The organism is Kitasatospora sp. NPDC127111 (assembly GCF_042677465.1).
Taxonomy (GTDB): domain Bacteria; phylum Actinomycetota; class Actinomycetes; order Streptomycetales; family Streptomycetaceae; genus Kitasatospora.
Genome location: NZ_JBHXTG010000002.1, coordinates 197,811 through 295,045 on the forward strand (window position 1 = coordinate 197,811; position 97,235 = coordinate 295,045).

Here is a 97,235-nt window from a genome sequence, read left to right on the forward strand (position 1 = left end):
ACCACCTCCTCTCTCTCCCGATCAAAATCCGCCGCCGGGCCCCCCCCCCCCCCCGGGGCGCCCCCCCGGGGGGGTGTTCGGCGGCCCCCCCCACCCCCCCCCGCCGGTCCGTCGGCCGCCCCCTCGGATCGGCAGGTCCCAGCCCGGTCTCCTGGCTCTGGCACACCGTGATCGCCTGCTCCACCTGGTCCCGGAGCCGCAGGGGCCCCGCTGGGTCACCGTCCAGCCGCCGGCCGGATCAGGGCGGGTCCGCGCGTACGAGCCCGTGGCCACGTCCAGGAGGAGCTGTTCCCCGCCCGCCCCCATCCGCTCGGCGGAGGGGCGGGGAGCTGGGCCACCCAACTCCCCGTCCAGGAACCGACACCCGCGCCCGCTCCTCCTCGTCCAGCAGCGCCGGACTCGGCCCGGGCGGACGGTCGTGCGGGCGGGCATGAAGCTGGTGAGGCCGGGCAGGAAGCGGCCGGTGGGCGGCCCGGCCCGGCCCGGTTCGGTGACCGTGAGCAGCGCGAGTCCGGACGCCTAGCTCCAGCCGGAGAGCGTGAACCAGAATCCCGCCGCCCGGCTTCACCTGGTACAGCCACGGCACGGGGATGCGCCGGATCGAGCGGGTCGCGATCAACCGGTCGTCCCGTGCGGCCGCTCGGGTCCCCTCGCAGACCGTCGCCGGTGACCAGCCGGGGAGCGTACCCGGCCGCCCTGAGTGCGGCCCCGGCCGCCGCGGCCACCACGGGGTCGTACTCGACACTCGTCAGCTCCGCGTCACCGAGCCGATGCGCGCGAGGGCCTCGACCATCCCGTCCCGGTGCCGATCTCCAGCACGGGCTGCCCGGCTTCCACCCCGAGCTGTCGCCACCTCCGCAGGACGAGCGACGGCAGCGTGGGAGGGGGACGACGGCGAGCCGCCGACCGCCGCTGCGCTGGGTGGCGAGCGTCTGTTCGGAGGAGATCCCCCAGTCGGCCGGGCGCGCCGCACTGCACAGCACCGTGCCGTAGGCGGTCGGCGCGCTCCCGGGCACCGCGGTGACGTGAGGAGCCGACGAACAGCCCTCGCGGCACGGCTCCCGCCGCGTCGCGCCACGCGCTGTCGGTCAGGTGTGCCGTCCGCGACGAGCGTTTCGACCAGGGCGGTACGGCGTTCGGCGGGCGTGCTCATGCGGCGAGGCCTTGCTGCAACCGGTCGGCCATGGCCCGGCCGATCGCCTCGGTGGTCCCGGGCGGCTGCCAGGCCCACCGGCCGTGGGGACCGCCTTCGAGGAAGTGCCGCTGACCGGTCGGCGACACCGCGAAGTCGAACGCGCCGTACACCAGTTGGAAGCCTCTCGGGTAGCCGCCGACGGACCGCGCGGCCGGCCCGGGAACGGCGAGCGGGGCGCACGCCATGAGCTCCTGCCGGTGGCGCCGGTCGAGATCGGGACTGTCGACCTCGGTCGCGATCAAGCTCGTGCACGCCCACGAGGCGAAGGTCCCGCCGGCCCCCACGCTGAGCTCCGACGGCCCTCGTGGGCCGAGGCCCGCCGGACCCAGACCGACCGTACCCGCGGGAGATCGAGGGTTCGGCTGCCAACGCGCGGGTGATCAACGGCTGCCGTACCACGCGGACCCGGCCGATGGTCGTACCGGAGGAGACGAAGCCCCGGACGCGCGTGCCAGCGGCGTCGTGGTCGGCCGGCTTCGGCTCGCCCCGCAGGAACCGGGCGAGGTGCTCGGCCCCGCGCAGGGGCGGCGCGGAGGGGTGCGGCCGGGGTGGGCCGGTCGGGTTTCGGGAAGCCCCCGTCATCGCGGATCCCTAGCATGGGACGCACCGGAGCCGTCAGTCCCGCCAGAGGGGAACCTGCCATGAACGCCACCCGGAAGCCCGACGAATCCGCTGCCGAGTCCGCCGCCGAGTCCGCCGCCGCTGACGGGAAGTACGACGGCTTCACGGAGGAGGAGCGCAGCGCGATGAAGGAGCGCGCGAACGAGCTGAAGGCGACCGCGCGCCGTGGCTCGCGTGCGCCCAAGGTGGATCCGGAGGTCGAGGTGCTCGCGAAGATCGCCGAGATGCCGGAGGCCGACCGCGTCCTCGCCACGCGGATCCACGAGATGGTGAAGGCCGCTGCGCCGGAGCTGGCGCCGAAGCTCTGGTACGGGATGCCCGCCTACGCCCGCGACGGCAAGGTCGTCTGCTTCTTCCAGAGCGCCGAGAAGTTCAGGACGCGGTACGCCACGCTCGGCTTCAGCGACCGGGCGAACCTCGACGAGGGCGCCATGTGGCCGACCTCCTTCGCCGTGCGGGAGCTGACCGCCGCCGACGAGGCCGTGATCGACGCGCTCCTCAGGAAGGCCGTGAGCTGAGGCCGGCCTCCACGGGGGCGACGTACGCGCGCAGGCGGGCGGTGCGGCCGTCCGCCGTCGTCCAGTCCGCGGTCGAGGTGCCGGCGTGGCGCCACCGGGCGCGCTCGTAGAGCCGGACGGCTGCCTCGGCGCCCTCCTCGACCTCCAGGACGGGTGTCAGCCCCTCGGCTCCGGCGATCAGGACGGCCTGGTCCAGCAGTCGCACGGCCACCCCGCGCCGCCGGGCCGCGGTGCCGACGAAGAGCCGGGCGACGGCCAGCAGTTGTCGCTCGGGCAGCCCGAGGGTGGCGGCCAGCTCCGCTCCGGGGCGGGTGAGGGCCAGATGGCCCAGGACCTCGTCACCGTCCACGGCCACCCAGGCTTCGACCAGGCCGGCCGGCGTCAGCCAGCCCGCGGGGTCGGCGGGCCAGTCCACCGGGTAGCGGTCCGCCGCCTGGACGGTGGCCAGGGCCGCGACGCAGCCCGGCAGGTCGTCATCGATCCGACGGCGGATCGTTGGTTCGTCCATCCGAGGATCCTGGCACATCGCCGTCCGGGCGAGGAGCGCCGAGCTTGCCGGTCCAGCCGCCCGCTGACCGGCCGCCCGCTGACCGGCCACCCGCTGACCGGCCACCCGCTGACCGGCTGACCGGGCTGACGGGGGCAAAGGCAGGGGGCCCGTCGATGGACGGGCCCCCTTGGGTACTGCTTCTGTGCTCATGGTGACGGCCGTGAGGCCGCCGGCGGACCCGAAGGGGTCCCGAGCGATCAGGTCATCAGAGGATGATCAGATAGCGGTGACGTTCTCCGCCTGCGGGCCCTTCGGGCCCTGGGTGACGTCGAAGGTGACCGCCTGGTTCTCCTCCAGCGAGCGGAAACCGTTCGCGTTGATGGCGGAGTAGTGGACGAAGACGTCGGGGCCGCCGCCCTCCTGGGCGATGAAGCCGAAGCCCTTCTCAGCGTTGAACCACTTGACGGTTCCCTGAGCCATGCCGTTCTCCTTGCGAGGGACGTGTTGGGGACCACACCGTGTGGCGCCCGGTCCGCTGCGCTGATCGCCCTGCCTCCGGACGGGTCCGGAGTTTTTCGATATTGCTGAAAAACTACAAAAAGCCTGCGGTTACATGCTCCGCAGGCTTCAAGTACTGCAAGGGGAATCAAACTGCAACTGAGGGCAACGCTAGCATGCGGTCGCTGTGACGACCAGGGGTGACTTGCGGGCCGGACAGGGCGTGTCGTAAGGCCGGTGCGGGGCTTCCGGAACCGCAGGCATACGCTGCGTGGAGGCGCACGAACAGCAAGGGAGCGGCTCAGTGGCGGTACCGGATGCGGAAACGCGGGAGCCCCGGGAGAACACCCCGGTCAGGCCGCGGGTCGGGCATATTCAGTTCCTGAACTGCGTCCCCCTCTACTGGGGCCTGGCCAGGACCGGCAATCTGCTCGATCTTGATCTCACCAAGGACACGCCGGAGAAGCTGAGCGACCAGCTGGTCGGCGGTTCTCTCGACATCGGTCCGATCACCTGCGTGGAGTACCTGCGGCACGCGGACGAACTGCTTGTCCTGCCCGACATCGCGGTCGGCAGCGACGGACCGGTGATGTCCTGCGTGATCGTCAGCAAGCTGCCGCTGGCCGAACTGGACGGCCGCAAGGTCGCCCTCGGCTCCACCAGCCGGACGTCGGTGCGACTGGCGCGGCTGCTGCTGGAGGAGCGCGAAGGCGTCCGGCCCGAGTACTACAGCTGCCCGCCCGACCTGGACGCGATGCTCGCCGAGGCCGACGCCGCCGTGCTGATCGGCGACCCCGCCCTGCGCGCCTACCTGGGGCAGGCCGCGGCGAAGGGCCTGGTGGTGCACGACCTCGGCGCGATGTGGAAGGAGTGGACCGGACTGCCCTTCGTCTTCGCCGTCTGGGCCGTCCGCCGCGACTTCGCCGAGCGCCGCCCCGAGCTGACGGCGGCGGTGCACCGGGCCTTCCTGGAGTCCCGCGACCTCTCGCTGGTGGAGGCCCGGGAGGTGGCCGAGCACGCGGCGCGCTGGGAGGCCTTCGACGCCGGGGTGCTGGAACGGTACTTCAGCGAGGCGCTGGACTTCTCGCTCGGCGAGCGGCAGCTGGCCGGCGTCGCCGAGTTCGCCCGCCGGGTCGCCCACGACAGCGGCTTCGCGCCGGACGTCGAGCTGCGGCTGCTGGAGTCCGTGACGGCGTCGGTCGTGGCCTGACTCGCCGTGACGGCGTCGGTCGTGGCTTGACTCGCCGTGACGGCGTCGGTCGTGGCTTGACTCGCCGTGACCGCGTCGGTCCTGGCCTGACTCGCCGCCGGTCCCGGGAATCGCCACAGGTTGTGGCGGTTCCCGGGCCCGCCGCCCGGTAGCGTCTGCACGCGACAGCGCCGGTGGCACCGCCGGCGCGAGCGGGTGAGGGGAGCGTGCGGGGGATGCAGGCACTGGGGTCGGACGACCCGCGCCAGGTGGGCCGGTACCGTCTGCTGCGCCGGCTCGGCGCGGGCGGGATGGGCCGGGTCTACCTCGGCCGGACGGCCGGCGGACGCACGGTGGCCGTCAAGCTGGTGCGCGGCGAGCTGGCGGAGGACGCCGAGTTCCGGGCCCGGTTCCGCCAGGAGGTGGCGGCGGCCCGGCGGGTCGGCGGCACCTGGACGGCACCCGTGCTGGACGCGGACACCGAGGGCGAGCACCCCTGGGTCGCCACCGGCTACGTGGCCGGCCCCGCGCTGGGTGCCGCCGTCAAGGAGTTCGGGCCGCTGTCCGAGCAGGCGGTGCGCAGCCTGGGGGTCGGGCTCGCCGAGGCGCTCGCCCACGTGCACGGCCTCGGGCTGGTGCACCGCGACGTCAAACCGTCCAACGTGCTGCTGACCCTGGACGGGCCGCGGCTGATCGACTTCGGCATCGCCCGCGCGCTGGACGCCACCAGCGGGTTCACCCGATCCGGGTACGTGGTCGGCTCGCCCGGCTTCATGTCGCCCGAACAGGCGAACGGACTGCCCGCCGGGCCGCCCAGCGACGTCTTCTCGCTCGGCGCGGTGCTCGCCTTCGCGGCCACCGGCACCCAGCCGTTCGGGGAGGGCGTGAGCGTCGCCGTCCTGCTCTACCGGGTGCTGCACGAGGAGCCGGACCTCTCCCGGCTGTCCGGGCCGCTGCACGCGATCGTGCGCGACTGCCTCGCCAAGGACCCGACCGCCCGCCCGACGCCCGCGCAGCTGCGGGAGCGGCTGGACGGCGACGGCGCCGCCACCGTCCGGCTGGGGCGGGGCGGCTGGCTGCCGCCCGCGCTGGCGGCGGAGGTGGGGCGCAGCGCCGTGCGGCTGCTGGACCTGGAGGGCGACGGGGGAGGGGAGGGCGGAGCCGGGTCGGCCGGAGCCGGGTCGGCCGGAGCCGGGTCGGCCGGAGCCGGGTCGGCCCTGGCGGCTGGTCCGGCGGGTGCGTCCCCGGTGGACATGCCGTCGGGATGGACTCCCACGGTGGGTTCCGAGGCGCCGGCCGACCGGGGGTTCCCGGCTCAGTCGGCGGGGCCGGTGGGGTCGGCGGGGCCGGTGGGGCCGGTGGGGTCGGCGGGGTCGGAGGGGTCGGAGGGGCTGGCGGGGCCGGTGGCGTCCGCGGCGTCGGCGTCGGGGGCGCACGCGGTGCCGTCGATGGCGACCGCGCCGTCCGTTCGGCGGACGGCGGAGCAGCGGCGGAGGAACCGGGCGGTGGCGGTCGCGGGGGTCGTGGCGGCGGCCGCGTTGGCGCTCGTCGCCGTCAAGTTCGGGTTCCTCGGATGGACGGACTCGTCCGATCGGGCGGTCACGGGTGCCTCGACGTTCCCGGCCGCGACCGGTGTCACCCAGCCACCGCCCCCGACCTCGCCGCCCGCGACCGCGGCCTCGGTCGCCTCCACGCCCGCCACCACCCCGGCCACCAGCGCCGCGCCCGGCCCGAGCGTCGTGCCGGCGCGCTTCCTCGGCACCTGGAGCGGGGACATGACGACCGAGAACGGGCTGCCGGCCGGTACCACCACGCTCACCATCGGCCCGGCCGCGATCGGGCAGGAGAACACCACCAGTCGCAACGCCACGACCGGTCTGATCTCGGTCAGCTGCGAGGGGTCCTGGACGCTCAACTCGGCGTCGGAGGAGAAGCTGGTCTTCACCTCGCGGCTGGTCCACTCCTCCTTCCCCGGCGCCTGCACCGGTGGCTCGTACTCGGAGACGCTCACCCTGCAGAAGGACGGCACGATCCGCTTCACCTCCGCCGACCCGAAGGCCGGCAACCCCACCGGGACGCTGCGGAAGACGGGCTGAGGGGCCCCGGGAGCGGCGACGACGCGGCGAGGGAGCGGCGGGGGAGCAGCAGGGGAGCGTACGAGGGGGCGGTGGGGAGGACGGGCTGACGCCGGGTCGGAAGCAGCCGGGTCCGTTCGCGGTGAGACTGCGATGATCTGACGATCATTCCGTGGCGGTGAGCCCGTGCCGCGGGTGATCCCGGACCGATACCGTCTGCTCCGGGAGCGTGAGGCGGGGACCGGGCGCGCCGGGCGTGGAGGGGAGCGTGGGGCATGGAGCCGCTGGCAGCGGACGATCCGCGGCAGATGGGCCGGTACTGGTTGCTGCGGCAGCTCGGCGCGGGCGGGATGGGCCGGGTCTACCTCGGCCGGACCACGGGCGGGCGGACCGTCGCCGTCAAGGTGGTCCGCCGCGACCTGGCCGGGGACGCCGAGTTCCGGGCCCGGTTCCGCCAGGAGGTGGCGGCGGCCCGGCGGGTCGGCGGCACCTGGACGGCACCCGTGCTGGACGCGGACACCGAGGGCGGGCACCCCTGGGTGGCCACCGGCTACGTCGCCGGGCCCGCGCTCACCACCGCCGTACGGGAGTTCGGGCCGCTGCCCGAGCCGGTCGTGCGGACCCTCGGCGTCGGCCTCGCCGAGGCGCTCGACCACGTGCACGGCCTCGGGCTGGTGCACCGCGACGTCAAGCCGTCCAACGTGCTGCTGACCCTGGACGGGCCGCGGCTGATCGACTTCGGCATCGCCCGCGCGCTGGACGCCACCACCGTGCTCACCCAGTCCGGGCAGGTGTTCGGTTCGCCCGGCTTCATGTCGCCGGAACAGGCGAACGGACTGCCCGCCGGTCCGGCCAGCGACGTGTTCTCGCTCGGCGCCGTGCTCGCGTACGCGGCGACGGGCATCCAGCCGTTCGGCTCCGGGGTGAGCGCGCCCGTCCTGCTCTACCGGGTGCTGCACGAGGAGCCGGACCTCTCCCGGCTGTCCGGGCCGCTGCACGCGATCGTGCGCGACTGCCTCGCCAAGGACCCGACCGCCCGCCCGACGCCCGCGCAGCTGCGGGAGCGGCTGGACGGCGACGGCGCGGCCGCCGCCCGGCTGGGGCACGGGGACTGGCTGCCGGCGACGCTCGCGGCGGCGGTCGGGCGCAGTGCCGTGCAGCTGCTGGACCTGGAGGGGGAGCGGGAGGAGGAGGCGGAGGCCGCGGGGGACGGGGGCGCCGCGACGGCTCCGAGGCCGGCCCCAGCGGTGACGGCCGCTACGACTGCCGCCGCGGCTGCGGCGGGGACGGCTCCGGCGACCGTGCCGCCGCCGCCGACTGTGGCTCCGCCGTCGACCGTGGCTCCGCCGCCGACCGTGGCTCCGAGCGTGCCAGCGACCGCTGCTCCCGCTGCTCCCGCAGCTCCTCCCGGAACTCCGGCGGCCGCGCCGCGGCCCGGGGCCGCGACTCCGCCCCCGGCCGCCCCGACCCCCACGCCGCCCCAGGGCGGTCCGGTGATCACCGGCCCCGTGACGTCGGCCCCGGCACCGGCACCCGGGAGCCAGGACCCAGCCGGTGGCGAGACGGTCGCGCAGGCGGCGAGGGCGGCGCGAGCGGCCGAGGCGGCGAAGGCCGGACCGGGTGGCGACGTGCCCGGGTCTCCCGGTGTGCCCGGCTTCGGCCCACCCGTCCCGCCGGGCTTCGGCCCGCCGGCTCCTGGACCCGTGGGACCTGGAGGACCCGTGGGACCTGGAGGACCCGTGGGACCTGGAGGGTCTGGACGACCGATCGGACCGTACGCGTCGGCCCCGATGGTCTCCGCCCCGGCCCCGGCCCCTGCCCCGGCGCCGACGGTGGCCGGGGTACCGGGCTACGGGCCGCCCCCGCAGCGGCCGCGCGGCCGACGGGGATACGGCGCCCTCGCGGCCGTGCTGGTCGTCGTGCTGCTGCTGGGCGGCGGATACCTGCTGGTCGAGCAGTGGCGGGAGAACGACCGGCAGGCCGAGGGTGCCGCCAACGCGTCGAAGCCCGCGCCGACCGTCCCGGCCGGGGGCCCGACGGCGCCCGGCGCCGCTTCGAAGAGCCCCGAGGCTTCGAGGAGCCCCGAGCCGAGCGGCGAGAGCACGGATCCGGCCGACGAGAGCCCCGCTCCCGGCGCGTCCCCCACGGACCCGGGGCCGGGCATCATCCCCGCGAAGTACCTCGGGACGTGGGTCGGCGAGCGCAAGGCCGCCAACGGGGACGTCACCACCGTCACCCTCACCATCGTCCAGTCCGCGCCGAGCGAGCGGAAGAGCAGGATCCGGACCGAGACGCCGGGGACGGGCACCTGGTGCGAGGCCGCCTGGACGCTCACCGACGCCGACGACCGCGAGGCCACCTACGCCGCGAAGGTGACCGGCTCCTCGCCCGGCGACAAGTGCGTCCCCGGCGATGTGACCTACCCCTCGATCATGGCGCTGGACGACGGCACCCTCCGCTACAGCATGGACCTGACCAGGCGGGAGCAGTTCATGATGCTGCGGAAGAAGGGCTGAGGCGCTCGCGGGCGGCCCGACGCGAGCAGGCAGCGGGCTGACGCGGCGGCCGGAATGCCCTGGCGTAGGCTGGTTCGGCCGTACCCGGAAGCCTCCGGAAACACTGGAACACGCAGCAGTACCCGAGAGAGAGAAGGCCGCCAGGTGTCCGAGCTCGCAGCGACCACCCTCGATGCGCCCAGCACCGACCTGCAGGCCGTGCTCGACCGGGCCGCCGCCGGCGGCAGGATCACCCCGGAGGAGGCGCTGGAGCTGTACCGCTCGGCGCCGCTGCACGCGCTCGGCTCCGCCGCCGACACGGTGCGCCGCCGCCGCTACGCCGGTACCGAACACATCGCGACGTACATCATCGAGCGCAACATCAACTACACGAACGTCTGCGTGACGGCGTGCAAGTTCTGCGCCTTCTACGTGCCGCCGAAGAGTGACAAGGGCTGGTCCCGCGACCTCGACGAGATCCTGCGCCGCTGCGCGGAGACGGTCGAACTGGGCGGCACCCAGGTCATGTTCCAGGGCGGGCACCACCCGGACTACGGCGTGGAGTACTACGAGCGCGCCTTCTCGGCGATCAAGGCGGAGTTCCCGCAGCTGGTGATCCACTCGCTGGGCGCCTCCGAGGTCGAGCACATGTCCCGGATCTCGGGCGTCTCGATCGAGGAGGCCATCACCCGGATCCACAAGGCGGGCCTGGACTCCTTCGCCGGCGCCGGTGCCGAACTGCTGCCGGAGCGGCCGCGCAAGGCGATCGCCCCGCTCAAGGAGTCCGGCGAGCGCTGGCTGGAGATCATGGAGGCCGCCCACGGCCTGGGCGTGGAGTCCACCTCCACCATGCTGATGGGCACCGGCGAGACCAACGCCGAGCGGATCGAGCACCTGCGGATGATCCGTGACGTGCAGGACCGCACCGGCGGCTTCCGCGCCTTCATCCCGTACACCTACCAGCCGCAGAACAACCACCTGAAGGGCTCGACCCAGGCGACCGTCTTCGAGTACCTGCGGATGATCGCGATCGCCCGCCTGTTCCTCGACAACGTCGCCCACATCCAGGGCTCCTGGCTGACCACCGGCAAGGAGGCCGGCCAGCTGTCGCTGCACTACGGCGCGGACGACCTGGGCTCGGTCATGCTGGAGGAGAACGTCGTCTCGATGGCCGGTGCCAAGCACCGCTCCAACCTCACCGAGCTGATCCACCTGATCCGGGCCGCCGACCGCGTCCCGGCCCAGCGCTCGACCACCTACCAGCACCTGCGGGTGCTGGACGACCCGGCCAACGACCCGGTCGACCCGCGGGTCGCCTCGCACATCGCCTCCACGGCGATCGAGGGCGGCACCGCGCACCCCGAGCTGAAGATCCTCGACAACGCCTGAGGCCCGCCGCGGTGCTGACCCTCCACCGGGCGTCCCTGGTGCTGCCCGACCCCGCCGACCCCACCGCCCCGTCGCTCGCCGACGGGGCGGTGCTGGTGCAGGACGGGCGGATCGCCGGCCTCGGCCCGTACGCCGGGCTGGCCGCCGCCCACCCGCAGGCCCGGCTGCGGGACTGGGGTGACGCCCTGCTCACGCCCGGCCTGCGCAATCCGTACGGGCACTGGCTGCTGGAACGCGCGTACCACCCGGACCCGCGCGAGGAGATCGGGGACGCACCCGTTCCGGGGGGCCTGACCGGGTCGGCCGACGAGACGCGCTGCGGGGCGAGCGCCCGGCGCGGGCTGCAGCGGATGCTCGGCTTCGGGGTGACCGCGGTGGCCGGGCCGTTCGAGCGCGCCGCCGTGCGGACGGCGGTGACCCGCTCGGGCCTGACCGCGCTGCCCGGCACGCCCGGGACGGAGGGTCCGCTGGATCCGCTCGCCGTGCTGCCGCTCGCGGCGGCGGTGCACGGCCGGCTGTCGGTCGGCGGGCCGGCCGACTTCGCGGTGTTCGGGCTGCTCGGCACTCCCGGAGGCTCCGGCGACCCCGCGCCGCGCCCCGGTGACGTCGCGCCGCGCCCCGGTGACGTCGCGCCGCGCCCCGGTGACGCCGCGCCGCGCCCCGGTGACGCCGCGCCGCGCCCCGGTGACGCCGCGCCGCGCCCCGGTGGTTCGCTGGCCACCGTACTGGGCGGGCGGCTGGTCCACCGGCGGCGCTGACCGCGCGTACCGGTCGGTAGCCGGACTCCTGTGCGGCCCGCGGGACTTACTCCGTGTACGGCTGAACTCCGCACCCGGCCACGCCGCCTGATTCACCCTTCGTCGTGACCTGAGGGCCCGCCAGCGGATACGATCCCGGTCAGTTCACTCCGTACCCTCACCACAACCGCCCGTCCCCCGCGGGTGGCGGGGCCCCGTCCCAGGCCCCGAACGCAAGCCAGGACAGGAACCATGCGATCCGCGACCGTCCCCCCGCCGCGCTCCCCGCGGTTGGGCCGTGGCTGGTACCTCACCGCCGTGCTCAGCGCCGTGCTGGCCGTCGGCATGTGCCTGCTCGGTTGGCGTCAGGCCGAGCAGGCCGACCGGATCGGCGCGCACCCGGTGAGAGTGGACGGCGTCGTCACCCAGCTGCCCACCGGCGGCGGTTCGTACTCCACCGTCAGCTACCGCGCCGCCGGCCAGCCGCACACGGCGGCCGCGCTGCCGCTGGCCGACGGCACCAAGGTCGGCGACGCGGTGTGCCTGGAACACGCCGCCGACGACCCCGGCGCGGTCCGGATCTGCGGCGACACCTACCCGCAGCCGGTCGGCGTCGGGCTGGCCCGGATCAGCGTGCCGGTGGCCGGGCTGCTCTTCCTGGTCTGCGTGCTGCGGATCCGCAGGCACCGCCGGGCGGTCGCCATCCGCACCGGCCAGGGACGGTTCGCCACCACCGTCGCGCTCGCCGCGGGCGCGCTGCCGGACGGGATGCCCGCGATAACCCAGGGCAAGCGCTCGCGCCGCAAGCGCCGGGCGGGCGGGCGGCGCGGCCTGCACTGAGCCGGGTCCGGGCCGGTGCGCGCGGGGAGTCGGCCGGTGCTGCGGTGGCGGGTCGGCCCGGGGCGCGGCGGGGCCCGGGTGGGGGTCCGGTGTGCCCCCTTGCCCGGACGGGCGGTGGCAGGGTGAACAATGGGGGCGTGACCCGAGCCTCTCTGGACAAGCAGCCGCACGAAGTCGCCGCGATGTTCGACGACGTCGCGGCCAAGTACGACCGCACCAACGACGTGATCTCCCTCGGCCAGGCCCGTGCCTGGCGCCGGGCGGTGGCCGACGCGGTGGCCGCCGGACCGGGTGACCTGGTGCTCGACCTCGGGGCCGGTACCGGCACCTCCTCCCTGCCGTTCGTGGAGGCCGGGGCCAAGGTCGTCCCGTGCGACTTCTCGGTCGGCATGCTCACCGAGGGGAAGAAGCGCCACCCCGAGCTGCCGCTCACCGCCGGGGACGCCACCAGCCTGCCGTTCGCCGACGGCACCTTCGACTCGGTGACGATCTCCTTCGCGCTGCGCAACGTGCACGACACCGACGCCGCGCTGCGGGAGATGCACCGGGTCACCAAGCCCGGCGGCAAGCTGGTGATCTGTGAGTTCTCCACCCCGACCTGGACGCCGTTCCGCACGGTCTACACCGAGTATCTGATGCGCGCGCTGCCGCCGGTCGCCACCGCGGTCAGCAGCAACCCGGACGCGTACGTCTACCTCGCCGAGTCCATCCGCGCCTGGCCGGACCAGCCCGCGCTGGCCGCGAAGCTCCAGGAGGCCGGCTGGTCCAAGGTCGCCTGGCGCAACCTGACCGGCGGGATCGTGGCGCTGCACCGGGCCTACAAGGTCTCCTGACGCGGGGCCGGGGGCGCGCGGGACGGGTCCCGCGCGCCTGCTCGCGCCTGTTCCCGCGCGCCCGGCCGCGGCCGCGGGGCGGGTGCCGCCGTCGGATCCGGTCCCGGGGCGACAACTAGACTGCCGGGGACAGCCGCCGTCCCCCAGCCGCAGCTCCAGGAGAGTGCCCACCGTGTCCGAAACCGCAGCCGACCTGACGAAGCCGGACAGCCCCGTGGAGAGCACCGCGGACGTCATCGTGGTCGGCGCGGGCCCGGCCGGGTCCACCACCGCGTACTACCTCGCCCAGGCCGGCCTGGACGTGCTGCTCCTGGAGAAGACCTCGTTCCCGCGCGAGAAGGTCTGCGGCGACGGCCTGACCCCGCGTGCCACCAAGCAGCTGGTCGACATGGGCATCGACGTGTCGACCGGGAACGGCTGGCTGCACAACAAGGGCCTGCGGATCATCGGCGGCGGCGTCCGGCTGGAGCTCGACTGGCCGGAGCTGTCCGCGTTCCCCGACTACGGCCTGGTGCGCAAGCGCGCCGACTTCGACGAGCTCCTGGCCCGTCAGGCCGAGAAGGCGGGCGCCCGGCTGTACGAGCGGTGCAACGTCAGCGGCCCGGTGCTGGACGACCGGACCGGCCGGATCGTCGGCGTCACCGCCCGCCTCGGTGACGAGAAGCGCGCCGTGACCTTCCGCGCCCCGCTGGTCGTCGCCGCCGACGGCAACTCCACCCGGCTCTCCCTCGCCATGGGCCTGCACCGCCGCGAGGACCGCCCGATGGGCGTCGCCTACCGGACGTACTTCACCTCCCCGCGCCACAGCGACGACTACCTCGAGTCCTGGCTGGAGCTGTGGGACACCCGGGGCGGCCAGCGGAAGCTGCTCCCCGGCTACGGCTGGATCTTCGGCATGGGCGACGGCACCTCCAACGTCGGCCTCGGCATCCTCAACTCCTCGCCCGCCTTCGGCGAGCTGGACTGGCGCGAGGTGCTCAAGGCCTGGTGCGCCGGCATGCCGGAGGAGTGGGGCTACACCCCCGAGAACATGACCGACCCGATCCGCGGCGCCGCCCTGCCGATGGCCTTCAACCGGCAGCCGCACTACACCCGCGGCCTGCTGCTGGTCGGCGACGCCGGCGGCATGGTCAACCCGTTCAACGGCGAGGGCATCGCCTACGCGATGGAATCCGGCCAGATCGCCGCCGGCGTCATCGTCCAGGCCCACGCCCGGGTCACCGAGGCCGGCCGCGAGCGCGCGCTCCAGGCCTACCCGCGCATCCTCAAGGACGTCTACGGCGGGTACTACACCCTCGGCCGCGCCTTCGTGAAGCTCATCGGCAACCCCAAGGTCATGCAGCTCGCCACCCAGCGGGGCCTGACCCACCCGATCCTGATGAAGTTCGTCCTCAAGATGCTCGCCAACCTCACCGACCCGCAGGGCGGCGACGCCATGGACCGCATCATCAACGGCCTGGCCAAGGTCGCCCCGAACGCCTGACGCCCGCTGGCCCCCGGCACACACCGCCGGGGGCCGCTCAGCCGGTGGCGCGCACGTAGACGTCCCCGGCGCCATCGAGACCGGCGGGCGACTGCACGACCCAGATCTGCCGGTGACCGCTGCTCCCCGGATCCCCGGGCAGCAGGGCCGCCTCGGCAGGCTCGTCGCCGGGCAAGGCCGCCTTGAGGTCCTCCGGGAGCGGTGCCGGGCCGCCGGGCCGTGGAAGGTCGTAGGTGCGCAGGAAGTCGTCCACGTTGACGTCCACGCCTCCTCCCAGCCGGTAGTGCAGGTAGCCGGTGGTCGTGCCGTCCGGGGCCCGGGCGAGGACGGCGTCCTCCGCGACGTAGTACCTCCCCTTGCCCGGATGCTGCTCGTGGTTCAGCCCCGCCAGCCGTTCGGCCCGGCTCAGGTCGGTCTCGCGCGGGGCGTGCTCCCGTGTCAGCGCGACCACACCCCACCCGACCACCACCACCGTGAACACCACGCAGAGCCCGAGGAACCCGGCGACTAGACGCCGCAGCAACACCGCCCGCGGCCGCGGCGGGGGCGACGGGGCCCGCGGTGATGGCGGTGGTGGCGGCGGTGATGACAGTGGTGGCGGTGGCGGTGGCGGTGGCGGTGGCGGTGGCGGTGGCGGTGGCGGGGTCATCGGGTCAGAGCTTCCTGGTCCGCATGTCGCTGTTGCCGCCCATGTCGAACTCCTGGGCCAGGCCGGTCCGGTGCAGGCGCTGCATGTCGTCGTCGGTCACGTTGCCGATGCCCGGTACGTCGGTCGACTTGCCGTGGTCCCAGTTGTACCGGTCCCGCACGTGGGTCTGGTAGGTCACCGTCACCTCCGGCGGGGCGCCCGGGCTGGTCGGCTTCACCTCGATCTTCGCCTGTGTGTTGTAGTGGAACGAGCCCACCGCGTAGTACCAGTCCTTGCTGCTCTCCGGCGTTGCGGACATGGGCTGCCAGCCGGTCTGCTGCACCAGGGTGACCGGCTTACCGGTCCGCCGGTACTCCGCGAGCGCCTCGGCCTGCCAGCCGGGCAGGTTGCCGTCGAGGGTGGTGTTGACGCTGTCCTGGAAGTCGGGGATGTCACGCAGCATGTCCTCGACGTCGAGCCCGAGCGGCTCCCCCGTGCCGGAGAGGTAGTGTGCCATGGTGGCGCTCGCGTTGACGTCGCCGGACTCGAAGGGCAGGCCCATCATGCCCGCGCCCAGAGTGTTGGCGAGCTTGCGGTCCCGGTCGGTCGGTTCCTCGGAGTTGTAGGGTCCGGCGCCCCGGTCATAGGGGTCCGGAGGGAGCAGGACGCCGCCCTCGCCGCTGAAGACCTTGCGCATGTCCCGGGCAGCGGCGAGGTCCTCGCCGACGACGCGGGTCGTCCACTCGTCGAGCCGGTTGTAGTCGACGGACTTCCTGATGCGGTCGAGCTCGTTCCCGGCCGTGTCGCTGACGTCGGCGGCGTAGGTCAGGGCCGACTTCACCAGATTGCGGACGTCACCGGCGACAGTGGCCAGGCGCCGAGCCTCGGCCTGACCGTCAGGGTCGTTGGTGTGGCCGGCCCAGGAGGGGAACTCGATGTCGCCGTCGTCCTTGACCGAGAGGCCGTGCTGCCGCGCTAGGTCGTCGGCCTCCGCCATCCAGCGCCGGGCCAGCGTCAGGCCGTCCGCGGCGTTGCCCAGGGTCAGCTTCGCGGCTTCCATCTCCTGTTCAGCGATGGACAGTTCGTCGATGAGGTCGGCGAGAGAGCGACGTCCGAGCTCGGCGGCTTCGCCGCTCCAGCCCTCCTGGAGCGTTGACAGGACGTCGACCGCTTCGAAGCGCGCCGCTGCGGCGGCCGACGACAGTTTGTCCCATTCTTCGGCGGCCCGGTGAAAGCTGTCCGGGGAGCACGCACGCAGCTGCGGCACCGTGACCGGCTTGTCGAAGCGGCGCTCGTGACCCGGTGTGACCACCTTGTCGCGGCCGTTGGGGCCGTCGTTGTCGGTGGGAGGCATCAGCCGTTCCCCTCCAGCAGCGTGGCGGCGCGGCGCAGCCCATCGGCGACGGCGGCCTCCTGCTTGTTGTAGTTGTCCGCCGTGACCCGCAAGCCCTGTGCGAGCTGTCGCATCGCCTCGATCGTCCGCTTGGTCTCCGCCTCCCAACGGGTGGCGCAGCCGCCGAGCGATCCGCCGACCCTCCATTCGGCGTGGCGGCGTGCGGTGGCGTCGGACTCGCCGAACCCACTGTTGGCCGTGGTGAGTTTGCGCGCCGCCTCGTCCAGCCGGCCGGCCTGTATCGGTAGTCGTTCGGGTTCCGAAATGTATCCGCTCAAAGCGATGAGCCCCCTCCGCTCAGAACCGGTCGTCCCTCTAGGGGAGACGCGGTCCGGAGCGGTCGGGTTCCGGAACTCGGGTCCGGGTGATCGGCTGCCGGGCGTGGGGGTTCAGTCGATGGGGGTGGGGAGTTGGGCGGCCGGGGGCGGCCGGGAGCGGCCGGGAGCGGGGGGCGGTGTGGTTCAGCCGTCCCGGCGGCTGGCCGCCGAGCGCTGCTCGACGTAGGCGAGCCGGTCGGCGAACACCCGGGCGGCGTCCGGGGTCAGGGTGCGCAGGGCGACCAGTGCCGAGAACACCACGTCGCACAGCTCGTGCTGGACGTCCTCCCAGGTGTGGGTGACGCCCTTGCGGGGGTTCTGCCCGGTGGCCCCTATCACCGCCTCGCCGACCTCGCCGACCTCCTCCGACAGCTTGATGATCCGGAGCAGCCGCTCCTCCTGGGGCGAGAGCCGGCTGTCCTCGTCCAGCCGGGCGACCAGGTGGTCGACGCTCTCCCAGATCCTGCTGTCCATGCGCTGCGCTCCCGTACGGCCTCGAAGTGGTGCTGCCACCGTACGGGAGCGCGGCGGGGTGGATCGGGCGTTCAGCGGGTGCTGATCCGGACGTCGCGGATGTTGACCCGGAGGTTCGGGAAGCCGTCGCCGGGGTTGTTCTGGTCGTCCTCGCCGCCGGCGGCGATCTTCTGCAGCACGTCGAGGCCCTCGGTGACCCGCCCGAACGGGGTGTAGGCGGGGGAGAGCTTGGTGTCCTTCCAGACGAAGAAGAACTGGCTGCCGTTGGTGTTCGGGCCCGCGTTGGCCATCGCCACGGTGCCGGCGGGGTAGGTGGCGCCGGTCAGGTTCTCGTCCGGGAAGGAGTAGCCGGGACCGCCGCTGCCGGTACCGGTCGGGTCGCCGCACTGCAGGACGAAGATCCGCTGGGTGGTGAGGCGGTGGCAGTGGCTGCGGTCGAAGTAGTCGTGCTCGGCGAGGAAGCGGAACGAGAACGTGGTGCAGGGCGCCTCCGCGGTCAGCGCCTGGAAGGTGATCACGCCCTGACTGGTCTTCAGCGTCGCCTTGTAGGGCTTGGCGACCTTTCTGGCGTCGAAGACCGGGATGCCCTTGAAGTTGTCGGCGGGCACCGCCGGGGTGTACGTGCAGGTGGCGGGTGTGGCCGGCGCGGGCGCGGTCGGCGGGGTGGCCGCGGCGGCGGTGCCGGTGGTGGCGACGAGCGGGAGGACGGTGGCGACGGCGAGCAACGCCCAGTGCTTGCGCTTCACGTGACGGGCCTTCCGGGGGGTGGTGGACGGCAATGTTGTCATGGCGACATCATCCATGCCGCGGGGTGGATGCGGTAGACGGCGGGGGCGTGCGGTGCAGGCGTGCGTGCGGGTGCCGGCGGGGGTGGCGCGCGTGCGGGGGCCTCGGCGCGCGTGTGCGGGATCAGTCGGCCTCCGGGGCGAACAGGCCGGCGCGGGCGGCCAGGGCCGCGACATCGGCGGCCCGCTCGGCGGTGCGGGCGTCCAGCGGCTCGCCGGTCACGAACAGGCGGTAGTAGAGCGGTGCGGTGGCGGCCCGGATCACCTCGGCGCCGTCCGTGCCGGCGGGCAGCTCGCCGCGCTCGACGGCCCGCTCGGCCACCTCGGCGGCCTGCCGGTGGCGGGCGGCGAAGAAGGCGCGGAGGGCGGTCGCTCCGACGTCGGAGCGCTGGGCGGCGGTGATGAGCGCGGTCGGGGTCGGCCCGAGCTCGGGATCGGTGAAGACGGCGAAGACCTCGTGGGTGATCCGGCGCAGATCGCCGACGAGCTCGCCGGTGTCGGGCAGTGGCCACGGCTGGTCGGCGGAGGCGGTGAGCGCCTCCGCGACCAGGCCGTCCACCCCGCCCCAACGGCGGTACAGGGTGGCCTTGTGCACGCCGGACCTGGCCGCGACCGCGTCGACGGTCAGCCCGTCGTACCCCCTTTCGGTGACCTCGGCGAGCGTGGCGGCGACGACGTCCGCGCGTACCCGGGCGCTGCGCCCGCCGGGCCGGGGGGTGGGGGTCCGGGGCTCCTCGTTCAAAGTCGACTCCAGTCGCGTTAAGGCTTGCGAGGGCGGTGGCGCCATGCGATCCTCATCTTAATGCGACTGGGGTCGCATTTCGAGTGGCCGGCCGGTCCTTCCGGCCGGCACCGTTCGCTGTTGAGTTGTCAAGGAGCTCCATGCCTGCCGCCGTCCCCGACCACACCGTCCTCCACCCGCTCGCCGGGCACGACCGCGTCGTCCTGCTCCGCCCGCTGGTCACCGACCCACGGATCCAGGTCGGCGAGTACACCTACTTCGACGACCCGGACGGCGCCACCCGCTTCGAGGAGCGCAACGTCCTCTACGCCTACGGGCCCGAGCGGCTGGTGATCGGCAAGTACTGCGCGATCGCCACCGGGACCCGCTTCCTGATGGCCGGCGCCGCCCACCCCACCGTCGGGGTCTCCACCTTCCCGTTCACCATGTTCGGCGGCAGCTGGACCGAGCGGACCCTCGACATCGTCACCGGCCTCCCCAGCAGGGGCGACACCGTGGTCGGCAACGACGTCTGGTTCGGACACGGCGCCACCGTGCTGCCCGGCGTGCGGATCGGCGACGGCGCGATCATCGCCACCGGTGCCGTGGTCACCGCCGACGTCGAGCCGTACACCATCGTCGGCGGGAACCCGGCCCGGCCCATCCGCCGGCGCTTCGACGACGCGGACGTCGACCGCCTGCTGCGCGCCGCCTGGTGGGACTGGCCGGTCGAGCTCGTCACCGAGCACGTCCGCGCCGTCATGTCCGGTACGCCGGCCGACATCGAGGCCATCGCGGAGGCCAACGGCCTGCTCGCCCGCTGACGGCGTCCGGGCGGCAGGCCGGCGTCCGGCATCCGGAAACCGTTGATCGCCGGCCGCCGGGTGCGCGAAGATGGCGGGCCCTTGGTGGGGGCCTGCCCTGGCCCGAGATCCGTCCGACGTCGTACGGGAATCTCCTCGTCGGTTCCGTTCGCTCCGGAGGGGTCCTGTTCATGCGCGGTTCGTCGTCCTTCCTGCGTGATGTGCCCGTTCTGCTGGTCGCGGTGGTGTGGGGGTCGAGCTTTCTCGCCGTCCAGCGGGTGGCCGGGCCGGGGACGGTGGTGGCGATGCTGGTGCTGCGCTTCGGGCTGGTCCTGCCGCTGCTGGGGGTGGTCGCCCGGCGGGGGCTGCGGGGGATGGGCCGGTCGGAATGGCTGGGCGGCGTGCTCCTCGGGCTGGTGCTCGGTGGCGTCTTCCTGCTGGAGACCTACGGCGCGGTGCACACCTCGGCCACCAACGCGGGTTTGATCATCAGCCTCACCATGGTCTTCACTCCTCTCGCGGAGAGCGCGCTCGCTCGGACACCCTTGCCGCGGGCCTTCCTCGCCGCGGCCGGACTGGCGGTGCTCGGGGTCGCCCTGCTCACCGGGGGCGATGGGCTGAAGGCGCCGTCGCCGGGTGACCTGCTGGTCCTCGGCGCGGCCGTGGTGCGGACCGTGAACGTGCTGGCCATGTCCCGTCTGCGGTCGATCCGGGACACCGACTCGCTGGCCCTCACCTGGGTCCAACTCGCGACCGCGACCGCCGTGTTCGCCGTCGTCGCGCCGTTCTCCGGACCGCTGCCGTGGACGGTCGCCGCCTCGTACGGGCCCGCCCAGTGGGCGTGGCTGCTGCATCTGGCGCTGCTCTGCACGCTGTTCGCCTTCTTCGTGCAGATGTGGGCCGTCCGCACCACCTCGCCGTCCCGGGTGAGCCTGCTGCTCGGCACCGAACCGCTCTGGGCCGCGGTCTTCGGCATCACCCTGGCCGGCAACCACCTCGGCCCGCTCGCGCTGCTGGGGGGCGCCGTCGTCCTGGCGGCCACCGAGTGGGGCCGCCGGACCGCCGTCGCCCCGGCCCGGGACGCGGCGCGGACGGCGGAGGACGAGGCGGTGGAACCCGCTCCGGTGTGACCGGCCGCCCTCGTCATCGGTACCCCAGGGTGCGGCGGGCGTAGGCGAAGGTGACGAGTGCGAGGAGCGGCCCCCAGGCGATCAGCGGCAGGTAGCAGAGGGTCATGACCAGACCCGCCACGCCGTGCGGGGAGTCGGGATCGCTCATGTTGCTGTGCCAGCCGCCGAACAGGGCCGCCGTGCCGAGCCAGGTCAGCACCGCGGAGCCGAGGACGGCCGGGACGATCGCGGCGAGCGAGCGGGCGGACGGCGCGGCCGCCGATCAGCGGGATCCAGCGCGGGACGACCTCGCCCCAGGGGCGGACCAGGCCGACGGTGAGGAAGGCCAGCGACTCCGCCAGGGCGCTCAGCACCACCACGTAGGCGGTGCCCCAGCCGGGGTTGTGCCGGGCGGCCGTCTCGGCGAACTCGCCGCTGAAGCCGACCGGGATGCCCAGGCCAAACGCGATCCGCCAGAGCCCGGACGGCACGGTGGTCCAGACGGTGGCCTTGGCGGCCACCTCGGCCCAGCGGGGGACGGGAGCCGCGGTGCCGGCCGGCCGGGCGCCCCGGGCGGGACGGGCTGCCGCAGCGGCCCCGGGGGACGGTCCGGCGCCGGTGGTCGTGACGGTCATGGTGGTGGACTCCCCTCCCGGCCGGCCCCGGTGGCCGATCCGACGGGTCAAGCCTGGCGGCCGGGAGGGATGGGTGGCAGTGCCGATCGGGCTGTTCCTGCTGCTCAGCAGGCGTGTGGAGATGTGCCGATCGGCACAGGCGGACGGGCGGCCAGGTCCGTACGCTGACGCCGGGAAGGAGGCGATGATGAGTCAGATCCTGTCGTTGGCGGTACCGGTGGCCGTGTTGCTCGGTTGGGCGCTGCGGACTCGGCACGGGGTGGTGGCGGTGGCCGGTGCGGCCGGGGCCATCTCCGTGGCGGCCACGGTCGGCGTCTGGGCCGCCGGCCGGTGGGTCGAGGCCGACCGCTGGCCCGGCGTGGTCGGCCTCGTCGAACTCGCCCTTCTGCTCCTGCTCCTGTTGCTGGCGCTGCGGGCCGAGGACGGGCGGCGGTCCGCGGCGGCGGCCTGGACGATCGGCGGGGCGGTCGCGCTCTGGCCGTCCCGGTTCGAGGCCGTCGCCGGGCCGGGGGACACCCTGGCACTGTTCGGATTCGGGTCGGTGTTCGCGCTGCCGGCCGTGCTGGCCGGGTTGTACCTGCGCAGGCTGGACGAGACCCGACGTCGCTCGGTGGCCGCTGCCCGGCGCGCCCAGCGGCTCGAACTCGCCCACGACCTGCACGACTTCGTGGCGCACGACGTCAGCGGCATGGTCGCCCAGGCTCAGGCCGGCATGGTGCTGGCCGCCTCCGATCCGGTCCGCGCCGCGGCCCTGTTCGAGCGGATAGAGAAGGCCGGGTTGCAGGCCCTGGCCTCGCTCGACCGGACCGTCCACCTGCTGCGCGGCGAGGACACGGACGGCCCGGAGCGCGGACCGCAGCCCGGCCTGGCCGAACTCGGCTCCCTCACCGACCGGTTCGCCGAGTCCGGTGGCACCACCGTGCGGCTGGACGCCCCTGCGGACCAGCCCGGCATACCCCGGGAGGTGGCGGCCACGGCCTACCGGATCGTGGTCGAGGCGCTGACCAACGTACGCCGGCACGCACCCGACGCACGGGTGGTGGACGTCCGGGTGCGACGCGAAGGGCGGCGGCTGGAGGTCGTGGTGCAGAACGACGGCGGTGGCCCGCAGCCGTCCGGGCCGCGGCTGGGCGAGGCCCGCCGGGGCGGCAGCGGACTGGCCGGGCTGGCAGCCCGGGTGGAGGCGCTGGGCGGGTCGCTGGCCTCCGGGCGGGCGGGTGCGGACGGCTGGCGGGTGACGGCAACGATGCCACTGGAGGATCGATGAGCATCCGGGTACTTCTCGCGGACGACGACGAGGCGATCCGCAGCGCGTACCGGATCATCCTGGACGCGCAGCCGGACATCGAGGTGGTGGGTGAGGCCGAGGACGGTCAGGTGGCGGTGAAAGAGGCCGATCGGCTGCGGCCGGACGTGATCCTCGCGGACATCCGGATGCCCCGGCTGGACGGGCTGGAGCTGACCCGGCGGTTGGGCCGGGAGTTCCGGGTGGTCGTGGTGACCACCTTCGACCTGGACGAGTACGTCCATGCGGCGATCCACGCGGGAGCGGCCGGATTCCTGCTGAAGCGCTCGGGCCCGGCGTTGCTCGCGGAGGCGGTCCGGGCCGCGGTCGCCGGGGACGCACTGATCAGCCCGCAGGTCACCGTCCGGCTGCTGCGGCAGCTGTCGAAGCAGGGGCATGACCATGGACACGTCCGGGAGCGGGAGCGGGAGAAACAGGGGCGGACGAACTGGAGGAGTGCGCAGGACCAGCAGCGTCCGGTGCTGGTCGAGGAACTCACCCCGCGCGAGGCGGAGATCGCCCAGCTCGTCGCAGGCGGCGCGACCAACGCGGAGATCGGCTCGGAGCTGTTCATCACCGCCGGAACGGTGAAGAACCACCTGGCCACCATCCAACGGAAGCTCGGTGCCCGGAACCGTGTCGGCATCGCCGCCTGGGTCTGGGAAAGCGGTTCCTGAGCACCCGGCCGCCCCGCCGCCCTGCCCCACCCATGCGGTGCTCGCGCGCTTGTGAACGAAGGGTCAAGCGGGCGTTCGGAGCCCCGCCACCCCTCCGAGTGAGGCGCTATAACACGTCAACATGACGCCCGGAAATTTGCTCTGAGCGGAGCATAGTTGATATAGGAGCGCGGCTCTGACCAGCCGCTTCGCAGATAAATGCGACTGGTTGTGACCATTTGACTCCTTTGCGTTGACAACTCTGGGCATGTTCGCATTCGCCACCATTCCAGAGGTGGCGTAGATCACAAAGATCCCGGCGAACTGCGTGTCGCAGATCACAAGCCGACGGGCATAGGATGCGCTCGTTCCAGGCTTTGTGAACTGCCTCACATGAGGTGGATCTCGGGAACTGGAACGCGGGTCCACCACAGCGTGACCCGTCGGTTCCGATCTGCAGTCAAGGACGACTGGACGGAGGGAGCGGGGGCTATGAATGCCTACGCGCCGATCCTCGTACTCGGTGCCATCGCGGCGGCGTTCGCGGTCGGCTCCGTCGTGATGGCCTCACTGACCGGCCCGAAGCGTTACAACCGGGCCAAGTTGGAGGCGTACGAGTGCGGCATCGAGCCGACCCCGCAGCCCGTGGGCGGCGGTCGGTTCCCGATCAAGTACTACCTGACGGCGATGCTCTTCATCGTCTTCGACATCGAGATCGTCTTCCTCTACCCGTGGGCGGTGAGCTTCGACGCCCTGGGGATCTTCGGCCTGGTCGAGATGCTCCTCTTCATCGCCACCGTCTTCGTCGCCTACGCCTACGTCTGGCGCCGCGGCGGCCTGGAGTGGGACTGAGCACGGGGTGGCCGCCGGCCTTGTGAACGGGCGGACAAGCCCGAACGGCCGGACGAACCAGAGGACTTGAGGGCACCGAGGGCATTGAGAGGAATCTGATGGGAATCGAGGAGAAGCTGCCGAGCGGCTTTCTGCTCACGAGTGTGGAGACGGCCGCGGGCTGGGTGCGCAAGGCGTCGCTCTTCCCGGCCACCTTCGGGCTGGCCTGCTGTGCGATCGAGATGATGACCACCGGCGCCGGCCGCTACGACCTGGCCCGGTTCGGCATGGAGGTCTTCCGGGGCTCCCCCCGGCAGGCCGATCTGATGATCGTGGCGGGCCGGGTGAGCCAGAAGATGGCCCCGGTGCTGCGCCAGGTGTACGACCAGATGGCCAACCCGAAGTGGGTCATCTCGATGGGCGTCTGCGCCTCCTCGGGCGGGATGTTCAACAACTACGCGATCGTGCAGGGCGTCGACCACATCGTCCCGGTGGACATCTACCTGCCCGGCTGTCCGCCCCGCCCGGAGATGCTGATGGACGCCATCCTGAAGCTGCACGACAAGATCCAGCACGAGCCCCTGGGCGCGAACCGCCGCCGGGCCGAGGAGCTGGGCGAGGCGCTCGCCCTCAAGGCCACCCCGGTCAGCGAGATGCGGGGGCAGCTGCGATGAACGACCAGGTACCCGAGACCCGCCGCGAGCAGCCGCACCGCGAGATCCCGGTCGAGGTGGTCGGCCGGCGCCAGGGCATGTTCGGCGCCAAGGGCAGCGGCGACACCTCCGGCTTCGGCGGCCTCACCGCCCCGATCGCCCTGCCGCCCGCCAGCCGGCGCCCGTACGGGGGCTGGTTCGACGAGGTCGCGGACGAGCTGGAGGGCGCGCTCGAGGAGCAGGGCCTCGACCCGGCCGAGGTGATCGAGAAGACCGTCGTCGACCGCTCCGAGCTCACCTTCCACATCGCCCGCGAGCACCTGCTCCCGACCGTCCGCACCCTGCGCGACGACCCGGCGCTCCGCTTCGAGCTCTGCCTCGGCGTGAGCGGCGTCCACTACCCGGGGGACCGGGGCCGCGAGCTGCACGCCGTGTACCACCTGCGCTCGATCACCCACGGCCGGCTGATCCGGCTGGAGGTCACCGCGCCGGACGCCGACCCGCGGATCCCGTCCGTGGTCAGCGTCTACCCGACCAACGACTGGCACGAGCGCGAGGCCTACGACTTCTTCGGCCTGGTCTTCGACGGCCACCCCGCGCTGACCCGGATCATGATGCCCGACGACTGGCTGGGCCACCCGCAGCGCAAGGACTACCCGCTCGGCGGCATCCCCGTCGAGTACAAGGGCGCCCAGATCCCGGCTCCCGACCAGCGGAGGTCGTACAGCTGATGAGTACTCAGCACCGAGAAGAGACCCGGCAGGCGGCGGCCCGCGAGACCACCGAGGGCCGGGTGTTCACCGTCACCGGCGGCGACTGGGGCGAGGTGGTCGAGGCGGTCGGCCGGGCCGACGACGAACGCATCATCGTCAACATGGGCCCCCAGCACCCGTCCACCCACGGCGTGCTGCGGCTGATCCTGGAGATCGACGGCGAGACGGTGAAGGAGGCCCGCTGCGGCATCGGGTACCTGCACACCGGCATCGAGAAGAACATGGAGTTCCGCAGCTGGGTCCAGGGCACCACCTTCGTGACCCGGATGGACTACCTGACCCCGCTGTTCAACGAGACCGCCTACTGCCTGGCGGTCGAGAAGCTGCTCGGCATCACCGCCGACGTCCCGGACCGGGCCAGCGTGATCCGGGTCCTGATGATGGAGCTCAACCGGATCTCCTCGCACCTGGTCTGCCTGGCCACCGGCGGCATGGAGATCGGCTCCACCACCCTGATGATCTACGGGTTCCGCGACCGCGAACTGATCCTGGACGTCTTCGAGCTGGTCACCGGCCTGCGGATGAACCACGCCTACGTCCGGCCCGGCGGCCTCGCCCAGGACCTCCCGCCCGGCGCCGTCGACCAGATCCGCGAGGCGGTGAAGACGCTCCGCTCGCGGATGCACGAGTACGACAAGCTGGCCACCGGCAACCCGGTGTTCAAGGCCCGCCTGGTCGACGTCGGCTTCCTCGACCTGCCCGGCTGCCTCGCCCTCGGCGCCACCGGCCCGATCCTGCGCGCCACCGGCCTGCCGCACGACCTGCGCAAGACCGACCCGTACTGCGGCTACGAGGACTACGACTTCGAGGTCGCGATCGCCGAGAGCGCCGACTCCTACGGCCGCTTCCTGATCCGGCTGGAGGAGATGCGCCAGTCGCTGCGGATCGTCGAGCAGTGCCTGGACCGGCTCCGCCCCGGCCCGGTCATGGTGGCCGACAAGAAGATCGCCTGGCCCGCCCAACTGGCCGTCGGCCCGGACGGGATGGGCAACTCGCTCGACCACATCCGCAAGATCATGGGCACCTCGATGGAGGCCCTGATCCACCACTTCAAGCTGGTCACCGAGGGCTTCCGGGTCCCGGTCGGCCAGGCGTACGCGGCCGTCGAGTCGCCCAAGGGCGAACTGGGCGTGCACGTGGTCAGCGACGGCGGGACGCGCCCGTACCGGGTCCATTTCCGGGACCCGTCGTTCACCAATCTGCAGACGATGGCGGCGATGTGCGAGGGCGGCCAGGTCGCCGACGTGATCGTCGCGGTGGCCGGGATCGACCCGGTGATGGGAGGCGTGGACCGGTGAGCAATGTGGAACTCGGCCTGCCGGCGATGCCGGCCAAGCCGTACCCCGAGGAGGTGCGGGCCCGCCTCGCCGCCGACGCCGCCGAGCTGATCGGCCGCTACCCGGTGGCCCGGTCCGCGCTGCTCCCGCTGCTGCACCTGGTGCAGGCCGAGGAGGGCTTCGTCAGCCCGACCGGCATCCGGTTCTGCGCCGAGCAGTTGGACCTCACCACCGCCGAGGTGACGGCCGTCGCCACCTTCTACACGATGTACCGGCGCCGGCCGGCCGGGAAGTACCACGTCGGGGTCTGCACCAACACCCTGTGCGCGGTGCTCGGCGGCGACCAGATCTTCGAAGAGCTCCAGCAGCACCTCGGGATCCGCAACAACGAGACCACCGAGGACGGCGAGATCTCGATCGAGCACATCGAGTGCAACGCCGCCTGCGACTACGCCCCCGTGGTGATGGTGAACTGGGAGTTCTTCGACAACCAGACCCCGGAGAGCGCCCGGCAGCTGGTCGACCGGCTGCGCGCGGGCCAGGAGGTCCACCCCACCCGCGGCGCCCGGCTCTGCAGCTTCAAGGAGTCCGCCCGGATCCTGGCCGGCTTCCCGGACGAGCGCCCCGGCGCCGTCGACGAGTCCGGCGCGGGCGGCGCGCCCTCGCTGGCCGGCCTGCGGCTGGCCCGCGGCGAGGCCCTGCCCGGCACCGGCGGCACCCGCGTCGTCTCGCCCCGCCACGAAGGACCCGCCCGCGAAGGCGCGGGCCCCGAAGGCACCGGCCCCGAGGGGACCGGCCACGAAGGGACCGAAGCGTGATGACCTCCGCCGAGCCGGCCGAGAAGCTGCTCACCCCCGTGCTCTCCGCGTCCTGGGACGACAGCCGCCCCTGGACCCTCGCCACCTACCGCCGCCACTCCGGCTACGAGGGCCTGAAGGCCGCCCTCGCCATGCCCCCGGACGACGTGATCGCCCTGGTCAAGGACGCCGGTCTGCGCGGCCGCGGCGGCGCCGGCTTCCCCACCGGCATGAAGTGGCAGTTCATCCCGCAGAACGACGGCAAGCCGCACTACCTGGTGGTGAACGCGGACGAGTCCGAGCCGGGCACCTGCAAGGACATCCCGCTCATGTTCGCCAACCCGCACGCGCTGATCGAAGGCATGATCATCGCCTCCTACGCGATCCGCTGCGACCACGCGTTCATCTACCTGCGCGGCGAGGTCGTCCCGGTGCTCCGCCGCCTCCAGGCCGCCGTCGCCGAGGCGTACGCGGCCGGGCTGCTCGGCAAGAACGTCCTCGGCTCCGGCATCGACCTCGACATCACCGTGCACGCCGGCGCCGGCGCGTACATCTGCGGCGAGGAGACGGCGCTGCTGGACTCGCTGGAGGGGCGCCGCGGCCAGCCCCGGCTGCGCCCGCCGTTCCCGGCCATCGCCGGCCTCTACGCCTGCCCGACCGTGGTCAACAACGTCGAGTCGATCGCCTCGGTGCCGCCGATCCTGGCCCGCGGCAAGGAGTGGTTCAAGGGCCTGGGCACCGAGAAGTCCCCCGGCTTCACGCTGTACTCGCTCTCCGGCCACGTCACCAACCCCGGCCAGTACGAGGCCCCGCTCGGCATCACGCTGCGCCAGCTGCTGGACATGAGCGGCGGCGTCCGGCCCGGGCACCGGCTCAAGTTCTGGACGCCGGGAGGCTCCTCCACCCCGATGTTCACCGACGAGCACCTCGACGTCCCGCTCGACTACGAGGGCGTCGGCGCGGCCGGCTCGATGCTCGGCACCAAGGCGCTGCAGGTCTTCGACGAGACCACCTGCGTCGTCCGCGCCGTGACCCGCTGGACGGAGTTCTACGCCCACGAGTCCTGCGGCAAGTGCACCCCCTGCCGCGAGGGCACGTACTGGCTGGTCCAGCTGCTCAAGCGGATCGAGGCCGGCGCGGGCGTCGACGGCGACCTGGAGAAGCTGCTCGACATCGCCGACAACATCAACGGCAAGTCCTTCTGCGCCCTGGGCGACGGCGCGGCCAGCCCGATCGTCTCCTCGCTCCAGCACTTCCGGGCCGAGTACGAGCAGCACCTCGCCGAGCGCCGCTGCCCGTTCGACCCGGCCGCGTCCACCGTCTGGGCCGACGGCCCCCGCCCCGGCCACCAGTCCGCCACCGAAAGGGAGGTGCACGCGTGACGATCACAGAACCATCCACCTCCACGGGCGACACGGGCGACAAGCCCGCGGTCGAGCTGGTCACGCTCACCATCGACGGCGTCGAAGTGCAGGTCCCCAAGGGGACGTTGGTGATCCGGGCCGCCGAGCAGATCGGCACCCAGATCCCGCGCTTCTGCGACCACCCGCTGCTCGACCCGGCCGGCGCCTGCCGGCAGTGCATCGTCGAGATCGAGGGCCAGCGCAAGCCGGTCGCCTCCTGCACCATCCCGGTGGCGGAGGGCATGGTGGTCCGCACCCAGCTCAGCTCGCCGGTGGCCGAGAAGGCCCAGCGCGGCGTGATGGAACTGCTGCTGATCAACCACCCGCTGGACTGCCCGGTCTGCGACAAGGGCGGCGAGTGCCCGCTGCAGAACCAGGCGATGTCCACCGGCGACGCCGACTCCCGCTTCGAGGGGATGAAGCGCACCTACGAGAAGCCGGTCCCGATCAGCACCCAGGTGCTGCTGGACCGCGAGCGCTGCGTGCTGTGCGCCCGCTGCACCCGCTTCTCGCAGCAGATCGCCGGCGACCCGTTCATCGACCTCGTCGAGCGCGGCGCCCTCCAGCAGGTCGGCACCGGCCAGGGCGACGACTTCGAGTCGTACTTCTCCGGCAACACCATCCAGATCTGCCCGGTCGGCGCGCTCACCTCGGCGGCTTATCGTTTCCGCTCCCGCCCGTTCGACCTGGTCTCCTCGCCGAGCGTCTGCGAGCACTGCTCCTCCGGCTGCGCCCAGCGCACCGACCACCGGCGCGGCAAGGTGCTGCGCCGGCTGGCGGGGGAGGACCCGGCGGTCAACGAGGAGTGGAACTGCGACAAGGGCCGGTTCGCCTTCCGCTACGCCCAGCAGCGCGACCGGCTCACCACCCCGCTCGTCCGGCAGGACGGCGAACTCGTACCCGCCTCCTGGCCGGAGGCACTGGCCAAGGCCGCCGAGGGCCTGCGCGGCGCCCGCACCGGCGTGCTCACCGGCGGCCGGGTCACCGTCGAGGACGCCTACGGCTACGCCAAGTTCGCCCGGGTGGTGCTCGGCACCAACGACGTGGACTTCCGCGCCCGCCCGCACAGCGGCGAGGAGGCGGACTTCCTGGCCGCCGCCGTCGCCGGCCGCGGCACGGACCTCGACGGCGGCGGAGTGACGTACGAGGGCCTGGAGGCCGCACCGGCCGTCCTGCTCGCGGGCTTCGAACCCGAGGAGGAGTCGCCGATCGTCTTCCTGCGGCTGCGCAAGGCCACCCGGGCCCGCGGCCTCAAGGTGTACTCGATCGCCGCCTTCGCCTCCCGGGGCCTGACCAAGCTGCGCGGCGCGCTGCTGCCCGCCGCCCCCGGCACCGAGCCCGAGTGGCTGGCCGCCCTCGCCGCCGACGAGCCGCTGAACGACGACGCCGGCCGCGCCGCCGAACTGCTGCGCACCCCCGGCGCGGTCATCCTGGCCGGCGAGCGGCTGGCCGCCGTCCCCGGCGCGCTCACCGCCGCGCTGCGGCTGGCGCACGCCACCGGCGCCCGGCTCGCCTGGATCCCGCGCCGGGCCGGCGAGCGCGGCGCGGTCGAGGCCGGCGCACTGCCCGGGCTGCTGCCCGGCGGCCGCCCGGTCTCCGCCCCGGCCGCCCGCGCCGAGGCCGCCGCCGCCTGGGGCGTGGCCGAACTCCCGGCCCGGATCGGCCGGGACACCGACCAGATCCTCGCGGCCGCCGCCGCCGGCGACCTGGACGCGCTGCTGGTCGGCGGCGTCGATCCGGACGACCTGCCGGATCCGGCGCTCGCCGAGGAGGCGCTGTCCGCCGTGCCGTTCGTGGTCTCGCTGGAGCTGCGCCCGTCCGCCGTCACCGCCCGGGCCGACGTGGTGCTGCCGGTCGCCGCGGTGGCCGAGAAGGCCGGCACCTTCCTGGACTGGGAGGGCCGGGTGCGGATGTTCGAGGCCGCGCTCAAGCCCGACCAGCAGATGGGCCGTCACCTCCACCCGGACGTCCGGGTGCTGAACATGCTGGCCGACGCGCTGGGCCACCGGCTCGGCCTGGCCGACGTCCGGGCCGCCCGGCTGGAGCTGGACCGGTTCGCGCCGTGGGCCGGCGACCGGGCCGCCGACCCGGCCGCCCACCACGGGCTGCTGCCCCGGCCGGCCACCGGCCAGGCGGTACTGGCGGGCTGGCGCCAGCTGCTCGACAACGGCACGCTCCAGCAGGGCGACCCGCACCTGGCCGGCACCCGGCACCGGGCCGTCGCCCGGATCTCCCCGGTCACCGCCGAGGAGATCGGCGCGGACGGGCCCGCCGCCACCGCCGCCCTGCGGCTGACCGGCCCGGCCGGTTCGCTGACGCTGCCGCTGGAGATCACCAAGGACATCCCGGACCGGACGGTCTGGATCCCGCTCAACTCCACCCCGGGCGGCGCCCACCGCGCACTCGGCACCACCGTCGGCCACCTGGTCACCATCGCGGCGGACACCCTCACCGGGGCCCCCGCCGAGCAGGCCCGGCCGGCCGTCACCGAACCGACCCCGGAGGAGGAGCAGTGAACCTCGCCGCGTACGAGACCCTCGGCTTCTTCGGCCGCGACCCCTGGTGGCTGGTGCTGCTCAAGGCGGTCTTCTGCTTCGCGTTCCTGGTCGGCACGGTGCTGATCGCGATCGTCTGGGAGCGCAAGGTGGTGGCCTGGATGCAGCTGCGCATCGGGCCCAACCGGCACGGTCCGTGGGGCATGCTGCAGTCGCTCGCGGACGGCGTGAAGCTGGCGCTCAAGGAAGACCTGGTGGTCAAGGGCGCCGACAAGGCGGTCTACATCCTGGCCCCGATCGTCTGCGCCATCCCCGCGTTCATGGCCTTCGCGGTGATCCCGTTCGGCCCGGCGGGCGACGAGGTGTCGATCTTCGGCACCCGCACCCCGCTCCAGCTGACCGACTTCCCGGTGGCGCTGCTGTACATCCTGGCCACCGCCTCGGTCGGCATCTACGGCATCGTGCTGGCCGGCTGGTCCTCCGGCTCGACGTACCCGCTGCTCGGCGGTCTGCGGTCGTCCGCGCAGATGATCAGCTACGAGATCGCGATGGGCCTGTCCTTCGCGGCGGTGTTCATCTACTCGGGCTCGATGTCGACCTCGGAGATCGTCTCCTCGCAGCAGCCGACCTGGTTCGCGGTGCTGCTGCCGGTGTCCTTCATCGTCTACATCATCTCGATGGTCGGCGAGACCAACCGGGCGCCGTTCGACCTCCCGGAGGCCGAGGGCGAGCTGGTCGGCGGCTTCAACACCGAGTACTCCTCGCTGAAGTTCGCGATGTTCATGCTCGCCGAGTACGTCAACATGGTCACCGTCTCGGCGGTCGCGTCCACCCTGTTCCTGGGCGGCTGGCGGGCACCCTGGCCGGTCTCCGCCTTCTGGGAGGGGGCCAACCACGGCTGGTGGCCGATGCTCTGGATCACCCTCAAGATCCAGCTGCTGCTGTTCTTCTTCATCTGGCTGCGCGGCACCCTGCCCCGGCTCCGCTACGACCAGTTCATGAAGCTCGGCTGGAAGGTGCTGATCCCGGTCTCGCTGGTCTGGCTGGTGATGGTGGCCAGCGTCCGGGCGCTGCGGAACGAGGGCTACGACTTTGGCGAGGTGGTGCTGTACGTCGGCGCCCCGGCCGGCGCGATCCTGCTGCTCGCCCTGGTGCGGGACGTCCTGAAGCGCAAGCCCGAAGCGGCGGCCGAAGCCGAGCCGCCCACCGGAGAGTTCGACCCGATGGCGGGCGGGTACCCGGTGCCCCCGCTGCCCGGCCAGCAGCTCCCGCCGGTGCCGCGCCGGCGCAGCCGCGCCCCGAAGCAACTCCAGGACGCCCTCAACGGGGCCGACCACTCCGAAGGGAGCTGAACCGAGATGTCGTCCGACCAGAACGGCAGCGGAGTCCGGCCGGACCGGCCCGACAAGCCTTCCGTCCTCGGGCCGGCCGCCGGCTTCGGCGTGACCTTCAAGGCCATGTTCAAGAAGCGGCTGACCGAGCAGTACCCGGAGCAGAAGAAGCCCACCGCTCCGCGTTTCCACGGCCGCCACCAGCTGAACCGGCACCCGGACGGACTGGAGAAGTGCGTCGGCTGCGAGCTGTGCGCCTGGGCCTGCCCGGCCGACGCGATCTACGTCGAGGGCGCCGACAACCGTGACGAGGAGCGCTACTCGCCCGGCGAGCGGTACGGCGCGGTGTACCAGATCAACTACGCCCGCTGCATCCTCTGCGGCCTCTGCATCGAGGCCTGTCCGACCCGCGCGCTCACCATGACCAACGAGTACGAGCTCGCCGACTCCTCCCGCAAGGACCTCATCTTCACCAAGGAGCAGCTGCTGGTCGGCCTCTCCGAGGGCATGGTCGACACCCCGCACGCGATCTTCCCGGGCGCCGACGAGGGCGCGTACTACCGGGGCGAGATCACCGCGGCGGCGCCGGGCACGGTCCGGCAGGAGCGCAGCGAGCGGGAGAAGGAGGCGCAGTCGTGACCGCCGCCCCCACCACGCTGAACCTCGCCGCCGTCACCGGCGCGACCTCCACCGGCGAGGCCGTCCAGTTCTGGGTGCTCGCGGTGATCGCCGTCGGCGGTGCGCTCGGCATGCTGCTGATGAGGAAGGCCGTGCACAGCGCGCTCTGCCTGGCGGCCACCATGCTCGCCCTGGCGGTCTGTTACATGGCCCAGGGCGCGGTGTTCCTGGGCGTGGTGCAGATCGTCGTCTACACCGGCGCGATCATGATGCTCTTCCTCTTCGTGGTGATGCTGGTCGGCGTCACCAGCGCCGACTCGCTGAAGGAGCAGCTGAAGGGCCAGCGGTTCGCCGCGGTGCTCTGCGGGCTGGGCTTCGGCGTGCTGCTGATCGCCGGCATCGCCAACGCCAAGCTGGACACCTTCACCGGTCTCGCCGAGGCGAACGCCGAGGGCAACGTCCAGGGCCTGGCCCGGCTGATCTTCACCAAGTACGTCTGGGCCTTCGAGGTCACCGGTGCGCTGCTGATCACCGCCGCGATCGGCGCGATGGTGCTGACCCACCGGGAGCACGTGAAGGCCCCGAAGACCCAGCGCGAGCTGGCCGCCCAGCGGGTCAAGGACAACATCCAGGTCCCGCCGCTGCCCGCGCCCGGCGTCTACGCCCGGCACAACGCGGTGGACGTCCCGGGCCTGCTGCCGGACGGCACGGTCGCCGAGGACTCGGTGATGGGAACGCTGCGCGAGCGCGGCCAGATCCGTGACGTCAGCCAGGAGATGCTGCGGCGGATGGCCGAGCTGGAGGAGACCACCGCGGACTGGCTGGGCCGTCCGTCGTCCGGGCGTCCGCCGGTGGCCGGTCCGCGCCAGGAGCTGCCGGGCGCGGAGCCGGGGCGCAAGCGGCTGGAGCCGGTGGCGCCGAACAACCACGCCGCGCCGAACGACCACGACGAGGAGGGCGCGGAGTGAATCCGGTCAACTACCTCTATCTCTCGGCCCTGTTGTTCACCATCGGCGCCGCCGGCGTACTGATCCGGCGCAACGCGATCGTCCTGTTCATGTGCGTCGAGCTGATGCTCAACGCCGCGAACCTGGCGCTGGTCACCTTCTCCCGGCTGCACGGCAACCTGGACGGCCAGATCATCGCGTTCTTCACCATGGTGGTCGCGGCGGCCGAGGTCGTGGTCGGCCTCGCCATCATCGTCTCCATCTTCCGGACCAGGCACTCCGCTTCGGTCGACGACAGCAACCTGATGAAGCTGTAGGCGGAGGGCCTTCGGTGAACTCTCTCATTTCGCTGCTCGTGGCGGCTCCGCTGGCCGGTGCTGCCCTGCTGCTGCTCGGCGGCCGGCTCTTCGACCGCCTCGGCCACTGGCTGGCCACCGCACTGGCCGCGCTCTCCTTCGGCTTCGGGCTCGCCCTGTTCTCGGACATGCTGGGCCGCCCCGCCGAGGACCGCGCCGTCACCGAGCACCTGTACACCTGGATCCCGGTGAACGGCTTCCAGGCCGACGTCGCGTTCCAGCTCGACCAGCTCTCGATCACCTTCGTCCTGCTGATCACCGGTGTGGGCACGCTGATCCACCTCTACTCGGTGGGCTACATGGCGCACGACGAGCGCCGGCGCCGGTTCTTCGCGTACCTGAACCTCTTCCTGGCGGCCATGCTGCTGCTGGTCCTCGCCGACAACTACCTGCTGCTGTACTTCGGCTGGGAGGGCGTCGGCCTCGCCTCGTACCTGCTGATCGGCTTCTGGCAGCACAAGCCGAGCGCCGCGACGGCCGCCAAGAAGGCGTTCATCGTCAACCGGGTCGGCGACATGGGCCTCTCCATCGCGATCATGCTGATGTTCGCGGAGTTCGGCTCCTTCGCCTTCGGGCCGATCCTCGGCACGGAGGGCGGCGCGGCCGGCGCGGCGAGCCAGGCGAGCGAGGGCAAGCTCACCGCGATCGGCCTGATGCTGCTGCTCGCCGCCTGCGGCAAGTCCGCCCAGGTGCCGCTGCAGTCCTGGCTCGGCGACGCCATGGAGGGCCCGACCCCGGTCTCCGCCCTGATCCACGCGGCCACCATGGTGACCGCCGGCGTCTACCTGATCGTCCGCTCCGGGCCCGTCTTCAACCTGGCGCCGGACGCGCAGACCGCCGTGGTGGCGGTCGGCGCGGTCACGCTGCTCTTCGGTGCGATCGTCGGTTGCGCCAAGGACGACATCAAGAAGGCGCTGGCCGGCTCGACCATGTCGCAGATCGGCTACATGATCATGGCGGCGGGCCTCGGCCCGATCGGCTACGCCTTCGCCATCATGCACCTGGTGACCCACGGCTTCTTCAAGGCCGGACTGTTCCTCGGCGCCGGATCGGTCATGCACGGCATGAACGACGAGGTGAACATGCGTCACTACGGCGGCCTGCGCAAGTACATGCCGGTCACCTTCGTCACCTTCGGCCTCGGCTACCTGGCCATCATCGGCTTCCCGGGCCTGTCCGGGTTCTTCTCCAAGGACAAGATCATCGAGGCGGCCTTCGCCAAGGGCGGCACCGAGGGCTGGATCCTCGGCCTCTGCGCCCTCGTCGGCGCGGCCGTCACCGCGTTCTACATGACGCGGGTGATGATCCTGACCTTCTTCGGCGAGAAGCGCTGGCAGCCCGACGCCGACGGCCACGACCCGCACCCGCACGAGTCGCCGAAGACCATGACCCTCCCGATGATCCTGCTGGCCCTCGGCTCGGTCTTCGCCGGCGGCCTGTTCGTCCTGAACAACTCGTTCGTCGACTGGCTGGAACCCGTCACCGGGCACGACGAGGGCCACTCGCCGCTCTCCCCGCTGACGGTCACCGTGCTCGCCACGGTCTGCATGCTGGTCGGCGTCGCGATCTCGTACGCGATGTACGGGCGCTCCACCGTCCCCGTGGTGCCGCCGGTCGGCTCCCCGCTCACCCGGGCCGCCCGCCGGGACCTGCTCCAGGACGACTTCAACCACGCCGTCCTGGTCCGGCCCGGCTCGGCGCTCACCGCCGCCCTGGTCTTCTTCGACAGCCGCGGCCTGGACGGCTTCGTCAACGGCCTGGCCGCCACCATCGGCGGAGTCTCCGGCCGGCTGCGGCGGATCCAGAACGGCTACGTCCGCTCGTACGCGCTCTCCATGTTCGGCGGCACGCTGGTGCTGGTCGCCACGACTCTCCTGATGAGGTCCGTCTGATGAATAGGCCCCAAATCCGTTGGGAGGTCAGGCGATGAGCGTGCTGCTGACCGCCACCTGCGCCGTCCCGGCGGCCGGCGCGGTGCTCACCGCCGCGCTGCCCGCCGGGTCCACCGAGGCCCGGCGGCGGACCACCAAGGCCGTCGCGCTCGGCGTCTCCGCCGTCACCCTCGTCCTGGCCGCCGCCGTGGCCGGGCAGTTCGAGCCGGAGGGGCCGCGCTACCAGCTGACCGAGTCGTACAGCTGGATCCGCTCCTTCGGCATCACCTTCTCGCTCGGCGTGGACGGCATCGGCGCCGTGCTGGCACTGCTCACCGCCGTGCTGGTCCCGATCGTGATGCTGGCCTCCTGGCACGACGCCGACCCGGGACCGGCCGGCCCCGACGGCACCTTCGAGAACCGGCGGCGGACCCAGGGCTTCTTCGCCCTGATCCTGGCGGTGGAGGCGATGGTGATCGTCTCCTTCTACGCCACCGACGTCTTCGTCTTCTACGTCTTCTTCGAAGCCATGCTGATCCCGATGTACTTCCTGATCGGCGGCTTCGGCGACCGGGCGGGCGGCCCCGAGTCGGCGCGCCAGCGCTCCTACGCCGCGGTGAAGTTCCTGCTCTACAACCTGCTCGGCGGCCTGGTCATGCTGGCCGCCGTGATCGGCCTCTACGTGATCGCGCAGGACCAGGGCCTCGGCACCTTCGACCTCCCGACGCTCGCCTCGGCGGTCTCCGACGGCCGGCTGGTGCTCAGCGGCACCGCCGAGAAGGCGCTGTTCCTCGGCTTCTTCTTCGCCTTCGCCGTGAAGGCCCCGCTCTGGCCGCTGCACACCTGGCTGCCGAACGCGATGGGCGAGTCCACCGCCGGAACGGCCGTGCTGATCACCGCGGTGGTCGACAAGGTCGGCACCTTCGCGATGCTCCGCTTCTGCCTGGGCCTCTTCCCGGACGCCTCGAAGACCTTCGCCCCGGCGATCCTGGTCCTCTCGGTGATCGGGATCATCTACGGCGCGCTGCTCGCCGTCGGCCAGAAGGACATCAAGCGGCTGGTCGCGTACGCCTCCATCTCGCACTTCGGCTTCATCATCATGGGCATCTTCGCGCTGACCAGCCAGGGCCAGAGCGGAGCCACCCTCTACATGGTCAACCACGGCATCTCCACCGCCGCGTGGATGCTGGTGGCCGGCTTCCTGATCTCCCGCCGCGGCTCCCGGCTGATCGCCGACTACGGCGGCGTGCAGAAGGTCGCCCCGGTGCTCGCCGGCACCTTCCTGATCGGCGGCCTGGCCACCCTCTCACTGCCCGGCCTGGCACCGTTCGTCAGCGAGTTCCTGGTCCTGGTGGGCACCTTCACCCGGTACCCGGCGATCGGCATCGTCGCCACCTTCGGCATCGTGCTCGCCGCGCTCTACGCCCTGCTGCTCTACCAGCGCACCATGACCGGACCGGTCAAGGAGGGCGTGCGCGCCATGCCCGACCTCAAGGTGCGCGAACTCCTGGTCGTCGCCCCGCTGCTGGCCCTGACCGTGCTGCTCGGCGTCTACCCGAAGCCGCTCACCGACATCGTCAACCCGTCGGTGGACGCGACCCTCTCGCAGGTCCACGAGACCGACCCGGCACCGGCCCACCCGGTCGCCGCCCCGTCCGGAGACGCCACCCCAGGAGGTGAGCACAAGTGAGCACCACCGGTTGGCTCGCCGCCGCCGGCGGCAACACCCAGAGCATCCCGGCGCCACATGTCGAGTACGGCCAGCTCTCCCCGATGCTGGTGGTGTTCGGCGCCGCCGTGGCCGGGATCCTGCTGGAGGCCTTCCTGCCCCGCCGGCACCGGCACCGGGCACAGGTCTGGCTGGCCCTGACCGGCCTGGCCGGCGCGTTCACCGCCGTGGTGGTGCTCGCCGCCCAGGGCTACGGCTCGACCAAGGTCGACCTGCTGGCGATGGGCTCGGTCGCGCTCGACGGCCCGGCGCTCTTCCTGCAGGGCGTGATCCTGCTGGCCTCGGTCGTCGCGGTGCTCACCTACGCCGAGCGGAAGCTGGAGCCCAAGGCCGGGGGCGAGCCGGCCGACACCTTCACCGCGCAGGCCGCCGCCACCCCGGGCGGCGAGCAGGAACGCGCCGCCGTCCGGGCCGGGTTCAGCACCAGCGAGGTCTTCCCGCTCACCATGTTCGCGGTCGGCGGCATGCTGCTCTTCCCCGCCGCCAACGACCTGCTGACCATGTTCGTGGCGCTGGAGGTCCTCTCCCTCCCGCTCTACCTGCTCTGCGCACTGGCCCGGCGCCGCCGACTGCTCTCCCAGGAGGCGGCGGTCAAGTACTTCCTGCTCGGCGCCTTCGCCTCGGCGTTCTTCCTGTTCGGCACCGCGCTGCTGTACGGGTACGCGGGCAGCGTCCGGCTCGGCGACATCGCCGACGTCATCTCCGGCAAGGCACTGGCCACCCCGGCGCTGCTCTCCACCACCCAGAACGACGCGCTGCTGCTGATCGGCCTGGCCATGCTCGCGGTCGGCCTGCTCTTCAAGGTCGGCGCGGTGCCGTTCCACGCCTGGACGCCGGACGTCTACCAGGGCGCGCCCACCCCGGTCACCGGCTTCATGGCGGCCGCGACCAAGGTGGCCGCGTTCGGCGCGTTCCTGCGGTTGTTCTACGTCGCCTTCCCCGGCCTGCGGCTGGACTGGCGGCCGGTGCTGTGGGGCGTGGCGATCCTGACCATGGTGGTCGGCGCGATCCTGGCCGTCACCCAGCAGGACGTGAAGCGGCTGCTCGCCTACTCCTCCATCGCGCACGCCGGGTTCATCCTGACCGGCGTGATCGCCACCAACAAGCAGGGCCTGAGCTCGGTGCTGTTCTACCTGCTGGCGTACTCCTTCGTGACGCTCGGCGCCTTCGCCGTGGTCACCCTGGTGCGCGACTCCAAGGGCGAGGCCACCCACCTCTCCAGCTGGGCCGGACTGGGCCGGCGCTCGCCGCTCGTCGCGGCGGTCTTCGCGCTCTTCCTGCTGGCCTTCGCGGGCATCCCGCTCACCTCCGGCTTCACCGGGAAGTTCGCCGTCTTCCAGGCCGCCGCGGCCGGCGGCGCGACCCCCCTGGTGATCGTCGGTGTGCTCAGCTCGGCGGTGGCCGCGTTCTTCTACATCCGGGTGATCGTGCTGATGTTCTTCTCCGACCCGAAGCCGGGGGGCCCGACCGTGGCCATCCCGAGCGCCTTCACGGCCACCGCGATCGGCGTCGGCGTCCTGGTCACCCTCGGCCTGGGCCTGCTGCCGCAGTACTTCCTGGACCTGGCGACGAAGGCCTCGCTCTTCGTCCGCTGAGGCCCCCCGCGGTCCCGCCGGGCCCCGCCAGGGTCCCCCCGCGGTCCCGCCGGGCCCCGCCGAGGTCCCGCCGGGGCCGTCCGCCGGGGCTCCCCGCCGGGGCCCGCCGGGAGGGTCTGCCCGTCCGGGTCGCGCCTCATCCGCGCGGCCCGGACGAGTCGTCCCGGCACCATGGCTGACCAGCCGGAACGGCCGGATCGCGACGGGATCCGCACGCCCGTGCAGTGATCCACTCGCGACCGGATACCCTGCCTGTATGGCCAGCGGCGGCACTCAGGGACCAGGCCGCTAGATCGACCAGGGACAGAGGAGTGGTCTTCGTGACCGTCGTGGGACCCTTTGGGCTCAGCGTGCAGGACCGCGACCTGACCCGTGACGTCCAGGCCGGGATGGACGCGGTGGAGGCCGCGCTCGTCGAGGCGGTGAAGAGCGACGTCCCGTTCATCACCGTCACCGCCAGCCACCTGATGGAGGCCGGCGGCAAGCGCTTCCGCCCGCTGCTGGTCCTGCTCGCCGCCCAGTTCGGCGACGCCAACGCCCCCGGAGTGGTCCCCGCCGCCGTCGTGGTCGAGCTGACCCACCTCGCCACCCTGTACCACGACGACGTCATGGACGAGGCCCCGGTCCGCCGCGGCGCCCCCAGCGCCAACTCGCGCTGGGACAACTCGGTCGCCATCCTCACCGGCGACTTCCTCTTCTCCCGCGCCTCCCAGGTGCTCGCCGACCTCGGCCCGGAGGCCGTCCGGCTCCAGGCCGACGCGTTCGAGCGGCTGGTCACCGGCCAGATCCTGGAGACCGCCGGCCCCGGCCCGGACGACGACCCGCTGCGCCACTACCTCGACGTGCTCGCCGGCAAGACCGGATCGCTGATCGCGGTCTCCTGCCGGATAGGAGCACTGCTGGCCGGTGCCGAGCCCTGGGTGATCGACATCCTCAGCGCCTACGGCGAGCGGATCGGGATCGCCTTCCAGCTGGCCGACGACGTGCTCGACATCGCCAGCGACGGCCACGAGTCCGGCAAGACCCCCGGCACCGACCTGCGCGAGGGCGTGCCGACGCTGCCCACCCTGCTGCTCCAGCAGATGCCGGTGGACGAGTCCGACCCGGCCGATCTGCGGCTGCGCGAGCTGGTCGCCGGCAGCCTCGCCGACGACGAGCTGCACGCCGAGGCGCTGCGGCTGCTGCGCCGCCACCCGGCGCTGGAGCACGCCCGCCGCGAGACGCTGCGGCACGCCGAGGAGGCCCGGGCGCTGCTCGACCCGCTGCCGGAGGGGCCGGCCAAGGCGGCGCTGCAGGGCCTGTGCGACGCGGTGGCCATCCGCACCATGTGAGGACCGGCCGAGCCCCGGCCGAGGACCGGCTTCGCCCCGGCCGAGCCTCGGCCGAGGACCGGCCGGGGCCTGGCCGAGCCCCGGTACCCCGGGGGCGGGCCCGGCATCCGGGCCGTCCGCCCGGGCGCACCGGCCGCCGCGCTGCGCGGTGTGACTTTCCGCCCCGGTGAGCGCGCGCGTAGGGAAGACTGACCCCTGTCCGCCCCACCCGTCGCACCGCCCACCCGGAAGGCCGCCATGCTTCGCGTCGTCATCGCCGAGGACTCCGTACTGCTGCGGGAGGGCCTGACCAGGCTGCTCACCGACCGCGGCCTGGAGGTCGTGGCGGGTGTCGGGGACGGCGAGGCGCTGCTCAAGGTGATCCACGACCTGGCCGCGGCCGGCACCCTGCCCGACGTGGTGGTCGCCGACGTCCGGATGCCCCCGACCCACACCGACGAGGGCGTCCGCGCCTGCGTCACGCTCCGCGGCCTGTACCCGGAGCTGGGCGTGCTGGTGCTGTCGCAGTACGTGGAGGAGCGGTACGCCTCCGAGCTGCTGGCCGGCTCCACCCGGGGCGTGGGCTACCTGCTGAAGGACCGGGTCGCCGAGGTGCGCGAGTTCGTCGACGCCGTGGTCCGGGTCGCCGAGGGCGGCACCGCACTGGACCCGGAGGTCGTCCAGCAGCTGCTCAGCCGCAGCCGCAAGGGCGACGTGCTGGCCGGGCTGACCCCGCGCGAGCGCGAGGTGCTCGGGTTGATGGCCGAGGGCCGGACCAACACGGCGGTGGCCAGGCAGCTGGTGGTCTCGGACGGCGCGGTGGAGAAGCACGTCAGCAACATCTTCCTCAAGCTGGGCCTGGCCCAGAGCCCCGAGGACCACCGCCGGGTGCTGGCCGTGCTCACCTATCTGAACTCCTAGGGCCCGGTCACCCGCACCCGCGGGCCCCGTCACCCGCACGGCCGAGGGGCCCTGGTCACCCCACCGCAGGCCCCGATCACCCGCACCCCGAGGGCCCCGGTCAGCCGCACGGCCGAGGGGCCCCGGTCACCCGCACCCCGAGGGCCCCGGCGTCCGGACTCCCGGGCCCCGGGCCGGCCGGGATGGGACCGCAGGTGGAACGCGTTGTAGGGGGTGGGAGTAGTTTCCCGCCGCATCCGTCAGTTCCACTCCAGCGATTCCTTACCCGCATAGGATGCGATAGGTGCACCAGGCGGACGGGGCACACGGCTCACGCCCGCGGCTGGTGCCCACGAGGAGGTCCGCGGCAGTGACCAGTCAGGTCGATCAGTCAGAAGCAGTGGACGGCCCGGACGGCGACGAGGGCCGCTCGGGGCCCGGTGGGGACCGCTCCGGTCCCGCCGTGCCGGGCGGTCCGCGGCCGAGGCGAGCGAAGCCGATCCGCAGACTGGACCGGGTGATCATCCGCTTCGCCGGCGACTCCGGCGACGGAATGCAGCTCACCGGTGACCGGTTCACCTCGGAGACGGCGTCCTTCGGCAACGACCTCTCCACCCTGCCCAACTTCCCCGCCGAGATCCGGGCCCCCGCCGGCACCCTCCCGGGCGTCTCGTCCTTCCAGCTGCACTTCGCCGACCACGACATCCTGACCCCGGGCGACGCGCCGAACGTCCTGGTGGCGATGAACCCGGCCGCCCTCAAGGCGAACCTGCCCGACCTCCCGCGCGGCGCGGAGATCATCGTCAACACCGACGAGTTCACCAAGCGGGCGCTGGCCAAGGTCGGCTACCCGGCCGATCCGCTGGCCGACGGCTCGCTGGAGGCCTTCCACCTGCACAAGGTGCCGCTGACCACGCTGACCCTGGAGGCGCTCAAGGACAGCGGCCTGGCCCGCAAGGACGCCGAACGGGCGAAGAACATGTTCGCCCTGGGCCTGCTGTCCTGGATGTACCACCGGCCCACCCACGGCACCGAGACCTTCCTGCGCAGCAAGTTCGCCAAGAAGCCGCAGATCGCCGAGGCCAACATCAGCGCCTTCCGGGCCGGCTGGAACTTCGGCGAGACCACCGAGTCCTTCGCGGTGTCCTACGAGGTGCCCCCGGCGAAGCTGGCGCCCGGCCGCTACCGCAACATCTCCGGCAACCTGGCCCTCTCCTACGGCCTGATCGCCGCGGCCGAGCGCTCCGGACTGCCGCTCTACCTGGGCTCGTACCCGATCACCCCGGCCTCGGACATCCTGCACGAGCTCAGCAAGCACAAGAACTTCGGCGTGCGCACCTTCCAGGCCGAGGACGAGATCGCCGGCATCGGCGCGGCGCTCGGCGCGGCCTTCGGCGGCGCGCTCGGCGTGACCACCACCTCGGGTCCGGGGGTGGCGCTCAAGAGCGAGACCATCGGCCTGGCCGTCTCGCTCGAACTGCCGCTGCTGGTGGTCGACATCCAGCGCGGCGGCCCGTCCACCGGCCTGCCGACCAAGACCGAGCAGGCGGACCTGCTGCAGGCGATGTTCGGACGCAACGGCGAGGCGCCGGTGCCGATCGTGGCCCCGGCCACCCCTGCCGAGTGCTTCGACGCGGCGCTGGAGGCAGCCCGGATCGCGGTCACCTACCGGACGCCGGTGTTCCTGCTCTCGGACGGCTACCTGGCCAACGGATCCGAGCCGTGGCGGATCCCGGAGGTCGACGAACTGCCCGAGATCGCACCGGACTTCGCGACCGGGCCGAACCGCGAGGACGGCGCGTTCTGGCCCTACCTGCGGGACCCGCAGACGCTGGCCCGTCCGTGGGCGGTGCCCGGCACGCCCGGTCTGGAGCACCGGATCGGCGGCATCGAGAAGCAGGACGGCACCGGCAACATCTCCTACGACCCGGCCAACCACGACTTCATGGTCCGCACCCGGCAGGCCAAGGTGGACGGGATCACGGTGCCCGCCGTGGAGGTCGACGATCCCTCGAACGAGGCGCGCGTCCTGGTGCTCGGCTGGGGTTCGACCTACGGGCCGATCACCGCGGCGGTCCGCCGGGTCCGCGCGGACGGCGGCGACGTCGCCCAGGCGCACCTGCGCAATCTGAACCCGTTCCCGGCCAACCTCGGTGCGGTGCTGAAGAGTTATGACAAGATCATCGTCCCCGAGATGAACCTCGGCCAGCTGGCGCTGCTGCTGCGGGCCAAGTACCTGGTGGACGCGCAGTCCTACAACCAGGTGCGCGGACTTCCCTTCAAAGCGGCGCAGTTGGCGGACGTGTTGTGGGCGGCGATCGGCAACCTGGACGAGGAGGGCACCCGATGAACGAGCAGTTCCCCTCGTTGAAGCTGGTCCCGAAGAGCGAAACGCCGCAGAGCGCCAAGGACTTCAAGACCGACCAGGAGGTGCGCTGGTGCCCGGGGTGCGGTGACTACGCGATCCTGGCGGCGGTGCAGGCCTTCATGCCCGAGCTGGGGATCAAGCGCGAGAACACGGTCTTCGTCTCCGGGATCGGCTGCTCCTCGCGCTTCCCGTACTACATGAACACCTACGGCGTGCACTCGATCCACGGCCGGGCGCCGGCCATCGCCACCGGGCTGGCCTCGTCCCGGCGGGACCTCAGCGTCTGGGTGGTGACCGGTGACGGCGACGCGCTGTCGATCGGCGGCAACCACCTGATCCACGCGCTGCGGCGCAACGTCAACCTGAAGATCCTGCTCTTCAACAACCGGATCTACGGCCTCACCAAGGGCCAGTACTCGCCGACCAGCGAGCTCGGCAAGATCACCAAGTCCACCCCGATGGGCTCGCTGGACGCCCCCTTCAACCCGCTCTCGCTGGCGATCGGCGCCGAGGCCACGTTCGTCGCCCGCACCATCGACTCCGACCGCCAGCACCTGCAGTCCGTGCTGCGGGCGGCCGCGGAGCACGAGGGCACGGCGCTGGTGGAGATCTACCAGAACTGCAACATCTTCAACGACGGCGCCTTCGAGGTCCTGAAGGAGCCGGGCACCCGGGACGAGGCACTGATCCGGCTCGAACACGGGCAGCCGATCCGGTTCGGTGCCGACCGCGCCCAGGGCGTCTTCCGGGGCCCGGACGGCGAGCTGTTCGCCGACGCCGTCACGGCCGGCAACGAGGCGTCCGTGCTCGTCCACGACGCCCACGCGGCGAGCCCGGCCACGGCCTTCGCGCTGTCCCGGATCGCCGACGCGGACACCCTGCACCACACCCCGATCGGTGTGCTGCGCAGCGTCCGGCGCCCGGTGTACGACGAGCTGATGGCCGGCCAGCTGGCCACGGCGGCCGCCCATCGCGGCCCCGGCGACCTGGCCACGCTGCTCGCCGGGAGCGACACCTGGACCGTCGACTGAGGTCGGGGCTCCACCCGTGAGGCGCCCCCGGCTCCGGCCGGGGGCGCCTCACGTGCGTGGCGACGGCCTCCGTGTGCGACCGAGGCCTTCGCGGGTGACTACTGCTGGGCCCACTCGACCAGCTGGATCACCACCCCGTTCGGGTCGGTGACCTGGAACAGCCGCTCGCCCCACGGCTCCTCGCGCAGCGGCATGGTGATCTCCACGCCCTCCGCCTTCAGTCGGGCCTCCTCGTCGGCCAGGCCGGTGACGGTGAAGGCCACGATGAGTCCGGCGGCGTGCTGGTCGCGGAACCCCTCGGGCAGGACCTCCAGGCCGCGCCGCAGGTAGATGACGTTCATCCCGGAGTCCTCGCGGCCGAGCGAGACGAAGCCGTCGGCCGCCATGTGCTCGGCGAACCCGAAGTGCCGCTGCAGGAAGGCGGCGGAGGCGGCGACGTCCTCGACGGTGAGCGATACGGCGGTGCCGGTGATCTGCATGGGTGAGTGCCCTCTCCTCGACGAATATCCCGTACGCAGTACACTGTACAAAGTACGGAGAATTTGGCAAGGGGGAACCCCGGGCAGTTCTTCGAGGGTGTCGCTACTGGCGGTACGCGGACGGGCGTGGAGCTGCGCCGGTAGCGCGGCTCCACGCCCGTCGTGCAGCGGTCGCGGTCACTTCCAGAAGACGGCGTTCTTGCCGAGCGAGTACGGGTTGCCCCAGTACTCGGCGCCGGTGACCTTCGAGGCCGTCGGGGCGAGCGCCACCGCGCAGCTCTGGGCGCTCTGCCCGGCGGTGAAGCCCTTCGGCAGCGACGGGCTGGGGCACTTGGCGAACGTGCCGATGACCAGCAGGTCCTGGGCCTCGGTGCCGTCCGCGAGCAGCCCCTTCATGTGGTCCACGCTGGTGTGCGAGAGGTCGGTGGTGCCGGTGTTGGTGACCGTGTAGTGGACGTAGTACGGGACCAGCCCCTTCGCCTTGTCGCCGAGCTTGAGCGGCTCCAGGTCGGCCGGGTCGCCGGTCTCGATCGAGGTGACGGCGATCGAGACGGTGCCCTTGTTGCTGCCGAAGGTGAACGGCACCTGGGCGGCCTCGCCGATCTTGAAGGTCTGCCCGGGCGTTGCGTCCTTGCCGCCGGGGGCGGGCGCGTTGCCGGCGGCCGGGCCGGTGGCGGCCGGGGTGCTCGGGGCGGCCTGGGTGGCCGGGGCGCTCGGGCTGCTCGGGGCGGCCTGCGTGGGCGCGGTCTGGCTGGGTGCCGCGGGCGCCGAGGCCGGAGGGGTCTTGGCCGAGTCGGACGAGTCGCTGTCGTTGCAGGCGGTCAGGACCAGTGCGCCGACCACGGCCAGTCCGAGGAATGCGGACACACGTGTGCCGCTGCCGATGGCGTTCATATGACGGTTCCCCCCGTCTCTGGGACCGTCAGGCGGCGGTCCTCCGGGTCCATGGTGGCGGTGGCCGCCCGGGCGCACCACGGCCCCGGCGGGTTTTTGACCAGGACGTGACGAGACCGCACCGGGGCTGGGACGGGCGGCAGGTTTGCCGTGGCAATGCGCCTGCTCAGCAGGCGGGTTCGAGGACCCGTCCGGCGGCGCGGCGCCGGGCGTAGGCGACGGTGAGGGCGGCGACCAGCGGGCCCCAGGCGAGCATCGGCGCGTAGCAGAGGTCCATGACGAGGCCGGCGGTCCCCTGCGGGAATTCGGGGTTCTCCATCTCCTGGCGCGGGGCGGGGCTTGGTGTCCCTCCGGCGATGGCGCAGCCGCCGCGCCGTTCCCTCGTCCGTGCCGCCGGACCGCCTCCCCCCGCGGGGGGAGCTGACGCGCGCAGGCCGCCCCCCGGGGTGAGGCCGACCCTGAGAAGGGGCGGCGGCCGCTCAGTCGTGGGCGCAGGTGAGCAGGTCCCCGGGTTGGCAGTCCAGTTCGCGGCAGATGGCGCTGAGCGTGCTGAACCGGATGGCCCTGGCCCGGTCGTTCTTCAGGACGGAGAGGTTGGCGACGGTCACGCCGACCCGCGTGGCGAGCTCGGCGAGGGTCAGGCCGCGTTCCTCCAGAAGACGGTCCAGGTGGCACTCGATCTGGTGCGGCTCCTCCGGTGGCATCAGACCAGCCCTTCCGTGTCGGCGCGTAGCCGGGTCCCGGCACGGAACGCCCCGGCGGCGGCGCCGGCGAGGACCGCGAGGAACATCGGCAGGACCGCGTAGTCCTCGGCGGGTGCGATCGCCTGCGCCATCGGCAGGTCGCGGGCCAGGAGGTTGGTCGTCATCATGTCCAGCAGCGGGGGGAGGACGCCCGTCAGCATGAGGGCGGCGGCGATGACGGTGAGGCGTCGCGTGTTCCGGGGGACGAAGAAGTCACCCTCCCGGAAGGTGCGGGCCATTCGCAGCAGAACCGCGAGGATCGCGATGGCCAGCAGGCCGCTCACGAGCCCGGGGAGGGCGAGGAGCAGGCGCTGGCCGAGGCCGGGGTCGGCGAAGGCCAGTTCGGCGTGACCGGAGCCGCGGAGCGTCACGGCTCCGGACGCCGCCACGTCGGGCAGCTGCGCGGAGTCGACGCGCACCTCGCGGGAGGCCGCCGGCGACAGCGGGCCGGCCACCCCCAGGACCGGGAGGAGGACGCGGAAGAGGCCGACGAGCAGCAGGGCCAGCCCGATGACCAGCTCCAGCACGTGGTCCGCCACTCGTGTCCACCAGGACGTGTCGTTCATGGTCCCCCAGCCCTCCGGCACCCATCGGCGCCATATCGTTTTTCGATGTTATCGAAAAACGATATGGCGCCGTCAAGTCGGCGGAGGGCCGGTCAGTCGAGACCGGGTAGCGGATCCTGGTCGACCTCGTGGCGGGCGACGCGTTCGGCCGGGTCCCGGCACTCCGGGCCGAGTCGCAGGATGCGGGACTCCGGGTCGTGCAGCGGGCGGTGGCAGCGGCGGCAGGTGACCCGGGGGCGGATCGCCCCGGCGGAGTCGGTGCCGGGGAGCGGCTCGGGGGCGCGGGCGGTCATGCTCCGACCGTAGCCGGGCGGGGCCGTGAAAGGATCTGCCCATGGCGAGCGAACGCAGCAGTGCAGGAGACCCGGCGCGGACGCTGGCACTGCTCTGGGGCGTGTCGGCGGAGGAGAAGCCGGGCCGGCGCGGTCCCCGGCAGGCGAAGTCGCCGGCCGAGATCGCGACCGCGGCGATCGCCCTGGCCGACGCCGACGGCGTGGACGCCGTGACCATGCGGCGGGTGGCCCAGGAGCTGGGCGTCTCCCCGATGGCGCTCTACACGTACGTGCCCGGCAAGGCCGAGCTGCTGGACCTGATGCTGGACACCGTCTACGCGACCATGCCGCGCAGTGCCCCGGCCGACGAGGGCTGGCGCGCGCGGGTGACGGCCGTCGCCCACGACAACCGTGAGCTGTACCGGGCCCACCCGTGGGTGGCGGGAGTGTCGACGAGCCGGCCGCCGCTCGGGCCCGGGCTGATGGCCAAGTACGAGTACGAGCTGCGGGCGTTGGAAGGCACCGGGCTGCCGGACGTGGAGCTGGACGCCGCGCTGACGCACCTGCTCGGCTTCGTGCAGACCTGTGCCCGGATGGCGTCGGACGAACGCGCGGCGGAGCAGGACAGCGCCATGAGCGACTCCCAGTGGTGGGCGGCCAACGCGGAGCTGCTGGCCCGGGTGTTCGACGTCGAGCGGTACCCGGTCGCCGCGAGGGTCGGCGCGGCGGCCGGCGGGGCCCACGGCGGCGCCTACGACCCGGACCACGCGTACAGGTTCGGCCTGGCCCGCGTGCTCGACGGCCTCGCGGCGCTGATCGCCGAGAGCTGACCCGGCCCGTTGCTCCGGCGGCCGCGCCCGGGCACCATCGAGGGATGTTCGAGCTGCTGCCGGGGACGGGTCTCGCCCTGCCGCGGAACGCGGGCGTCGTGCGTTTCGGCGCGTCCGAGCGGGCGGCCCAGTGGGCCGTCTCGACGCTGGCGGATGTGCGCGAGACCTGGGTGTGCCAGGCGGGTTGGGCCTTCACCGCCTGCTACGAGGGCGTGGACCTGCTCCTCTACGGCGACTGCGCGGACCGCCTCAGCCGACCGGATCGCGACAGACCGGGCCTCGCGGCCGTGAGCCTTCGCCGATGCGAGGCCGCGCCGACCCGGCCGTCCGCCGTGCCCGTGGTGCTGGCCGACGTCGACCTGTTCGGGTACCCGGCGGCCGAGGTGCTGGCCACCGTGGGGCTTCACCCGCACCCGGCGGTGCGCCTGTCGCCCGCGCCGTCCCCGAACGGCTATCTGCCGGAAGTCTGGTTCTCGGTCATCGACGTGGCGGGCCCCACCTCCTGAAGGGCGGCCAGGGCGGGGCCCCGCCGGGTACCACCGCTCAGCGCGGGCGCGCGTCGTACTCGGTGCGGGCCGTCAGGACGGCGGGGACGCGCCGCTCGGACCAGTGGGCGAGCGCGGCGACCAGCTCCGCGGCCTCCCGGCCCAGCGGGGTGAGGCTGTAGTCGACCCGGGGCGGGATGACCGGATGGGCCTCGCGCAGGACGAAGCCGTCGCGCTCCAGGGTCTGGAGGGTCTGCGCGAGCATCTTCTCGCTCACCCCCGACACCCGGCGGCGCAGCTCGCTGAAGCGGTAGCCGCGTTCGTTCAGCGCGGCCAGCACCAGCACGCCCCACCGGCTGGTGACGTGCTCCAGCACCCCGCGCGAGGGGCACATGCGGTCGAGGACGTCCGCCGGGGGCAGCTCATTGGTCATTACCTGCATGTCAGTACCGTACTTTGAAGTGCGTACTTTCGGAAGGTTAGTGCCATCCCTAGGGTTAGTTGCGAGGTCAACGAAGCGACAGCACGAGGGAGTCATCACCATGTACGTCGTCACCGGCGCCACCGGACAGCTCGGCCGCCTGGTCGTCGAGGGCCTGCTGGCCAAGGTCCCCGCGAGCGAGGTGGCGGTGGCCGTCCGTTCCGCCGCGAAGGCCGCCGACCTGGCCGCCCGCGGCGTGACCGTCCGGGAGGTCGACTACGACCGTCCGGAGACCCTGGCCGGCGCCTTCGCGGCCGGCGACCGGGTGCTGCTGATCTCCGGCAGCGAGGTCGGCCGCCGGATCCCGCAGCACACCGCCGTGGTCGAGGCGGCACGGGCCGCCGGGGTCGCGCTGCTCGCGTACACCAGCGCGCCGGGCGCGGCCACCTTCCGGCTCGCCGACGAGCACAGGGCGACCGAGGCGGTGATCCGCGAGTCCGGTCTGCCGTTCTCCTTCCTCCGCAACGGCTGGTACACCGAGAACTACCTGGGCGACGCGGCCGGCACGGTGGCCCGCGGGGTCGTGGTCGGCAGCGCCGGCGAGGGCCGGATCGCCAGCGCCCCGCGCCGGGACTACGCCGACGCGGCGGTCGCCGTGCTGCTCGCCGAGGGCGACGGGAGCGGCCACGCCGACACCGTGTACGAGCTGAGCGGAGACGCCGCGTGGAGCCTGCCGGAGCTCGCCGCCGAGCTGGCGCGGGCCTCGGGCAAGCCGGTCGTGCACCGCGAGGTGACCCCGGCCGAGCACCGCGAGGTCCTGGTCGGCGCGGGCCTGCCGGAGGGCTTCGCCGAGATCCTGGTGGACGTGGACGCCGGCATCGCCCGCGGCGAGCTGGCCGGCACCCCCGGCGACCTGGCCCGCCTGATCGGCCGTCCGACCGTCCCGCTGGCCGAGAGCGTGCGCGCGGCCCTCGGCGCCTGAGCCCCACCCGCCCCTGTCATGACCAAAAACCGAATACGGAGATGACAGCCTGCCCCCGCGCCCGCTACCGTCGGCTCGACACACGTGCGCGCGGAGGGCAGGCCGTCAATGCCAGAGACAACCCAGCAGGAGGCCGGCAGAGGGCTCTGGTACGGCATCGCCGCGTACGGGATCTGGGGGCTCTTCCCCCTGTTCTGGCCGCTGCTGGAGCCGGGGGCCGCCGACGACATCCTGGCCAACCGGATGGTCTGGTCACTGGTCGCGGTGGCCCTGCTCTTGGTCGCCCAGCGGCACTGGGGCTGGATGCGCCCGCTGCTGCGCCAGCCGCGCCGGGTCGCCATGCTGGGCGGGGCCGCCGCCGTGATCTCGGTCAACTGGGGCGTCTACATCTGGGCCGTCAACGCCGGGCACGTGGTGGAGACCAGCCTCGGGTACTTCATCAACCCGCTGGTCACCATCGCGTTCGGCGTGCTGGTGCTGAAGGAGCGGCTGCGCACCGCGCAGTGGGCCGCCGTCGGGATCGGCGCCCTCGCGGTGGTCGTCCTGACCCTCGGGTACGGGCGGCTGCCCTGGATCGCGCTGACCCTGGCGCTGTCCTTCGCGACCTACGGGCTGCTGAAGAAGAAGGTCGGGCTGAGCGGGCTGGAGAGCCTGGCGGCCGAGAGCGCCTTCATGTTCCCCTTCGCCCTCGGCTACCTGATCTACCTGGAGACGGCCGGCCGCGGCACCTTCGGGCACACCGTGGCCGGCGAGTACGGCTGGGGCCACTCCGGGCTGCTGATGCTCAGCGGGGTGATCACCGCGATCCCGCTGCTCTGCTTCGGGGCGGCGGCCGTCCGGGTGCCGCTGACCGTGCTCGGGCTGCTGCAGTACCTGGCACCGGTGTTCCAGTTCCTGATCGGCGTCGCGGTGTTCCACGAGTCCATGCCGCCCGCCCGCTGGGCCGGCTTCGCCCTGGTCTGGGCCGCGCTGGCGCTGCTCACCTGGGACGCGCTGCGCCGGGTGCGGGCCGACCGGATGGAGCGGGCCGCCGCCCTGGAGCGGGCCGCCGGCCGCGCCGCTCCTTCCGGCGCCGCCCCTTCCGGCGTCACCCCGGGCGACCCCACCCCGGGCGACGCCGCCCCGGCCCCGGCGGCCACCCGCTGACGGCGGCCACCCGCTGACGGCGGCCGCCCGTCGGGGGCAGCCACCCGCTGACGGCGGCCGCCCGTCGGGGGCAGCCACCCGCCGACGGCGGCCGCCCCGGTCAGGCCGTGATGTCCCGGCTGGTGAAGCGGGACCACGCGGCCGAGCCGAAGACGGCGACGTAGGCGCCCTGCAACCCGAGGTTCTTCAGCACGCCGTCCCAGTACATCGGTTCGCGCAGGAGGTCCCCGAAGCTGAGCCAGTGGTGGGTGAAGAGGTACGGCTGGATCGCGTGCAGCTGCGGGAAGCTGTCCAGGATCTGGACGGTGATCACCAGGCCGACGGTGGCGGCCATCGCCGCGATCCCGCTGCCGGTGAGCGTCGAGATGAACAGGCCGATCGCGACCAGCCCGGCCAGCGAGGCGGCCACCACGGCGGCCACCAGCACCGCCCGCAGCAGGGCCGAGCCGAGCCCGATGGTCTCCCCGGAGATCAGCGTGACGTCGCCGAGCGGGAACAGCGCCGCGCCGGTGGCCAGCGCCGACAGCGCCACGGTCACCGTCGCGGCCAGGCAGAACGCCAGCCCGGCGGCGAACTTCGCGGCCAGCAGCCTGGTCCGCCCGGCCGGGGCGACCAGCAGGTAGCGCAGCGTGCCGCCGGCCGACTCGCCGGCCACCGAGTCCCCGGCCACCACACCCACCGTCATCGGCAGGAAGACCGGCAGCGAGACCGCGAGCGCCGTGAAGACCAGGAAGAGCCCGTTCTGCGTCACCTGCGCGATGAAGGCCGGGCCCCCGCCGCCGCGCGGCCCGTCCGTCTCGATCCGGACCACCACGCCGATCAGGACCGGCAGCACCGCCAGGATCCCGAGCAGCACCATCGTGCGCACCCGGCGGAAGGTCAGCAGCAGCTCGCTGCGGAACAGCGCCAGGAACCCGGCCGCCGTCTGCGGCCGCCGCCCCGCCACCGGTGCGCGCAGCACCTCAGCCCGCGACATCGAAGCCCTCCCCGGTCAGCGCCACGAAGGCGTCCTCCAACGTGCCCCGCTCCACACCGAAGCCGTGCACCCGCACCCCGGCCGCGACCAGCGCCGCGCAGATCCCGGGCAGGACGCCGTCGGCCGGGGCGTCGAGCTCGCCCTCCACCCGCTCCTCGCCGGCCCGCACCTCGGCGACCCGGTGCGCGGCCAGCACCTCGGCGGCCCGCGCCACGTCCGGCGTGCGGACCACCAGCCGGCCCTGCGCGCGCGCCGCCAGCTCGGCGACGGTGCCCTGCACCAGCAGCCGGCCGCGCGACATCACCGCGGCGTGGGTGCAGACCTGCTCGATCTCGTCCAGCAGGTGCGAGGAGAGGAAGACGGTCGTCCCCTCGGCCGCGACCTCCCGGACCAGCGCCCGGATCTCCCGCATGCCCTGCGGGTCGAGACCGTTGGTCGGCTCGTCCAGCACCAGCAGCTCACGCGGCTGGAGCAGCGCCGAGGCCAGGCCGAGCCGCTGCTTCATGCCCAGCGAGTACGCCTTGGCCTTCTTGCCCGCGGCGGCCGCCAGACCGACCCGGTCCAGCGCCTCGGCCACCCGGCGCCCCCGGGTGCGCGGGTCGGCCGTCGGGTCGGCGGCGTCGAACCGGACCAGGTTGTCCCGGCCGGAGAGGAAGCCGTACAGCGCCGGACCCTCGATCAGCGCGCCGACCCGGGGCAGCACGGTGGCGACGGACTGCGGCATCGACTCGCCCAGCACGGTGGCCACGCCCGAGGTGGGCGCGATCAGGCCCATCAGCATCCGGATGGTGGTGGTCTTGCCGGAGCCGTTCGGCCCGAGGAAGCCGAAGACCGAGCCGCGGGGGACCGTCAGGTCCAGTCCGTCCACGGCCAGCTGGCCACCGCGGAACCGCTTGGTCAGCCCGCGGGTTCTGATCACGTCGTCGGACGGGGCCGGAAGCGCGGAGGCGGCGGCGGGAACGGCCGCGGGGGCCGGGCGCAGCCGCGCGCCCCGCCCCCCGGCCGGCTCCGTCACGTCCCCCGTCACGGGAGCCTGGGTCACTAGTTCACCCCGGCCGCACTCTGCAGCACCGGCAGCGTCACCGCGCCCGCGAAGACCCGGCCGTCCTCGGTGACCAGCACGTTCAGCACCTTGGTGCTGATCAGCGAGCCGCCCTTGACCGGCTTGCCGAGCGACTTCGCCAGCGCCAGCGGGCTCTGCGCCCCGGCCGGGCCGTGACCCTTGCCGTCGCCCTTGCCGTGGCGCCCGCCCTCCGCGGGCACCGGGACGTCACCGGTGGGCAGCTGGGCGGTCAGCACCGCCGTCCAGCCCTCGCCGACCACGTTCAGCCCCTCGGCCGCCCGCTGCGCGTCCCGCCCGGACGGGGCCTTCGGCGCGTCGCCGGCCTTCCGCTCCGTCACCTGGGCTCCCTTGGGCACCGTGAACTCGAAGGTCCTGGCGGCCGGCTCGGCGAAGGACACCTCGGTGAAGTGGAGGTCCAGCACCTTGCCGCCGTCCGTGCCCTTGACCAACACCGCGAGCGGCACGCCGTTCTCGGCGGCCACCGCGATCCGGACCTCGCCGATCGTCGAACCGGACTGGGTGGGCTTCACGCTGAGCTGGTACGCCTTCTGCCCGGCGACGGTCGCGGTGCCGTCCACGGTGACCGCCGTGGTGCCCGCGCCCGCGGTGAGGAACTGACGGGCGGCCTCCTGCGGGGTGGCCGGCACCCCGGTCAGCGGCACCCCGGTCAGCGGCGCCCCGCCGGCGTGGCCGCCGGGCCGGCCGCCCTGCGGGACCGTCAGGTGGACGGCCTCGTTGGTGGAGCTGTCCCAGGCCCAGACCTGGTCCCCGTTGTGGACCAGCTCGTACCCGGCGAGCTGCTCGATCAGGCCGATCCGCTGGCGGTCCGGGCCGTCCACCGCGACCCGCACGGTGTGCTCGCCGCCGAGCAGCTCGGTCAGCTTGACCTCCGGGGAGGCCCCGGACACGTTCCCGGCGGAGCCCGTACCGCCCGAGCCGACGCCGCCGCCACCGGCCTGGACGCCGGCCGCACCGCCCGCCGCGAGCAGCTGGGCCGGCACCCCGAGGTCGGCGGAGACCGAGACCGTGCCCGAGAGCGTCTGCGCCTGCGAACCGAGCGCCTTCGCCACCACCTGCTCCGCCGTCAGCGCCGGCAGGTCCGGCGGGGAGTCGGCCGCGAGCGCCGGCACCAGGCCGACCCCCGTGGCGATCACCGCCGCCACCGCCAGCGGCAGCCCCACCCGAACCGCGGTGCGCCGCCCCGCCCGGTACGGCACGCCGCCGTCCCCGTACCGCTCAGCCGCCGTGTCGTCCGTCATCGCGTCCAACCCCTCCGTAGCCGTGACATCGCCTGTGCCGTCGTGCCTGTGCCGTCGTGCCGCGCCGTTGTGGCCGGCGTGCCTGTGCTCTCCATTACACGGCCCCGGACCGCCCGGGTCATCGCCCTGCAGGGCCAGATCGGGGTCGACCTCGCGGCGCAGCCGACCCTGAGACGGCCTCAGGGTCACGTACTCCGGACGTACGAGAACTGGCGTAGTGTCGCCGCCATGGACGGAACCTTCCCCCCGACCGCGAACGCGATGCGGCGCGCGCTGCGCCGTGCCCGGGACGGTGTCGCGCTCGACGCGGCCGAGGCCGCGGTGCTGCTCCAAGCCCGGGGCGAGGATCTGCTGGACCTCTGCCGGAGCGCCGCCCGGGTCCGCGACGCGGGCCTGGAGGCCGCGGGCCGGCCCGGCGTCATCACCTACTCGAAGAGCGTCTTCATCCCGCTCACCCGGCTCTGCCGCGACAAGTGCCACTACTGCACCTTCGCCACCGTCCCCGGCAAGCTGCGCCGGGCCGGGCAGGGGATGTTCATGTCGCCGGACGAGGTGCTGGACGTCGCCCGCCGGGGCGCCGAACTGGGCTGCAAGGAAGCCCTGATCACGCTCGGGGACAAGCCCGAGGACCGCTGGCCGGAGGCCCGCGAGTGGCTCGACGCGCACGGCTACGACGACACCATCGCCTACGTCCGGGCGATGTCGATCCGCATCCTGGAGGAGACCGGCCTGCTCCCGCACCTCAACCCCGGGGTGCTGAGCTGGACGGACTTCCAGCGGCTCAAGCCGGTCTCGGCCTCGATGGGCATGATGCTGGAGACCACCGCCACCCGGCTGTGGAGCGAGCCCGGCGGCCCGCACCACGGCTCGCCCGACAAGGAACCGGCCGTCCGGCTGCGGGTGCTGGAGGACGCCGGCCGCAGCTCGGTGCCCTTCACCAGCGGCCTGCTGATCGGCATCGGCGAGACGTACGAGGAGCGCGCCGAGTCGCTGTTCGCGCTGCGCCGGATCTCCCGCGCGTACCACGGCATCCAGGAACTGATCCTGCAGAACTTCCGCGCCAAGCCGGACACGGCGATGCGCGGCATGCCCGACGCCGAGCTGGACGAACTGGTCGCCACCGTCGCCGTCGCCCGGCACATCATGGGCCCCTCGGCCTGCCTGCAGGCGCCGCCGAACCTGGTGGACGGCGAGTACCGGCGGCTGATCGGCGCCGGGATCGACGACTGGGGCGGGGTCTCGCCGCTGACGCCGGACCACGTCAACCCCGAGCGCCCGTGGCCGCAGATCGAGAAGCTGGCCGAGCAGTCGGCGGCGGCCGGCTTCGAGCTGCGCGAACGCCTCGCCGTCTACCCCGAGTACGTCCGGCACGGCGAGCCCTGGCTGGACCCGCGGGTGCTCCCGCACGTGCGCGCGCTGTCCGACCCGGAGACCGGCCTGGCCCGCCCGGACGCGGTGGTCCGGGGCCTGCCCTGGCAGGAGCCTGAGGACCTGCCGGCCTCGTACGGCCGGACCGACCTGCACGCGACCATCGACACCGAGGGCCGCACCGGCGACCGCCGGGCCGACTTCGAGGACGTCTACGGGGACTGGGAGGTGCTGCGCGAGCAGGTGCTCGCCCAGGGCGCCCCGGAACGGCTGGCGGGCGACCTCCGCCAGGCCCTGGCGGTGGCCGCCGACGACCCGGAGAAGCTGACGGACGACCAGGCGCTCGCCCTGTTCCACGCGGACGGCCCGGCGCTGGACGCGCTCTGCCGGATCGCCGACGACGTGCGGCGCGACGCGGTCGGGGACGACGTCACCTACTGCGTGACCCGCAACATCAACTTCACCAACGTCTGCTACACCGGCTGCCGGTTCTGCGCCTTCGCCCAGCGCCGCACCGACGCGGACGCCTACACCCTCTCGCTCCAGCAGGTGGCCGACCGGGCCGCGCAGGCCTGGGAGGTCGGCGCCACCGAGGTCTGCATGCAGGGCGGAATCCACCCCGACCTGCCCGGCACCGCCTACTTCGACATCGCCCGCGCCGTGAAGGAGCGGGTCCCCGGCATCCACGTGCACGCCTTCTCGCCGATGGAGGTGGTCAACGGCGCGACCCGGACCGGCCTGTCGATCCGCGAGTGGCTGCAGGAGGCCAAGGACGCCGGGCTGGACACCATCCCGGGCACTGCCGCCGAGATCCTGGACGACGAGGTCCGCTGGGTGCTCACCAAGGGCAAGCTGCCGGCCGCCACCTGGGTCGAGGTGGTCACCACCGCGCACGAGCTGGGCATCCGCTCCTCGTCCACCATGATGTACGGGCACGTGGACACCCCGGCCCACTGGCTGGGGCACCTGCGGCTGCTCGCCGGGATCCAGCGACGCACCGGCGGCTTCACCGAGTTCGTGACGCTGCCGTTCATCCACACCAACGCGCCGGTCTACCTGGCGGGCATCGCCCGGCCCGGGCCGACCGCCCGGGACAACCGCGCGGTGGTGGCGATGGCCCGCCTGCTGCTGCACCCGCACATCCCCAACATCCAGACCAGCTGGGTGAAGCTGGGCGCCGAGGGCGCGGCCGAGATGCTCCGCTCGGGCGCCAACGACCTGGGCGGCACGCTGATGGAGGAGACCATCTCGCGGATGGCCGGTTCGGCGTACGGGAGCTACAAGTCGGTCCGGGACCTGCAGGCGATCGCCGAGGCGGCGGGCCGCCCGCACCGGCAGCGCACCACCACCTACGGCGAGGTGCCGGCCGAGCGCAGGGCCGCGGCCCTGGCCTCGGACGGCCACCTCCCGGAGCTGCTGCCCGTGCTGGACTGACGCATCTTCGACCGGCGCATCTTCGACCGGCGCATCTTCGACCGGCGCGCCATCGACCGGCGCGCCGGAGAACCGGAGAACCGGAGCCCCGGTGTCCGCGTCCACGTCATGGTGGCCCGATGCCCGGGCCACCACGGCGATCGGGGGCGCAGCGTGGACGCGGTGGCGGAGAGGGACGGCGCGGGCCGGTGGGGCCCGCTCGGGGCAGCGGTGCTCGCGGCCGTGGTGGGCTTCGTGTTCGCGAGGTACGCGCAGGACACCCACCAGCACCTGGTCTGGGAGCTGTGCCACAAGGCCGCCTCGGTGCCCGGCTCGGTGTGGGCGGCCGCGATCGTGGCGCCACTGCTGAGTCTCGGGGCCTCGGTCGGGGCCGGGTGGCTGGCGGTGCGGGCCCGGCGGCGGCCGGTCCTGCTGGTGGCCGCGATGGCGGTCTCCGCCGCCGCCGGGTTCTGCGGCCTGCTGGAGGCCTTCGGCGCCGTGGACACGCTGGCCGTCGACCACAGCAACGGGAACACATGCATGGCATGATCTTGTCAAGTCTGTTGTTCGGGTGAACCCCTCGACTTGTTCGGCCATTCGAATACAGTGCGAGGGCGCGCGACCGGTCCGCGGCGCGCGGACCGCTTCCCGGACGAAAGGCGCCCCGTCGTGATGCCACTGTGGTCACGCGCACAGCAGCAGGACTTCCGCAGCCGGGTGCGGGGCTGTCTGCTCGGCGGCGCGATCGGCGACGCGCTCGGCGCGGGCATCGAGTTCGAGTCGCTGGAGAAGATCCGCGCGGTGCACGGCCCGCACGGCGTCACCGGGTACGTCCCCGCGTACGGGCGGCTCGGCGCGATCACCGACGACACCCAGATGGTGCTGTTCACCGTGGACGGGCTGATCCGGGCCCACATCCGCCGCGACACCGGGAGCTGGCACCCGCCCACCGACCTCCACCTCGCCTACCTGCGCTGGTCCGCCACCCAGCGGGACTGGGGGCCGGACGAGCGGCGGGGCGACCTCGGCTGGCTCGGCCGCGAGGAGTGGCTGTACGCCCAGCGCGCCCCCGGCCAGGCCTGTCTCTCCGGTCTCTCCGGGCCGGACGCCGAGCGGCTCGGCACCCTGGAGGCGCCCAAGAACCCGCACTCCAAGGGGTGCGGCACGGTGATGCGGGCGGCCCCGTTCGGGCTGCTCACCACCTGGGAGCCGGGGTTGGTGTTCCAGCTGGCGGTGGAGTGCTCGGTGCTGACCCACGGGCACCCGACCGGCTACCTCTCGGCCGGCGCGCTGGCGGTGATCGTCCAGACCGCGGCCCGCGGCGGGACCCTGGAGGAGGGCGTCCACCTGGCGCTGGCCCTGCTCTCCGAGCGGCCGGGGCACGAGGAGACCACGGCGGCGCTGCGGGCGGCGCTGGACGCGGTGCGGGCCGGGGAGCCGTCCGCCGAGCGGGTCGAGGCGCTGGGGGAGGGCTGGGTCGCCGAGGAGGCGCTGTCGATCGGGGTGTACTGCGCGCTGGTCGCCCACGACGTCCGGTCCGGCCTGCTGCTGGCGGTGAACCACTCGGGGGACAGCGACTCCACCGGCGCGATCTGCGGCAACCTGCTCGGGGTGCTGCACGGGGACACCGCGCTGCCGCCCGGTCTGGTGGCGGGCCTGGAGGGGCGGGGGGCGCTGCTGGAGCTGGCCGACGACTTCGTCCTGGAACTGATGCACGGGCCCGAGCTGCACGGGCAGGACACCCCGGAGGGCGTCGCCTGGTCGGCGCGCTACCCCGTCCTGCGCTGAGCCGTCCTGCGCCGGACCGTGCTGCGCCGGGCCGTGCTGTGCCGGGCCCCGGCCGTCGAGCTCCGGGCCCGGAACGCGCAGTTGCCCGTAGCCGTGTCCGCCGACGGGGGAGCGGCGGACACCGCTACGGGCAACTGGGCCGAGAACGGGTGCCGCGGATCAGAAGCCGCCGAACGCCCCTGCCCCGGCGGCCTCGGCGAAGGACTTCCAGGCATCGGCGGAGAAGTGCAGCTGCGGGCCCTGCGGGTCCTTGGAGTCCCGGACCGCCACCGCACCCCGGGCCGGCGTGGCGATCTCCACGCACGCGCCGTTGCCGCCGCTGTGGCTGCTCTTCCGCCAGACCGTCCCGTTCTCGATGGTGGTGCTCATGCGTGGTAGTCCTCCGCAATCTCGGCTATCAGTGAGCGGCTCTCGGCCACCCCGAGCGCCGCAGCCCGCAGGTGGTCGTAGAGACTGGTATAGCGGCGCACGTCCGCGTCCTTCTCCAGGTAGAGATCGCTCGTCACCCCTTCGAAGTAGACAACCGTGGAATCGGCTGACTCGGGGAACTCCAGCAGGGAGAATGTCCCGGTCATCCCGGGGTGGGCGCCCTTGGAGAAGGGGATCACCTGGATGGTGATGTTGGGGCGCTGGCTCAGCTCCAGCATGTGCTTCAGCTGATCGGCCATCACGGCCTTGCCGCCGACCTCGCGGCGCAGCACCGCCTCGTCTATGACGGTCCAGAGACTGCCGAGCTGGTTCTCGCCGTTGACGCGGTCCTGGCGCTTCATCCGGACCTGCACCCGGCGCTGGACGGCGAGCGCGTCGGTGTCCGGCTGGGTGCCCTCGACCACGGCCTGGGCGTACTGCTCGGTCTGCAGCAGGCCGGGGACGAACGAGGACTCGTAGGCCCGGATCGAGGAGGCCTCGGCCTCCAGCCCGATGTAGACGCTGTAGGGGGTCGGCATGTCGTTGAAGTCGTGCCACCAGCCGCGCTGCCGGGACTCCCGGGCCATCTCCATCAGGCTGGCCCGCATCGCCTCGTCGGTGACGTTGTAGACGTCGCAGAGGTCACGGACGTCCCGCTGGCTGATGCTGCGGCGGCCGTTCTCCAGTCGGCTGATCTTCGACTGGGAGACCATCAGCCGGCCGGCCACCTCCTCCGCCGTCATGGACAGGCCCTCGCGCAGTTTGCGCAGCTCGGAGCCCAGGCGCCTGCGGCGCACGGTGGGATTGATGTTCGCGGACACGTCGACCTCCGGCCGGACCTCTGGTGATCGTTGGAGCGGCAATCCTCGGAACACTGTGGAAATTGGGACCAACCCCCCTGACTTTGAGCAGCATGTCACCTTGGATCAGATCGGCGCCGGGGAATCACAGGAGCGCAGTAGAACAGATCATCGGAAAAGCGCTTCGGCGAGACAGCGGGCACCCCTGAGTGGTAAGGCGGCGATGCGGCTCGAACCGGTGGTACTGGGACGGCGGTGCGGGCGCCCCCGAAGCCCGCACACGTGCTGGTGGCACGTGCGGAGGCGGTCCCGGCCTCGCTCCGTCGAGCGGTCCGGCCCGCCTTCGGGGACGGCGGAGGGGCGGCCGCCCGGCGACTTCCGTCGCGGGCGACCGCCCCTCCGTGCTGCTGGTTGCTCACCACCGGGTGACGGCGCGAGCGGTACGGCGAGCGCCGGGCCGTGCGCGGGTCCGGTGCTGCCGGCCGGCTGGTACCGGCCGGTGGTGCGGTGGAGTGGTGCTGCCGTGGAGCGGTGCTGCGTGTTGCGGTGGTACGGCGTGCGGTGCGCTGCGTGCTGCGTGCGCTGCCCGGTGCCCGGGGCCGACCGCGTCAGCGAACGCCCACGCGGGGCGCCGCGACCCGGCCGCCGGCCGCGCCGCGGCCCGCCGCACGCTGACCGGGGCGACCCGCGCCGGCCTGCGCACCTCCCGAGGATGAACGGTTCTGCTGCGACGGCAGGCCGTTCTGCACGTCCATCACGGCGTGCGCGACCATCCCGCCCAGCGGGTCGTACCGGATCAGGTCGCGCAGCCGCGACCGTGACGACCGGCCCTCGTTGCCGGGGTACAGGTGCTTGCCCAGACCCACCGAGTGGGCCAGGGCGGCGAGCGCGGCCGTCCGCGGGTCCGGCGGCACGCCGGTGCGGATCGCGGTGTCCAGCCGCTGCTTGATCGCGGCGTTGGTGCAGTCGTCGGACGCCTGGTAACGCGTCGTCGGCAGCACCCCGCACACCTGGCCCGGCACGGCCGTGACCATGCCGCACCGCTCCAGGTGCGCCAGGTAGGTCTGCCGCAGCCCCAAACGGGGCCCGCCGATCCAGTGCGCGGCACGGACCGGGCTGCCGCGTCGGCGCAGCAACTCCAGTGCGTGGTCCAGCGTCGGGTCGCCGGTCGGCCGTGGCAGCACCACGGCGATCCGGTCGCCCTCCGGGACGATCCGTCCGGCCAGGGACAGCTCGACGAGCTGCGCCCCGGCGAGTCCTAGGTCGAGGGTCTGCGGCTGCGCCGTGGTACCCGTGGTCGGGTCCAATGCGAGCAGCAAGAGTTCCTCGGGAACAGTTCTGCGGCTCTTGCCCATCCAAGCCTCCCCGCGTGGATGGGAAACAGCGTGACGCCTCTCACACGGGCTTGTCGAGTACGCCTCCGAATCGTGACCTTGCGTACGAGGCGGGGAACCGGCGGCGCCGGGCCCGGCGTCTGAGCGGTGAACAGGCCGCGGTGCGGCCGTGCGGCGGCAATAAGCGCCGGTCGGGCGGGGTGTGGGCGGCCGGAACGGCCGCGGTGGCGGAGACTGTACAGGTACACGGGGCGGGGCGTCGGCTTCCCGAAATCGGGTCTGCCGGTGCCCCGCCGGGCGTTGAGGAGGCTGGGTTACGTGGGCGAGTCCCCCGACAGGGTGCTGCGGGACGGCGAGCGGGAGCGGGAGCGGGGCGGGGAACGGGAGCGCCCGGCCGACGCCGACGGCAAGCCGGAGCCGGCGGCCGAGACGGCGGCCGAGCCGGCGGAGGCGGCCGGTGCGGACGGGGCCGGCGCGGACGTTGACGCCGCGGCCGCCCCGGACGGCGGACCGTCCGGGGCGCCGTCCGGCACGGCCCGGGCCGGCTCCACCGTGCAGCTCCGGGTCCGGGATGTGGACACCAAGACCACGATGCTCCGGCTGCCCGTCGACAACGCGACCACCGCCCTCCGGCTGCCGCCGGAGCTCACCACCCCGGCCCCCGAGAGCGACGGGTCCGCAGCTGACGGCGGGTCCGGCGACTCCGCCCACGGTGCGTCGGCGAAGGACGGGGCGGCCGTCCGGGCAGCCGGCCGCCCGTCCGGCGCCGACCCTCGTCTCGCCCTTCGGACGGCGGCCGCGGCCGCGCCGTCCGACGCGCAGAAGGACGCGGCGTCAGCGGAGTCAGCCGACTCAGCGGAGCCAGCCGACTCAGCCGACTCAGCCGACTCGGCGGAGTCAGCGGAGTCAGCGGAGAAGGAGAAGAAGGAGGAGGGCGCCGAGAAGCCGGGGACGGCGAAGGCCGAGAAGCTGGAGAAGCCCCTCCCCGCGAAGCCCCTCCCCCCGAAGTCCGCCGCGGCGACGACCGCCTCCGGTGCCGCGCTCGCCGCTGCCCCCGCGGAGGGCGCCGCCGCGAAGGCTCCCGCCGCGAAGCCCCCCGCCGCGAAGCCCCCCGCCGCCCCCGGCGCGGGCACCGTGCCCGAGCCCCCCGCGCCGCGCCCGCTGCCCGAACCCGCCCCCGTCCCCGAGCCCGTGCCCGAACCGCACCCCGAGCCCGAGCCCGTCCCCGAACCGGAGCCGACGCCCGGGCCGGAGCCGCTGCCCAAGCCCGAACCCGCCCCCAAGCCGGGGCCCGGCCCCGCCCCCGAACCGCTCCCCACCCCGGACCCGCAGCCGGTGCCGCCGGCCCCGCCGCTGCCCAAGCCCGAACCGCTGCCCACCCCAGGCCCGCTGACCGGCCCCGAAGCGGCCGTCACCGAACCGCTGCCCGCACCCGACCGGCTGCGCATCACCGAGCCGATGCTCGGCCCGGCGACCACCGCCGAGGCGATGGAGGTGCTGGCGGCGCTCAACGCCCGCCCGGTGTCGCCGCTGCGCCGCGCGCTCAAGCGGATCACCATCTGGACCGTCTTCCTCGCCTTCGTGCTCGGCGTGCTCGTGGTGGCCCAGCTGCTCCGCCCGCTGCCGGACGCCAAGGTCAAGCAGACCGCCGCCGGCAGCTTCAGCTTCGGCGGCGACCCGCTCGACCTGGCCTGGCCGGCCAAGGGCCAGTCGGCCGCCGAGGTGGTCGGCGTCGGCAGCCTCGGCAGCTCCGGCCAGGAGACGCCGGCCTCGATCGCCAGCGTCACCAAGGTCATGAACGCCTACCTGATCCTCCAGGCGCACCCGCTGAAGAAGGGCGAGAGCGGCCCGAAGATCACCGTCGACAAGCAGGCCGCGCAGGAGTCCGGGAACACCGACGAGTCCCGGGTCACCCTGACCGAGGGCCAGCAGCTCAGCCAGTACCAGGCGCTGGAGCTGCTGATGCTGCCCTCCGCCAACAACGTGGCCCGGCTGCTGGCCCGCTGGGACTCCGGCTCGGAGGACGTCTTCGTCAAGAAGATGAACGACACCGCCGCCAAGCTCGGGATGACCAACACCGTCTACACCGACCCGGCCGGCTTCAACCAGGAGACCAAGAGCACCGCCAAGGACCAGCTGAAGCTCGCCGAGCAGGCGATGCAGGACGAGATCTTCCGGCAGATCGTGTCCACCCCGGACACCACCCTCGGCAACCAGAAGATCTACAACACCAACACCCTGATCAACGCCAAGAACGGCGTCATCGGCGTCAAGACCGGCTCCAGCACCCCGGCAGGCGGCTGCCTGATGTGGGCCGCGTACAAGGAGATCGGCGGCGTGAAGCGGCTGATCCTCGGCGTCACCCTGGGGCAGCCGGCCACCTCCTCCGCACCCGCCGACGGGATCCTGCCCACGGTCCTGAAGGTCAGCGGCAAGCAGATCCAGGCGGCCCAGAACGGGCTGACCGGGCAGACCCTGGCCAAGCAGGGCGACGTGGTCGGCAAGGTCGACGACGGCCTCGGCGGCAGCGTCCCGGTCGTCGCCGGCAAGGAGCTCGTCGCGGCCGGCTTCCCCGGCGTCTCCGGCACCCTCACCCTGGACTCCTCGAAGCTCGGCCACACCGCGAAGGCCGGCACCCAGGTCGGCGTGCTGAGCGTGGGCTCCGGAGAGAACCGGGTCGAGGTCCCCGTGGTCCTGCAGAGCGACCTCGCGCCCCCGTCCATCCTGTCCCGCCTCACCCGACTGCTCTGACGGCCGGCGAAACCGCCACGCGCGGACGACGGAGTGGGAGGACCGGCCGGTCCTCCCACTCCGTCCGCGTTTCCGGGCCGCGCGGGCACGACCGCCCGGTCGGAACCGGGGACCGGATCAGAACCGGCGACCACCCCAGCGCCCGGGCTCGCCACGCGTCCCCAGCCACTCGGCCACCGGCTCCTCCTCCGCCACCACCCGGCCCACCGCGATCGCCAACGTCAACCCGGCGAACGTCACGATCAGCCAGGAGAGAGCGGTGAAGATCACCCCGTACGGCCCGAACTGGCCCACGCTGTGCGCCATCGCCCGCGGCAGGTACACCCGCGCCGCGACCCCCAGGCCGATCACCACCACCCCGCAGAGCACCGAACCCGGCAACAACGGCAGCCAGCGCACCCGGCCGGCCAGCAACAGGTGCTGCGTCCACCACCACATGACCGTCGCGAGCACGGCGGTCAGCGGAACACCCAGCCAGGCGCCCGCACCGAAACCGTCCCGCACCGAACTCTCGAACACCAGACAGACCAGCCACACCAGCAACCAGACCAGCCAACGCCAGGCCGCCAGCCTGGTCCCCGACTTGGGCAACTCCCAGCAACGCTCGCAAACCCGCTGCACCGCCCGGCTCAGCGCCGTCGCCGACAACAGCGTCACCAGCACCCCGATCGCCCCGATGCTGCTCTCCTGGGCATGGCCGGTCGCCAGCACCTGCTGCAGCGACTGCTCGGCCGCGCCCTCGATGCCCAACTCCTTGCGGAGCGTGCGCACCACACCGTCCCGGATCGCGGCCGGAGCGAACACCGCCAGCGCGAACAGCGCCGGCAGCGCGCTCAAGAACGCCTGGGCGGCCAAGCGGGTCGCACAGTCCAGCAGGTTCACCCGCAGGACATGACCGAGCGCCCGCCCGATCAGGGGCACCCGCTCGGGCAGCCCGCGCGCCGACGCGGCCAGCCGCGCCGACCGCCCCCTCCACCGCGCCACCCGACCCTCCGGCCGCCCGCTCACGGCCTCCTCCACCCGGGACGGCCGCCGACGCCTGGCCCGCCCGGCCGGAGTGCCGGGGCCCGCGGCCCGCCGCGTCGCCGCCGCGCCGGTCGCCGCCGCCCGCCGATGCTCCGCACCGCACTCCCTCCTCCGCCTCGCACCGCCCTCCCGACACCACGCCCGCCCGGGGGCACGGGGCCGTCGACGGCGGGCCCGCCGGCGAGGCACAGACGTACGGGCGGCCGGAGGCGCCCTGACCGCCGTGCTCCATGGTCACCCGCCCTCCGCGCCCCCGCATCCGGGGAACGGCGGCGGGCCGAACCGCGGCCAGGCCGAACCAGCGGCCGAACCGGCAGGCACAGCGCTAGCGCGGTCAGCGGGTGGCGCGGTCCAAGAGGGCGAGGGTCACACCGCCGAGGGGCGTGACACGGTCCGGGGCGCCGTACCGCGAACGCAGCGCCTGAGCCTGATCACCGGGCATGGCGCTGAACGGCTCCGCGGTGTCCCCGAGCACCAGGAGCCATATCCGCTGCCCCTGCCCCACACACTCCTCCGGCCGCGGACAAGCCGCCGGGAAGAGGTCCTCCGCCTGAACCGCGCTGTGCTCGACGAACACCGGGTACGGCCGCACCTCCGGCGGCAGGTAGTAGGAGACACCGGACCCGATCATCGCCCAGCTCTGGTTGCCCAGCGGAGTCGCGATGCCGTCCCCGGGCCGGTAACCGGCCGCGATCAGCTCCGCGGCCGCCCGGTACGGCTCACGGGAATAGGAGTGCGAGCCCGGATAGCGCACCGACGACTGATGGGGCAACGCCACCAGCGCCGGCACCGCCAGCAGCCCCGCCGCCAGCAACACCCCCGCCGTCCGGACCTGCCGCGGAGTCCGGCTGCGCCGCGCCGCCGCCGCGATCGTCGTGTACACCGCGCGCACCCCGCCGCCCGCCAACGCCGCCCAGGCCGGAACGGTGAACAGCAGGTACCGGTCGACGAAGTACGAGGTGCTGCCCCGCGACACCAGCCAGACCGCCACCACCGGAGCCACCGCGAGCACCAGCAGCCGGCACGCCGGCAGCCGCCGCCCGGGCAGCACCAGCACCAACAGCGCCAGCAGGACGAAGACGTGGAACACCCCCGCCGAGCCGAACAGCGGCTCACCGAAGTGCCGCAACTGGAAGAACGTCGGCTTGCCGATCCAACCCAGCTGACGCCCGGACTGCCGGCTGCCCAGCACCAGCACCGGCACCACCGGCAGGGCCGCCACCACCACCGCCAGCGGGTACTGCCAGAGCAGCCGCCGCCGCACGTCACCCGCACCCCTGACCTGCCAGAAGTGCAGCAACACCAGACCGGCCTGCCCCGCGAGGGTGCTGAACGAGATCAGATGGCCCGCGCCCGCCACCGCCATCGCCGCACAGTACGGCGCCCAACGCCGCAGCCCCGGCCGTTCGAGGGCGCGCAACAGGAACCAGGTCGCCGCGGCGACCGCACAGGTCACCAAGGCGTACGAGCGGGCCTCCTGGGCGTAACGGGAGATCAGCGGCACCACGGTGAACAACAGTCCGCCGCCGATCGCCGCCACCCGCCCGCCGAACAACCGCTCCGCGGTGAGCGCCACGAACGCCGCCGCACCCGCCATGGCCAGCACCGAGGGGAGACGCAGCGCGACGGTGGAGTCACCGCACACCGCCGTCCAGCCGTGCATCAGCAAGTAGTACGCGCCGTTGCTGGCGTCCACGTGCTGGAGCAACCGCACCAGATCCCCGAGCGACCGGGTCGACACCGTCCAGGTCGCCACCTCGTCACGCCAGAGCTCCGGCGTACCCAGCCGGTACCCGCCGACCGCGAGCATGACCAGCGCCGGCCACAACCAGACCTGCCCGAGCAGGCGCAGAGCCGGGTGCGGGATGGCAACTGGTCTCATCGGGCGGGCCTTCACGGTCGTTCGGGAGCGGTCGGTCCCTGGCAGGCTACTGGACGGCGCCTGACGCCTTGTCGGCAGTCGCCCCCTGAAGCGCTCCGGTGCCGGCCGCGTCTGGCGGGCCGTCACCAGCGGTGGTGGACCAGGGGCCGGATCCGCCGGTCGTACAGCTCGCGGACGGCCTCCAGGGTCGCCTCCGGCAACGCGGGCAACGCGGCGGCGGCGGAGTTGGCGCGAGCCTGCCCGGCATTGCGGGCCCCGGGGATCACGGTGGTCACCCCCGGCTGCTGGATGACCCAGCGCAGCGCCGTCTGCGCCGGCGTGGCACCCTCCGGAGCCAGCGCGGCGAACTCGGCCGCCGCCTCCACACCCGTGTCGTAGTCGACACCGGAGAACGTCTCACCGACGTCGAAGGACGAGCCGTCGCGGTTGTAAGCGCGGTGGTCCTCCGGCGCGAACACCGTGTCGTGCCGGTACCTCCCGGACAGCAGGCCGGAGGCGAGCGGAACCCGCGCGATGACGGCGACCCCCGCCTCCCGGGCGGCACCCAACACCTCGGTGAGCGGCTTCTGCCGGAACGGGTTGATGATGATCTGCACACTGGCCACGTGCGGCCGCGCGATCGCCTCCAGCGCCTCCGCACACGTCTCCACGCTCACGCCGTACGCGGCGGTCCGCTTCTCGGCCACCAGGGCGTCGAGCGCCTCGTAGACGGCCGCGGAGCTGAACACCGCGCCGGGCGGACAGTGCAACTGGACCAGATCGAGCGTCTCGACACCCAGGAACTCCCGCGAACGGTCGTTCCAACGACGGAAGTTGTCCAACGTGAACTCCGCCGGGTCCTGCGGCCCGCGGCGGCCCATCTTCGTCGCGACGACGATCCCGCCCGCCCGGGCCGACCCCAGACCCCGCAGGAACGCCCCGATCAGCCGCTCGCTGCGCCCGTCGCCGTAGACGTCGGCGGTGTCCAGGAAGGTCACCCCGGAGTCCACCGCGGCGGCCAGCACGGCCAGGGCGTCCTCCTCGGCCACCTGCCCCCAGTCCGCCCCGAGCTGCCACGTCCCGAGCCCGATCACCGACAGGCTGCGCCCGAGCCTGCCCGCCGTCCGTTCCTCCATGCCGACCGCCCTCCGGATCGCACCCACCGCCGGCCCGGCCGGGCCCGACCCCACGCATTCTGGCAAGCCGCACCCGCGAAACGGCTCGTCTCGCCCGCCGACACCCCGCGCTCCGCAGCCGCCCCCCGCACCCCGCGAACCTCAGCGCCCACCCGACCCCCGATCCGGTACGCTGTCCACCGAGTGCGCCTCAGTAGCTCAGGGGATAGAGCACGGCTCTCCTAAAGCCGGTGTCGCAGGTTCGAATCCTGCCTGGGGCACAGCGGGAACGACCCGAGGGGAAGCCCCGGACCACGAGTGGTCCGGGGCTTCCGCCGTTTCCGGGCGCGGGGCGGGCGCGGGCCGACGCTCATCCTGACGGTGCGTCACGGCGGATCGGCCGGGCGGGGTGGTGGCGGTGGTCGGGGTCAGGCGGTGGAGGCGCTAGCGGCGGGGGCGGGCGGCGGATGGTGGATGGCGGGCGGCGGCGTTAGCGGACCATGCCGTCGGGCCGGTCGGTGGCGTCCTCGAAGGCCGGGTCCGGGTTGCGGCGGTCGGTCCCGGTCGGAGTCACCCCGGTCGAGGTGACCCCGCTCGGGGTGACCCCGGTGGGGGAGACCAGCACGCGTTGGACCCTGGGTCTGGTCCGCCAGTTGACCCGCCGGACGTCCCGGGCGAGGGCGCCGGGGCGCCAGAGCTCGACGGCGACGGTGACCGTGCCCAGCACGATCCCGGCGGCCAGCCATCCGCCCAGCACGTCGCTCGGCCAGTGCACCCCGAGGGCGATCCTGGTCCAGCCGACGGCCAGCGCGGCCAGCGCGGCGACGGAGCAGGCGGCGATCCGCCCGCCGCGCCGGGTCTGCGACCAGAACAGCCCGACCAGCACGGCGCAGGTGATGGCGGAGGCCATCGCGTGCCCGGAGGGGAAGGCCGGGCCGCCGGCGTGCGAGACCGGGTCGGGGAAGGACGGCCGCTCGCGGTCGAACGCGAGCTTGAACGCCCACTGCGCACCCCAGCCGACCAGCGCCTGCGCCACCACCCAGCCGGCCAGGATCCGTGCCCCGATCAGCCAGAGCCACACCGCGGCGATGCCGAGCAGCGTCCGCATGGTGATCGTGCCGCCGATGTCGGAGAGCGTCTGCATCGCGGCGGTCCACGCGGTGTGGTCCCGGGCGTAGCGGTGCATGCCGTCGGTCCAGGCGTGGTCGAGCCGGTGGAGCGGGTGCCAGCCGGTCTGCACCAGGGCCGCCAGGACGGCGAACAGCGCGGCGCAGACGATCGCGAGCGCCGAGTGCCGGAGCAAATGGCGATTACGCGGAGTGATGCGCGCCGTGCTGTTGGTCAGGTGCATGGCTGACACCTTCCCAGTGTGGCGTGCCGATCGGGCACTGGAGTGATAGCGATTTGGCATCTTTTGTGGGGAGGACCTGCGTGCGCCGGGTGTGGGCGCGGGCGCGCGGCGGGAACGCCGGTGGCGATTCCGGGGTTCACGGAATGCGGGGTCCGCGAGGAGGCGGCGCACCGGTCCGAACCGGTCGCCCACCTGACACGCGGTGCACCGGGGTGGTCACCCTCCGTCCATGACCGGGGTGAAAACCGGCAGGATACTGCATCGCTGGAAGAATCTGAGCGACTTGGGAATGTTGTCCGGAATCTGTTCGTTGGATCGTTACGTGTGAGCCCCGGCGGGGCCCGCACTTCTTGCCCTCTCAGGGCAGGCAGGCAGACCTCGGCAACACCAGCAAAGGGAGCAAGCATGGCCACCCGTGCCGTCGTTCGCGACAGGGCCGACCGGACTCGCGCGGCCCGCCCGACCAACCTTGAGGCCGACCGCGACCTGGTCGGTATGTACCTCGACGAGATCGCCAGGACGCCCCTGCTCGATGCCGCCGAGGAGGTCGAGCTCTCGCTGCGGATCGAGGCCGGCGTGTACGCCCAGCACCTGCTGGACGAAGGAGAGCTGCCCGAAGGCGTCAAGCGCGAGGAGCTCGAGGCGATAGCCGATGACGCGGAACGCGCCAAGGACGTCTTCATCCGGTCCAACCTCCGTCTCGTGGTCGCGGTCGCCCGGCGCTACCCGCGCAGCGGCCTGCCGCTGCTCGACCTGATCCAGGAGGGCAACGCCGGCCTGGTCCGCGCGGTCGAGAAGTTCGACTACGCGAAGGGCTTCAAGTTCTCCACGTACGCGACGTGGTGGATCCGGCAGGCGATCACCCGGTCGATCGCCGACCAGTCGCGGACCATCCGGCTGCCCGTCCACCTGGTCGAGGAGCTCGGCCGGATCCGGCGGGTGCAGCGCGAGAAGTCCAAGGAGCTGGGCCGCGAGGCCGAGCCGGCCGAGATCGCGGCAGAGCTGGACACCACCGAGGCCCGGATCAAGGACGTGCTCGACTGGGCGCGTGACCCGGTCAGTCTCAACATGTCCGTCGACGACGAGGGTGAGACCCAGTTCGGGGACCTCGTCGAGGACACCGGGGCGACGTCCCCCGAGGACGCCGTGATGGTCATGCTCCGCCGCGAGGAGCTGGACGACCTGATCGGGCGGCTGGACGACCGCACGGCGTCGATCATCCGGTCGCGGTACGGGATGGAGGACGGCCGCGAGCGGACCCTCACCGAGGTCGGCAAGCAGCACGGGCTCACCCGTGAGCGGATCCGCCAGATCGAGAAGCACGCGCTGGCCGAGCTGAAGAAGATCGCCGACCACGCGGGCTTCGAGGCGGCCTGACGCCCCGGCCGGCCCGCCGATCATTGCCCCGGGGCCCCGGGTGCGGACCATTCCGCACCCGGGGCCCTCGTGTGTTCCGTTCGTTCGCTCGGAAGCTCCTTCGGGGGCCCTCCCCCCGCCCCCTCCCCCACCCTCCTCCTCCGCCCTCCGCCCTTCCCCGCTGCTCGACTCCACTGCGCTCCACTCTGATCCACTCACCCCGATGGTCCGCCGCCCCGGGCCGCCGGCTCGCCATAGGCTTGAGGAGTGGACGATGCACGAGACGAACCCCGCACGGTGACCGGGCGCGGGCCCGAACGGGACGAGACGGCCGGCCCCGCCGCCCAGGCCAACGCCGCCCAGGCCGCCGGGCCCGATGCCGGGGCCGCCCGGCGGGCCGCCGCCGCGCCCGGGGCCGGCACCGCGGCCGCGGGCAGGCCCGATACACCCACGGCCGCTAAGACTCCGGCCCGCCTGGTCTTCCGCGACCCGCTGGACCAGCAGTCCCGGGACGACACGGACGCCGGCTGGGGCGAGCGCCCGGGCGGCGGCAGTGGCGGACGGGGGCTGGACTGGTACCTGAGCCAGCGCCCGCCGCACCACGGCGACTGAACGCAGCGGGCGCTCGGCCCCGAACGCGCGCTCGACCCCGGCGGGCGCTCGGCCCCGCCGCCCGGGTGCTCAGCGCTGCCGCGTGACCAGCGCGTCGCGGATCTCGGTGAGCAGGACGACCTCCTTGGCCTCGGCCTCCGCCTGCTCCTCGGCAAGGGTCTTCCGCTTGGCGGTGAACCTGGTCATCGGCAGGATCAGGCAGAAGTAGACGACGGCCGCGGTGATCAGGAACTGCAGCATCGCACTCAGCACCGAGCCCCAGAGGATCATGATCCCGGACGTGACCTCCCCGGTCGCGCTCACTTCGCACGGGCCCTTGAGGCAGGACGTGTAGGAGTCGAGGTCCTTGGGCCCGAACGCGCCGACGAGCGGATTGATCACGCCCTTCACGAAGGCGTTGACGATGTTGGTGAAAGCCGCACCGATGACCACGGCGACGGCGAGATCGACGACGTTTCCACGCAGCAGGAATTCCTTGAAGCCTTTCATGCCGCGTGAACGACGAAGCCGTCGAACGGTCACGGGTGATCTTCGGCGGACTCCGATTGACAACCCGTTTGGTGGACCGGCGCCGCTCCGGGGGGCGGCAGCCCCGCCCGCGCGGGCCCGAAGGCCAGCGCGGCGGCCACCGCGAGCAGCAGCGCGGCCGGCACGCCGGGCCGGTGCCGGAGGGCCTGGCGAAGCCGGTGACCGCGCCCGCCCCCGCGCCGGATCGGCGGGAACGGCGGCACCTCCCGCCGGGGCGGGACGGCCGGGGCGGGCAGCGGCAGGGGGAACGGGCGGGGCGGGCTCGCGGTCCTCGTCATGGGCACCACCGGTGGTCGCAGGGTGCCGGCCCGGGGCGGGTCGGCTTCTCGTGACGCACACTCTGGGCGGTCGGCGAGCGCGGGGGAATCCCTTTCCCCCAGCCTGTGGAAAACCCGGCCTTGTGGAAAACCTCCGTCACCCGCAGGGGGGAACCGGGGCGTGATCAGGCCTCTCCGGGAACGGCGAAAGGCCCGCCGGCCGCCTGGAGCGGGGCCAACGGGCCTTTCGGAAGCCTGGGATCAGCCGGCCGGCTTCGCCGCGGCCGCCGGAGCGGGGCTCGCCGCCGGAGCGGAGCCGCCCGAGGACGAGGACGAGGAGGCCGACGAGGTCGAGGACGACGAGGACGAACCCGCGCCCACCGAGCTGCTGGAGGACGAGCGGCTGTCGGTCCGGTAGAAGCCGGAACCCTTGAAGACCACACCCACGGCCGAGAAGACCTTGCGGAGCCGTCCCTGGCAGTCGGGGCACGTGGTCAGCGCCTCGTCGGTGAACTTCTGCACCGCCTCCAGGCCGTTGCCGCACTCGGTGCACTGGTACTGGTACGTGGGCACTTGTCTTCCTCCTGGCACTCTCGCCTGATGAGTGCTAACGATGGTCAATGATGCGGCATTCCGCTGGATCAGTCCAGCGACTCGAATGTGAGATGAGCCGGGCGCGGCCCCCCGCCGACCGCCCTGCTTCCGCCCGCCGACCGCCCCACCGCCGCCCGCCGCCCGCCTGGCAACCGCCCCACCGCCGCCCGCCGACCGCCGGGCAACGGCCCGGCAACCGCCCCGCGGCGACCCCCGCGACCCGTCCTCAGCCCTTCGCCGCACCCACCAGCTGCCGCGCCACGGCCCGCTCGCCGCCGCCCGCGACCACCGTGCTCGCCGCGCCCGGCGCGACCAGCAGGTGCCGCAGCGTGACCAGCGCGATCAGGCCGAGCCCGGCCCCGGCCACCGGCACCAGGAACCCGGCCGACGGCCCGTGGCCGTCGATCAGCCGTCCGGCCACCGTGGACCCGGTCGCCAGGCCGAGGCCGATGGCGCCGGTCAGCCAGGTGAAGGCCTCGGTCTTGGCCCCGTCCGCGACCAGCGTCTCGACCAGGGTGTACCCGGTGATCAGCGTCGGCGCGATGGCCAGGCCGCAGACCAGGCCGGCGACGGAGAGCGCGACCAGGTTCGGCATCGCCCAGAGCGTCGAGCAGCCCAGCACCAGCAGCGCGTAGCTGGCCAGCATCCGCTGCCGGGCGGCGCGGCGCCAGGCGATCATGCCGTACAGCACGCCGGCCAGCATCGAGCCGCCGGCGAAGATCCCGTACACCGTGCCGTTGGCGCCCGGCTGGCCGACCGACTCGGTGAAGGCGGTCACCGAGACCTGCATCGCGCCGAAGACGCTGCCGACGCCGAGGAACGCGCCGGCCAGCAGCCGGACGCCGGGCGAGGAGAGCGCGGAGACCCGGGTGGCGCCCGGCTGCCGCGGGTGGCGGGCCGGGGCGGTGCGGCGCTGGGTGGCGAAGGCCAGGCCGCCGACGACGGTCAGCGCGGCCTCGGCGATCAGCCCGGTGGCGGGGTTGACCGAGGTGGCGATGGCGCCGGCCAGCACCGGACCGATCACGAAGGTGAACTCGTCGGTGACCGATTCGAAGGCGAACGCGGTGTTCAGCTTGGCGGCCGGCGCGCCCTCGGCGGAGAGCTTGGCGACCCAGCGGGCGCGCACCATCGCGCCGATCTGCGGCACGCTGGCGCCGGCCGGCGCGGCGGCCAGCAGCAGGGCCCAGACCGGGGCGTGCCCCAGGGCCAGCGCGATCAGCGCGCCGACCGAGACCGCGTGCACGGCCACGCTGGGCACCAGGACCGCGGCCTGGCCGTACCGGTCGGCCAGCCGGCCGGTCTGCGGGCCGACCAGGGCCTGGGCGACGGCCGAGACGGCCGCGACGGTGCCGGCCGTGCCGTAGGAGCCGTGGGTGTCGAGGACCAGCAGCACGATGCCCAGGCTGAGCATCGCGTAGGGCAGTCGCGCGGCGAACGCGGGCGCCAGGAACGTCCAGGCGCCGGGGGTGCGCAGCAGCGCGCCGTACCCGATGCGGGCGGGCGCGGCGGTGTCCGGGGTGGCGTCCGCGGGGACGCCGTCGTTCTCGACCGTTCGGCGGGCCGTCACGGTCGGTCCTTCCTGCTGCCTGGTAGCGCGGAAGGGGCATGGGGTGGCCCCGACGGCGCCGAGAGTCGTCCTCTCGCGCGTCGACCGGGGTGATACCGGGCCGGGTCGGCTTGGGTGCCGAGGCCGGGCCGCGGCCGCCGAGCGGTCGCGCCAACTCTGCGTCAGGCAGATGCTGGGGGTGTAGCAACCATTATACGTATACGCGCGTAGATGTCGCGCTGACCTCGACAATACAGGACCAGTCCAAAGTTGTCCTGTCAATTCAAGGTGAACGTCGAGTGAAGCCTTCAGGGTGCGGGTTCCGCAGCCCTCAGGTCGAGGCCTGGCGGCGCCGGCCGCGGCTTTGAGCACCCTCGGACCGCGGCCCGGACCGCCCTCAGGCCCCTCGCCCGTTCAGCCAGTCGGCGAGCTTGCCGCCCTTGTCCACGGCCCGCAGCCGGCGTTCCGCGGCCTCGCCGACCTCGTCCGTGGTGACCACCAGCAGCTCGTCGCCGCCGCGCAGCACCGTCGTCTTGTCCGGGACGAAGCTGCTCCCCTCGCGGACCACCAGGGTCACCGCCGCGCCCGCCGGCAGTCGCAGCTCGCCGATCTCCACGCCCGACATCCTGGAGTTGGGCGCCAGGGCCACCGACAGCAGGTGCCCGTGCAGCTTCTCCAGCGGGGCGGACTCGATGCCGAGGTCCTGGCCCATCGAGCCCTCGCCGATCCGCAGCCGGCGGGCGACCAGGGGCAGGGTCGGGCCCTGGAGCAGGGTGAAGACGACGACCAGGATGAAGACGATGTTGAACACGTTCTGGGCCATCGGCGCGCCGGACACCATCGGGATGGTGGCGAGCACGATGGGGACCGCCCCGCGCAGTCCGGCCCAGCTCAGCAGTGCCTGCTCGCGGCCGGGCAGCCTGAACGGCGTCAGGGTCAGCACCACCGAGAGCGGCCGGGCCACGAACACCAGGACGGCGCCGATCACCAGCGCGGGCACCACGGACGAGCCCATCGTCGCGGGGGTGCAGAGCAGGCCGAGCAGGACGAACATGCCGATCTGCCCGATCCAGGCCAGTCCGTCGGCGAAGCCGCGGACGGCGGGGCCGTGCGGCAGCTTGGCGTTGCCGAGGACGAGGGCGCTGATGTAGACGGCGAGGAAGCCGGAGCCGTGCAGCAGCGCGCCGCCCGCGTAGGCGAGCACGGTGAGCGCCAGGACGGCGATCGGGTAGAGGCCGGAGGACGGCAGGGCGACGTGCTTGATCCCGAAGGCGCCCAGCTTCCCGACCGCCAGGCCGACCGCGGCGCCGATCGCCAGCTCGGCGGCGATCGTGCCGACCAGGACGTACCAGGGGTCCAGCTCGCCGGCGGTGGCGAAGGCGACGACCAGGATGACCACGGGTGCGTCGTTGAAGCCGGACTCGGCCTCCAGCAGGCCGGTCAGCCGGTGCGGCAGCGGCACCATCCGCAGGACGGAGAAGACGGCCGCGGCGTCGGTCGAGGAGACGATCGCGCCGAGCAGGAGCGAGGTGCGCCAGTCCAGCCCGACCAGCCAGTGCGCGCCGGCGGCGGTGACGAAGACGCTGATCCCGACCCCGAGGGTGGCGAGCACGGTGGCGGCCGGCATGGCCGGTCTGACCTCGCGCCAGCTGGTCTTGAGTCCGCCCTCCGCCAGGATGACCACCAGCGCGGCGTAGCCGAGCACCTGGGTCAGCTCGGCGTTGTTGAAGGTGATGCCGATGCCGTTCTGGCCGAGCGCCACGCCGATGCCGAGGTAGATCAGCAGGCTGGGCAGGCCCGACCGGGTCGAGATGCGCACGGCGACCACCGCGACCAGCAGGATCACGGAGAACTCGAGGAGCAGCTGGTTCAGGTGGTCGACGTTCACGCAGGGGCACCTCGGAGGCTGGGGGCGGGCGGGGTGTCTGGTGGCGGTGAGGCCGGGAGTCGACCGGAAGGGGTGGGCTGGGCGGCACGGAACGCCGATTGCTCCCCTTGCGGATCGTTACTCAGTCTAACATTTTGCCATATCTTTAGTTTCCTCCGTCACACGGCCCCCCACCTCTGCTTCTCCAAGCCTTCCCTGACCTCCTCCGATCCCACCGTGAGCGTCCCCCGTGCACGCCCGCGAGCCGAGTCGGCCTAATGTGGTGCCCTGTCACGGCCGAGTGCCCTGGACATGCCCGCCCGCCCCCCAGTCGAGGACCGCAAGGACCCAGATGCCCCGCTCGAAGAAGTTCCGGCGCGCCCGTCTGATCGTGATCGTGCTGGTCGTGCTGCTGGTGGCCGGCGTCGGCTACGGCGGCTACCGCGGGGTCACCGCGGTCCGCGCGTCCTTCCCGGAGGTCGACGGCAGCGTCAAGGTGGCGGGCCTGAGCGCGCCGGTCGACGTCAAACGGGACGCCAACGGCATCCCCCAGCTCTACGCCGACACCCCCGAGGACCTCTTCCGGGCCCAGGGCTACGTCCAGGCCCAGGACCGCTTCTGGGAGATGGACGTCCGTCGGCACATCACCGCCGGCCGGCTCTCCGAGATGTTCGGCGACGGTCAGGTCGAGACCGACTCCTTCATCCGCACCATGGGCTGGCGCCAGGTGGCGCAGAAGGAGTTCGACACCCAGCTCTCGCCCGAGACCAAGAAGTACCTCCAGGCGTACGCGGACGGCGTCAACGCCTGGCTCGGCGAACACCCCGGCGGTGAGAGCGCCTCGCTGGAGTACACGCTGCTCGGCGTCGTCAACGGCGACTACAAGCCCGAGCAGTGGACGCCCGTCGACTCGGTGGCCTGGCTGAAGGCGATGGCCTGGAACCTCTCCGGGAACCTCCAGGAGGAGATCGACCGCTCGCTGCTCGCCCAGGACTTCAGCCCGGAGAAGATCGCCGAGCTGTACCCGGAGTACCCGTACGCGACCAACGGCACGATCGTGCGGACCGGCACCGTCAGCGGCGACACCTACCGCCAGGCCGACGGCACCGGCCAGCCCGCCGCGGGCGCCCCCGGCGCCACCGCCCAGGGCGCGGCCGCCACCAAGGCGATGCTCAAGGACGTCACCGACCGGATCGACGCGATGCCGCAGCTGCTCGGGCGTCAGGGCCAGGGCATCGGTTCCAACTCCTGGGTGGTGGCCGGCTCGCACACCACCACCGGCAAGCCGCTGCTGGCCAACGACCCGCACCTCGGCCCCGGCCTGCCCTCGGTCTGGTACCAGATGGGCCTGCACTGCCGCACCGCCTCGGCCGCCTGCCAGTTCGACGTCTCGGGCTTCACCTTCGCCGGCATGCCGGGCGTGGTGATCGGCCACAACAAGGACATCGCCTGGGGCTTCACCAACCTGGGCGCCGACGTCACCGACCTCTTCCTGGAGAAGGTGACCGGCCCAGAGACCTACCAGGTCGACGGCAAGGACGTGAAGTTCGAGCTCCGCAAGGAGACCATCAAGGTGGCCGGCGGCGAGGACCGCACCATCACCGTCCGCACCACCCAGACCGGCGCCCCGCTCATCTCCGACCAGAGCACCGAGCAGCAGAACGTCGGCAAGTACGCGCCCAACGGCACCTCCGCCCCGGACCGCGGCACCGGCGGCTACGGCGTCGCCCTGCAGTGGACGGCGCTCAGCCCCGGCAAGACCATGGACGCCGTCTTCGAGCTGGACCGGGCGAAGGGCTGGGAGGAGTTCCGCAACGCCGCCAAGGACTTCGCCGTCCCGGCGCAGAACCTGATCTACGCCGACGCGAAGAACATCGGCTACCAGGCCCCCGGCGTCATCCCGCAGCGCGGCAAGGGCGACGGCACCTACCCGGCCCCCGGCTGGGACTCCGCCTACCAGTGGAAGAAGGACGCCGTCCCGTTCACCGCCCTGCCGTGGAGCCTCAACCCGTCCAACGGCTACATCGTCACCGCCAACCAGGCCGTGGTCGACCCGTCGTACAAGTACCTGCTGACCAGGGACTGGGAGTACGGCACCCGGGCCAAGGAGATCACCGACCAGATCGAGCTCAAGCTCAAGAACAACGGCAGGATCTCGCCGGACGACATGAAGGAGATGCAGCTCGACAACACCAGCATCCTCGCCAGGACGCTGGTCCCGCTGCTGCTCAAGGTCCAGATCGACGACCCCTACGTGCGCGAGGCGCAGGACCTCCTGAAGGACTGGAACAACTACCACCAGGACGCCGACTCGGCCGCCGCCGCCTACTACAACGGCGTCTGGCGCCAGCTGCTCAGCCTCTCCTTCGGCCAGAAGTTCCCGGCCGACCTGCGGGCCAAGGACAACTGCCTGCTGGTCCGCCGGCAGACCGACCCGACCAAGCCGGACAGCAGCACCCAGATCGTCACCGAGTGCGGCACCCGGGACCCGGGCAAGGCCCAGCCGGACGGTGGCGACCGCTGGACCGAGGTGGTGCGCCAGCAGCTGCAGAAGCCCGACAGCAGCTGGTGGACGTACATCGACTCGGACCACAAGGAGCAGAAGGGCCTCGACAACCTGCTCGCCGAGGCCATGAAGAACGCCCGCCAGGACCTCACCGCGCTGCTCGGCAAGGACGTCTCCACCTGGAGCTGGGGCCGGCTGCACAAGCTGACCCTGCGCGAGCAGACCATGGGCACCGACAACTCCTCGATCGCCTCCGGCGTCGTCCACCGGCTGCTCAACCGCGGCCCGTACCGCCTCTCCGGCGGCTCGGCGGCGGTCGACGCGGCGGGCTGGAACGCGGCGGCCGGCTACGAGGTGGACTGGATCCCGTCGATGCGGATGGTCGTCGACCTGAGCGACTTCGACGCCTCGCGCTGGGTCAACGTCGGCGGCGCCTCCGGGCACGCCTTCCACCCCAACTACAACGACCAGACCGACCTGTGGCTCAAGGGCGACCTGCTGAGCTGGGCCTACTCGCCGGACGCGGTCGAGAAGTCGGCCAAGCACAAGCTGGTGCTCACCACCGGCTGACCCGCCGTCCGACCGGCCCGCGGCCCGCCCCCGTCAGACCGGAGGCGGGCCGTGGCCGTTCGCCCGCCCGGGCCGTGCCCGTTCGCCCGCTCAGGCCGTGCTCATGCGCCCTCCCTGGTCGCGGTCGTTCGCCCGCCCGGGCCCGGGCGGCCCGGGGCGGGAGTCAGCCGAGCCGGTGCAGCCCCGACGGGGTGAGCGCCACGTCCACCGGCAGGTCGTGCGGCTCGGCCGGCACGCTCGCCAGCAGCTCGTGCTCGTACAGCAGCACGGCCAGCAGGGGGCGCGCGCCCGCCCGCCCGAGCCGGGCCAGCACCCGGTCGTACGAGCCGCCCCCGCGGCCCAGCCGCAGCCCCCGCCGGTCCACCGCCAGCCCCGGCAGCAGCACCAGCTCCGCCCCGGTCACCGCCTCCGGTCCGAGCCGCTCGCCGACCGGCTCCAGCAGCCCGCGCCCGGCCGGGGCCAGCGCCGCCGGGCCCGCGTACGCGGCCCAGTCCAGGTCGTTGTCGGGCAGCAGCACCGGCAGCAGCACCCGCACCCCGCGCGCCAGCAGCGCGTCCAGCAGCGGCCTGGTCCCCGGCTCGGCACCGACCGACACGTAGGCGGCCACCGTGGCCCCCGGCGCGGCCAGCTCCCCGGCGTGCCCGGCCAGCGCCAGCGCGGCCTCCTCCCGGGCCCGCGGCGGCAGTGCCCGCCGCTGCGACAACAGCCGTGTCCTCAACGCGCTCTTCTCGTTGTGCAAGGGATGCTCCACGGCTCGATCCTCCACAGCTCGACCCTCCCCAGCTCTGTGCCGGTGACGCTCAGAGCCTGACACGCGGAAGGCGGCCCGATGTCCACTCCGCTGGTGGTCCAGGCCCTGGCCGGGTTGAGCGTCCCCGCGCTGGCCGGCGCCGCCGTGCTGGGGCTGCGGCTGCGCCGCGGCGAGCGGGGGGCGGCCGCCCGCGAGGACCGGCTGCGCGAACGGGTCGCCGAACTGGAGGCCCGCTGCGCCGAGCTGGAGCGCACGGCCTCCTGCGACCCGCTCACCGGCGTCTGGAACTACCGTCACCTGCAGCTCACCCTGGACCGGGAGATCGAGCGCGCCCGCCGGGCCGAGCAGGCCGAGCAGCAGGACGGGCCGCGCCGGCTGGCCGTGCTGCTGCTGGAGATCGACGGCTTCGAGGCGGTGGTCGCCGAGCACGGCCGGGCCCGGGCCAGCGCGGTGCTGCGCGACCTCGCCCAGCGGCTCGGGATGGAGATCCGCCGCTCGGACACCTTCGGCCGGTACAGCGGCGAGGAGTTCATGGCCGTGCTGCCGGACACCGGGGCCGAGGGCGCCGCGCAGGTCGCCGAGCGGCTGGTCTGGTCGGTCCGCCGCCACCTGCTGCTGGACTGGTCCTCCGGCCCGCGCGAGGGCCGCCGCCCGCACGGCAACGGGCTGACCGCCGCCGTCGGCGTCGCGGTGCTGCCGGAGGACGGCACGCACGCCGCCGTGCTGCTGCGGGCCGCCGACCGGGCCCTCCACGAGGCCCGTGCGGCCGGGGGCGACTGCTGGCGGGGAACGGCCTCCCCGGGGCCGGACACCGGCCCCAATGCCGAGCGTGACCGTTCGGAAAAGGCGGGTAGTCTGTCGGCCTGTGCCGGAGAGGCCCCCCTCACCTCACCCGTCACTTCACCTCTGCCTGCCATCGTGGCCGGGCCCAGCGACGTGCTGTCATAACCGGTCAACCGCGCTCGGCCAGGCGTAAACATGCCTTAGTAAGGTAAAACGCATGACGACGACCAGCTCTCGAATTCCGGTAACCAAGGCCGTGGTACCCGCGGCCGGACTGGGCACGCGCTTCCTCCCGGCAACCAAGGCCACTCCCAAGGAGATGCTGCCCGTCGTCGACAAGCCGGCGATCCAGTACGTCGTCGAGGAGGCGGCGTCCGCGGGGCTGTCCGACATACTGATGGTCACCGGCCGCAACAAGCGCGCCCTGGAGGACCACTTCGACCGCGCCTACGAGCTGGAGGAGCTGCTCGCCCGCAAGGGCGACCAGGACCGCCTGCGCCGGGTCCGCGAGTCCGTCGAGCTGGCCAACATGCACTACGTCCGCCAGGGCGACCCGAAGGGCCTCGGCCACGCCGTCTCGGTCGCCGAGCAGCACGTCGCCGGCCAGCCCTTCGCCGTCCTGCTCGGTGACGACCTGATCGACCCGCGCGACCCGCTGCTCGCCCGCATGATCGAGGTCCAGCAGGAGCTCGGCGGCTCGGTCGTCGCGCTGATGGAGGTCGACCCCTCCCAGATCCACCTGTACGGCTGCGCGGCCGTCAAGGCGAACGGCTTCGGCGAGGACGTCTTCCAGGTGACCGACCTGGTCGAGAAGCCCGACACCGGCGACGCCCCGTCGAACTACGCCGTCATCGGCCGCTACGTCCTCGACCCCTCGGTCTTCGACGTGCTGCGCGAGACCCCGCCCGGCCGCGGCGGCGAGATCCAGCTCACCGACGCCCTGCGCGAGCTGACCACCCGCGACGCCGAGTCCGGCGGCCAGGTGCACGGCGTCCTCTTCAAGGGCCGCCGGTACGACACCGGTGACCGCGCGGACTACCTGCGCGCTATCGTCCGACTGGCCTCCGAGCGCGAGGACCTGGGCCCGGAGTTCCGCTCCTGGCTCCGTGAGTTCGTCGCCTCCGAGCTGCAGGACTGACACACCGACCGAGAGCGAGAGCGCCGATGACCGGGTCCACGGAGAGCAACCCCACCCCCGCCGCCTGCTGCGGGGGATCCGCGGACCCGGCACCGGCCGCTCGCCCGGCGGCCGGTTCGGCCACGGACGCACCGGCCGGCCCGCGCTCCTGGACCGTCGACGAGCACCTCGCCGACGTCCTGGCCGCCGTCGGCCCGCTGCCCGCGATCGAGCTCCGGCTGCTGGACGCCCAGGACTGCCGGCTGGACGAGGACGTGCTCGCCGACGGCGACCTGCCGCCCTTCGACAACAGCTCGATGGACGGCTACGCCCTCCGCACCGCCGACACCGTCGGCGCCACCGCCCAGTACCCGTCGGTGCTCGCCGTGGTCGGCGACATCGCCGCCGGCGCCGGCGACCTGCCCAAGGTCGGCCCCGGCCAGGCCGCCCGGATCATGACCGGCGCCCCCGTCCCGCCCGGCGCCCAGGCCGTCGCCCCGGTCGAGTGGACCGACGGCGGCAGCGGCAGCGGACGGGCCGCCGACGCGATGTCCGCCCCCGTCGAGGACGAGGAGGTCCGGGTCCTGCGCCCGGTCTCCGAGGGCGCCCACATCCGCCGCCGCGGCAGCGACGTCGCCGCCGGCTCGCGGGTCCTGGAGGCCGGCACCCGGCTCGGCCCCACTCAGCTCGGCCTGCTCGCCGCGATCGGCCGCGCCACCGTCAAGGTCCGCCCGCGCCCGCGGGTGGTGGTCCTCTCCACCGGCAGCGAGCTGGTCCAGCCCGGCGAGCCGGTCGGCCCCGGCCAGATCGCCGACTCCAACAGCTTCACCCTCACCGCCGCCGCCCGGGACGCCGGTGCCATCGCCTACCGGGTCGGCGGCGTGCCCGACGACGCGGCGCGGCTGCGCGCCGTCCTGGAGGACCAGCTCGGCCGCGCCGACCTGATCGTCACCAGCGGCGGCGTCAGCGTCGGCGCGTACGACGTGGTCAAGGAGGTCTTCGAGTCCTACGGCGGGGTCGACTTCCGCCGGCTGCGGATGCAGCCCGGCAAGCCGCAGGGCTTCGGCCGGATCGGCGCCGGGGCGGCCGGGCCCGGCGGCGCCGGGGTGCCGCTGCTGGCCCTGCCCGGCAACCCGGTCAGCGCCTACATCTCCTTCGAGCTGTTCGTCCGCCCGGTGATCCGCACCATGCTCGGCGCCGCCGACGTCCACCGCCCCGTGGTCCGGGCGCTCTGCCCGGCGGCGCTGCGCTCGCCCGCCGGACGGCGGCAGTTCCTGCGCGGCCGCTACGACGCGGCGGCCGGCGTGGTCGAGCCGGTCGGCGGCGCCGGGTCCCACCTGGTCGGCGCGCTGGCCCGGGCGGACTGCCTGATCACCGTCCCCGAGGACGTCACCGAGCTGCCCGCCGGCAGCGAGGTGGACGTCGTCCTGCTCGGCGGCTGACCGGACGGCACGGCCGCCGCGCCCGGCGGTGCGGCGGGCCGTCTCGCGGACGCGGCCCGTCCCACGCCACGGCCGGAACGGGGGGTACGGTAGCGCGGTATTCGACCTGCGCGCCCCCCTGGAGCACCCCGTGACCACCTCACCACCCGGCGACCGCCTCACCCACGTCGACGACCAGGGCGCGGCCCGGATGGTCGACGTCTCCGAGAAGGCCACCACCGCGCGCACCGCCGTCGCGACCGGCCGGGTCCGGGTCTCGCCGCGCGTGGTCGAGCTGCTGCGCGGCGAGGGCGTGCCCAAGGGCGACGCGCTCGCCGTCGCCCGGATCGCCGGGATCATGGGTGCCAAGAAGACCCCGGACCTGATCCCGCTCTGCCACCCGATCGCGGTCTCCGGGGTCAAGGTCGACCTCGCGGTCGCCGACGAGGCGGTCGAGATCACCGCCACCGTGAAGACCGCCGACCGCACCGGCGTCGAGATGGAGGCGCTCACCGCCGTCGCGGTGGCCGGGCTCACCGTGATCGACATGGTCAAGGCGGTCGACAAGGGCGCCACCATCGAGGCCGTCCGGGTGCTCAGCAAGACCGGCGGCAAGAGCGGTGACTGGTTCGCGCCGGAGGCCTCCGAGTGAGCGAGCGGAGCGAGCTCACCATCGAGAGGTGCGGGTTGCGCGCAGCGCCTGCCGAGCGCAGCGAGGTGGGCGCATGAGGGCGCTTGCCGTGACGGTGTCCAACCGCGCCTCGGCGGGCGTCTACGAGGACAAGGGCGGCCCGCTGCTGGTCGCCGGCCTGCGGGCGATGGGCTTCACCGCCGACGGCCCCCGGGTCGTCCCGGACGGCGAACCGGTGGAGGCGGTCCTGCGGGAGGCCGTCGCGGCCGGCTACGACGTGGTGCTCACCACCGGCGGCACCGGCATCTCGCCGATGGACCTCACCCCCGAGATGACCGCGCGGGTCATCGACCGGCAGATCCCGGGCATCGCCGAGGCCATCAGGGCGTACGGCCGCGAGAAGGTCCCCACCTCCGCCCTCTCCCGCGGGCTGGCCGGGCTCGCCGGACGTACCCTGATCGTCAACCTGCCGGGATCGACCGGCGGCGTCAAGGACGGCCTGGCCGTCCTGGAGCCGCTGCTCGCCCACGCCGTCGACCAGCTCGGCGGCGGGGACCACCCCCGGCCCGACGCGGCTGACTCCGGGAGAGCGCACTGAACGCCGGCTGGCCGGTAGAGCTCCATGAGGGGGACGTCACGCTGCGCCCGATCCGGGGCCGTGACCAGCGCGACTGGCAGGAGGTCAGCCGGCGCAACCGGGACTGGCTGCGCCGCTGGGAGGCGACCGTGCCGCCCGGTCCGGCGGGCCAGAGCACGGGCCCGCGCCCGACCTACCGGCAGATGGTCCGCTTCCTGCGCGGCGAGGCCTCGGCCGGGCGGATGCTGCCCTTCGTCGTGCTCTACAAGGGCCAATTGGTGGGGCAGCTGACCGTCGGCGGGATCACCTGGGGGTCGATGTGCTCGGCGAACGTCGGGTACTGGATCGACGAGGCGGTGGCCGGCCGGGGCATCATGCCGACCGCGGTGGCGCTTTCGGTGGACCACTGTTTCCGCACGCTCGGGCTGCACCGGATCGAGGTGTGCATCCGCCCGGAGAACGGGCCGAGCCGGCGGGTGGTGGAAAAGCTCGGGTTCCGTTCGGAGGGAATGCGGCCGCGCTATCTGCACATCGACGGCGACTGGCGGGACCACCTGGTGTACGCGCTCACCGCCGAGGAGGTCCCGGAGGGGATGCTGGAGCGCTGGCGGGCGCTCAGTTCCGGGCGCGGCCCCGGTAATTGAATACATGTTCGAAAGAAATATCGATATGGCATCGGCGCGGCGACGGACGGGCACAAATGCCGGCAAAATAGTCGGAGAATCAGCTTGATCACACGACACGCCGTGCCAAATTGCTGCCAGGCCTTCCCCGCCGCCCGTACGGTGTGAAACGTGAGCAGTAGCGGCCTTATCTACGCCGTCATCGTAGGGGCCTGGGCCGCCTATCTCGTGCCGATGTGGCTCCGCAGGCAGGACGAGCTCAACGAGGCACGTCCGACGGAACGCTTCAGCACCGCCATCCGCCTGCTGGCCGGGCGTTCGGCGCTGGAGCGGCGGGCATCCCGGGCCCTGGGCGACGAACCGCGTGACGACGAGCAGGACAGCGACGGCCCTCCCGGACGGGACGGGGCCGCCTCCGGCGACCCCGCGACCGGCGTGGGCGAGCGCCTCGACGACGGCGCCGGGGACCCCGGAGGGTCCGGGGACACCCGGGGTGCCGGGGACTCCGGGGACTCCGGGGATTCCGGGGAGGCCGCCGAGGGCGGTCCCGCGGGGGAGCGGGAGCCCGGCCACCGGGCGGACCGTCCGGGCGAGCACCCGGCGGACGACTCCGCCGAGCGCCGGGCCGGGGCCGAGCGCCGGGCGCGGCTGCTGGCCCGGCGGCGCCGGATGGTCAGCGTCCTCTTCCTGGCGTTCGCGCTCGGCGCGGTCGTCGCGGCGGTGGCCGGCCTGGCCTTCCTCTGGGTCCCGGCGGTGCCGGCGGTCCTCCTCACCCTCTACATCGGTCACCTGCGCAAGCTGGAGCGCCAGCGGTACGAGGTGAAGCTGGACCGGGCCCGGGCCGCCCAGGCGGCCGAGCGGCTGCGCAGGCGCGAGCAGCAGCGCACCGAGGCCCGGCCGGCCGGGCAGCCGGCCGCGGACGCCCCCGAGGAGCCCGTGCCCGGCCGGCCGCACCTGCGGCTCGCCGGCGACCCGGCCCCGGCGGCCGACCCGGCCGGTGCCGCCTCGGCCTCCGCGGTGGCGGAGGCGACCGAGCACGAGGAGTGGGTCGACGGCATGCGCGAGCGCGGTGCGGCCGGCCCGGACTCCTGGGAGCCCGTCCCCGTCCCGCTGCCGACCTACGTCACCGCCCCGGTGGCCCCCCGGGTCACCCGCGGCCTCGACCTGTCGGCCCCCGGCACGTGGACCGCCGGCCGCCCCACCGAGGCCCGCACCACGCCGCTCTTCGACCAGTACGCCGAGCCGTCCGCCCCCGAGGCCCGGCCGCGCGCCGCCAACGAATGACCGGGACCACCCCCCGACCAGCACCGCATCCCGGGGGGTGGTCACAACCCCCCTCCGAAAGGTGCTAGAGTTTCTTCTCGTTGGGGCTGTGGCGCAGTCCGGTAGCGCACCTCGTTCGCATCGAGGGGGTCAGGGGTTCGAATCCCCTCAGCTCCACCCAACAGGAAGTCCCGCCCGGTCGTCAGACCGGGCGGGACTTCTGCGTTGTGGGGGTCCGTGCGGGAGGGCGTGCCGGACGGGGGGTCAGGCGGTCTGGGCGGGGGGTCGGTTCGGGCGGTGTGACGATGATCACTAACGGACCACGATCACGGTGCACGGGGCGTGGTGGACGCAGTAGTGCGTGGTGGTGCCGAGCGGGGCGCCGGGCGGGGCGGCGCGGCCGCGGCTGCCGAGGACGAGGGCGGCGGCGCCCTCGGCGGCGGTGACCAGGGCGGGGCCCGGCGGGCCGGCCTTGAGGTGGCGGCGGACGGCGGGGGCCGTGGCGGAGAGGGCGGCGGCGAGGGTCTCGTCGAGGATGCGGGCGGCGCAGCGCTCCGGCTCGAAGCCGTCCAGGGCGGGCGGGACGAGGCCGTGCTCGCCGTGCAGCGGGGGGAACTCCCAGACGGTCACCGCTTCGAGCGGGCTGTCGCTGGCGGCGGCCAGCCGGGCGGCCCAGCGGACGGCGGCGGCGGAGAGCGGGGAGCCGTCCACGCCGACGACGATCCTGCCGTCCGGCTGCGAGGCCATGGTTCGAGGGTAGGCCGGGTGCACGGCGGCGGCCAGACGGGCCGAGGGCCCGGTCGGAGCGGGTGCTCCGGCCGGGCCCTCGGGGGTGGGGCGGGGTCCGTCAGGGCTGGCCGGAGCCCGCGTACGGGCCCGGCTGCGGGGCGCCGGCCTGCGGGGGCACGGAGCCGTAGCGGGCCGGGCGCCGGCCGCGCGGGTGCCGGGTGAGGGTGTAGCCCGCGACGCCGGCCAGGGCGGCCAGGGCGCCGCCGGCGAGGGTCCAGAACCAGCGGCTGTTCCAGCCGGAGAACCAGCCGGTGTACCAGTGCTCCTCGGGCTCCTCGGGGGCGGCCGCCTTGGCGGTGGCGTCGCCGCCACCGGCCGGCGGGACCAGCGGGGCCTTGAGCTCGCCGCCCTCCGGCTGGGCGTTGTCCGCGTCGCCCTTGGCGGTGACGTGCAGCTGGACGGAGGCGGCGAGGCCGAGGTCGGGCTGCGGGACGTCGGAGACCGAGAGCCGGACGTAGTAGGTGCCGGGCAGCGGGTCGCCGGACCACGGCTCGGCCCAGGAGCGGACCTCGCGCAGGGTGCAGCTGAGCGCGAGCGACGGGGCGCCGGGCTCGGCGGTCGCGTTCTGGGTGCCGGCGGTGCAGGACTGGCGGCGGCGCAGCCCGTCGAACACCTCGACGCTCCAGGTCTGCGGGCCGTGCCGGTCGGCCGCGGGGGCCAGGTTGACGGTCAGGCCGACCGTCGGGGTCTGGCCCTCGGAGGCGCCGAACGCCCAGTACAGGTAGTCGCCGGTGGACGCGGCGACGTTGGCGTCCTGGTGGGGGGCGAGGTTGATCGCGGTGAGGAAGGACGTCCCGGCCTTGGTGGCCGGGGCGGGGGTGCCGCTGGAGCTCGGCGTGGGGGACGGCGAGGCGGCGGAGGCGGCCGGGGCCGCGACCGCCAGGGCGGGCAGCAGGGCGAGCGCGGTGAGCGCGCCGCGGAGGAGGTTGCGGTTCGTCGAGGTGCGCATGGTCAGTTCTCCCGCCAGACAGCGATCCGCCAGCGTGCGATCCAGCCGAAGACGAGGCCGGTGAGCAGGCCGGCCAGGGTGAGCACCAGCAGCAGGATCCAGCCGCGGCCGAGACCCATCGCCGGGCCGTCCGGGGCGGGCGAGGCGGCGGTGAGGTCGACGGTCAGCTCCAGCGGCAGGCCGGGTTCGGCCTGGACGCCGGGCTGGGCGGCCAGCGAGTTGCTGACGACCAGGCAGACGGTGGTCTCCGGCTTGCCGCTCGCGGACGCGGACGGCGTCGCGGTGGCGTAGCCCTTGGAGTCGTCGGTGGACCAGCGCAGGCCGGTGGAGATCACGTCGGTCCGGCCGCTGCCGGCGTCGGTGCCGCGGACCAGTTCCTGGCCGGTGGTGCTGGTGGCCTGGAGCAGTACGCCGTAGTCGCGGGCGACGGCCCGGTCGAGTGCGACGCTGACCGAGGCGCGCAGTTCCTGTCCGGCCTTGACCGGGACGCGGTAGACGCGGTGCTCGGAGAACTTCTCGCGGTCGCTGTAGACGCCGGGGGTGAGGACCGGCGCGTTCTCGCACTTGTCGGTGCCCGCGGTCTTCACGGGGGTCACCGTGTAGGTGTCGTTGGAGCGGTCGACCAGCTGCTTCACCTTGTCGGTGAGCTGTTCCTGGGTGCGGACGTCGGTGTAGGTGCCGCCGGTGGCGTTGGCGATGCAGAGCAGCTGCTGGCGGGTCTTGTCGTCGTGGGCCAGGCCCAGGGTGTCGATCACCAGGTGGATGCCCTGGGCGGCGAGCTCGCGGGCCACGTCGCAGGGGTCCGGCGGGGCGCAGGAGTCCTCGCCGTCGGTGATCAGCACCACCCGGCGGGTGGTCTCGCCCTTGCCGAGGTCCTGGGCGGCGCCGCGCAGGGCCAGGCCGATCGGGGTCCAGCCGGTCGGGCGCAGGGTGGCGACGGCGGTCTTGGCCTCGGTCTTGTTGGTCTTGCCGACCGGGAAGAGCTGCTTGGTGTCCTGGCAGCCCTGGGCCTTGTCGTCGCCGGGGTAGTTGGCGCCGAGGGTGCGGATGCCGAACTCGGTCTCCGCGGGCAGGGCGTCGATCACCTCGTTCAGTGACTGCTGGGCCACCGCGATGCGGCTCTTGCCCTGGATGTCGGTGGCGCGCATGGAGCCGCTGACATCGAGCACGAGGTCGACCCGTGGGGCTTCCTTGCCGGCGGCGGCGCCGGCTGATGGTTCGTCGGCATGGGCGGGCAGGCCGCTGAGCAGCGCACCGCCTGTTATCGCCAGGGCGGCCAGCAGGCTGCCGAGCCTGGCCTTCGGTCGTCGTCCGGTAATCACCCGCCGATCCTAGGGATCATCAGTTCGCCGTGGCCAACGTGGTCCGGTGCGCGAACGACCGGGCTCCGGCGTGAACTCCCGGGCGCCGGTGGACGATCGGGTGCGGGGCTCCGCGGCGGGCTCCGGCGGGCTCCGGTCGGCGCCCGGTCGATGCCGGACACACCGGGCGAAAGAGGCCGGGGCGGCGGATAGTGCTCGTTAGGGTGACGAACGGGGCACGGGCGCCGCCGTCCCGGCGTCGCCGCGGCGCGCACCCCGGGGCCCCACCACCACCGCAGTCAGGACACCCAGGACGGTCCGTGGCGACATCCTCCGCCGTGCCGGGAGCCGCCGGCCGGCCGCGCCGGCCGGTGCCCACCCGGCGCAACACCGAGCTCGTACTGGTGCTGGCCGCCGTGCTGATCGCCGTCCTCGGCTACGCCGAGGTCGGGGTCAACCTCGACGGCACGGTGCCGGCCGACGCGGGCGAGTACGGCGCCGCGCTGGGCGTGCTCGCCCTGCTGGCGCACGCGGTGGTCCGCTGGAGGGCGCCGTACGCCGATCCGCTGCCGCTGCCGATCGGCGTGCTGCTCAACGGGATCGGCCTGGTCGTCATCTACCGCCTGGACCGGGCGACGCCGGGCAGCGGCGCGGCGCCCGCCCAGTTGCTCTGGTCGACGCTCGGGGTGGGCCTGTTCATCGCGGTCGTCCTGCTGGTGCGCGACCACCGGCGGCTGCAGCGCTACGCGTACCTCGGGGCGCTGGTGGCGCTGGTGCTGCTGGTGCTGCCGGTGCTCTTCCCGCCGGTGTACGGCTCGCGGATCTGGGTCACCGTCGGCTCGCTGTCCTTCCAGCCGGGGGAGTTCGCCAAGATCCTGCTGGCGGTCTTCTTCGCCGCCTACCTGGCGGTGCACCGGGACGCGCTGGCGCTGACCGGCCGCCGGGTGCTCGGGTTCCGGCTGCCGCCCGGGCGGGTGCTCGGGCCGGTCCTGCTGGTCTGGGCCGCCTTCGTCGGCGTGCTCGTCCTGGAGACCGACCTCGGCACCTCGCTGCTGTTCTTCGGGCTGTTCGTGGTGATGCTCTACGTGGCCACCGCGCGCAGCGGCTGGGTCGCGATCGGGCTGGTGCTGGCCGCGGTGGCGGCGGTCGGGGTCGGCCGGCTCTCGCCGCACGTGCGCGGCCGGGTGGACGACTGGCTGGACCCGCTGGGTTCGATCGCGGCCGGCCGGGGAGCCAACCAGATCGCCCAGTCGCTGTTCGCCTTCGCCTGGGGAGGTGAGCTGGGTGCCGGGCTGGGCAACGGGCACTCCGTGCTGATCGGCTTCGCCGCCAAGTCCGACTTCATCCTCGCCACCATCGGCGAGGAGCTGGGCCTGACCGGGCTGATGGCGGTCTTCCTGCTGTACGCGCTGCTGGTCTCCCGGGGTTTCCGGACGGGCATCGCGCTGCCCGACCCGTTCGGGCGGCTGCTGGCGATCGGGCTGGCGGCGATCGTCGGCCTGCAGGTGTTCGTGGTGGCCGGCGGGGTGCTGGACCTCATCCCGCTGACCGGGATGACCCTGCCGTTCGTCGCTCAGGGCGGCTCCTCGGTGGTCACCAACTGGATCATCGTGGCGCTGCTGGTCAGGATGAGTGACCTGGCCCGCCGGCCCGCGCCCGGGGAGGGCTGATGGCGCCCGGCCGCGGCGGGGGCGGCGGGCCGCAGGGCCTGCCCGGGATCTCGGTCACCGGCCGCCGGGCCGGCACCTTCTGCCTGCTGCTGATCGCGGCGCTCTGCGTCCAGGCGACCCGGGTACAGGTGTTCCGGGCCGAGGAGCTGAACCACAACGAGGCGAACCAGCGGCTCACCATCGAGCGGTACGCGCGGCCGCGCGGCGACATCCGGGTCGGGGCCGACAGCGTCACCGGTTCCGAGCCGACCGGCGGCCGGTACGACTACAAGCGCACGTACACCGACGGTCCGTTGTACGCGGCCGTCACCGGCTACGCCTCGCAGGCGTACGGGAACACCCAGCTGGAGGGGACCGAGGACGCCCTGCTCTCCGGCACGGACAGCCGGCTGGCGACCTGGCCGGTCCGGGACGCCGTGGCCCGCCGACGGAATCCCGGCGGCGACGTGCGCACCACCATCGACCGGGCCGCCCAGCAGGCCGCGATGCGCGGGCTGGGGAACCAGCGGGGCGCGGTCGCCGCGATCGAGCCGGCCACCGGCCGGATCCTGGCGCTGGCCAGCACCCCCTCGTACGACCCGGGGAGCTTCGCGGGCTCCTCGGCCGCGGACCAGGAGGCCTGGAACCGGTTGCAGGCCGACCCCGACCAGCCGATGCTCAACCGGGCGCTGCGCCAGACCTACCCGCCCGGCTCGACCTTCAAGGTCGTCACCGCGGCGGCCGCGCTGCAGAGCGGCGTGGTGACCGACCCCGACGCGCCGACCGGTGCGCCGTACCCGTACGTGCTGCCGGGGACCACCACGCCACTGGTCAACGACACCCCGGCCTGTGACGAGCCGGGGCTGTCGTTGGACGCCGCGATGGTCCACAGCTGCAACAGCGTCATGGGCTACCTCGGGGTCCGGGTGGGGCTGGAGAACATGGTGGCGATGGCGGAGGCGTTCGGCTTCAACGATCAGGAGCTGGACGTGCCGGTGCGGCCGGCCCGCTCGAACTTCGACACCGCGATGGACGAGTCCCAGCTGGCGCTCTCCTCGATCGGCCAGTTCGACACCGCGGCCACCCCGCTGGTGATGGCGATGGTCGCGGCCGGGGTCGCCAACGACGGCACGGTGATGCGTCCACAGCTTGTGGACGAGCTGACGAAGGACGACGGGACCACCGTGCGGTCGGTGCGGCCCGCCGTCTACCGGCGGGCGATGAGCCCGGCGGTGGCCGGGCAGGTGCGGGAGATGATGACGGACGCGGTGGAGAACGGCACCGGGCGGGCGGCCCGGATCGCCGGCGCGGTGGTCGGCGGCAAGACCGGCACCGCCCAGCACGGCGTGGACAACGCCGGCACGCCGTACGCGTGGTTCATCGCCTGGGCGAGGCCCGAGGGGTCGGACGCGGTGCCGCCGGTCGCGGTCGCCGTGGTGATCGCGGACGGTGACGCCACCGACGTCACCGGTGGCGCGCTGGCCGCTCCGGTCGCCCGCTCGGTGATGGCCGCCGTCCTCGGCGGGTGAGGTGACCGGCGCTCGCCGGCCGTGGCGGCGCTGACCTGCGGCTTAGCCGCTCCGAGGAAGATCCGCCGTCTGCGAAGTGTCCGGTTTGTACAGGCCGATGTGACAATTCGTACAATGCGTGCGGATCGACTGTTCGTTTGCGACACTGGTGCCTTCGCGGGGTACTGTCCCATGTTTGTTCGGTTGGTCCCTGATGACACCCCACGTTTCAAAGGTGGACCTGCCGCTAGGACACCCTCCCTCGCCTAGAAGGACCCCCGTTTTGGCCAGCAACACCCTCGGCGCGCGCCTGCTGCGGCGCAAGCCCGTCGCCACCCTGATCGCCGAGAGCGAGGGCAAGGACGCCCTCCCCGCCGGCGCGCCCGAGGAGGGCGGACGCTCCGGCATCCACCTGCGCCGCTCGATCGGCCTCTGGCAGCTCTCCTCGATCGGCATCGGCGCCACCATCGGCACCGGCATCTTCTTCGTGCTGAACTCCGCGGTGCCGTCGGCCGGCCCGGCCGTGATCATCTCCTTCGTGATCGCCGCGGTCACCGCCGGTCTCACCGCGCTCTGCTACGCCGAGATGGCCTCCGCGATCCCGGTCTCCGGCTCCTCGTACTCGTACGCCTACGCCACCCTCGGCGAGGGCGTCGCCTTCGCGGTCGGCATCTGCCTGCTGATGGAGTACGGCGTCTCGGCCTCCGCGATCGCGGTGAGCTGGGCCGAGTACCTGAACAAGTTCTTCGACCTGGCCTTCGGGTTCCAGATCCCGGAGCGGTTCGCCGGCGCGCCCGACGCCACCCACTGGTTCAACCTGCCGGCGCTGCTGCTGGTCGCGATGGTCTGCGTCCTGCTGGTCCGCGGCGTCAGCGAGTCGGTGAAGGTCAACGCGGCCATGGTCGGCATCAAGATCCTCATCCTGCTGCTCTTCATCGGCGTCGCCCTGACCGGCTTCCACTCCGGCAACCTGACCCCGTTCATGCCGCTCGGCATCGGCGGCGTCCAGGTCGCGGCGTCCAGCATCTTCTTCTCGTTCATCGGCCTGGACGCCGTGTCCACCGCCGGTGAGGAGGTCAAGAACCCGCGCCGCACCCTGCCGCTGGCGATCATCATCTCGCTGGTCGTGGTCACCCTGCTGTACATCCTGGTGGCCCTGGCCGGCATCGGCGCCCAGCCCTGGGAGAAGTTCGACGGCCAGGAGGCCGGCCTCGCCCAGATCCTGCAGGACATCACCGGCCAGAGCTGGCCGGCGATGGTCTTCGCGATCGGCGCGATCATCTCGATCTTCTCGATCACCCTCGTGGTGATCTACGGCCAGACCCGCATCCTGTACTCGATGGGCCGCGACGGCATGCTGCCCAAGCGCTTCGCCCAGCTCTCGCCCCGCACCGGCACCCCGATCTGGAACACCATCGTGGTCGGCGTCGGCGTCGGCGCGCTGGCGGCCTTCATCCCGCTGGAGAAGCTGGCCGACATCACCAGCCTCGGCACCCTGATCGCCTTCTCGGTGGTCTCCATCGGCGTGATCGTCCTGCGCCGCACCCAGCCCGACCTGCCGCGCGGCTTCAAGGTGCCCGGCTACCCGGTCGTCCCGGTGCTCAGCGTCGCCTTCTGCGTCTACCTGATCACCGGCCTGCACGCCGACACCTTCGAGGCCGGTGGGGTCGCGCTGGTGATCGCCCTGGCCGTCTACTTCGGCTACAGCATCAAGCACTCCAAGCTGGAGAGCGCGGAGCAGCCGGCGGAGGCCGGCGCCGCCGTCGACAGCACGGCCGACAGCAAGCTCGGCTGAGCCGCCGGAAGCAGCAGAGGGGCCGCCGAGCGATGACCGGATCCCGGCGGCCCCGCCCGTGTCCGGAGACACTCCCCGGGACGGGATGGCGACACGACACCGCCCCCACCAATAACCTTCCACCATGGTGAGCACCCGCACGCCCGGCTTCTCCCGCCCGCGCGGCCGCTTCACCGGCCGTACCAGAGCGCCGGACCCCGCCGCACCCACGGCGCCGACGGCGACGACGGACAGGCCCGCGCGCCTGCGCCGAGGCCTCGGACCCCGGCCGTTCCCCCGTCAGCGTGGTGAGAACACGTTTCCGCCCACGCCCGATCGGCTGAATCCGGCCGGGCTCGCCTCGATGCGCCGCGTCCAGTTGCTCGGCTGCCTGATCGCGGCCGGCTGGGCGGCCGCCTTCCCCCTGGTCTCCGACCTCCCCAACCAACGGCTCTGGGGCGCCGTCGCCGCCCCCGCGTACGCCCTCGCGGGCCTGTTCTGCCTCGTCCTGCCGCGCCGGTTCGCCGCCCGCGCCGGAGCCGGGGCCGCCCTGCTGGGCGCCGTCCTCGTACCGCTCGCCATCCTGGCCCTGGAGGGCCGACACCAGTCCGAGGTGATGGTGGTGGAGCGCTCGGCGCACCTGCTGCTCACCACCGGCAGCCCGTACCTGCCGAACCCGGTGGTCGTCACCGACTACAACCCGTACCTGCCGGCCATGACCCTGTTCGGGATGCCGCGCGCCCTGGTGGGCAGCGGCAACCCGGTGTCCCAGGTGGTCGGGGACGCCCGGATCTGGTTCGCGCTGACCTTCCTGGCCTGTCTGCTGGCCAGCTGGCGCCTGCTGCGGCCGACCCTGGACCGCGCCCCGCTGCTGCCGCTGACCGTCCTCACCGCCTCGCCGCTGATAGCGCTCGCGCTGGTGGTCGGCGGGGTGGACCTGCCGCTGATCGGGGTCTGCTGCCTGGCCATGGCACTCGCCGAACGCGACCGCACCATCGGCGCCGGGCTGGTCCTGGCGCTGGCCTGCACGCTGAAGTGGACGGCCTGGCCGGCGCTGCCGGTGGCCGTCCTGCTGCTCTGGCGGCTGTACGGGCGGCGGCCGGCCGCCCGGGCCGGGCTGACCGCGCTCGGCGCCGGCCTGGCGGTGATCGTGCCCGCGGCGGTGGCCCGGGCGGACGCGCTGCGGGAACAGGTGGTGCGGTTCCCGCTGGGGCTGACCGCGATCCACACGCCGGCCGGCAGCCCGCTGCCCGGCAAGGTCCTGGCCGGCTTCGGGCCCACCGGGCACACCGTGTCGCTGGCGCTGATGACGGTGGGCGGGCTGGGGGTGGCGATCTGGCTGCTGGCCCGGCCGCCGGTCTCCGCGATCGCCGCCGCCGACCTGCTCGCGGCCGGGCTGGCGATCGCGTTCATGCTGGCGCCGGCCGGGCGGTTCGGGTACCTGGCGCTGCCGGTGGTGCTGGTGATATGGCCCCGGC

88 protein-coding genes and 2 tRNA genes are annotated in these 97,235 nt (G+C 73.3%); 55 read left to right on the top strand and 35 right to left on the bottom strand.

Annotated features, from left to right (window positions below):
- Positions 1-1,149: 1,149 nt before the first annotated feature.
- A complete protein-coding gene (locus ACFVHB_RS02700; RefSeq protein WP_380314424.1) occupies positions 1,150-1,437 on the bottom strand; it encodes a hypothetical protein in 288 nt (95 codons plus the stop codon).
- Positions 1,438-1,941: 504 nt separating this feature from the next.
- Between ACFVHB_RS02700 and ACFVHB_RS02705 the strand changes: the two genes are divergently transcribed.
- Positions 1,942-2,334, top strand: a complete 393-nt coding sequence (locus tag ACFVHB_RS02705; protein WP_380314511.1) for an iron chaperone — start codon at positions 1,942-1,944, stop codon at positions 2,332-2,334.
- Here the strand turns inward: ACFVHB_RS02705 and ACFVHB_RS02710 are convergent.
- Complete coding sequence (locus tag ACFVHB_RS02710; RefSeq protein ID WP_380314425.1) at positions 2,315-2,842, bottom strand: GNAT family N-acetyltransferase; 528 nt, start codon at positions 2,840-2,842, stop codon at positions 2,315-2,317. The genes ACFVHB_RS02705 and ACFVHB_RS02710 overlap by 20 nt on opposite strands.
- A 258-nt stretch (positions 2,843-3,100) precedes the next feature.
- A complete protein-coding gene (locus tag ACFVHB_RS02715) occupies positions 3,101-3,304 on the bottom strand; it encodes a cold-shock protein (protein WP_238951231.1) in 204 nt (67 codons plus the stop codon).
- Positions 3,305-3,626: 322 nt separating this feature from the next.
- Between ACFVHB_RS02715 and ACFVHB_RS02720 the strand changes: the two genes are divergently transcribed.
- From ACFVHB_RS02720 to ACFVHB_RS02755, 8 genes are all read left to right on the top strand, one after another.
- Positions 3,627-4,532: a menaquinone biosynthetic enzyme MqnA/MqnD family protein gene (locus ACFVHB_RS02720; RefSeq protein ID WP_380314426.1), complete on the top strand. Its 906-nt coding sequence runs from the start codon at positions 3,627-3,629 to the stop codon at positions 4,530-4,532.
- A 215-nt stretch (positions 4,533-4,747) separates the two neighbouring features.
- Positions 4,748-6,607 carry a serine/threonine-protein kinase gene (locus ACFVHB_RS02725; RefSeq protein WP_380314427.1) on the top strand — a complete coding sequence of 620 codons (1,860 nt, stop codon included), beginning with the start codon at positions 4,748-4,750 and terminating at the stop codon, positions 6,605-6,607.
- A gap of 254 nt (positions 6,608-6,861) precedes the next feature.
- Positions 6,862-9,102, top strand: coding sequence for a protein kinase (locus ACFVHB_RS02730; protein ID WP_380314428.1), 2,241 nt, complete (start codon positions 6,862-6,864; stop codon positions 9,100-9,102).
- A gap of 144 nt (positions 9,103-9,246) precedes the next feature.
- Positions 9,247-10,470: a cyclic dehypoxanthinyl futalosine synthase gene (gene mqnC, locus ACFVHB_RS02735; protein WP_380314429.1), complete on the top strand. Its 1,224-nt coding sequence runs from the start codon at positions 9,247-9,249 to the stop codon at positions 10,468-10,470.
- An 11-nt stretch (positions 10,471-10,481) separates the two neighbouring features.
- The gene (locus ACFVHB_RS02740; RefSeq protein WP_380314430.1) at positions 10,482-11,228 is read left to right on the top strand and encodes a hypothetical protein; all 747 of its coding nucleotides are present in this window, start codon (positions 10,482-10,484) and stop codon (positions 11,226-11,228) included.
- Positions 11,229-11,459: 231 nt separating this feature from the next.
- Positions 11,460-12,047, top strand: a complete 588-nt coding sequence (locus ACFVHB_RS02745) for a hypothetical protein (RefSeq protein ID WP_380314431.1) — start codon at positions 11,460-11,462, stop codon at positions 12,045-12,047.
- Positions 12,048-12,184: 137 nt separating this feature from the next.
- Entirely contained in the window at positions 12,185-12,880 is a 696-nt protein-coding gene (locus ACFVHB_RS02750; protein WP_380314432.1) for a demethylmenaquinone methyltransferase, read from the top strand.
- A 172-nt stretch (positions 12,881-13,052) separates the two neighbouring features.
- On the top strand, positions 13,053-14,363 hold the full coding sequence (locus ACFVHB_RS02755; protein ID WP_380314433.1) for a geranylgeranyl reductase family protein: 1,311 nt from the start codon (positions 13,053-13,055) through the stop codon (positions 14,361-14,363).
- Positions 14,364-14,400: 37 nt separating this feature from the next.
- Here ACFVHB_RS02755 and ACFVHB_RS02760 read toward each other — a convergent pair whose 3' ends face one another.
- From ACFVHB_RS02760 to ACFVHB_RS02785, 6 genes are all read right to left on the bottom strand, one after another.
- Complete coding sequence (locus ACFVHB_RS02760; protein ID WP_380314434.1) at positions 14,401-14,886, bottom strand: hypothetical protein; 486 nt, start codon at positions 14,884-14,886, stop codon at positions 14,401-14,403.
- 130 nt (positions 14,887-15,016) lie between these two features.
- Positions 15,017-16,345: a hypothetical protein gene (locus ACFVHB_RS02765; RefSeq protein ID WP_380314435.1), complete on the bottom strand. Its 1,329-nt coding sequence runs from the start codon at positions 16,343-16,345 to the stop codon at positions 15,017-15,019.
- The gene (locus tag ACFVHB_RS02770) at positions 16,345-16,662 is read right to left on the bottom strand and encodes a hypothetical protein (protein ID WP_380314436.1); all 318 of its coding nucleotides are present in this window, start codon (positions 16,660-16,662) and stop codon (positions 16,345-16,347) included. The genes ACFVHB_RS02765 and ACFVHB_RS02770 overlap by 1 nt, the downstream gene beginning before the upstream one ends.
- A 183-nt stretch (positions 16,663-16,845) precedes the next feature.
- Positions 16,846-17,175, bottom strand: coding sequence for a MazG-like family protein (locus ACFVHB_RS02775; protein ID WP_380314437.1), 330 nt, complete (start codon positions 17,173-17,175; stop codon positions 16,846-16,848).
- A gap of 71 nt (positions 17,176-17,246) precedes the next feature.
- On the bottom strand, positions 17,247-17,963 hold the full coding sequence (locus ACFVHB_RS02780; RefSeq protein ID WP_380314438.1) for a peptidylprolyl isomerase: 717 nt from the start codon (positions 17,961-17,963) through the stop codon (positions 17,247-17,249).
- Between the two features lie 121 nt (positions 17,964-18,084).
- Positions 18,085-18,702: a TetR/AcrR family transcriptional regulator gene (locus ACFVHB_RS02785; RefSeq protein ID WP_380314439.1), complete on the bottom strand. Its 618-nt coding sequence runs from the start codon at positions 18,700-18,702 to the stop codon at positions 18,085-18,087.
- Between the two features lie 140 nt (positions 18,703-18,842).
- Between ACFVHB_RS02785 and ACFVHB_RS02790 the strand changes: the two genes are divergently transcribed.
- The gene (locus tag ACFVHB_RS02790; RefSeq protein ID WP_380314440.1) at positions 18,843-19,505 is read left to right on the top strand and encodes a CatB-related O-acetyltransferase; all 663 of its coding nucleotides are present in this window, start codon (positions 18,843-18,845) and stop codon (positions 19,503-19,505) included.
- A gap of 170 nt (positions 19,506-19,675) precedes the next feature.
- On the top strand, positions 19,676-20,614 hold the full coding sequence (locus ACFVHB_RS02795) for a DMT family transporter (protein ID WP_380314441.1): 939 nt from the start codon (positions 19,676-19,678) through the stop codon (positions 20,612-20,614).
- A gap of 13 nt (positions 20,615-20,627) precedes the next feature.
- Here ACFVHB_RS02795 and ACFVHB_RS02800 read toward each other — a convergent pair whose 3' ends face one another.
- Positions 20,628-20,813, bottom strand: coding sequence for a hypothetical protein (locus tag ACFVHB_RS02800; protein WP_380314442.1), 186 nt, complete (start codon positions 20,811-20,813; stop codon positions 20,628-20,630).
- A 602-nt stretch (positions 20,814-21,415) separates the two neighbouring features.
- Between ACFVHB_RS02800 and ACFVHB_RS02805 the strand changes: the two genes are divergently transcribed.
- The 20 genes from ACFVHB_RS02805 to ACFVHB_RS02900 all read left to right on the top strand — a co-directional run bounded on the left by ACFVHB_RS02805 (position 21,416) and on the right by ACFVHB_RS02900 (position 45,454).
- A complete protein-coding gene (locus tag ACFVHB_RS02805) occupies positions 21,416-22,495 on the top strand; it encodes a sensor histidine kinase (RefSeq protein WP_380314443.1) in 1,080 nt (359 codons plus the stop codon).
- Complete coding sequence (locus tag ACFVHB_RS02810) at positions 22,492-23,190, top strand: response regulator (protein WP_380314444.1); 699 nt, start codon at positions 22,492-22,494, stop codon at positions 23,188-23,190. The genes ACFVHB_RS02805 and ACFVHB_RS02810 overlap by 4 nt, the downstream gene beginning before the upstream one ends.
- Before the next feature lie 471 nt (positions 23,191-23,661).
- Positions 23,662-24,021 (top strand): NADH-quinone oxidoreductase subunit A, encoded by a 360-nt coding sequence (locus ACFVHB_RS02815; RefSeq protein ID WP_014137597.1) that lies wholly within the window; start codon positions 23,662-23,664, stop codon positions 24,019-24,021.
- 98 nt (positions 24,022-24,119) lie between these two features.
- On the top strand, positions 24,120-24,674 hold the full coding sequence (locus ACFVHB_RS02820) for an NADH-quinone oxidoreductase subunit B family protein (RefSeq protein ID WP_148643269.1): 555 nt from the start codon (positions 24,120-24,122) through the stop codon (positions 24,672-24,674).
- The gene (locus tag ACFVHB_RS02825) at positions 24,671-25,384 is read left to right on the top strand and encodes an NADH-quinone oxidoreductase subunit C (RefSeq protein WP_380314445.1); all 714 of its coding nucleotides are present in this window, start codon (positions 24,671-24,673) and stop codon (positions 25,382-25,384) included. The genes ACFVHB_RS02820 and ACFVHB_RS02825 overlap by 4 nt, the downstream gene beginning before the upstream one ends.
- On the top strand, positions 25,384-26,724 hold the full coding sequence (locus tag ACFVHB_RS02830; protein WP_380314446.1) for an NADH-quinone oxidoreductase subunit D: 1,341 nt from the start codon (positions 25,384-25,386) through the stop codon (positions 26,722-26,724). The genes ACFVHB_RS02825 and ACFVHB_RS02830 overlap by 1 nt, the downstream gene beginning before the upstream one ends.
- Positions 26,721-27,521, top strand: a complete 801-nt coding sequence (gene nuoE, locus ACFVHB_RS02835) for an NADH-quinone oxidoreductase subunit NuoE (RefSeq protein WP_380314447.1) — start codon at positions 26,721-26,723, stop codon at positions 27,519-27,521. The genes ACFVHB_RS02830 and nuoE overlap by 4 nt, the downstream gene beginning before the upstream one ends.
- The gene (gene nuoF / locus ACFVHB_RS02840; protein ID WP_380314448.1) at positions 27,521-28,882 is read left to right on the top strand and encodes an NADH-quinone oxidoreductase subunit NuoF; all 1,362 of its coding nucleotides are present in this window, start codon (positions 27,521-27,523) and stop codon (positions 28,880-28,882) included. Before nuoE ends, nuoF begins: the two co-directional genes overlap by 1 nt.
- The gene (locus ACFVHB_RS02845; RefSeq protein ID WP_380314449.1) at positions 28,879-31,419 is read left to right on the top strand and encodes an NADH-quinone oxidoreductase subunit G; all 2,541 of its coding nucleotides are present in this window, start codon (positions 28,879-28,881) and stop codon (positions 31,417-31,419) included. Before nuoF ends, ACFVHB_RS02845 begins: the two co-directional genes overlap by 4 nt.
- Positions 31,416-32,750 carry an NADH-quinone oxidoreductase subunit NuoH gene (gene nuoH / locus ACFVHB_RS02850; protein WP_380314450.1) on the top strand — a complete coding sequence of 445 codons (1,335 nt, stop codon included), beginning with the start codon at positions 31,416-31,418 and terminating at the stop codon, positions 32,748-32,750. Before ACFVHB_RS02845 ends, nuoH begins: the two co-directional genes overlap by 4 nt.
- A gap of 6 nt (positions 32,751-32,756) precedes the next feature.
- Positions 32,757-33,368, top strand: coding sequence for an NADH-quinone oxidoreductase subunit NuoI (gene nuoI / locus ACFVHB_RS02855; RefSeq protein ID WP_380314451.1), 612 nt, complete (start codon positions 32,757-32,759; stop codon positions 33,366-33,368).
- A gap of 17 nt (positions 33,369-33,385) precedes the next feature.
- Complete coding sequence (locus ACFVHB_RS02860) at positions 33,386-34,315, top strand: NADH-quinone oxidoreductase subunit J (protein ID WP_380314512.1); 930 nt, start codon at positions 33,386-33,388, stop codon at positions 34,313-34,315.
- Positions 34,312-34,611 carry an NADH-quinone oxidoreductase subunit NuoK gene (gene nuoK, locus ACFVHB_RS02865; RefSeq protein WP_380314452.1) on the top strand — a complete coding sequence of 100 codons (300 nt, stop codon included), beginning with the start codon at positions 34,312-34,314 and terminating at the stop codon, positions 34,609-34,611. Before ACFVHB_RS02860 ends, nuoK begins: the two co-directional genes overlap by 4 nt.
- Positions 34,612-34,625: 14 nt before the next feature.
- Positions 34,626-36,542: an NADH-quinone oxidoreductase subunit L gene (gene nuoL, locus ACFVHB_RS02870; protein ID WP_380314453.1), complete on the top strand. Its 1,917-nt coding sequence runs from the start codon at positions 34,626-34,628 to the stop codon at positions 36,540-36,542.
- 34 nt (positions 36,543-36,576) lie between these two features.
- Positions 36,577-38,211, top strand: a complete 1,635-nt coding sequence (locus tag ACFVHB_RS02875) for an NADH-quinone oxidoreductase subunit M (RefSeq protein ID WP_380314454.1) — start codon at positions 36,577-36,579, stop codon at positions 38,209-38,211.
- The gene (gene nuoN / locus ACFVHB_RS02880) at positions 38,208-39,845 is read left to right on the top strand and encodes an NADH-quinone oxidoreductase subunit NuoN (RefSeq protein ID WP_380314455.1); all 1,638 of its coding nucleotides are present in this window, start codon (positions 38,208-38,210) and stop codon (positions 39,843-39,845) included. The genes ACFVHB_RS02875 and nuoN overlap by 4 nt, the downstream gene beginning before the upstream one ends.
- Positions 39,846-40,165: 320 nt before the next feature.
- A complete protein-coding gene (locus tag ACFVHB_RS02885; RefSeq protein WP_380314456.1) occupies positions 40,166-41,176 on the top strand; it encodes a polyprenyl synthetase family protein in 1,011 nt (336 codons plus the stop codon).
- Between the two features lie 237 nt (positions 41,177-41,413).
- On the top strand, positions 41,414-42,076 hold the full coding sequence (locus ACFVHB_RS02890) for a LuxR C-terminal-related transcriptional regulator (protein ID WP_380314457.1): 663 nt from the start codon (positions 41,414-41,416) through the stop codon (positions 42,074-42,076).
- Positions 42,077-42,425: 349 nt separating this feature from the next.
- Positions 42,426-44,405 carry a 2-oxoacid:acceptor oxidoreductase subunit alpha gene (locus ACFVHB_RS02895; protein WP_380314458.1) on the top strand — a complete coding sequence of 660 codons (1,980 nt, stop codon included), beginning with the start codon at positions 42,426-42,428 and terminating at the stop codon, positions 44,403-44,405.
- Positions 44,402-45,454, top strand: coding sequence for a 2-oxoacid:ferredoxin oxidoreductase subunit beta (locus ACFVHB_RS02900; protein ID WP_380314459.1), 1,053 nt, complete (start codon positions 44,402-44,404; stop codon positions 45,452-45,454). The genes ACFVHB_RS02895 and ACFVHB_RS02900 overlap by 4 nt, the downstream gene beginning before the upstream one ends.
- Before the next feature lie 98 nt (positions 45,455-45,552).
- On the opposite strand, the gene ACFVHB_RS02905 is transcribed toward ACFVHB_RS02900, so the two are convergent.
- From ACFVHB_RS02905 to ACFVHB_RS02930, 6 genes are all read right to left on the bottom strand, one after another.
- Entirely contained in the window at positions 45,553-45,933 is a 381-nt protein-coding gene (locus ACFVHB_RS02905; protein ID WP_380314460.1) for a VOC family protein, read from the bottom strand.
- A 177-nt stretch (positions 45,934-46,110) separates the two neighbouring features.
- Positions 46,111-46,827, bottom strand: a complete 717-nt coding sequence (locus ACFVHB_RS02910) for a hypothetical protein (protein WP_380314461.1) — start codon at positions 46,825-46,827, stop codon at positions 46,111-46,113.
- A 166-nt stretch (positions 46,828-46,993) separates the two neighbouring features.
- Positions 46,994-47,146: a hypothetical protein gene (locus tag ACFVHB_RS02915; RefSeq protein WP_380314462.1), complete on the bottom strand. Its 153-nt coding sequence runs from the start codon at positions 47,144-47,146 to the stop codon at positions 46,994-46,996.
- A 160-nt stretch (positions 47,147-47,306) separates the two neighbouring features.
- Entirely contained in the window at positions 47,307-47,531 is a 225-nt protein-coding gene (locus tag ACFVHB_RS02920) for a helix-turn-helix domain-containing protein (RefSeq protein WP_380314463.1), read from the bottom strand.
- Complete coding sequence (locus tag ACFVHB_RS02925; protein ID WP_380314464.1) at positions 47,531-48,136, bottom strand: DUF2975 domain-containing protein; 606 nt, start codon at positions 48,134-48,136, stop codon at positions 47,531-47,533. Before ACFVHB_RS02925 ends, ACFVHB_RS02920 begins: the two co-directional genes overlap by 1 nt.
- 92 nt (positions 48,137-48,228) lie before the next feature.
- The gene (locus ACFVHB_RS02930) at positions 48,229-48,429 is read right to left on the bottom strand and encodes a DUF6011 domain-containing protein (protein ID WP_380314465.1); all 201 of its coding nucleotides are present in this window, start codon (positions 48,427-48,429) and stop codon (positions 48,229-48,231) included.
- 41 nt (positions 48,430-48,470) lie between these two features.
- Here ACFVHB_RS02930 and ACFVHB_RS02935 point away from each other — a divergent pair, with 41 nt between their 5' ends.
- The gene (locus ACFVHB_RS02935; protein ID WP_380314466.1) at positions 48,471-49,238 is read left to right on the top strand and encodes a TetR/AcrR family transcriptional regulator; all 768 of its coding nucleotides are present in this window, start codon (positions 48,471-48,473) and stop codon (positions 49,236-49,238) included.
- Between the two features lie 44 nt (positions 49,239-49,282).
- A complete protein-coding gene (locus ACFVHB_RS02940) occupies positions 49,283-49,744 on the top strand; it encodes a hypothetical protein (RefSeq protein WP_380314467.1) in 462 nt (153 codons plus the stop codon).
- Positions 49,745-49,781: 37 nt separating this feature from the next.
- Here the strand turns inward: ACFVHB_RS02940 and ACFVHB_RS02945 are convergent, their stop codons facing one another.
- The gene (locus tag ACFVHB_RS02945; protein WP_380314468.1) at positions 49,782-50,165 is read right to left on the bottom strand and encodes a winged helix-turn-helix transcriptional regulator; all 384 of its coding nucleotides are present in this window, start codon (positions 50,163-50,165) and stop codon (positions 49,782-49,784) included.
- Between the two features lie 100 nt (positions 50,166-50,265).
- On the opposite strand from ACFVHB_RS02945, the gene ACFVHB_RS02950 reads away from it, so the two are divergent.
- On the top strand, positions 50,266-51,126 hold the full coding sequence (locus ACFVHB_RS02950; protein WP_380314469.1) for an SDR family oxidoreductase: 861 nt from the start codon (positions 50,266-50,268) through the stop codon (positions 51,124-51,126).
- Between the two features lie 108 nt (positions 51,127-51,234).
- On the top strand, positions 51,235-52,272 hold the full coding sequence (rarD, locus tag ACFVHB_RS02955; RefSeq protein WP_380314470.1) for an EamA family transporter RarD: 1,038 nt from the start codon (positions 51,235-51,237) through the stop codon (positions 52,270-52,272).
- A 100-nt stretch (positions 52,273-52,372) separates the two neighbouring features.
- Here rarD and ACFVHB_RS02960 read toward each other — a convergent pair whose 3' ends face one another.
- The 3 genes from ACFVHB_RS02960 to ACFVHB_RS02970 are packed head-to-tail and all read right to left on the bottom strand — an operon-like array spanning position 52,373 to position 55,570.
- Positions 52,373-53,248 (bottom strand): ABC transporter permease, encoded by an 876-nt coding sequence (locus ACFVHB_RS02960; protein ID WP_380314471.1) that lies wholly within the window; start codon positions 53,246-53,248, stop codon positions 52,373-52,375.
- The gene (locus tag ACFVHB_RS02965; RefSeq protein WP_380314513.1) at positions 53,235-54,230 is read right to left on the bottom strand and encodes an ABC transporter ATP-binding protein; all 996 of its coding nucleotides are present in this window, start codon (positions 54,228-54,230) and stop codon (positions 53,235-53,237) included. The genes ACFVHB_RS02960 and ACFVHB_RS02965 overlap by 14 nt, the downstream gene beginning before the upstream one ends.
- Positions 54,231-54,289: 59 nt before the next feature.
- Positions 54,290-55,570 carry an outer membrane lipoprotein carrier protein LolA gene (locus ACFVHB_RS02970; protein WP_380314472.1) on the bottom strand — a complete coding sequence of 427 codons (1,281 nt, stop codon included), beginning with the start codon at positions 55,568-55,570 and terminating at the stop codon, positions 54,290-54,292.
- A 228-nt stretch (positions 55,571-55,798) separates the two neighbouring features.
- On the opposite strand from ACFVHB_RS02970, the gene ACFVHB_RS02975 reads away from it, so the two are divergent.
- The 3 genes from ACFVHB_RS02975 (at position 55,799) to ACFVHB_RS02985 (ending at position 60,139) form a co-directional block, all read left to right on the top strand.
- Positions 55,799-58,372, top strand: a complete 2,574-nt coding sequence (locus ACFVHB_RS02975) for a bifunctional FO biosynthesis protein CofGH (protein ID WP_380314473.1) — start codon at positions 55,799-55,801, stop codon at positions 58,370-58,372.
- Positions 58,373-58,534: 162 nt separating this feature from the next.
- The gene (locus ACFVHB_RS02980) at positions 58,535-58,900 is read left to right on the top strand and encodes a hypothetical protein (RefSeq protein ID WP_380314474.1); all 366 of its coding nucleotides are present in this window, start codon (positions 58,535-58,537) and stop codon (positions 58,898-58,900) included.
- Positions 58,901-59,023: 123 nt separating this feature from the next.
- Positions 59,024-60,139: an ADP-ribosylglycohydrolase family protein gene (locus ACFVHB_RS02985; RefSeq protein WP_380314475.1), complete on the top strand. Its 1,116-nt coding sequence runs from the start codon at positions 59,024-59,026 to the stop codon at positions 60,137-60,139.
- 159 nt (positions 60,140-60,298) lie between these two features.
- Here the strand turns inward: ACFVHB_RS02985 and ACFVHB_RS02990 are convergent, their stop codons facing one another.
- The 3 genes from ACFVHB_RS02990 to ACFVHB_RS03000 form a co-directional block, all read right to left on the bottom strand.
- Entirely contained in the window at positions 60,299-60,508 is a 210-nt protein-coding gene (locus ACFVHB_RS02990) for a DUF397 domain-containing protein (protein WP_380314476.1), read from the bottom strand.
- Positions 60,505-61,368, bottom strand: coding sequence for a helix-turn-helix domain-containing protein (locus ACFVHB_RS02995; RefSeq protein WP_380314477.1), 864 nt, complete (start codon positions 61,366-61,368; stop codon positions 60,505-60,507). The genes ACFVHB_RS02990 and ACFVHB_RS02995 overlap by 4 nt, the downstream gene beginning before the upstream one ends.
- 587 nt (positions 61,369-61,955) lie before the next feature.
- The gene (locus ACFVHB_RS03000) at positions 61,956-62,702 is read right to left on the bottom strand and encodes a GPP34 family phosphoprotein (RefSeq protein WP_380314478.1); all 747 of its coding nucleotides are present in this window, start codon (positions 62,700-62,702) and stop codon (positions 61,956-61,958) included.
- A 297-nt stretch (positions 62,703-62,999) separates the two neighbouring features.
- On the opposite strand from ACFVHB_RS03000, the gene ACFVHB_RS03005 reads away from it, so the two are divergent.
- Positions 63,000-65,432, top strand: a complete 2,433-nt coding sequence (locus tag ACFVHB_RS03005; RefSeq protein WP_380314479.1) for a D-alanyl-D-alanine carboxypeptidase — start codon at positions 63,000-63,002, stop codon at positions 65,430-65,432.
- Between the two features lie 117 nt (positions 65,433-65,549).
- On the opposite strand, the gene ACFVHB_RS03010 is transcribed toward ACFVHB_RS03005, so the two are convergent.
- The 3 genes from ACFVHB_RS03010 to ACFVHB_RS03020 all read right to left on the bottom strand — a co-directional run bounded on the left by ACFVHB_RS03010 (position 65,550) and on the right by ACFVHB_RS03020 (position 69,455).
- Positions 65,550-66,314: a YhjD/YihY/BrkB family envelope integrity protein gene (locus ACFVHB_RS03010; RefSeq protein WP_380314480.1), complete on the bottom strand. Its 765-nt coding sequence runs from the start codon at positions 66,312-66,314 to the stop codon at positions 65,550-65,552.
- 478 nt (positions 66,315-66,792) lie between these two features.
- Positions 66,793-68,340: a glycosyltransferase family 39 protein gene (locus ACFVHB_RS03015; RefSeq protein ID WP_380314481.1), complete on the bottom strand. Its 1,548-nt coding sequence runs from the start codon at positions 68,338-68,340 to the stop codon at positions 66,793-66,795.
- A 122-nt stretch (positions 68,341-68,462) separates the two neighbouring features.
- Positions 68,463-69,455 (bottom strand): aldo/keto reductase, encoded by a 993-nt coding sequence (locus ACFVHB_RS03020; RefSeq protein WP_380314482.1) that lies wholly within the window; start codon positions 69,453-69,455, stop codon positions 68,463-68,465.
- A 187-nt stretch (positions 69,456-69,642) separates the two neighbouring features.
- On the opposite strand from ACFVHB_RS03020, the gene ACFVHB_RS03025 reads away from it, so the two are divergent.
- Positions 69,643-69,715, top strand: a tRNA-Arg gene (locus ACFVHB_RS03025).
- A 209-nt stretch (positions 69,716-69,924) separates the two neighbouring features.
- On the opposite strand, the gene ACFVHB_RS03030 is transcribed toward ACFVHB_RS03025, so the two are convergent.
- Positions 69,925-70,785 (bottom strand): phosphatase PAP2 family protein, encoded by an 861-nt coding sequence (locus tag ACFVHB_RS03030; protein ID WP_380314483.1) that lies wholly within the window; start codon positions 70,783-70,785, stop codon positions 69,925-69,927.
- Between the two features lie 405 nt (positions 70,786-71,190).
- Here ACFVHB_RS03030 and ACFVHB_RS03035 point away from each other — a divergent pair, with 405 nt between their 5' ends.
- Together ACFVHB_RS03035 and ACFVHB_RS03040 are read left to right on the top strand one after the other, a co-directional pair.
- Positions 71,191-72,162, top strand: coding sequence for a sigma-70 family RNA polymerase sigma factor (locus ACFVHB_RS03035; RefSeq protein ID WP_380314484.1), 972 nt, complete (start codon positions 71,191-71,193; stop codon positions 72,160-72,162).
- 246 nt (positions 72,163-72,408) lie between these two features.
- Positions 72,409-72,753, top strand: coding sequence for a hypothetical protein (locus ACFVHB_RS03040; RefSeq protein WP_380314485.1), 345 nt, complete (start codon positions 72,409-72,411; stop codon positions 72,751-72,753).
- 69 nt (positions 72,754-72,822) lie between these two features.
- Here ACFVHB_RS03040 and mscL read toward each other — a convergent pair whose 3' ends face one another.
- The 4 genes from mscL to ACFVHB_RS03060 all read right to left on the bottom strand — a co-directional run bounded on the left by mscL (position 72,823) and on the right by ACFVHB_RS03060 (position 77,566).
- The gene (gene mscL, locus ACFVHB_RS03045; protein ID WP_380314486.1) at positions 72,823-73,242 is read right to left on the bottom strand and encodes a large conductance mechanosensitive channel protein MscL; all 420 of its coding nucleotides are present in this window, start codon (positions 73,240-73,242) and stop codon (positions 72,823-72,825) included.
- A 557-nt stretch (positions 73,243-73,799) separates the two neighbouring features.
- Positions 73,800-74,111, bottom strand: coding sequence for an FmdB family zinc ribbon protein (locus tag ACFVHB_RS03050; RefSeq protein WP_380314487.1), 312 nt, complete (start codon positions 74,109-74,111; stop codon positions 73,800-73,802).
- Positions 74,112-74,358: 247 nt separating this feature from the next.
- Positions 74,359-75,699, bottom strand: a complete 1,341-nt coding sequence (locus tag ACFVHB_RS03055; RefSeq protein WP_380314488.1) for an MFS transporter — start codon at positions 75,697-75,699, stop codon at positions 74,359-74,361.
- A 376-nt stretch (positions 75,700-76,075) separates the two neighbouring features.
- A complete protein-coding gene (locus tag ACFVHB_RS03060) occupies positions 76,076-77,566 on the bottom strand; it encodes a potassium/proton antiporter (protein ID WP_380314489.1) in 1,491 nt (496 codons plus the stop codon).
- Positions 77,567-77,897: 331 nt separating this feature from the next.
- Here ACFVHB_RS03060 and ACFVHB_RS03065 point away from each other — a divergent pair, with 331 nt between their 5' ends.
- The gene (locus tag ACFVHB_RS03065) at positions 77,898-80,621 is read left to right on the top strand and encodes a penicillin acylase family protein (RefSeq protein WP_380314490.1); all 2,724 of its coding nucleotides are present in this window, start codon (positions 77,898-77,900) and stop codon (positions 80,619-80,621) included.
- A 163-nt stretch (positions 80,622-80,784) separates the two neighbouring features.
- On the opposite strand, the gene ACFVHB_RS03070 is transcribed toward ACFVHB_RS03065, so the two are convergent.
- The gene (locus tag ACFVHB_RS03070; RefSeq protein WP_380314491.1) at positions 80,785-81,372 is read right to left on the bottom strand and encodes a 5-formyltetrahydrofolate cyclo-ligase; all 588 of its coding nucleotides are present in this window, start codon (positions 81,370-81,372) and stop codon (positions 80,785-80,787) included.
- A 78-nt stretch (positions 81,373-81,450) separates the two neighbouring features.
- Here ACFVHB_RS03070 and ACFVHB_RS03075 point away from each other — a divergent pair, with 78 nt between their 5' ends.
- The 8 genes from ACFVHB_RS03075 (at position 81,451) to ACFVHB_RS03110 (ending at position 87,964) form a co-directional block, all read left to right on the top strand.
- On the top strand, positions 81,451-82,320 hold the full coding sequence (locus ACFVHB_RS03075; protein ID WP_380314492.1) for a GGDEF domain-containing protein: 870 nt from the start codon (positions 81,451-81,453) through the stop codon (positions 82,318-82,320).
- A gap of 52 nt (positions 82,321-82,372) precedes the next feature.
- Positions 82,373-83,293 (top strand): UTP--glucose-1-phosphate uridylyltransferase GalU, encoded by a 921-nt coding sequence (gene galU / locus ACFVHB_RS03080; protein ID WP_380314493.1) that lies wholly within the window; start codon positions 82,373-82,375, stop codon positions 83,291-83,293.
- 26 nt (positions 83,294-83,319) lie between these two features.
- Positions 83,320-84,714, top strand: coding sequence for a gephyrin-like molybdotransferase Glp (gene glp / locus ACFVHB_RS03085; RefSeq protein ID WP_380314494.1), 1,395 nt, complete (start codon positions 83,320-83,322; stop codon positions 84,712-84,714).
- A gap of 190 nt (positions 84,715-84,904) precedes the next feature.
- Complete coding sequence (moaC, locus tag ACFVHB_RS03090) at positions 84,905-85,345, top strand: cyclic pyranopterin monophosphate synthase MoaC (RefSeq protein WP_380314514.1); 441 nt, start codon at positions 84,905-84,907, stop codon at positions 85,343-85,345.
- A 73-nt stretch (positions 85,346-85,418) separates the two neighbouring features.
- Positions 85,419-85,922, top strand: coding sequence for a molybdenum cofactor biosynthesis protein B (locus ACFVHB_RS03095; RefSeq protein WP_380314495.1), 504 nt, complete (start codon positions 85,419-85,421; stop codon positions 85,920-85,922).
- A complete protein-coding gene (locus ACFVHB_RS03100) occupies positions 85,919-86,545 on the top strand; it encodes a GNAT family N-acetyltransferase (protein ID WP_380314515.1) in 627 nt (208 codons plus the stop codon). Before ACFVHB_RS03095 ends, ACFVHB_RS03100 begins: the two co-directional genes overlap by 4 nt.
- Positions 86,546-86,695: 150 nt before the next feature.
- A complete protein-coding gene (gene glpR, locus ACFVHB_RS03105; RefSeq protein WP_380314496.1) occupies positions 86,696-87,808 on the top strand; it encodes a gephyrin-like molybdotransferase receptor GlpR in 1,113 nt (370 codons plus the stop codon).
- An 82-nt stretch (positions 87,809-87,890) separates the two neighbouring features.
- A tRNA-Ala gene (locus tag ACFVHB_RS03110) sits at positions 87,891-87,964 on the top strand.
- A gap of 135 nt (positions 87,965-88,099) precedes the next feature.
- Here ACFVHB_RS03110 and ACFVHB_RS03115 read toward each other — a convergent pair.
- The 3 genes from ACFVHB_RS03115 to ACFVHB_RS03125 form a co-directional block, all read right to left on the bottom strand.
- On the bottom strand, positions 88,100-88,534 hold the full coding sequence (locus ACFVHB_RS03115; protein WP_380314497.1) for a universal stress protein: 435 nt from the start codon (positions 88,532-88,534) through the stop codon (positions 88,100-88,102).
- Positions 88,535-88,634: 100 nt separating this feature from the next.
- Positions 88,635-89,525: a peptidase gene (locus ACFVHB_RS03120; protein WP_380314498.1), complete on the bottom strand. Its 891-nt coding sequence runs from the start codon at positions 89,523-89,525 to the stop codon at positions 88,635-88,637.
- Positions 89,526-89,527: 2 nt separating this feature from the next.
- The gene (locus tag ACFVHB_RS03125; RefSeq protein ID WP_380314499.1) at positions 89,528-90,847 is read right to left on the bottom strand and encodes a VWA domain-containing protein; all 1,320 of its coding nucleotides are present in this window, start codon (positions 90,845-90,847) and stop codon (positions 89,528-89,530) included.
- 299 nt (positions 90,848-91,146) lie between these two features.
- Here ACFVHB_RS03125 and ACFVHB_RS03130 point away from each other — a divergent pair, with 299 nt between their 5' ends.
- The 4 genes from ACFVHB_RS03130 to ACFVHB_RS03145 all read left to right on the top strand — a co-directional run.
- Positions 91,147-92,496 (top strand): FtsW/RodA/SpoVE family cell cycle protein, encoded by a 1,350-nt coding sequence (locus ACFVHB_RS03130; protein ID WP_380314500.1) that lies wholly within the window; start codon positions 91,147-91,149, stop codon positions 92,494-92,496.
- On the top strand, positions 92,496-94,004 hold the full coding sequence (locus ACFVHB_RS03135; RefSeq protein ID WP_380314501.1) for a penicillin-binding transpeptidase domain-containing protein: 1,509 nt from the start codon (positions 92,496-92,498) through the stop codon (positions 94,002-94,004). The genes ACFVHB_RS03130 and ACFVHB_RS03135 overlap by 1 nt, the downstream gene beginning before the upstream one ends.
- A gap of 262 nt (positions 94,005-94,266) precedes the next feature.
- Complete coding sequence (locus ACFVHB_RS03140; protein WP_380314502.1) at positions 94,267-95,778, top strand: amino acid permease; 1,512 nt, start codon at positions 94,267-94,269, stop codon at positions 95,776-95,778.
- Between the two features lie 343 nt (positions 95,779-96,121).
- The coding region (locus tag ACFVHB_RS03145) for a glycosyltransferase 87 family protein (RefSeq protein WP_380314503.1) at positions 96,122-97,235 on the top strand (1,114 nt) is incomplete at its 3' end.

Excerpts from the sequence above, each read along its gene's own strand:
- ACFVHB_RS02705 (WP_380314511.1), top strand. The coding sequence starts at position 1,942 with ATGAAGGAGCGCGCGAACGAGCTGAAGGCGACCGCGCGCCGTGGCTCG.
- ACFVHB_RS02710 (WP_380314425.1), bottom strand. The coding sequence starts at position 2,842 with ATGGACGAACCAACGATCCGCCGTCGGATCGATGACGACCTGCCGGGC.
- ACFVHB_RS02715 (WP_238951231.1), bottom strand. The coding sequence starts at position 3,304 with ATGGCTCAGGGAACCGTCAAGTGGTTCAACGCTGAGAAGGGCTTCGGC.
- ACFVHB_RS02725 (WP_380314427.1), top strand. The coding sequence starts at position 4,748 with ATGCAGGCACTGGGGTCGGACGACCCGCGCCAGGTGGGCCGGTACCGT.
- ACFVHB_RS02730 (WP_380314428.1), top strand. The coding sequence starts at position 6,862 with ATGGAGCCGCTGGCAGCGGACGATCCGCGGCAGATGGGCCGGTACTGG.
- ACFVHB_RS02745 (WP_380314431.1), top strand. The coding sequence starts at position 11,460 with ATGCGATCCGCGACCGTCCCCCCGCCGCGCTCCCCGCGGTTGGGCCGT.
- ACFVHB_RS02765 (WP_380314435.1), bottom strand. The coding sequence starts at position 16,345 with ATGCCTCCCACCGACAACGACGGCCCCAACGGCCGCGACAAGGTGGTC.
- ACFVHB_RS02775 (WP_380314437.1), bottom strand. The coding sequence starts at position 17,175 with ATGGACAGCAGGATCTGGGAGAGCGTCGACCACCTGGTCGCCCGGCTG.
- ACFVHB_RS02780 (WP_380314438.1), bottom strand. The coding sequence starts at position 17,963 with ATGACAACATTGCCGTCCACCACCCCCCGGAAGGCCCGTCACGTGAAG.
- ACFVHB_RS02790 (WP_380314440.1), top strand. The coding sequence starts at position 18,843 with ATGCCTGCCGCCGTCCCCGACCACACCGTCCTCCACCCGCTCGCCGGG.
- ACFVHB_RS02795 (WP_380314441.1), top strand. The coding sequence starts at position 19,676 with ATGCGCGGTTCGTCGTCCTTCCTGCGTGATGTGCCCGTTCTGCTGGTC.
- ACFVHB_RS02805 (WP_380314443.1), top strand. The coding sequence starts at position 21,416 with ATGAGTCAGATCCTGTCGTTGGCGGTACCGGTGGCCGTGTTGCTCGGT.
- ACFVHB_RS02810 (WP_380314444.1), top strand. The coding sequence starts at position 22,492 with ATGAGCATCCGGGTACTTCTCGCGGACGACGACGAGGCGATCCGCAGC.
- ACFVHB_RS02815 (WP_014137597.1), top strand. The coding sequence starts at position 23,662 with ATGAATGCCTACGCGCCGATCCTCGTACTCGGTGCCATCGCGGCGGCG.
- ACFVHB_RS02820 (WP_148643269.1), top strand. The coding sequence starts at position 24,120 with ATGGGAATCGAGGAGAAGCTGCCGAGCGGCTTTCTGCTCACGAGTGTG.
- ACFVHB_RS02825 (WP_380314445.1), top strand. The coding sequence starts at position 24,671 with ATGAACGACCAGGTACCCGAGACCCGCCGCGAGCAGCCGCACCGCGAG.
- ACFVHB_RS02830 (WP_380314446.1), top strand. The coding sequence starts at position 25,384 with ATGAGTACTCAGCACCGAGAAGAGACCCGGCAGGCGGCGGCCCGCGAG.
- nuoF (WP_380314448.1), top strand. The coding sequence starts at position 27,521 with ATGACCTCCGCCGAGCCGGCCGAGAAGCTGCTCACCCCCGTGCTCTCC.
- nuoI (WP_380314451.1), top strand. The coding sequence starts at position 32,757 with ATGTCGTCCGACCAGAACGGCAGCGGAGTCCGGCCGGACCGGCCCGAC.
- ACFVHB_RS02875 (WP_380314454.1), top strand. The coding sequence starts at position 36,577 with ATGAGCGTGCTGCTGACCGCCACCTGCGCCGTCCCGGCGGCCGGCGCG.
- ACFVHB_RS02890 (WP_380314457.1), top strand. The coding sequence starts at position 41,414 with ATGCTTCGCGTCGTCATCGCCGAGGACTCCGTACTGCTGCGGGAGGGC.
- ACFVHB_RS02900 (WP_380314459.1), top strand. The coding sequence starts at position 44,402 with ATGAACGAGCAGTTCCCCTCGTTGAAGCTGGTCCCGAAGAGCGAAACG.
- ACFVHB_RS02905 (WP_380314460.1), bottom strand. The coding sequence starts at position 45,933 with ATGCAGATCACCGGCACCGCCGTATCGCTCACCGTCGAGGACGTCGCC.
- ACFVHB_RS02910 (WP_380314461.1), bottom strand. The coding sequence starts at position 46,827 with ATGAACGCCATCGGCAGCGGCACACGTGTGTCCGCATTCCTCGGACTG.
- ACFVHB_RS02915 (WP_380314462.1), bottom strand. The coding sequence starts at position 47,146 with ATGGAGAACCCCGAATTCCCGCAGGGGACCGCCGGCCTCGTCATGGAC.
- ACFVHB_RS02920 (WP_380314463.1), bottom strand. The coding sequence starts at position 47,531 with ATGCCACCGGAGGAGCCGCACCAGATCGAGTGCCACCTGGACCGTCTT.
- ACFVHB_RS02925 (WP_380314464.1), bottom strand. The coding sequence starts at position 48,136 with ATGAACGACACGTCCTGGTGGACACGAGTGGCGGACCACGTGCTGGAG.
- ACFVHB_RS02930 (WP_380314465.1), bottom strand. The coding sequence starts at position 48,429 with ATGACCGCCCGCGCCCCCGAGCCGCTCCCCGGCACCGACTCCGCCGGG.
- ACFVHB_RS02935 (WP_380314466.1), top strand. The coding sequence starts at position 48,471 with ATGGCGAGCGAACGCAGCAGTGCAGGAGACCCGGCGCGGACGCTGGCA.
- ACFVHB_RS02940 (WP_380314467.1), top strand. The coding sequence starts at position 49,283 with ATGTTCGAGCTGCTGCCGGGGACGGGTCTCGCCCTGCCGCGGAACGCG.
- ACFVHB_RS02945 (WP_380314468.1), bottom strand. The coding sequence starts at position 50,165 with ATGCAGGTAATGACCAATGAGCTGCCCCCGGCGGACGTCCTCGACCGC.
- ACFVHB_RS02950 (WP_380314469.1), top strand. The coding sequence starts at position 50,266 with ATGTACGTCGTCACCGGCGCCACCGGACAGCTCGGCCGCCTGGTCGTC.
- rarD (WP_380314470.1), top strand. The coding sequence starts at position 51,235 with ATGCCAGAGACAACCCAGCAGGAGGCCGGCAGAGGGCTCTGGTACGGC.
- ACFVHB_RS02960 (WP_380314471.1), bottom strand. The coding sequence starts at position 53,248 with ATGTCGCGGGCTGAGGTGCTGCGCGCACCGGTGGCGGGGCGGCGGCCG.
- ACFVHB_RS02970 (WP_380314472.1), bottom strand. The coding sequence starts at position 55,570 with ATGACGGACGACACGGCGGCTGAGCGGTACGGGGACGGCGGCGTGCCG.
- ACFVHB_RS02975 (WP_380314473.1), top strand. The coding sequence starts at position 55,799 with ATGGACGGAACCTTCCCCCCGACCGCGAACGCGATGCGGCGCGCGCTG.
- ACFVHB_RS02985 (WP_380314475.1), top strand. The coding sequence starts at position 59,024 with ATGCCACTGTGGTCACGCGCACAGCAGCAGGACTTCCGCAGCCGGGTG.
- ACFVHB_RS02990 (WP_380314476.1), bottom strand. The coding sequence starts at position 60,508 with ATGAGCACCACCATCGAGAACGGGACGGTCTGGCGGAAGAGCAGCCAC.
- ACFVHB_RS03000 (WP_380314478.1), bottom strand. The coding sequence starts at position 62,702 with ATGGGCAAGAGCCGCAGAACTGTTCCCGAGGAACTCTTGCTGCTCGCA.
- ACFVHB_RS03015 (WP_380314481.1), bottom strand. The coding sequence starts at position 68,340 with ATGAGACCAGTTGCCATCCCGCACCCGGCTCTGCGCCTGCTCGGGCAG.
- ACFVHB_RS03020 (WP_380314482.1), bottom strand. The coding sequence starts at position 69,455 with ATGGAGGAACGGACGGCGGGCAGGCTCGGGCGCAGCCTGTCGGTGATC.
- ACFVHB_RS03030 (WP_380314483.1), bottom strand. The coding sequence starts at position 70,785 with ATGCACCTGACCAACAGCACGGCGCGCATCACTCCGCGTAATCGCCAT.
- ACFVHB_RS03035 (WP_380314484.1), top strand. The coding sequence starts at position 71,191 with ATGGCCACCCGTGCCGTCGTTCGCGACAGGGCCGACCGGACTCGCGCG.
- mscL (WP_380314486.1), bottom strand. The coding sequence starts at position 73,242 with ATGAAAGGCTTCAAGGAATTCCTGCTGCGTGGAAACGTCGTCGATCTC.
- ACFVHB_RS03065 (WP_380314490.1), top strand. The coding sequence starts at position 77,898 with ATGCCCCGCTCGAAGAAGTTCCGGCGCGCCCGTCTGATCGTGATCGTG.
- ACFVHB_RS03075 (WP_380314492.1), top strand. The coding sequence starts at position 81,451 with ATGTCCACTCCGCTGGTGGTCCAGGCCCTGGCCGGGTTGAGCGTCCCC.
- galU (WP_380314493.1), top strand. The coding sequence starts at position 82,373 with ATGACGACGACCAGCTCTCGAATTCCGGTAACCAAGGCCGTGGTACCC.
- glp (WP_380314494.1), top strand. The coding sequence starts at position 83,320 with ATGACCGGGTCCACGGAGAGCAACCCCACCCCCGCCGCCTGCTGCGGG.
- moaC (WP_380314514.1), top strand. The coding sequence starts at position 84,905 with ATGGTCGACGTCTCCGAGAAGGCCACCACCGCGCGCACCGCCGTCGCG.
- ACFVHB_RS03095 (WP_380314495.1), top strand. The coding sequence starts at position 85,419 with ATGAGGGCGCTTGCCGTGACGGTGTCCAACCGCGCCTCGGCGGGCGTC.
- ACFVHB_RS03115 (WP_380314497.1), bottom strand. The coding sequence starts at position 88,534 with ATGGCCTCGCAGCCGGACGGCAGGATCGTCGTCGGCGTGGACGGCTCC.
- ACFVHB_RS03120 (WP_380314498.1), bottom strand. The coding sequence starts at position 89,525 with ATGCGCACCTCGACGAACCGCAACCTCCTCCGCGGCGCGCTCACCGCG.
- ACFVHB_RS03135 (WP_380314501.1), top strand. The coding sequence starts at position 92,496 with ATGGCGCCCGGCCGCGGCGGGGGCGGCGGGCCGCAGGGCCTGCCCGGG.